The sequence below is a fragment of the Mesorhizobium sp. M8A.F.Ca.ET.208.01.1.1 genome, from assembly GCF_004791315.1.
GTDB lineage: Bacteria > Pseudomonadota > Alphaproteobacteria > Rhizobiales > Rhizobiaceae > Mesorhizobium.
Genome location: NZ_SRUT01000003.1, coordinates 400,642 through 511,643, shown reverse-complemented (window position 1 = coordinate 511,643; position 111,002 = coordinate 400,642). Strand labels below are relative to the sequence as shown.

115 protein-coding genes, 1 pseudogene and 1 riboswitch (2 of these 117 only partly in view) are annotated in these 111,002 nt (G+C 63.5%); of the genes and pseudogenes, 59 read left to right on the top strand and 57 right to left on the bottom strand.

Annotated elements, in window-relative coordinates; all coding sequences use genetic code 11:
- The 5 genes from dxs to EN851_RS19150 form a co-directional block, all read right to left on the bottom strand.
- A protein-coding gene (gene dxs, locus EN851_RS19170) for a 1-deoxy-D-xylulose-5-phosphate synthase (RefSeq protein ID WP_189521884.1) crosses the window boundary here: on the bottom strand, positions 1–1,856 show its 5' portion. 82 nt of this gene lie to the left of the window's left edge; only the first 1,856 of its 1,938 coding nucleotides appear in the window; it begins with the start codon at positions 1,854–1,856; its stop codon lies beyond the left edge, outside the window.
- A gap of 72 nt (positions 1,857–1,928) precedes the next feature.
- Positions 1,929–2,849, bottom strand: a complete 921-nt coding sequence (locus EN851_RS19165; RefSeq protein WP_135865319.1) for a pirin family protein — start codon at positions 2,847–2,849, stop codon at positions 1,929–1,931.
- A gap of 40 nt (positions 2,850–2,889) precedes the next feature.
- Positions 2,890–3,156: a DUF2277 domain-containing protein gene (locus EN851_RS19160; protein WP_027035955.1), complete on the bottom strand. Its 267-nt coding sequence runs from the start codon at positions 3,154–3,156 to the stop codon at positions 2,890–2,892.
- A gap of 92 nt (positions 3,157–3,248) precedes the next feature.
- On the bottom strand, positions 3,249–3,500 hold the full coding sequence (locus EN851_RS19155; protein WP_127280686.1) for an exodeoxyribonuclease VII small subunit: 252 nt from the start codon (positions 3,498–3,500) through the stop codon (positions 3,249–3,251).
- A 3-nt stretch (positions 3,501–3,503) separates the two neighbouring features.
- Positions 3,504–4,430, bottom strand: coding sequence for a histone deacetylase family protein (locus EN851_RS19150; RefSeq protein ID WP_135929840.1), 927 nt, complete (start codon positions 4,428–4,430; stop codon positions 3,504–3,506).
- 174 nt (positions 4,431–4,604) lie between these two features.
- Positions 4,605–4,787, top strand: a riboswitch (cobalamin riboswitch).
- A 99-nt stretch (positions 4,788–4,886) separates the two neighbouring features.
- Here EN851_RS19150 and bluB point away from each other — a divergent pair.
- A pseudogene (gene bluB / locus EN851_RS37220) lies at positions 4,887–5,465 on the top strand (5,6-dimethylbenzimidazole synthase); the annotation flags it as partial.
- A gap of 167 nt (positions 5,466–5,632) precedes the next feature.
- On the opposite strand, the gene EN851_RS19140 reads toward bluB, so the two are convergent.
- Positions 5,633–6,616: a hypothetical protein gene (locus EN851_RS19140; protein WP_245520773.1), complete on the bottom strand. Its 984-nt coding sequence runs from the start codon at positions 6,614–6,616 to the stop codon at positions 5,633–5,635.
- Between the two features lie 87 nt (positions 6,617–6,703).
- Complete coding sequence (locus EN851_RS19135; protein ID WP_135929838.1) at positions 6,704–7,312, bottom strand: TetR/AcrR family transcriptional regulator; 609 nt, start codon at positions 7,310–7,312, stop codon at positions 6,704–6,706.
- A 119-nt stretch (positions 7,313–7,431) separates the two neighbouring features.
- Between EN851_RS19135 and EN851_RS19130 the strand changes: the two genes are divergently transcribed.
- Positions 7,432–8,652, top strand: a complete 1,221-nt coding sequence (locus EN851_RS19130) for an MFS transporter (protein WP_135929837.1) — start codon at positions 7,432–7,434, stop codon at positions 8,650–8,652.
- A 19-nt stretch (positions 8,653–8,671) separates the two neighbouring features.
- Here EN851_RS19130 and ribB read toward each other — a convergent pair whose 3' ends face one another.
- Positions 8,672–9,772: a 3,4-dihydroxy-2-butanone-4-phosphate synthase gene (ribB, locus tag EN851_RS19125; protein ID WP_135929836.1), complete on the bottom strand. Its 1,101-nt coding sequence runs from the start codon at positions 9,770–9,772 to the stop codon at positions 8,672–8,674.
- A gap of 83 nt (positions 9,773–9,855) precedes the next feature.
- A complete protein-coding gene (aroC, locus tag EN851_RS19120) occupies positions 9,856–10,971 on the bottom strand; it encodes a chorismate synthase (protein ID WP_135929835.1) in 1,116 nt (371 codons plus the stop codon).
- Positions 10,972–11,156: 185 nt separating this feature from the next.
- On the opposite strand from aroC, the gene EN851_RS19115 reads away from it, so the two are divergent.
- The gene (locus EN851_RS19115) at positions 11,157–11,420 is read left to right on the top strand and encodes a DUF1344 domain-containing protein (protein WP_135881533.1); all 264 of its coding nucleotides are present in this window, start codon (positions 11,157–11,159) and stop codon (positions 11,418–11,420) included.
- A gap of 108 nt (positions 11,421–11,528) precedes the next feature.
- Here EN851_RS19115 and EN851_RS19110 read toward each other — a convergent pair whose 3' ends face one another.
- The 4 genes from EN851_RS19110 to EN851_RS19095 all read right to left on the bottom strand — a co-directional run bounded on the left by EN851_RS19110 (position 11,529) and on the right by EN851_RS19095 (position 14,588).
- Positions 11,529–12,116, bottom strand: a complete 588-nt coding sequence (locus EN851_RS19110; RefSeq protein WP_135929834.1) for a histidine phosphatase family protein — start codon at positions 12,114–12,116, stop codon at positions 11,529–11,531.
- 52 nt (positions 12,117–12,168) lie between these two features.
- Positions 12,169–12,987, bottom strand: coding sequence for an enoyl-ACP reductase FabI (fabI, locus tag EN851_RS19105; RefSeq protein WP_015318818.1), 819 nt, complete (start codon positions 12,985–12,987; stop codon positions 12,169–12,171).
- A 105-nt stretch (positions 12,988–13,092) separates the two neighbouring features.
- Positions 13,093–14,025: a J domain-containing protein gene (locus EN851_RS19100; protein WP_135929833.1), complete on the bottom strand. Its 933-nt coding sequence runs from the start codon at positions 14,023–14,025 to the stop codon at positions 13,093–13,095.
- 101 nt (positions 14,026–14,126) lie between these two features.
- Positions 14,127–14,588 (bottom strand): RT0821/Lpp0805 family surface protein, encoded by a 462-nt coding sequence (locus EN851_RS19095; protein WP_135929832.1) that lies wholly within the window; start codon positions 14,586–14,588, stop codon positions 14,127–14,129.
- Between the two features lie 40 nt (positions 14,589–14,628).
- On the opposite strand from EN851_RS19095, the gene pdxH reads away from it, so the two are divergent.
- Positions 14,629–15,246 (top strand): pyridoxamine 5'-phosphate oxidase, encoded by a 618-nt coding sequence (gene pdxH, locus EN851_RS19090; RefSeq protein WP_135929831.1) that lies wholly within the window; start codon positions 14,629–14,631, stop codon positions 15,244–15,246.
- Between the two features lie 11 nt (positions 15,247–15,257).
- On the opposite strand, the gene EN851_RS19085 is transcribed toward pdxH, so the two are convergent.
- Together EN851_RS19085 and EN851_RS19080 are read right to left on the bottom strand one after the other, a co-directional pair.
- Positions 15,258–16,010, bottom strand: coding sequence for a crotonase/enoyl-CoA hydratase family protein (locus EN851_RS19085; RefSeq protein ID WP_135929830.1), 753 nt, complete (start codon positions 16,008–16,010; stop codon positions 15,258–15,260).
- A 20-nt stretch (positions 16,011–16,030) separates the two neighbouring features.
- Positions 16,031–17,800, bottom strand: coding sequence for an acyl-CoA dehydrogenase (locus tag EN851_RS19080; protein WP_135929829.1), 1,770 nt, complete (start codon positions 17,798–17,800; stop codon positions 16,031–16,033).
- A gap of 208 nt (positions 17,801–18,008) precedes the next feature.
- On the opposite strand from EN851_RS19080, the gene EN851_RS19075 reads away from it, so the two are divergent.
- The 4 genes from EN851_RS19075 to EN851_RS19060 all read left to right on the top strand — a co-directional run bounded on the left by EN851_RS19075 (position 18,009) and on the right by EN851_RS19060 (position 20,337).
- Positions 18,009–18,245, top strand: coding sequence for a hypothetical protein (locus tag EN851_RS19075; RefSeq protein ID WP_135929828.1), 237 nt, complete (start codon positions 18,009–18,011; stop codon positions 18,243–18,245).
- 58 nt (positions 18,246–18,303) lie between these two features.
- Complete coding sequence (locus EN851_RS19070) at positions 18,304–18,591, top strand: DUF1778 domain-containing protein (RefSeq protein WP_135929827.1); 288 nt, start codon at positions 18,304–18,306, stop codon at positions 18,589–18,591.
- Positions 18,592–18,599: 8 nt separating this feature from the next.
- The gene (locus EN851_RS19065) at positions 18,600–19,091 is read left to right on the top strand and encodes a GNAT family N-acetyltransferase (RefSeq protein WP_245520772.1); all 492 of its coding nucleotides are present in this window, start codon (positions 18,600–18,602) and stop codon (positions 19,089–19,091) included.
- A 136-nt stretch (positions 19,092–19,227) separates the two neighbouring features.
- On the top strand, positions 19,228–20,337 hold the full coding sequence (locus EN851_RS19060) for a glycoside hydrolase family 25 protein (protein WP_127278161.1): 1,110 nt from the start codon (positions 19,228–19,230) through the stop codon (positions 20,335–20,337).
- 22 nt (positions 20,338–20,359) lie between these two features.
- On the opposite strand, the gene purD is transcribed toward EN851_RS19060, so the two are convergent.
- Both purD and EN851_RS19050 read right to left on the bottom strand, forming a co-directional pair.
- Complete coding sequence (gene purD, locus EN851_RS19055; RefSeq protein ID WP_135929825.1) at positions 20,360–21,637, bottom strand: phosphoribosylamine--glycine ligase; 1,278 nt, start codon at positions 21,635–21,637, stop codon at positions 20,360–20,362.
- A gap of 164 nt (positions 21,638–21,801) precedes the next feature.
- Positions 21,802–22,623: a phytanoyl-CoA dioxygenase family protein gene (locus tag EN851_RS19050; protein WP_127278157.1), complete on the bottom strand. Its 822-nt coding sequence runs from the start codon at positions 22,621–22,623 to the stop codon at positions 21,802–21,804.
- A gap of 90 nt (positions 22,624–22,713) precedes the next feature.
- Between EN851_RS19050 and EN851_RS19045 the strand changes: the two genes are divergently transcribed.
- On the top strand, positions 22,714–23,625 hold the full coding sequence (locus EN851_RS19045) for a LysR family transcriptional regulator (protein WP_135929824.1): 912 nt from the start codon (positions 22,714–22,716) through the stop codon (positions 23,623–23,625).
- 68 nt (positions 23,626–23,693) lie between these two features.
- Positions 23,694–24,677, top strand: coding sequence for a 4-hydroxybenzoate octaprenyltransferase (ubiA, locus tag EN851_RS19040; RefSeq protein ID WP_189343699.1), 984 nt, complete (start codon positions 23,694–23,696; stop codon positions 24,675–24,677).
- A gap of 213 nt (positions 24,678–24,890) precedes the next feature.
- Here the strand turns inward: ubiA and EN851_RS19035 are convergent, their stop codons facing one another.
- The 3 genes from EN851_RS19035 to EN851_RS19025 all read right to left on the bottom strand — a co-directional run bounded on the left by EN851_RS19035 (position 24,891) and on the right by EN851_RS19025 (position 28,062).
- Positions 24,891–25,457 carry a DUF6101 family protein gene (locus EN851_RS19035; RefSeq protein ID WP_127278163.1) on the bottom strand — a complete coding sequence of 189 codons (567 nt, stop codon included), beginning with the start codon at positions 25,455–25,457 and terminating at the stop codon, positions 24,891–24,893.
- A 190-nt stretch (positions 25,458–25,647) separates the two neighbouring features.
- A complete protein-coding gene (locus EN851_RS19030; RefSeq protein ID WP_135929823.1) occupies positions 25,648–27,078 on the bottom strand; it encodes an FAD-binding oxidoreductase in 1,431 nt (476 codons plus the stop codon).
- Between the two features lie 9 nt (positions 27,079–27,087).
- Positions 27,088–28,062 carry an L-threonylcarbamoyladenylate synthase gene (locus EN851_RS19025; protein WP_189521899.1) on the bottom strand — a complete coding sequence of 325 codons (975 nt, stop codon included), beginning with the start codon at positions 28,060–28,062 and terminating at the stop codon, positions 27,088–27,090.
- 160 nt (positions 28,063–28,222) lie between these two features.
- Here EN851_RS19025 and EN851_RS36365 point away from each other — a divergent pair, with 160 nt between their 5' ends.
- Entirely contained in the window at positions 28,223–28,714 is a 492-nt protein-coding gene (locus EN851_RS36365) for a hypothetical protein (protein WP_189521883.1), read from the top strand.
- Between the two features lie 175 nt (positions 28,715–28,889).
- Entirely contained in the window at positions 28,890–29,276 is a 387-nt protein-coding gene (locus EN851_RS19015; RefSeq protein WP_135929820.1) for a hypothetical protein, read from the top strand.
- A 104-nt stretch (positions 29,277–29,380) separates the two neighbouring features.
- On the opposite strand, the gene EN851_RS19010 is transcribed toward EN851_RS19015, so the two are convergent.
- On the bottom strand, positions 29,381–29,668 hold the full coding sequence (locus tag EN851_RS19010; RefSeq protein ID WP_135881544.1) for an ATPase: 288 nt from the start codon (positions 29,666–29,668) through the stop codon (positions 29,381–29,383).
- Positions 29,669–29,777: 109 nt separating this feature from the next.
- Positions 29,778–32,156 (bottom strand): glycine--tRNA ligase subunit beta, encoded by a 2,379-nt coding sequence (gene glyS, locus EN851_RS19005; protein WP_135881545.1) that lies wholly within the window; start codon positions 32,154–32,156, stop codon positions 29,778–29,780.
- A 194-nt stretch (positions 32,157–32,350) separates the two neighbouring features.
- Between glyS and EN851_RS36360 the strand changes: the two genes are divergently transcribed.
- Positions 32,351–32,527 carry a hypothetical protein gene (locus EN851_RS36360; RefSeq protein ID WP_189521882.1) on the top strand — a complete coding sequence of 59 codons (177 nt, stop codon included), beginning with the start codon at positions 32,351–32,353 and terminating at the stop codon, positions 32,525–32,527.
- A 3-nt stretch (positions 32,528–32,530) separates the two neighbouring features.
- Here EN851_RS36360 and EN851_RS19000 read toward each other — a convergent pair whose 3' ends face one another.
- Entirely contained in the window at positions 32,531–33,478 is a 948-nt protein-coding gene (locus tag EN851_RS19000; RefSeq protein ID WP_127873087.1) for a glycine--tRNA ligase subunit alpha, read from the bottom strand.
- Between the two features lie 202 nt (positions 33,479–33,680).
- On the opposite strand from EN851_RS19000, the gene EN851_RS18995 reads away from it, so the two are divergent.
- Positions 33,681–34,142 carry a GNAT family N-acetyltransferase gene (locus EN851_RS18995; protein WP_135929819.1) on the top strand — a complete coding sequence of 154 codons (462 nt, stop codon included), beginning with the start codon at positions 33,681–33,683 and terminating at the stop codon, positions 34,140–34,142.
- Between the two features lie 103 nt (positions 34,143–34,245).
- Here the strand turns inward: EN851_RS18995 and EN851_RS18990 are convergent, their stop codons facing one another.
- The 5 genes from EN851_RS18990 to EN851_RS18970 all read right to left on the bottom strand — a co-directional run bounded on the left by EN851_RS18990 (position 34,246) and on the right by EN851_RS18970 (position 39,104).
- Positions 34,246–36,021, bottom strand: a complete 1,776-nt coding sequence (locus EN851_RS18990; protein ID WP_127277505.1) for a tetratricopeptide repeat protein — start codon at positions 36,019–36,021, stop codon at positions 34,246–34,248.
- A gap of 143 nt (positions 36,022–36,164) precedes the next feature.
- Complete coding sequence (locus tag EN851_RS18985) at positions 36,165–36,614, bottom strand: DUF1284 domain-containing protein (protein ID WP_127873084.1); 450 nt, start codon at positions 36,612–36,614, stop codon at positions 36,165–36,167.
- Complete coding sequence (locus EN851_RS18980; protein ID WP_135916268.1) at positions 36,611–37,204, bottom strand: biotin transporter BioY; 594 nt, start codon at positions 37,202–37,204, stop codon at positions 36,611–36,613. The genes EN851_RS18985 and EN851_RS18980 overlap by 4 nt, the downstream gene beginning before the upstream one ends.
- Before the next feature lie 107 nt (positions 37,205–37,311).
- The gene (locus EN851_RS18975; protein WP_135916267.1) at positions 37,312–37,980 is read right to left on the bottom strand and encodes a GntR family transcriptional regulator; all 669 of its coding nucleotides are present in this window, start codon (positions 37,978–37,980) and stop codon (positions 37,312–37,314) included.
- 107 nt (positions 37,981–38,087) lie between these two features.
- Entirely contained in the window at positions 38,088–39,104 is a 1,017-nt protein-coding gene (locus tag EN851_RS18970) for a polyprenyl synthetase family protein (protein ID WP_135916266.1), read from the bottom strand.
- A gap of 189 nt (positions 39,105–39,293) precedes the next feature.
- Between EN851_RS18970 and EN851_RS18965 the strand changes: the two genes are divergently transcribed.
- From EN851_RS18965 to EN851_RS18935, 7 genes are all read left to right on the top strand, one after another.
- Positions 39,294–39,518 carry a DUF2007 domain-containing protein gene (locus EN851_RS18965; RefSeq protein WP_091576439.1) on the top strand — a complete coding sequence of 75 codons (225 nt, stop codon included), beginning with the start codon at positions 39,294–39,296 and terminating at the stop codon, positions 39,516–39,518.
- Positions 39,518–40,318, top strand: a complete 801-nt coding sequence (locus tag EN851_RS18960; RefSeq protein ID WP_127873083.1) for a methyltransferase — start codon at positions 39,518–39,520, stop codon at positions 40,316–40,318. The genes EN851_RS18965 and EN851_RS18960 overlap by 1 nt, the downstream gene beginning before the upstream one ends.
- Before the next feature lie 78 nt (positions 40,319–40,396).
- Entirely contained in the window at positions 40,397–41,260 is an 864-nt protein-coding gene (locus EN851_RS18955) for a S49 family peptidase (protein ID WP_127277532.1), read from the top strand.
- Positions 41,261–41,343: 83 nt separating this feature from the next.
- On the top strand, positions 41,344–41,529 hold the full coding sequence (locus EN851_RS18950; RefSeq protein ID WP_127277518.1) for a hypothetical protein: 186 nt from the start codon (positions 41,344–41,346) through the stop codon (positions 41,527–41,529).
- A 26-nt stretch (positions 41,530–41,555) separates the two neighbouring features.
- Complete coding sequence (locus EN851_RS18945) at positions 41,556–42,443, top strand: 4-(cytidine 5'-diphospho)-2-C-methyl-D-erythritol kinase (RefSeq protein WP_135929818.1); 888 nt, start codon at positions 41,556–41,558, stop codon at positions 42,441–42,443.
- Between the two features lies 1 nt (position 42,444).
- Positions 42,445–42,999 carry a molybdenum cofactor biosynthesis protein B gene (gene moaB / locus EN851_RS18940; RefSeq protein WP_135865283.1) on the top strand — a complete coding sequence of 185 codons (555 nt, stop codon included), beginning with the start codon at positions 42,445–42,447 and terminating at the stop codon, positions 42,997–42,999.
- A 138-nt stretch (positions 43,000–43,137) separates the two neighbouring features.
- The gene (locus EN851_RS18935; RefSeq protein ID WP_127277524.1) at positions 43,138–43,578 is read left to right on the top strand and encodes a hypothetical protein; all 441 of its coding nucleotides are present in this window, start codon (positions 43,138–43,140) and stop codon (positions 43,576–43,578) included.
- A gap of 7 nt (positions 43,579–43,585) precedes the next feature.
- Here EN851_RS18935 and EN851_RS18930 read toward each other — a convergent pair whose 3' ends face one another.
- Positions 43,586–44,560 (bottom strand): hypothetical protein, encoded by a 975-nt coding sequence (locus tag EN851_RS18930; protein ID WP_135929817.1) that lies wholly within the window; start codon positions 44,558–44,560, stop codon positions 43,586–43,588.
- A gap of 149 nt (positions 44,561–44,709) precedes the next feature.
- Positions 44,710–45,222: a glycosyltransferase gene (locus EN851_RS18925; protein WP_135929887.1), complete on the bottom strand. Its 513-nt coding sequence runs from the start codon at positions 45,220–45,222 to the stop codon at positions 44,710–44,712.
- A 151-nt stretch (positions 45,223–45,373) separates the two neighbouring features.
- Here EN851_RS18925 and EN851_RS18920 point away from each other — a divergent pair, with 151 nt between their 5' ends.
- The gene (locus EN851_RS18920) at positions 45,374–46,528 is read left to right on the top strand and encodes a PA0069 family radical SAM protein (RefSeq protein WP_135929886.1); all 1,155 of its coding nucleotides are present in this window, start codon (positions 45,374–45,376) and stop codon (positions 46,526–46,528) included.
- 153 nt (positions 46,529–46,681) lie between these two features.
- Positions 46,682–47,377, top strand: a complete 696-nt coding sequence (locus EN851_RS18915; protein ID WP_127280809.1) for a ribonuclease HII — start codon at positions 46,682–46,684, stop codon at positions 47,375–47,377.
- 289 nt (positions 47,378–47,666) lie between these two features.
- Here the strand turns inward: EN851_RS18915 and EN851_RS18910 are convergent, their stop codons facing one another.
- From EN851_RS18910 to EN851_RS18880, 7 genes are all read right to left on the bottom strand, one after another.
- Positions 47,667–48,158 (bottom strand): F0F1 ATP synthase subunit B, encoded by a 492-nt coding sequence (locus EN851_RS18910; protein WP_127280808.1) that lies wholly within the window; start codon positions 48,156–48,158, stop codon positions 47,667–47,669.
- 10 nt (positions 48,159–48,168) lie between these two features.
- Complete coding sequence (locus EN851_RS18905) at positions 48,169–48,768, bottom strand: F0F1 ATP synthase subunit B (protein WP_127280807.1); 600 nt, start codon at positions 48,766–48,768, stop codon at positions 48,169–48,171.
- Between the two features lie 62 nt (positions 48,769–48,830).
- Positions 48,831–49,055, bottom strand: a complete 225-nt coding sequence (locus tag EN851_RS18900; RefSeq protein WP_013896722.1) for a F0F1 ATP synthase subunit C — start codon at positions 49,053–49,055, stop codon at positions 48,831–48,833.
- A gap of 83 nt (positions 49,056–49,138) precedes the next feature.
- On the bottom strand, positions 49,139–49,897 hold the full coding sequence (locus EN851_RS18895; RefSeq protein ID WP_027142301.1) for a F0F1 ATP synthase subunit A: 759 nt from the start codon (positions 49,895–49,897) through the stop codon (positions 49,139–49,141).
- Positions 49,898–49,981: 84 nt separating this feature from the next.
- The gene (locus EN851_RS18890) at positions 49,982–50,383 is read right to left on the bottom strand and encodes an AtpZ/AtpI family protein (RefSeq protein ID WP_127281075.1); all 402 of its coding nucleotides are present in this window, start codon (positions 50,381–50,383) and stop codon (positions 49,982–49,984) included.
- 257 nt (positions 50,384–50,640) lie between these two features.
- Entirely contained in the window at positions 50,641–51,825 is a 1,185-nt protein-coding gene (locus EN851_RS18885; protein WP_135929816.1) for a cell wall hydrolase, read from the bottom strand.
- A gap of 91 nt (positions 51,826–51,916) precedes the next feature.
- Positions 51,917–53,260, bottom strand: a complete 1,344-nt coding sequence (locus tag EN851_RS18880) for an MFS transporter (protein ID WP_135929815.1) — start codon at positions 53,258–53,260, stop codon at positions 51,917–51,919.
- 119 nt (positions 53,261–53,379) lie between these two features.
- On the opposite strand from EN851_RS18880, the gene EN851_RS18875 reads away from it, so the two are divergent.
- Positions 53,380–54,297 (top strand): LysR substrate-binding domain-containing protein, encoded by a 918-nt coding sequence (locus EN851_RS18875; RefSeq protein WP_135929814.1) that lies wholly within the window; start codon positions 53,380–53,382, stop codon positions 54,295–54,297.
- A gap of 19 nt (positions 54,298–54,316) precedes the next feature.
- On the opposite strand, the gene der is transcribed toward EN851_RS18875, so the two are convergent.
- Both der and EN851_RS18865 read right to left on the bottom strand, forming a co-directional pair.
- Positions 54,317–55,750, bottom strand: a complete 1,434-nt coding sequence (gene der / locus EN851_RS18870) for a ribosome biogenesis GTPase Der (RefSeq protein WP_135929813.1) — start codon at positions 55,748–55,750, stop codon at positions 54,317–54,319.
- Positions 55,747–56,412, bottom strand: coding sequence for a tetratricopeptide repeat protein (locus EN851_RS18865; RefSeq protein WP_127281117.1), 666 nt, complete (start codon positions 56,410–56,412; stop codon positions 55,747–55,749). The genes der and EN851_RS18865 overlap by 4 nt, the downstream gene beginning before the upstream one ends.
- A gap of 216 nt (positions 56,413–56,628) precedes the next feature.
- Between EN851_RS18865 and EN851_RS18860 the strand changes: the two genes are divergently transcribed.
- Positions 56,629–57,633: a polysaccharide deacetylase gene (locus tag EN851_RS18860; RefSeq protein ID WP_127281116.1), complete on the top strand. Its 1,005-nt coding sequence runs from the start codon at positions 56,629–56,631 to the stop codon at positions 57,631–57,633.
- Positions 57,634–57,667: 34 nt separating this feature from the next.
- Here EN851_RS18860 and sbmA read toward each other — a convergent pair whose 3' ends face one another.
- The 3 genes from sbmA to EN851_RS18845 form a co-directional block, all read right to left on the bottom strand.
- The gene (sbmA, locus tag EN851_RS18855) at positions 57,668–58,927 is read right to left on the bottom strand and encodes a peptide antibiotic transporter SbmA (RefSeq protein WP_135865271.1); all 1,260 of its coding nucleotides are present in this window, start codon (positions 58,925–58,927) and stop codon (positions 57,668–57,670) included.
- A 114-nt stretch (positions 58,928–59,041) separates the two neighbouring features.
- On the bottom strand, positions 59,042–60,202 hold the full coding sequence (locus tag EN851_RS18850; protein ID WP_135881556.1) for a YbfB/YjiJ family MFS transporter: 1,161 nt from the start codon (positions 60,200–60,202) through the stop codon (positions 59,042–59,044).
- 71 nt (positions 60,203–60,273) lie between these two features.
- Positions 60,274–60,498, bottom strand: coding sequence for a hypothetical protein (locus EN851_RS18845; protein ID WP_127873071.1), 225 nt, complete (start codon positions 60,496–60,498; stop codon positions 60,274–60,276).
- A 94-nt stretch (positions 60,499–60,592) separates the two neighbouring features.
- Between EN851_RS18845 and EN851_RS18840 the strand changes: the two genes are divergently transcribed.
- From EN851_RS18840 to EN851_RS18830, 3 genes are read left to right on the top strand one after another with little or no spacing between them, the layout of a single operon-like run.
- Positions 60,593–61,558, top strand: a complete 966-nt coding sequence (locus EN851_RS18840) for a LysR substrate-binding domain-containing protein (RefSeq protein WP_135929812.1) — start codon at positions 60,593–60,595, stop codon at positions 61,556–61,558.
- Between the two features lie 23 nt (positions 61,559–61,581).
- Positions 61,582–62,838, top strand: a complete 1,257-nt coding sequence (locus tag EN851_RS18835) for an aminopeptidase (RefSeq protein ID WP_135929811.1) — start codon at positions 61,582–61,584, stop codon at positions 62,836–62,838.
- Between the two features lie 21 nt (positions 62,839–62,859).
- Positions 62,860–63,222 carry a DUF488 domain-containing protein gene (locus tag EN851_RS18830; protein ID WP_135929810.1) on the top strand — a complete coding sequence of 121 codons (363 nt, stop codon included), beginning with the start codon at positions 62,860–62,862 and terminating at the stop codon, positions 63,220–63,222.
- A 168-nt stretch (positions 63,223–63,390) separates the two neighbouring features.
- On the opposite strand, the gene EN851_RS18825 is transcribed toward EN851_RS18830, so the two are convergent.
- Positions 63,391–63,738: an ArsC family reductase gene (locus EN851_RS18825; protein ID WP_135929809.1), complete on the bottom strand. Its 348-nt coding sequence runs from the start codon at positions 63,736–63,738 to the stop codon at positions 63,391–63,393.
- 151 nt (positions 63,739–63,889) lie between these two features.
- Here EN851_RS18825 and EN851_RS18820 point away from each other — a divergent pair, with 151 nt between their 5' ends.
- Both EN851_RS18820 and EN851_RS18815 read left to right on the top strand, forming a co-directional pair.
- Positions 63,890–64,246 (top strand): metalloregulator ArsR/SmtB family transcription factor, encoded by a 357-nt coding sequence (locus EN851_RS18820; RefSeq protein WP_127278564.1) that lies wholly within the window; start codon positions 63,890–63,892, stop codon positions 64,244–64,246.
- Positions 64,243–64,722 (top strand): SRPBCC family protein, encoded by a 480-nt coding sequence (locus EN851_RS18815; protein WP_127278565.1) that lies wholly within the window; start codon positions 64,243–64,245, stop codon positions 64,720–64,722. The genes EN851_RS18820 and EN851_RS18815 overlap by 4 nt, the downstream gene beginning before the upstream one ends.
- 99 nt (positions 64,723–64,821) lie before the next feature.
- Here the strand turns inward: EN851_RS18815 and EN851_RS18810 are convergent, their stop codons facing one another.
- Positions 64,822–65,175, bottom strand: a complete 354-nt coding sequence (locus EN851_RS18810; RefSeq protein ID WP_127278566.1) for a nuclear transport factor 2 family protein — start codon at positions 65,173–65,175, stop codon at positions 64,822–64,824.
- A 166-nt stretch (positions 65,176–65,341) separates the two neighbouring features.
- Here EN851_RS18810 and EN851_RS18805 point away from each other — a divergent pair, with 166 nt between their 5' ends.
- Positions 65,342–66,046, top strand: coding sequence for an SOS response-associated peptidase (locus tag EN851_RS18805; RefSeq protein ID WP_135865420.1), 705 nt, complete (start codon positions 65,342–65,344; stop codon positions 66,044–66,046).
- 162 nt (positions 66,047–66,208) lie between these two features.
- Positions 66,209–66,340: a hypothetical protein gene (locus EN851_RS37710; RefSeq protein ID WP_272483024.1), complete on the top strand. Its 132-nt coding sequence runs from the start codon at positions 66,209–66,211 to the stop codon at positions 66,338–66,340.
- Between the two features lie 165 nt (positions 66,341–66,505).
- Here the strand turns inward: EN851_RS37710 and EN851_RS18795 are convergent, their stop codons facing one another.
- The 5 genes from EN851_RS18795 to EN851_RS18775 all read right to left on the bottom strand — a co-directional run bounded on the left by EN851_RS18795 (position 66,506) and on the right by EN851_RS18775 (position 71,168).
- Positions 66,506–67,591: an ABC transporter ATP-binding protein gene (locus tag EN851_RS18795; protein WP_135929808.1), complete on the bottom strand. Its 1,086-nt coding sequence runs from the start codon at positions 67,589–67,591 to the stop codon at positions 66,506–66,508.
- Positions 67,581–68,189 (bottom strand): cupin domain-containing protein, encoded by a 609-nt coding sequence (locus EN851_RS18790; protein WP_135929807.1) that lies wholly within the window; start codon positions 68,187–68,189, stop codon positions 67,581–67,583. Before EN851_RS18790 ends, EN851_RS18795 begins: the two co-directional genes overlap by 11 nt.
- A 177-nt stretch (positions 68,190–68,366) precedes the next feature.
- Positions 68,367–69,437 (bottom strand): ABC transporter substrate-binding protein, encoded by a 1,071-nt coding sequence (locus EN851_RS18785; protein WP_135929806.1) that lies wholly within the window; start codon positions 69,435–69,437, stop codon positions 68,367–68,369.
- A 28-nt stretch (positions 69,438–69,465) separates the two neighbouring features.
- Complete coding sequence (locus tag EN851_RS18780) at positions 69,466–70,287, bottom strand: ABC transporter permease (RefSeq protein ID WP_189343683.1); 822 nt, start codon at positions 70,285–70,287, stop codon at positions 69,466–69,468.
- A complete protein-coding gene (locus EN851_RS18775; protein ID WP_127873059.1) occupies positions 70,284–71,168 on the bottom strand; it encodes an ABC transporter permease in 885 nt (294 codons plus the stop codon). Before EN851_RS18775 ends, EN851_RS18780 begins: the two co-directional genes overlap by 4 nt.
- 295 nt (positions 71,169–71,463) lie before the next feature.
- Here EN851_RS18775 and EN851_RS18770 point away from each other — a divergent pair, with 295 nt between their 5' ends.
- The 5 genes from EN851_RS18770 to EN851_RS18750 all read left to right on the top strand — a co-directional run bounded on the left by EN851_RS18770 (position 71,464) and on the right by EN851_RS18750 (position 76,798).
- Entirely contained in the window at positions 71,464–72,621 is a 1,158-nt protein-coding gene (locus EN851_RS18770) for a fumarylacetoacetate hydrolase family protein (protein WP_135929805.1), read from the top strand.
- A gap of 293 nt (positions 72,622–72,914) precedes the next feature.
- Positions 72,915–73,850 (top strand): substrate-binding domain-containing protein, encoded by a 936-nt coding sequence (locus tag EN851_RS18765; protein ID WP_127278978.1) that lies wholly within the window; start codon positions 72,915–72,917, stop codon positions 73,848–73,850.
- Between the two features lie 116 nt (positions 73,851–73,966).
- Positions 73,967–74,953, top strand: coding sequence for an ABC transporter permease (locus EN851_RS18760; RefSeq protein ID WP_135881563.1), 987 nt, complete (start codon positions 73,967–73,969; stop codon positions 74,951–74,953).
- Positions 74,954–74,956: 3 nt separating this feature from the next.
- The gene (locus EN851_RS18755) at positions 74,957–75,748 is read left to right on the top strand and encodes an ATP-binding cassette domain-containing protein (protein ID WP_135929804.1); all 792 of its coding nucleotides are present in this window, start codon (positions 74,957–74,959) and stop codon (positions 75,746–75,748) included.
- Positions 75,749–75,775: 27 nt separating this feature from the next.
- Positions 75,776–76,798 (top strand): LacI family DNA-binding transcriptional regulator, encoded by a 1,023-nt coding sequence (locus tag EN851_RS18750; RefSeq protein ID WP_135916248.1) that lies wholly within the window; start codon positions 75,776–75,778, stop codon positions 76,796–76,798.
- A gap of 305 nt (positions 76,799–77,103) precedes the next feature.
- On the opposite strand, the gene EN851_RS18745 is transcribed toward EN851_RS18750, so the two are convergent.
- The gene (locus tag EN851_RS18745; protein ID WP_127278974.1) at positions 77,104–77,694 is read right to left on the bottom strand and encodes a TetR/AcrR family transcriptional regulator; all 591 of its coding nucleotides are present in this window, start codon (positions 77,692–77,694) and stop codon (positions 77,104–77,106) included.
- A gap of 491 nt (positions 77,695–78,185) precedes the next feature.
- Here EN851_RS18745 and EN851_RS18735 point away from each other — a divergent pair, with 491 nt between their 5' ends.
- On the top strand, positions 78,186–81,362 hold the full coding sequence (locus EN851_RS18735) for a multidrug efflux RND transporter permease subunit (protein WP_135916320.1): 3,177 nt from the start codon (positions 78,186–78,188) through the stop codon (positions 81,360–81,362).
- 15 nt (positions 81,363–81,377) lie between these two features.
- The gene (locus EN851_RS18730; protein ID WP_127279204.1) at positions 81,378–82,529 is read left to right on the top strand and encodes an efflux RND transporter periplasmic adaptor subunit; all 1,152 of its coding nucleotides are present in this window, start codon (positions 81,378–81,380) and stop codon (positions 82,527–82,529) included.
- 44 nt (positions 82,530–82,573) lie between these two features.
- On the opposite strand, the gene EN851_RS18725 is transcribed toward EN851_RS18730, so the two are convergent.
- Positions 82,574–83,482, bottom strand: a complete 909-nt coding sequence (locus tag EN851_RS18725) for a LysR substrate-binding domain-containing protein (RefSeq protein WP_135929803.1) — start codon at positions 83,480–83,482, stop codon at positions 82,574–82,576.
- 114 nt (positions 83,483–83,596) lie between these two features.
- Between EN851_RS18725 and EN851_RS18720 the strand changes: the two genes are divergently transcribed.
- The 8 genes from EN851_RS18720 (at position 83,597) to EN851_RS18685 (ending at position 93,364) form a co-directional block, all read left to right on the top strand.
- Positions 83,597–84,385 (top strand): 2OG-Fe(II) oxygenase, encoded by a 789-nt coding sequence (locus EN851_RS18720; RefSeq protein ID WP_135929802.1) that lies wholly within the window; start codon positions 83,597–83,599, stop codon positions 84,383–84,385.
- 114 nt (positions 84,386–84,499) lie between these two features.
- Positions 84,500–85,192, top strand: coding sequence for a GntR family transcriptional regulator (locus EN851_RS18715; RefSeq protein ID WP_127873051.1), 693 nt, complete (start codon positions 84,500–84,502; stop codon positions 85,190–85,192).
- Between the two features lie 33 nt (positions 85,193–85,225).
- On the top strand, positions 85,226–86,332 hold the full coding sequence (locus EN851_RS18710) for a mandelate racemase/muconate lactonizing enzyme family protein (protein WP_135929801.1): 1,107 nt from the start codon (positions 85,226–85,228) through the stop codon (positions 86,330–86,332).
- Entirely contained in the window at positions 86,329–87,513 is a 1,185-nt protein-coding gene (locus tag EN851_RS18705) for a mandelate racemase/muconate lactonizing enzyme family protein (RefSeq protein WP_135929800.1), read from the top strand. Before EN851_RS18710 ends, EN851_RS18705 begins: the two co-directional genes overlap by 4 nt.
- Before the next feature lie 258 nt (positions 87,514–87,771).
- Positions 87,772–89,436, top strand: a complete 1,665-nt coding sequence (locus tag EN851_RS18700; protein WP_127873048.1) for an ABC transporter substrate-binding protein — start codon at positions 87,772–87,774, stop codon at positions 89,434–89,436.
- 70 nt (positions 89,437–89,506) lie between these two features.
- On the top strand, positions 89,507–90,460 hold the full coding sequence (locus tag EN851_RS18695; protein WP_127279106.1) for an ABC transporter permease: 954 nt from the start codon (positions 89,507–89,509) through the stop codon (positions 90,458–90,460).
- Positions 90,457–91,329, top strand: a complete 873-nt coding sequence (locus EN851_RS18690) for an ABC transporter permease (protein ID WP_127279103.1) — start codon at positions 90,457–90,459, stop codon at positions 91,327–91,329. The genes EN851_RS18695 and EN851_RS18690 overlap by 4 nt, the downstream gene beginning before the upstream one ends.
- Positions 91,322–93,364 carry an ABC transporter ATP-binding protein gene (locus tag EN851_RS18685; RefSeq protein WP_135929799.1) on the top strand — a complete coding sequence of 681 codons (2,043 nt, stop codon included), beginning with the start codon at positions 91,322–91,324 and terminating at the stop codon, positions 93,362–93,364. The genes EN851_RS18690 and EN851_RS18685 overlap by 8 nt, the downstream gene beginning before the upstream one ends.
- A gap of 32 nt (positions 93,365–93,396) precedes the next feature.
- Here the strand turns inward: EN851_RS18685 and EN851_RS18680 are convergent, their stop codons facing one another.
- Positions 93,397–94,299 (bottom strand): LysR family transcriptional regulator, encoded by a 903-nt coding sequence (locus tag EN851_RS18680; RefSeq protein WP_135929798.1) that lies wholly within the window; start codon positions 94,297–94,299, stop codon positions 93,397–93,399.
- Positions 94,300–94,415: 116 nt separating this feature from the next.
- On the opposite strand from EN851_RS18680, the gene EN851_RS18675 reads away from it, so the two are divergent.
- The 8 genes from EN851_RS18675 (at position 94,416) to EN851_RS18640 (ending at position 103,585) form a co-directional block, all read left to right on the top strand.
- Positions 94,416–96,071: an ABC transporter substrate-binding protein gene (locus EN851_RS18675; RefSeq protein WP_135929797.1), complete on the top strand. Its 1,656-nt coding sequence runs from the start codon at positions 94,416–94,418 to the stop codon at positions 96,069–96,071.
- 277 nt (positions 96,072–96,348) lie between these two features.
- Complete coding sequence (locus EN851_RS18670) at positions 96,349–97,146, top strand: DUF427 domain-containing protein (RefSeq protein WP_245520771.1); 798 nt, start codon at positions 96,349–96,351, stop codon at positions 97,144–97,146.
- 100 nt (positions 97,147–97,246) lie between these two features.
- Positions 97,247–97,828, top strand: coding sequence for a hypothetical protein (locus tag EN851_RS18665; RefSeq protein WP_135929795.1), 582 nt, complete (start codon positions 97,247–97,249; stop codon positions 97,826–97,828).
- Between the two features lie 57 nt (positions 97,829–97,885).
- Positions 97,886–98,650, top strand: a complete 765-nt coding sequence (locus tag EN851_RS18660; protein ID WP_127278416.1) for an SDR family oxidoreductase — start codon at positions 97,886–97,888, stop codon at positions 98,648–98,650.
- A gap of 415 nt (positions 98,651–99,065) precedes the next feature.
- Positions 99,066–100,040, top strand: coding sequence for an ABC transporter substrate-binding protein (locus EN851_RS18655; protein WP_135929885.1), 975 nt, complete (start codon positions 99,066–99,068; stop codon positions 100,038–100,040).
- A 76-nt stretch (positions 100,041–100,116) separates the two neighbouring features.
- On the top strand, positions 100,117–101,190 hold the full coding sequence (locus EN851_RS18650) for a glycine betaine/L-proline ABC transporter ATP-binding protein (RefSeq protein ID WP_135929794.1): 1,074 nt from the start codon (positions 100,117–100,119) through the stop codon (positions 101,188–101,190).
- Positions 101,187–103,169 (top strand): ABC transporter permease subunit, encoded by a 1,983-nt coding sequence (locus EN851_RS18645; RefSeq protein ID WP_135929793.1) that lies wholly within the window; start codon positions 101,187–101,189, stop codon positions 103,167–103,169. Before EN851_RS18650 ends, EN851_RS18645 begins: the two co-directional genes overlap by 4 nt.
- A 38-nt stretch (positions 103,170–103,207) precedes the next feature.
- Positions 103,208–103,585, top strand: coding sequence for a GFA family protein (locus tag EN851_RS18640; protein ID WP_135929792.1), 378 nt, complete (start codon positions 103,208–103,210; stop codon positions 103,583–103,585).
- Between the two features lie 24 nt (positions 103,586–103,609).
- Here the strand turns inward: EN851_RS18640 and EN851_RS18635 are convergent, their stop codons facing one another.
- Positions 103,610–104,968 (bottom strand): NAD(P)/FAD-dependent oxidoreductase, encoded by a 1,359-nt coding sequence (locus EN851_RS18635; protein WP_135929791.1) that lies wholly within the window; start codon positions 104,966–104,968, stop codon positions 103,610–103,612.
- Positions 104,969–105,228: 260 nt separating this feature from the next.
- On the opposite strand from EN851_RS18635, the gene EN851_RS18630 reads away from it, so the two are divergent.
- On the top strand, positions 105,229–105,942 hold the full coding sequence (locus tag EN851_RS18630) for an XRE family transcriptional regulator (RefSeq protein ID WP_127278422.1): 714 nt from the start codon (positions 105,229–105,231) through the stop codon (positions 105,940–105,942).
- 151 nt (positions 105,943–106,093) lie between these two features.
- Here EN851_RS18630 and EN851_RS18625 read toward each other — a convergent pair whose 3' ends face one another.
- From EN851_RS18625 to EN851_RS18610, 4 genes are read right to left on the bottom strand one after another with little or no spacing between them, the layout of a single operon-like run.
- A complete protein-coding gene (locus tag EN851_RS18625; RefSeq protein WP_135929790.1) occupies positions 106,094–107,134 on the bottom strand; it encodes a DUF3445 domain-containing protein in 1,041 nt (346 codons plus the stop codon).
- 9 nt (positions 107,135–107,143) lie between these two features.
- Positions 107,144–108,109, bottom strand: coding sequence for a PDR/VanB family oxidoreductase (locus EN851_RS18620; protein ID WP_135929789.1), 966 nt, complete (start codon positions 108,107–108,109; stop codon positions 107,144–107,146).
- Positions 108,106–108,702, bottom strand: coding sequence for a dimethylamine monooxygenase subunit DmmA family protein (locus tag EN851_RS18615; protein WP_135929788.1), 597 nt, complete (start codon positions 108,700–108,702; stop codon positions 108,106–108,108). Before EN851_RS18615 ends, EN851_RS18620 begins: the two co-directional genes overlap by 4 nt.
- Positions 108,703–108,743: 41 nt before the next feature.
- Positions 108,744–109,877 carry an aminomethyltransferase family protein gene (locus EN851_RS18610; protein ID WP_135929787.1) on the bottom strand — a complete coding sequence of 378 codons (1,134 nt, stop codon included), beginning with the start codon at positions 109,875–109,877 and terminating at the stop codon, positions 108,744–108,746.
- A 287-nt stretch (positions 109,878–110,164) separates the two neighbouring features.
- Here EN851_RS18610 and EN851_RS18605 point away from each other — a divergent pair, with 287 nt between their 5' ends.
- The 3 genes in view from EN851_RS18605 to EN851_RS18595 are tightly spaced (at most 32 nt apart) and all read left to right on the top strand, a layout consistent with a single transcriptional unit that may run on beyond the window.
- A complete protein-coding gene (locus EN851_RS18605) occupies positions 110,165–110,452 on the top strand; it encodes a hypothetical protein (protein WP_135881585.1) in 288 nt (95 codons plus the stop codon).
- An 11-nt stretch (positions 110,453–110,463) separates the two neighbouring features.
- The gene (locus tag EN851_RS18600) at positions 110,464–110,841 is read left to right on the top strand and encodes a hypothetical protein (protein ID WP_127280938.1); all 378 of its coding nucleotides are present in this window, start codon (positions 110,464–110,466) and stop codon (positions 110,839–110,841) included.
- Positions 110,842–110,873: 32 nt separating this feature from the next.
- Positions 110,874–111,002 carry the 5' portion of a hypothetical protein gene (locus EN851_RS18595; RefSeq protein ID WP_127280937.1) on the top strand. It continues 33 nt past the right edge of the window, so the window shows 129 of its 162 coding nt (coding positions 1–129); its start codon is at positions 110,874–110,876; its stop codon lies off the right edge, out of view.

The following is a 111,002-nucleotide window of genomic DNA, read 5'->3' as shown; positions in this document are numbered from 1 at the left end:
GCATACATCTTTTCCGGCTTGGCGTGATCGGCGAACACGTCGGGCAGAACCAGCGGGCGTACCTTCAGGCCGCTCTCCAGCAATCCTTCTTGGGCAAGGAACTGCAGCACGTGGCTGGCGAAGCCGCCGATGGCGCCCTCCTCCACGGTGACCAGAACCTCGTGCGAGCGAGCCAGCCTCCGGATCAGATCCTGGTCGAGCGGCTTGGCGAAGCGGGCATCGGCAACCGTGGTGGAAAGCCCGGCCGCGCCGAGTTCCTCGGCGGCGGCAAGGCAATCCTGCAGCCTTGTGCCGAAGGACAGCAGGGCGACCTTGCTGCCTTCCCGGACGATGCGGCCTTTGCCGATGTCGAGAACCGAGCCGCGCTCCGGCATGTCGACGCCGACGCCGTTGCCGCGCGGATAGCGGAAGGCGATCGGCCCGTCGTCATAGCTGGCGGCGGTGCGCACCATGTGGCGCAGTTCCGCCTCGTCGGCCGCCGCCATCACCACAAAGCCCGGCAGGCTTGCCAGGAAGGTGGTGTCGAACGCGCCACAATGGGTGGCGCCGTCGGCGCCGACGAAGCCGGCGCGATCGATGGGGAAACGCACGGGCAGTTTCTGGATCGCGACGTCATGGACGACCTGATCGTAGGCGCGCTGCAGGAAAGTCGAATAGATCGCCGCGAACGGCTTGTAGCCTTCCGTTGCCAGGCCGGCGGCGAAAGTCACCGCATGCTGCTCGGCGATGCCGACATCGAAGGTCCTTGACGGGAACACCTCGCCGAACAGGTCAAGGCCGGTGCCACTCGGCATTGCGGCGGTGACGGCGACGATGCGGTCGTCCTCGCGGCCCTCCTGGATCAGGCTTTCGGCGAACACCTTGGTGTAGGCCGGCGCGTTGGCCGGCGCCTTGGCCTGCGCGCCGGTGATGACGTCGAATTTGTTGACGCCGTGATACTTGTCCGCGGCGGCTTCCGCCGGTGCGTAGCCCTTGCCCTTCTGGGTGACGACATGGATCAGCACCGGACCCTTGCCGTTATCACGGACATTTTTCAGGACCGGAATCAGATGTTCCAGATTATGACCGTCGATGGGGCCGATGTGATAGAAGCCGAGTTCCTCGAACAAGGTACCGCCGGTGACGTAGCCGCGCGCATGCTCGACCGCCCGCGTGATGGCGCGATCGGCCCGCTTGCCGAGGTAGGAGGTCAGCTTCTTGCCGAAGTCGCGCAGGCCGACATAGGTCTTGCCGGAAGCCAGGCGGGCCAGATAGGCGCTCATGGCGCCGGTCGGCGGTGCGATCGACATGTCGTTGTCGTTGAGGATGACGATGAGCCGGGCATCGAGCGCGCCGGCATTGTTCATCGCCTCATAAGCCATGCCGGCCGACATTGCGCCGTCGCCGATGACGGAAATGACATTGTTGCGGCCGCCTGAGAGGTCGCGGGCGGCGGCCATGCCCAAGCCGGCCGATATCGACGTCGAGGAATGGGCGGCGCCGAACGGGTCGTATTCGCTCTCGGCCCGGCGGGTGAAGCCCGACAAGCCGCCTTCCTGGCGCAAGGTGCGGATGCGGTCCCGGCGTCCGGTCAGGATCTTGTGCGGATAGGCCTGGTGGCCGACATCCCAGATCAGCCGGTCATCGGGTGTGTTGAAAACATAGTGCAGCGCCACTGTCAGTTCGACCACGCCCAGGCCGGCGCCAAGATGGCCGCCGGTGCGGGACACGGCATCGACCAGTTCGGCGCGCAGCTCGGATGCCAGTTGCGGCAATTCGCTCTCGGCCAGCGTGCGCAGGTCGGCCGGGATGCGAATCCTGTCGAGAAGCGGCGTATGCGGCGTTGCGTTCACGTTGGGCCCAGACTTTCTGTTCATCGGCGGGATAGGCCGCCGGCCGGCGAAAGTAAATGCGTGTCGGTGACGCGGACGGCCAGCCTGTCGATCCGCTCAGCCTTCCGGCAGCGGAATGAATTCCTTCTCATCGCCAGGAACGATATCGAAGCGGCCGGTCTTCCATTCCTGCTTGGCCTGCTCGATGCGCTCCTTGGACGAGGAGACGAAATTCCACCAGATGTAGCGCTTCGAACCGAGTGAGGCGCCGCCGAACAGCATGAAATGCGCCCCGGTCAACGATGATATGACGATCTCGTCGCCGGGGCGGAACACCAGCAACCGTTCCGCCGGAAAGACGTCGCCCGAAATCGAGACTTCGCCCTCCAGCGTGTAGATGGCGCGCTCTTCCGCATCGGCCGGGATTTTGACACTGGCGCCGGGCGCCAGCCGCAAATCAGCGTAGAGCGTTTCGGAATCCGCCCGCACCGGAGACCGCAATCCCTGGAAATCACCGATGACGACGCGCCCGCTGACGCCTTCGGCATCGATTTCGGGAAGCCGAAGCGCCGCTGTGTTCTCGAACACCGGCGCAACCTCTTCCTTGCCGTCGGGCAATGCCAGCCAAGTCTGCAGGCCGGAGATGGACATCGGCGCGCCGCGCAATTCCTGCGGCGTGCGCTCGGAATGGACGATGCCGCGGCCCGCGGTCATCAGGTTCACGTCGCCGGGCTCGATCACCATTTCGGTGCCGAGCGAATCGCGGTGCCTGATCTTGCCGTCGAACAGATAGGTCACGGTCGACAGGCCGATATGCGGATGCGGACGGACATCGAGCGCCTGGCCGGCGCGCAGGATCGCGGGACCCATGCGGTCGAAAAAGATGAACGGCCCGACCAGGCGCCGCTTGGCGGTCGGCAAGGCGCGGCGCACTTCGAAGCCGCCAATATCCTTGGCGTTCGGGATGACCATCAGCTCGATCTGGTCGCTGGCGAAGGCATCGCCGGCCTCAGGGTCTTTCCCCGGGAAGAAGCTCATGAACTCTCCTGGTCAGCGCTCGGTGGCTGCCTCGGCCGCATCAGGCAAAGCGGATCGCGGCCTTTGCTCTTAGTTTGGCCGCCACCTCTTCGCGATTGCGCGGATGCTGGTGGGTTTCGAGGGAATCAAGCAATTCGCGTGCGGATGCCGCGATGGCTTCGACCGCATGATCGAACGCATGCTGGTTCTGTTTCGACGGCCGCGTCGTTCCGCTCAGCTTGCGGACAAACTGGAGTGCCGCGTCGCGGACTTCGTCATTGGTTGCCGGCGGATCAAAATTGAACAGGGTCTTGATGTTTCTGCACATCGTTTCCAAACCTCCTCTGGTCCGTTTCAATCGGGACGAACTGTATCCTCAATCATGATCGTGTCCAAAAATCGGTAAGGCTGCTCGGAGCCTTAGTCCGCGTCGAGCGGCTCGGTTCCAACCGGCTTGCCATCGCGCGACAGCCTGATCTTCTCGACCTTGTCTTCGGCTGCCTTCAGCAACCGGTCGCAATGCGCCTTCAGCGCCTCGCCACGCTCGTAGATCCGGATCGACTGGTCGAGCGGCACGTCGCCACGCTCGAGATCATCGACGATCTTCTCCAGCGCGTCGAGTGCCTGTTCGAAGCTCATCGCCTTGACGTCTTCATTGATCTCACCGCTCATCATTCATCCTTTCATCAGTCGCCCGACATGGGCGGCGACCGAAAATGCCAATCCCTGCAGATCGTAGCCACCCTCGAGTAGGCTGACGAGCCGGTTGCCGCCGTGGCGTGCGGCGCGCTGCATCAACTGGCCGGTCGCCCAGTCGAAATCGTCCTCGGTCAGATTGATCTCGGCCAGCGGGTCGCGGTGGTGCGCGTCGAAGCCGGCCGAAATGATGATCAGGTCGGGGGCGAAATTGTCGAGCGATGGCAGCACGCGCGACAGGAAGGCATCGCGAAACACCTCGCTGCCGGTCTGTGGCGCCAGCGGCGCGTTGACGATGTTGCCGGCACCGGTCTCGTTCTTCGCCCCGGTGCCTGGGTACAACGGCATCTGGTGCGTCGAGCAATAGAGCACCGACGGATCGTCCCAGAAAATATCCTGCGTGCCGTTGCCGTGATGCACGTCCCAGTCGACGACGGCGACACGCTCGGCGCCGTGCCTCTTCTGCGCGTAGCGGGCAGCGATCGCCGCCGTGTTGAAGAAGCAGAAGCCCATTGCGGTGGTCTTTTCGGCATGGTGGCCGGGCGGACGGGCGGCGACGAAGACATTGTCGGCGCGGCCCGCAAAGACGTCGTCGACGGCGGCGTTGGCGGCGCCGATCGCCGTGATCGCGGCCTGCCAGCTCTTCGGGCTGGCGGTGGTGTCGGCGTCGATGTGGGCAATGCCTTCGTGGGGGATGGCGGCGCGGACACGCGCGACGAAATCGGCGGGATGCGCATAGAGGATCGTCGCCTCGTCGCCTTGCGGTGCCTCGACGCGGTCGAGCGCGGCAAAAGCTTCGTCGTCGAGCACGCGCTCGATGGCGCGCAGGCGGTCGGGCCGCTCGGGGTGACCCGGCGGGGTGATGTGTTCGAGAAAGACGGGGTGCGTGTAGAGACGGGTAGCCATCTCCCCTATCTAGTGCCCCGGCGCCGTAATGGCCATGCATGGCGGCTTGATCGCTGGGGAAAATCACGCCTGCGTTGGCGTCGCTGCGGGGATTGGCGACGCCGGGGCTTCGGCGTAAGGTGACCGACACTGCCTGGTGCCTGCCGGTCTGTTTGTTTTAGCCGCATTCTGCGACGCCAAATGATTTCACTTGGCTGCAAATGCTCCGGCGGGAGAATCGGGAACACGGTTGAATTCCGTGGCGTGCCCAACGCTGTAAGGGGGACCGCGCCGGTAAATGCCACTGTCGATGACGGGAAGGCACCGGACGCGGGTTGATCCCGAGCCAGAAGACCGGCCTGGCAGGCATCGTCATCCGCATGGTCAGGCGGATGACATCAGAGCGATGTGGGTCCTCTTGGACGCGCAAAGTTCGCTCTGAGAATTTGAACTGCTGCAATCGCAAGGGGACAAGCGATGCCGGAAGCCATGACCGCTCCAATGGGCGATGGATTTGATCAGATAGCGCGTGACGCGGTTTATCGCGCCATGTTCACGCGGCGCGATGTCCGCAGCCATTTTACATCGGAGGCGATCGACGATGCAGTGCTGGCGCGGCTGCTGCTTGCCGCCCACCACGCGCCATCGGTCGGCTTCATGCAACCCTGGAATTTCATCGTCATCCGCGATGCCGCGCGACGGGCGAAGGTGCGCGACCTGTTCCTTGCCGCGCGCGAGCAAGAACTGCCGGCAATCGAGGCAGACCGGCAGGCGCTCTACCGCAACCTCAAGCTCGAAGGCATTTGCGAAAGCGCATTCAACATCTGTATCACCTGCGACCGCGAGCGCTCGAAAGGCTCGCCGCTGGGGCGCTGGCACAACCCGGAAATGGATCTCTACAGCACGGTCTGCGCGGTGCAGAATTTCTGGCTGGCCGCGCGCGCTGAAGGCATTGGCGTCGGCTGGGTCAGCATCATCGAGGCGCAAGCGCTGAACAGCCTGCTGTCTATCCCCGATCACGTGACGCCGATCGCCTATCTCTGCGTCGGTCGTGTCTCGGAGTTCGCGCCGAAACCGGACCTCGAAACGCATGGCTGGGGCCGACGCCTGCCGCTGCCCGACCTGATCATGAGCGAGACGTTTTGCGGCCAGGGTGAGGCACCGCTCAAATCGGCGGTGGCGCGCCTCGACACCGTCGCAGGTGCGCCCGCCAGCCCCGCCGATCAGCGCGTCGCGCCGGCCATGTCCCAGCGCGAGCCGCCGAAGGTGGAGAGCGCCTTGTCCTTGAGTTCCCGGAACTTCGACGAGGCTTCGGCCAGCCTGGCGTCCCAGGCGGCATCGGGCACCTGGCCCTCGATGGTCTTGAAATAGACCTGCATCAGGCAGGCAATGGCGAATGGCTCGATGAAGGCCGCCTTGAAAGCCCAGGCAAAGACGATGGCGAGCACGAAAGCCCAGCCGGCGAGTTGCCCGGGCATGACATAAAGAATGGCGGCTGCCGGAGCCAGCATCAGCAGGAAAATCACGAAAGACACGCCCCACATGATGACCGCCAGCCAGACGGCGTTCTTGACCATGGTCTTGCCGTTCTGGGCGTAGAGCACCACGCCTTGCCGCGCCGTCTCGAAGGGCGAGGACGAATTGATGCGGATATTGTAACCGAGAATGATCTCGTCGACATAGGTCAGCGACAGGCGGATCACCGTGTTGAGGAACGAGACCAGGCCGCTCAGGCCCGGAATGGGCAGGAAGGCCGCGATGCCGCCCAGCAGGCCGGTGATGGCGCGGATGGCGCCCTTGACCAACTGGTCGACGACGAAAAGGATGTTCGCCTCGGCAAAGCGCTCGGTCACAACCTCTTTCGCGTAGGCGATCTGGTTCTGGCCGTCGGGAACGTCATGTCCGTCGATCAGATGCACCATGACGGCGATATGGCCTGCCTTGACGACGTAGAGGATGTATTCGCGCAGCCAATAGACAGCGATCGAGACGACGCCGAATCCGACCACGCCGCCCCAAAGGGCAAAGGACAACGGTCCGTCGGGATCGGTGGAGATATGGCCGACGCCATAGCCGACCGAGGCACCGGTGCCGGTGGCCATGATGTAGGCCAGTGTGATGCCGAAATAGACGATCATGCGAAAGACAATGAAAGGCCAGGTCCGCATCATGATGGACACCGACCTGCCGATATCGAAATCCCACATGCCCCGAATCCCCCAGAGGTGGCTGTGGAGGATGCGCCCAAACCGGCTATTGTCAATTGCGGGCGGTGGCGGAAGCGCCACGGCGGCTCAGTTTGGCCGTGCTTCCGGTTTCTCGAGCAGGCCTTCGAGCAATTGCTTGAACGCGGCCACAACCTTCCTCGACGTCGCTTCGGGATCGTTCGAGTTGGCGATCCGCTGTGCGGCCTGACTGCTCGCACCGTTGATCAACCGCGCCGCCGTTTCGGGATCGACGCCCGGCACCACCATCCCCTCCTGTTGCAGCGCCGTCAGATGATCGGTCATTGAACCGACGCAGGCATTGGCATTCGACCATTGCGCCGGATCGCCCAGCACGGCCGGGCCATCCCGGAACATGATGCGCTGGATTTCCGGCTCCAGCGCCATTTCGATGTAGGTCGTGCATTCGTCGACGAAATGCTGCCAGCGGGTCGGCGCCCTCGACGCGACCTCATTCACCCGGGCGGCCATTTCCGCGTCGATCTCGGCGATAACCGCCTGCAGCAGCCCCTTCTTGTCGCCGAAATGATGATAGAGGGCACCGCGTGTCAGCCCGGCCGACGCGGTGAAATCGTCCATCGACGCTTCGGCGTAGCCAATGGTGCCGAAAGCCTGGCGGGCCGCCGTGATCAGCTTGGCTCGCGTCTCGGCAATCATCTCCTTGCGGGGTTTGTGCATGGTTCTGGACCTATTCACATACGCCTCGTATGCCAATTGACATACGCTACGTATGAACTATCTGACATTCATACGCATCGTATGTAATTGTCGCTTCATCCTTTGTCGAGGAACCCGCCATGCAAAACCCCTATTCGGAAATCTTTCGCGCCCCCGGAGCCAAAGGCTTTGCGGCCGCCGGCTTCCTGGCGCGCCTGCCGATCGCCATGGCACCGATCGGCATCGTGGCGATGCTGTCTCAGACGCGTGGCGAATACTGGCTGGCCGGCGCGGTCTCGGCGACTTTTGCGCTGGGCAACGCTTTCGTGGCGCCGCAAATATCAAGGCTGGTGGACCGTCTGGGCCAGACACGCATCGTGGTCCCCACCACCATCATCACCGTGATCGCCTTCGCGGTTCTCATCGTGGCAGCCAATCAGGATTGGCCGGTCTGGACGCTGTTCGTCTCGGCACTGGCGGCCGCGGCCATGCCGAGCATGCCGGCAATGGTGCGCGCCCGCTGGACCGAGATTTTCAGAGGACGGCCGCAGATGAATACCGCCTTCGCCTTCGAATCGGCGGCGGACGAGCTGGTCTATATTGCCGGCGCCTCGCTGTCGGTGGGACTCAGTGCGGGCCTCTTTCCTGAAGCCGGCGTCCTGGTCAGCACCGTGCTGCTGGCCATCGGTTCAACGGCTTTCATCCTGCAGCGCTCGACCGAACCGCAGGTGCGGCCGGTGGACCGTGCCACGAGCGGCTCGGCAATAAGGCTGCGGCCGGTGCAGATCATCACCCTTGCCTTGATTTTCATCGGCGCGACCTTCGCGACGACGGAAGTGAGCACGGTGGCCATCACTGGGGAATTCGGCCAGCCGGGCGCCGCCAGCCTTGTCATCGGCGTCTATGCGCTGGGATCGTTCGTGCTCGGCATCATCGTCGGCGCCCTCAACCTGCAAGCACCGCTGCAACGCCAGTTGGCAATCGCGGTCGCCCTTGTCGCGCTTGGCACGCTTTTGCCGCTCACCGCCGGTACGGTGCCGCTGCTGGCGCTGACCGTGTTCATCAGCGGCGTGGCGATCTCGCCGACCTTCATCACCGCCTTCGGCCTGATCGAACGGCATGTGCCGGAAGCGATGCTGACCGAAGGCATCACCTGGGTGATGACCGGCATCGGCATCGGTATGGCGCTCGGTTCCTTCGCCGCCGGCGCGGTGGTGGATGCGTTCGGCGCCCAGAACGGGTTCTGGGTTTCGGTTGCATCAGGCGTTATCGCATTGGTTACGGTGCTGCTCGGCCAGCGCAGCCTCGCCACCCACGAATGCGAGTTGGAAGGATGCGAGGCGGCAATCCCTGCCGAATGACCGCCAGGGTTTGTTGAGCTCAGATAATCTCGGTTTTGGCGATATGAATGCCAAAGCCTTCGAGGCCGACATAGTGGCGCTCGCGTGAGGCGATCAGGTTGATCGAGGAAATGCCGAGATCCTTCAGGATCTGGGCGCCAAGCCCGATCTCGCGCCATTCGCTCTCGCGCCGGCGCGCCTCTTCATGGTCCTCGCGGTCGCCCGACATCGGCCGATTGCGCTCCTGGTGGGCGACGCCGACCGAGCCCTCTCTGAGATAGACGATGACGCCGCGCTTGCGTTCGCCCATCGCCTTCATGATGGCGTCGAGCCGGTGGCTGGTGCCGAACACATCGGTCACCACGTCCTCCGAATGCAGCCGCACCGGCACGTCCTCCCCGTCGCGGATGTCGCCGAAGACGATGGCGACGTGATGCATCGTGTCCCAGGGCAGCGTGTAGGTGAAGACCTGCGCCTTGCCGCCCAGCGTTTCGATGTCGGAGCAGGCGACGCGCTCGACCAGCGTTTCCTTGCGTTGCCGGTAAGCGATCAGATCGGCGACCGAAACCTGCTTCAGGCCGTGTTCCTCCGCGAAAGCCTGTACCTGCGGGCCGCGCTTGACGGTGCCATCGTCGTTGACCAGTTCCGAGATGACGCCGATTGGCGGCAGGCCAGCGAGCTTGCACAGATCCACGGCCGCCTCGGTATGGCCCGAGCGCATCAAGACGCCGCCTTCACGCGCGATGAGCGGGAAGATGTGGCCGGGGCGGACGAAATCCGAAGCGCCGACATTGCCGTTGGCAAGATTGCGCACGGTCAGCGTGCGGTCGTCGGCTGAAATGCCTGTCGTCGTGCCGTGCTTGAAGTCGACGCTGACGGTGAAGGCGGTGGTGTGGGCCGAATCATTGTCGGCGACCATCGGCGCGAGGTTCAGCCGCTTGGCTTCTTCGCGCGGCATCGGCGTGCAGACGATGCCCGACGTGTTGCGCACGATGAAGGCCATCTTCTCCGGCGTGCAGTGGACGGCGGCGACGATCAGGTCGCCCTCGTTCTCACGCCCATCATCGTCCATGACGACGACGATCTCGCCGCGTTCGAAAGCCCGGATGGCTTCGACGATCTTCTTCTGGTCGTAAGGCATGGAAATGCTCGCTTCGCTCGGAGGAAATAGGCAGTCGGGAAAGGAAACTTTGGCTCTTTCGGGCGGGCAGACTGGCCTAATGCCTAATCCCTACCGCCTATTCCCTTTCCTGTCTGTCCTCGGTGCCGCAGATAGTGGTCGGCGATGGCGCAGGCAACCATGGCCTCGCCGATCGGCACGGCTCGGATGCCGACGCAGGGGTCGTGGCGACCCTTGGTCATCACCTCCACGTCGTTGCCGTCCTTGTCGATGGATTTGCGCGGCGTCAGGATCGACGAGGTCGGCTTGACGGCAAAGCGCGCGACGATCGCCTGCCCGGTGGAGATGCCGCCGAGGATGCCGCCGGCATTGTTGGAGAGGAAGACCGGCTTGCCGTCATTGCCCATGCGCATCTCGTCGGCATTCTGTTCACCGGTGATGCGGGCGGCCTCGAAACCATTGCCGATCTCGACGCCCTTGACGGCGTTGATCGACATCAGGCCGGAGGCAATGTCCTGGTCGAGCTTGGCGTAGATCGGCGCGCCGAGGCCAGGAGGCACACCGTCGGCGACGATCTCGATCACCGCGCCGACCGAGGAGCCGGCCTTGCGGATGCCGTCGAGGTACTGCGTGAAGACGGGCACGGAAGCCGGATCCGGGGTGAAGAACGGGTTCTCGGCATCGCCGATGAAATTCCAGTTCCAGTTGGCGCGATCGATCGACTTTTCGCCCATCGACACCAACGCACCGCGCACCACCATGCCCGGCACCACCTTGCGGGCGAGCGCGCCGGCGGCGACCCTGGCCGCCGTCTCGCGCGCCGAGGAGCGGCCGCCGCCGCGATAGTCGCGTATGCCGTATTTGACTTCGTAGGTGTAGTCGGCATGGCCCGGCCGGAACTGGCGGGCGATCTCGCCATAGTCCTTCGAGCGCTGGTCGACATTCTCGATCAGCATCGACACCGGCGTGCCGGTGGTGATCATCGTCGTGCCGTCCTCGTCGAGGACGAAGCCCGAGAGGATCTTCACTTCGTCCGGTTCGCGGCGCTGCGTGACGAAGCGCGACTGGCCCGGCCGGCGCTTGTCGAGCTCGGCCTGGATTTCATCGCGCGTGAAACGGATACCCGGCGGACAGCCGTCGACCACGCAGCCGAGCGCCGCGCCATGGCTCTCGCCCCAGGTGGTGACGCGGAAAAGATGGCCAAACGTGTTGTGAGACATGGAAATGCGCCCTGCCCGGCATCAAAACCGGCTGAAGCCAGCCTTCTATTGGCGTTTTCCACAGTGGTCAAACTGTCATCCCCGCCGTTTAAGTTTTGACACATTCGGCTGGTTTCTGCTTTCTTCCATTCGCCGTTGAGGACCCGCCGCCACCCAGGCCGGCGCAATGACCAAAGAGGACGATAATGCGTACCCTGATTGGCGCTGTTGCCGCCACGCTGTTGCTTTCCACCGCCGCCTTTGCCGGCCAGACCGAAGGCCTGATCAAGAAGGTCGACAAGGATGCGCTGACCCTGACGCTGGACGACGGCAAATCCTACAAGCTGAATGCCGAGACCGATCTCGACGCGCTGAAGCCGGGCATGGACATCGTCATCGCTTTCGATGTGACCGACGGCGAAAACGTCGTCACCGACATGCAGTTGCCGGGAGACGGCGACACGAACTAAAGCGCGTCGCGACGCGCTTTAGTTCTTTGTTTTTATGCATGTCGTCTTCCCCAAAACCGAGGTCACTTTTGGGCGACATGCATTAGCAATAGGCCGTCATCAGGCGCCCTAAAGCCATTCCAGGCTCCGGCCTTCAAGTTTGAGCACGCGATCCTGCGGTATCTCCAGGTTCGCGGCTTCGTCCTCGGGCATATCAAGCACGAAGCGAAACAGGGTGCGCGTGACGCCGCCATGCGTGACACAAATCGTCTCGCGGTCGATCTCGTCGAACCATGGCTTCACCCGCTCGAGCAGCATCTGGTAGCTCTCGGCACCGTCGCCCGGCGGCTGAAAATTCCATTTGTCGCGAGCACGCGTCATGCTTGCCCCGGGAGACCGCGTCTCGAGCTCGGCAAAAGTAAAACTCTGCCAATCGCCGAAATTGACTTCAATGAGCCTGATATCGGTTCGGTAGGCGAGCGGATCGAGCTTCATGGCGGCGCGGATGCGTTCCATCGTCTCGCGCGTGCGTCTCATCGGACTGGCGACGAAGTCGAATTCCTGGGGATCACCGACGAGTTCGGCCAGCCGATGCCCGTTTCCAGTCGCCTGCTCGCGGCCGAGAGCATTGAGATCGGTGTCGGCCTGTCCCTGAAGCCGGAACTCGGCGTTCCACGCGGTCTGGCCGTGGCGCACGATATAAACCAGCGGGTACATCAGCTCTTCCGGAGATCGGGCCAGGGCCTGGACGCAGGACAGGCGGAGAGAACTAGTCCTTGACCGTCGAAATATCCGGCGCGTCGACCGCCTTCATGCCGACGACGTGATAGCCGGAATCGACATGGTGCACCTCGCCGGTGACGCCACGCGACAGGTCGGACAGGAAATAGACGCCGGAATCGCCGACTTCTTCCTGCGTGACCGTCTGTTTCAGTGGCGAATTGTATTCGTTCCACTTCAGGATGTAGCGGAAATCGCCGATGCCGGAGGCGGCAAGCGTCTTGATCGGGCCGGCGGAAATCGCGTTGACGCGGATTTTCTTGGCGCCAAGATCAACGGCGAGGTAACGCACGCTGGCCTCGAGCGCCGCCTTGGCGACGCCCATGACGTTATAGTGCGGCATCACCTTCTCGGCGCCGTAATAGGTCAGCGTCAGCAGCGAACCGCCCTCGGTCATCAGCGCTTCGGCGCGCTTGGCGATGGTGGTGAAGGAATAGACCGAAATGTCCATGGTGCGCAGGAAATTGTCGCGCGTCGTCTCGACATAGCGGCCGGTCAGTTCGTCCTTGTCGGAAAAAGCGATGGCGTGGACGAGGAAGTCGAGCTTGCCCCAATGCTTGGCGACATTGGCGAAAACCTCGTCCAAACTCGCGGGATCGGTGACGTCGCAATGACCGGCGACAAAGGCGCCCAACTCCGCCGCCAGCGGCTCGACTCGTTTCTTGAAGGCTTCGCCCTGATAGGTCAGTGCGATCTCTGCGCCGTGATCGACGCAGGCCTTGGCAATGCCATAGGCGATCGACCTGTTGTTGGCGACGCCAAGAATAAGGCCGCGCTTGCCGGCCATTAGGCCCTGTCCACCCGCCATGTCAGCGCTCTCCGCAAGGTTTCTGCTTTGTGGAGTGCCTATCGCACAGGCACACAGCCCCTTCAAGCGTTCAAACCAGACAGTTCGGGGGACAAAAGCTCTCGATCAGCCCTTTTGGCCGCGCAACAGCGATTCGAGCGCGCTGTCGCCGCCTTCCGGCAGCATGATGCGCACATGGACATAGAGATCGCCATGGCCGCCGGCTTTCTCGGGCAGGCCCCTGCCCTTGAGCCGCAGGACCTTGTCCGAGCTCGACCAGGCGGGAACATTGACCGCCAGTCTGCCGGTCGGCGTCTCGACCGGCACCTTGGCGCCCAGCACCGCATCGGCCAACGTCACCGGCAGATCAGCATGGAGGTCGCGGCCCTCGATGCGGTAGCGCGGGTGGCGACGGATGTGAATCTTGACCAGCGCGTCGCCGGGCTGGCCCGGCCCCTGCTCACCCTGGCCCTTCAAACGGATGGTTTGGCCATCCTCGACATAGGCCGGCAGCTTAACCGCGACCTTGCGGCCGTCCGGAAACACCGCCGTCACCTTTTCGGCGTTCGCGGCTTCCTCGATGGTAATGTCGAGCGTGACGTTCAAATCGGCCGATGTCGCCGGCTGGCGGCGGTCGCCACCGCTTGGCCCGCGCGCGCCAGAAAAGGCATCGCCGAAAATCTGGCTGAAGATGTCGCTGTTGCCGTCGAACGGATCGCCACCCGGACGGCCCGAGCGGAACTCGAATCGCGAGCCGCCGGCGCCCTGTTGCTGGCGGCGAAACCCGGCAAAGGGGTCGCCGCCACCGGCCGCGCCTTCAAAACCCTGGAAACGCGGCTTGCCATCGGCGTCGATCTCGCCACGATCGAAAGCGGCGCGGTTCTTCTCGTCGCCGATGACCTCGTAGGCCTGATTGGCCGCGGCAAAACGGTCCTTCGCCTTGGGATCATTCGGATTTTGGTCCGGATGATGCTTCTTGGCGAGTTTCCGATACGCCGATTTTATGTCCTTGGCCGATGCGTTCTTTGCAACGCCCAGGACCTCATAGGGGTCGCGCATGCTTCCTGCCCTGGAAAAGGAGTTGAGTCCATACTTGCCCCCTATATGCGCTCGCATAGGAAGAAATTCCAGTAGCAGTGCGTCATATCAAAGGTGGAAAATCAGAGCGCCTTGAAGCCCTGCATGCGCCAGCCGCCGGCACTGGCAAGACAGAGTTCGCCCTCGAACATGGCAACGCCGTCAAAGCTCTCGCGCGAAGCCTTGAAGCGGCGGCACGTCATGCCGCTGTCCCTCAATTCCGCCAGCTCCGTGATGGAGCCGCGCGAGCCGGTGCCGGCATTCGCCCAGGGCACTGCCTGGCCACCGAGTTGCTCGATGTCGGCGGACGATACCGCATTGCCGATCGTCGTCTGGTCGGAGTCGCGATCCGTATCAGCAGGCTTGGCCGAAGCCGATGTGCTTGAGGTCAGGATCGAGCGGTCGACTTCGGCTTTCTCCAGGCTGAAGCCTCCCGCGCCGCAGCCAGCAAGCGGCAGGACGATTGACACGATCGCAACTTTCGCGCTGGCAGAAGCGATAACGCCCCATTGCCTGCTGTCAAAAGCTTGCGCGATACGCGACAATCGGCAACCTCCCTGATTTCGTGACAATTTGAGAAAAACTATGAGTGATGCAGAGTTAACAAGCAGTGACTTTACCGAGGCCGCCGAGCCGTTTCGCCTTTTTGCCGCATGGCTGGACGACGCCACCAAGAGCGAAATCAACGACGCCAACGGCGTGGCGCTGGCGACCGTCGATGCCGAGGGCATGCCGGACGTACGGATGGTGCTGCTCAAGGGGTTCGATGAAAGCGGCTTTGTGTTCTACACGAATTTCGAGAGCGCCAAGGGCCAGGAGATTCTAGGCAGCATGAAGGCGGCGATGTGTTTCCATTGGAAATCGCTGCGCCGGCAAGTGCGCGTGCGCGGTCCGGTCGAGATCGTCAACAATGCCGAGGCCGACGCCTATTATGCGACGCGCCCGCGCGGCAGCCGCATCGGCGCCTGGGCCTCGAAGCAATCGCGACCGCTGGAAAGCCGCTTCGCGCTGGAAAAGGCGGTCGCCGAATACACGGCGCGTTATGCCATCGGCGATATCCCGCGACCGAAACATTGGTCGGGCTTCCGCATCGTACCGAAGACCATCGAATTCTGGCACGACAGGCCGTTCCGGCTGCATGACCGAGTGGTCTTCTCGCGCGACGCCGATGGTGGCTGGAGCAAGACGAGGCTGTATCCCTGAAAGGGTAAGGTTCAGCCCTTTTTCCTGGTCATGAATGCCGTGAGGGCGGCGCGCGCCTCGTCGGATTTCAGCCGCTCACGGAAATGCTCGCTCTCTACCCCGATGCGGGCGACGAGGTCGTCGCGTGAGCCACGCATCAGGTCGCGCGCGATCCTCAGTGCCTGCGGCGGCTTGGCCGCGATCTGGCCAGCCGCCGCCAGCACCGAAGCCTCCAGCCCGCCTTCCTCGACGACCTCGTAGATCAGCCCGGCGGCCTTCGCCCGCTCGGCCGAAAAGCCCTCGCCGAGGCCGAGCAGCGCAAACGCAGCTTGCTGGCCGAGGATGCGCGGCGCCAAAAGGCTCGATCCGGCCTCGGGCACGAGGCCGAGATCGACGAAGGGCGTGCGGAACACGGTGCGTGGCGTGGCGAAGGTCAGGTCGCAATGCAGGTTGATCGTGGTGCCGATGCCGACCGCGATGCCGTCGACGCCCGAGACCATCGGTTTCTCGACCCGCGCCAGCGCCATCAGGAAATCCCAGACCTCCGTGCCACCATCGCCGCCAGTGGCCACCACCATGAAGTCGCCAAGGTCGTTGCCGGAGGAGAAGGCGCCGGGCACGCCGAGAAAGACATGGACGCGGATCGCCGGATCGGCGTCGCCTTCGGCAAGGGCCGCCGACATCGTCGCATACATGGCGCGCGTCAGCGCGTTCTTCTTGTCGGGGCGGTTCATGCGGATGATCTGGATCGCGCCCTGGCGCTCGACGAGAATGTGGTCTGTCACGATTGTATCCTCAGTGAATGTCAGGCGGAAATCAGCGCCTTGCCGGCAGCGGCAAGGCTGTCGCCGCCGTCGATGACGCGGTCTTTCAACGCGCCGGCCTCGCCGATAAGATTCTCGGCGAAGAAGCGGCACAGCGCGATGCGGCCCTGATCGGCAAGAGCGCCGCGCGCCAGATAGGCGCCGCCGGCGGCGAGCGAGATCAGCCGCAGATACGGCGTGGCGCCAGCCAGCGCCTTGTCCGTCTGACCATCGGCCGCCAGTTTTTGCAGGAAGCGGGTCGCTTGCGTCAGATCGCCAAGGGCCGCACCCAGAAGATCGGCGGTTCGGCCGAAGCCTTGCAGGTTGGAGGTGCGCACTGCATTGGCGATACCAGCCAGTTCGTCGATAAAGCGATGCACGTGCTCGCCGCCGCCGAGCGGCAGCTTGCGCATCACCAGATCGATCGCCTGGATGCCGTTGGTGCCCTCATAGATCGGCGCGATGCGGGCGTCGCGGTAGAGAGCCGCCGCACCCGTTTCCTCGATGAAGCCCATGCCGCCATGCACCTGGACGCCGAGCGAGGCAACCTCGACGCCGACATCGGTGGAAAAAGCTTTGGCCAGCGGCGTCAAGAGATTGGCACGGTCACGCCAATGCGCCGCCTCGTCACCCGACGATACGCGCGCGAGATCGATGGCGTGGGCGCAACTGTAGCTGATGGCGCGGGCGATCTGCGTCAGCGCCTTCATCGTCAGGAGATTGCGTTGCACGTCCGGGTGGTGAACGATCGGCGCCATGCCGGCACCAGCGTAATCCGCCGCCTTACCCTGACGCCGTTCATTGGCGTAGGCGATCGCTTTCTGGGTCGCGGCTTCCGCGACCGCGACACCCTGCATGCCGACGGCCAGGCGGGCATTGTTCATCATGGTGAACATGCAGGCGAGGCCCTTGTTCTCCTCGCCGATCAGCCAGCCGATGGCGCCTGGCTTGGCGCCTTGAAAGCCGTCGCCATAGATCATGGTGCAGGTCGGCGAGGCGTGGATGCCGAGCTTGTGCTCGAGGCCGGAACAGAAGACGTCGTTGCGCGCTCCGATCGACCCATCGTCGCCGATCAGGAATTTCGGCACCAGGAACAGCGAGATGCCGCGTGTTCCGGCGGGCGCATCGGGCAGCCGCGCCAGCACCAGATGGACGATGTTGTCGGTGAAATCGTGCTCGCCATAGGTGATGAAAATCTTCTGGCCGAAGATGCGGTAGGTGCCGTCGCCGGCCGGCTCGGCGCGGGCGCGGAGCGCGGCGAGGTCGGAGCCCGCCTGCGGCTCGGTCAGGTTCATCGTGCCCATCCACTCGCCGGAGACGAGCTTTGCGAGGTATTTCGCCTTGAGGTCCTCGGAAGCGTGCTTGTCCAGCGCTTCGACCGCGCCCATGGTCAGCGTCGGGCCGATGCCGAACGCCATGGCGGCCGAATTCCACATTTCGAGCGCGGCGACGCCGAGCATCGTCGGCAGCGCCTGCCCGCCATACTCTTCCGGCCCGGAGAGCGCGTTCCAGCCGCCGTCGGTCCAGCGGCGATAGAGTTCTTTCCAGCCCGTCGGGGTGGTGACGACCGCGTCCTTCAGCACGGCACCTTGTTCGTCGCCGATCTTGTAAAGCGGGGCCACCTCCTCGGTGGCGAAACGGCCAGCCTCGCCAAGGACGGCATCGACCAGATCCTCGCCGAGATCGCCGAACGCGCCGGCATCGATGGCCGATTTCATGCCGGCCACATGCTTCAGGGTGAACGCGATATCCTCGACCGGTGCCCGATACATGCCGCTCGATCCTCCTGATGCATCGGCCTCGCCGACCCTAGAGCGAGTGCCACCGCAAAACCATCCGCCTTTGGGCGGTCTCCCATCTTCTTTTTACGTAAACGTCAAATTTTGTCACGCGGATTTTGCAATCGGGCCGGCCTGTACTAAATTCGACCGATGCCGGATCAAATCGACCGGCGAAAAAACCAGCCGACCGAAACATTTTATGCTTGCCAGACCTGACGCCTATCGCTGTATCGAATGCGGCTTGCCCTACCGGGCAGCCGGGTTTTCCTACTATCACGGCGAACTGGCAAACGGCGCCGCCTACTGGTCGGATCGCGGCATATTGTGCTCGCCGCGATGCTCGCTTGCCCATCACCGCAAGCGCGCTGCCGAGGGCACGCTGCGGGAGGAGCCGGCGCCAGAGCCGTTTGAATTTCCGCCAGTCGGCCGGCAGTGACCACAGCGCTTGATATGTACGGTCAAAACCCGTACATATTGCGTCAGAGGTGATCGCGATGCCAAACCAGCAAACCCGCACTGCCCGTATCGAGGCTCGTATTTCGCCAGATATGCTCAGCGTGGTGAAGCGTGCCGCCGAAATTCAGGGCCGCAGCGTCAGTGACTTCGTGGTTGCTGCCGCGCAGGAGGCCGCACAACGCACCATCGAGGAGACCGCCATCATCCGCCTGTCCATCGAGGATCAGCGCACTCTGGTCGAGGCCATTCTCAATCCACCCGAACCCAATGAAGCACTGCGCAAAGCCGCCGACGCCTACAAGCGAGTTGTCGTCGAATCCCGGTGAGTCTGGACTTGATCATCGAGCCGCTGGGTGCGTCGCATACTCGTAAGGGATTCAGCTGCGGTGTACCAGCACTGGACCACTATCTTCGCGAGCAGGCGAGCCAGGACGTCAAACGCCGAGTCAGCAATTGCTTGGTCGCCGCAGACCGTGATGTCGGTCTCATTGCCGGATATTACACTCTTGCAGCAGCAAGTGTGCCCATCGCCTCTCTGCCAGAAGACCTGACGAAACGCCTGCCGCGCTATCCAGTCCTGCCCGCCATATTGATTGGAAGGTTGGCTGTCGGCACCCGATATCAGGGACAACGTGTTGGATCGACATTGATCGTGGATGCGCTCCGGCGCTGCGCCCAGGCTGCTCCCGCCTCTTTCGCGCTGATCGTCGACGCCAAGGACGACAAAGCCGCCGCTTTTTATCTCAAGCATGGTTTCACGCCGTTTCAAGGTCGCCCGTTGTCGATGTTCCTGTCAGTAGCGACGGCGTTGAAGCTGTTCGTCTGACGCACCGCATCGTCTCGAGAAGCATTTCCTTAACCATAGCGGTTCAGCATTCGCCTTTGATCAACGGGGATTCCCTGTTTTGAAAAGGACGGCGCGCTTCCTTCGCCGCACGGCGCTTCTCGCTTTCGCGGCAGCAATGGCGCTGTCGCCCGCGGCAAAGGCTTCGGATTTCTCCGAGCCGTGGAAGAACGCCGACCGCGCCCTGGTCATCGACGCCTACGAATATAATTCCATCGACTGGGCCCAGCTTGCCACCGACAAGCGCATCGTCGCCTTCATCAACAAGGCGTCCGACGGCATGCCGCCACCCTATTTCTGTTCCGGCGGCGACACTGAGGTGAAGCTCTGCAAGACGCTATGGAAGCGCCACGCGGTGACGCGCGAGCTGTTCCAGACACGCAGGGTCGTGGCCAAGGCGCTCGGCATGAAGTGGGGCGCCTATCACCTCGCCCGCCCCGGCAATCCAGTCGAGCAGGCCAACAATTTCCTCGATTTCGCCGACCCCGCGCCGGATGATCTCATGGCCCTCGACATCGAGGGCATCGATCCCACGCAATGGATGTCGCTCGACGACGCCGAGGAGTTCGTGCGCCAGGTGCACCGGCGCATCGGCCGCTTCCCAGTGCTCTACACCAACGGCAAGACCGCCCAGTACATCGCCGACAACCGCTACAAATACCGGCTCTTGTCGCGGCTGCCGCTTTGGTACGCGCGCTACAAACCTGACATCGAAGTGCATTTTCCGATGGGCAACTGGCAGGGCTATGCGCTCTGGCAGTTCTCGGCGCAGGCCAATTGCGGCCGCTTCCGCTGCCCTTATCGGGTCGCCGGCACGCCGAACGATATCGACGTCAACGTGGTGCCGACGAATGCCGCCGCGCTGCGCCAGCAATGGCCATTCGGCGGACTGCTCGACGTGCCTTCCGATTATCTTGCCAGCGTGCCGGTGCCGCTCTCGCGGGAAGCCGCACTGGCCGGCAAGGCCACCATCATTTATGCCGACGTTGCGACGCCGCCGACTGTCGAGGAAATGGTCGCTGTGCTCGGTTCGCGCTGGTCGAAATTCCGCGACGGGTTTCGCATGCCTGTCGTGAAGACGGTGCCGCCACGGCCGGGCTTCGGCATCGTCCAGTATGTCGCCTGGAAGCGGGCCGGGCAGCGCTCGCCCGCACAACTCGACGCCGCCTTCGCTGCGGCCGATCCGCTCAGCACCGCTTCGACCGAACTCGATCGCAGCCAGCGGTAGCCGTCGCCCACCGGTCGGAGCTTCAGCCCGCCTTCTCGCGCGCCACGGCCTGCCAGCCGATGTCGCGGCGACAGAATCCGTCCGGCCAATCGATGCGGTCGAGCGCGGCATAGGCCCGCGCCTGCGCCTCGCCAACCGTGGCTCCGGTCGCCGTGACGTTGAGGACGCGGCCGCCATTGGCGACGAGCGCACCGCCATTGATGGCGGTGCCGGCATGGAAAATCTGGACGCCTTCGCCCGCGGCGTCCTCGACGCCGCGAATGACGGAGCCTTTTTCCGGCGTGCCGGGATAACCCCTCGCCGCCATCACCACGGTCAGCGCCGCCTCGTCGCGCCAACGCACCGAGGTATGCGCGAGCTGGCCGTCGACGGCGGCATTGAGCAGGACCAGCAGGTCATCCCTGAGCCGCATCATCAGCACCTGGCATTCCGGATCGCCGAAGCGGGTGTTGTATTCGATCAGCTTCGGCCCGTTTTGCGTGATCATCAGCCCGGCGAACAGAATGCCGGCGAAAGGCGCGCCAAGCTCGGCCATGCCGCGCATGGTCGGCTCGATGATTTCGCGCATAGTGCGCTCGATCATGTCAGGCGTCATTACAGGGGCCGGCGAATAGGCGCCCATGCCGCCGGTGTTGGGCCCGACATCGCCATCACCGACGCGCTTGTGGTCCTGGGCCGTGCCGAAAGGAAGTGCCGTGGTGCCGTCGCAGAGGCAGAAGAAACTCGCCTCCTCGCCGGTCATGAATTCCTCGATCACCACCTCCGCGCCGGCGGCGCCGAAGGAGCCGTCGAAGCAGGAAGCGAGTGCCGCCTGCGCCTCATCCATTGTCATGGCGACGGTGACGCCTTTGCCGGCGGCGAGCCCATCGGCCTTGATGACGATCGGCGCGCCTGTCTTTTCGAGGTAGGCCTTGGCGGAGGCCAGATCGCCGAAACGGCCATAGGCGGCGGTCGGGATGTTGTACCGGGCGCAGAGATCCTTGGTGAAGCCCTTCGAGCCTTCCAGCCGCGCGGCGGCCTTCGAAGGCCCGAAGACGCGGATGTTTTCGGCGCGCAGATCATCGGCGATGCCGGCGACGAGCGGCCCTTCCGGGCCAACCACGACGAGGTCGATTTTTTTCTCCCGGCAGAAGGCGGCGACGGCGGCGTGGTCGGCAATATCCAACTTCACCAGCTCGGCCTCGGCGCCGATGCCCGGATTGCCTGGAGCGGCATAGAGCTTGGTCAGCAGCGGCGAGGCGGCGATCTTCCAGGCCAGTGCATGTTCGCGGCCGCCGGAGCCGAGAAGAAGAACGTTCATGGCCACCTCTTGATGCCAACTATCCCATAGAGAGAACAACCCGCTATTGCTCTCTGGACGACGGGTCAAGGCATCAGGGTGGATTGATCGGAATTGCGCACGGGAACGTTATCCCCCTGCGCAATAGGGGCGCCCGCCACCGGCGCCCCTATTCCGGCACTCGCTCAGCCCTGGTGGACCACCGGGAACCAGTCCTCGCGCAGCTTCTGCCCCGGCTGCATGCCATGGCCATGATAGGGTGGCGAGGTTCGGCCGGGCCGCTCGACATAATGGGCATCGTCGCCGACCCAGCGCAGCGACAGCGCCCGGCGCCGTGCCGCTGTCATATTGCCGCGCGCGCCGTGCGCCGTCCTGAAGTCGAACAGGATGGCGTCGCCGGGCTCCATCTCCCATTCGATAACTTTCATCGATGGATCCTGGTCGGGATCCGGCACCGGACGATAATCGCCCTCGGCGGCATAGAAATTGCCGTCGTCCAACCAACGTACCGGCAGGATCATCTTGTCCCATTTGTGCGAGCCGGCGATCAGGCGCAGCGTCGCCTCCTTCACCGGATCGATGGGGATCCAGAAGCTCACGGTCTGCTGGCCATCGACAAAATAATAAGGAATGTCCTGGTGCCACGGCGTCGGTTTCTGCGTACCGGGTTCCTTGACCAGGACATGGTCGTGGAAGAACTGCGCCGTGCGCGACTGCATCACCGCGGCTGCCAGTCGCGCCGCCGGCGATTCGCGCACCACCTTGACGAATTCGGGGATGCGTTCCCAGTTGCAGTAATCGTCGAAGAAACTGCCGCGGCCATTGGCGATGTCGGACGCGGTGGCGCTGCGGTTCTGCATGTTGCGCTCGATGCCGGCGGCGATCGTGTCGACCCAGCCCTTGAAGGCGCCGCGGATGCAGACCGCGCCGTCACGTTGGTAGTCGGCGATTGTCCGGGCATCGATGATTTCGGTGTCCGTTGCCCGTGTAGCGGTTTGGGAAGCCATAATGTCCTCCTTTCAGGATGGAGGCGACTATCGCAATGGCCGCTCATTCAGTAAAATAATAACTTCTCATCTGACACATAGGTTTTGACTATGAGTCTCACCCTCACGCAACTCCGCTATCTCATCGCCGTCGCCCGCCATGGCAGTGTCACCGGCGCGGCCCGGGCGCTCAACGTTTCGCAGCCGTCTATTTCGGTGGCCATCGACGCCATCGAAAAGGATTTCGGCCAGAAACTGTTCGTGCGCCAGCGGGGAAGCGGTGTTTCGCTGACCTCCTTCGGCCGTATCGTGGTGGCGAAGGCCAGACAGGTTCTTGCCGAGACAGACGAACTCCTGGGCCTGGGGAAGGCCAACTCGGCGGTCGGCGGCGAACTGGTGCTCGGCTGCTTCGAGGATCTGGCGCCCTTTTTCGCGCCGGGCCTCATCCGCGCCTTCTCCGAACGCCATCCAGCGGTCGCGGTCATCGTCCGCGACGAGACGTTCGAGACGCTCGGGCGGCGCCTGGCGGACGCGGCCGTCGATCTCGGCCTCAGCTATGATCTCGGCCTGCCGTCGCATTTCGCCCGCATCCTGATGCACGAGCTGCGGCCGCATGCGCTGTTGCCGGCGGGCCATGCGCTGGCCGAGCGTTCCGAGGTCAGCCTTGCGGATCTGGCCGCCTACCCGCTGATCACAACCGACCAGCCGCATAGCTGGCAGCATATGCTCGACCTGTTCCGCGGCCGTGGCCTGTCGCCCGTCGCCGACATGCGCACAAGCTCGTTCGAACTCCAGCGCAGCATGGTGGCCAACGGCTTCGGCGTCGCGGTCAGCTATACCCGCCCGCATGGCGACCACAGCTATGACGGCTTGCGTCTGGTGTGCAAACCGCTGTCGGATCCGCTGCCCATGCAGCGCATCATTCTCACCCACGATACGCAGCAGCGCGTGTCGAACGCGGCGCTGGCTTTCATCGAGGTGGCGAAAGTCTGGTTTTCCACACGCGATATCTTCACCTCCTGACGGATGGTTGGGCGCTCCCTGCCTGCTTGCCGCTTGACGGGTTCCGCCGCTGCTGCCACTCCATGCCAATGGAACCTGTCCAGTCGAAAGCGTCCCAGGGCCGCGTCGCCGATGCGCCGAACGGCCATTGGGTCTACCGCGTGCTGCCGCGCGCGATCTGGCCCTATGCCCAGCTTGCGCGATGGGACAGGCCGATCGGCTGGCAGTTGCTGTTGTGGCCATGCTGGTGGTCGGCCGCGCTGGCGGCGAGCGCCTATCCCCGGCCTGGCGACCCGCTGCTTTCGCTGCTGCCGGCGCCCTTGTATCTCGTACTGTTCCTGATTGGCGCCATCGCCATGCGTGGCGCCGGCTGCACCTATAACGACATTGTCGACGAGGACATCGACAACCAGGTCGAACGCACACGCTCGCGCCCGCTGCCGTCCGGCCAGACCACGCGCCGGCGAGCCTGGCTGTTTCTTGTGCTGCAGGCCCTGGTCGGCCTGGCGGTTCTCCTGCAGTTCAACAGCTTTGCCGTCCTGCTCGGCGTCTGCTCGCTGGTGATCGTCGCCGTCTATCCATTCATGAAGCGGATAACCAACTGGCCGCAACTGTTTCTCGGCTTTGCCTTTTCCTGGGGCGCGCTGATGGGATGGGCGGTCGAGTTCGGTGATCTCGATGGCCCCGCCATCATGCTGTATATCGGTTCGATCCTGTGGGTGATCGGCTACGACACGATCTACGCGCACCAGGACAAGGAAGACGACGCCATTGTCGGCGTGCGTTCGACGGCACGGCTGTTCGGCGACAACACCAAGGCGTGGCTCGCGGGGCTTTATGGCGGCATGCTAATCTGCTTCGCCGTCGCCTTCGCCTCGGCGCAGGCCCCGGTGGTGGCGCTGGCGGGACTGATCGCCGCCGGTGCGCATCTTGCCCGGCAGATCGCGGTGCTGCATATCGACGATCCGGACCAGTGCCTGCGGCTGTTCCGGTCGAACAACCAGGTCGGCTGGCTGATCTTCCTCGGCCTGATCGGTGGCGCGCTGTGGGTGGCGCTGAAGCCGCTGGTGTAGCGGCTTTTTCCTTCTCCCCGTCACTATACGGGGAGAAGGTGGCGGCAGCCGGATGAGGGGCAGCGCCGACCTTGAAGGCGAGGCGAAATGCACGGCGGCGACAGGCCGCTTGCATTCTACCAAAGTTTGAAATGGCCAAATCAGCGGAGGTCGGCGCTGCCCCTCATCGCCCTGCCGGGCACTTCTCCCCGTATAGAGACGGGGAGAAGAAAGCTAATCGCGGGAAATGATTTCCTGGCCGTCGATGACCAGCCTGAGGCCGAGGTCCCCGGTTCTGCGACGGGCAAGGAAGCGTGGGCGGCGCGTGTTGGAAACGCGGCCCTTGCGACGGTCCTGCGGCGGCAGTGTCTTGATGGCGGCGCCGAGCGATTCCTCCAGCGTGCGGGCGACGCCGTCCGATTCGATGAGCAGCATCGGCAGACGGTAGGCATCGGCCCAGGCGCGCCAGTCGGCGGCGACGTCTTCGAGATCGTCGGCCACCAACAGCGGCACCGACAGCATCGGATCGTTGTGCAGGAGTTCCAGGGTCACCGTGACATTGCCTTCCGGATCCTCCATCGCACGGGCGGCGACGCCGCGAAATGCATTGGCGGGCAGCACGATGATCGCCGGCAGGCCGCTCATCTCGAGCAGGCGGCGGATCACGGCGCCACGCTGGTCGATGGTGAAGGTTACGTCGCCATAATCGTCGCGCGTCGCGTAGCTCACCACTTGCGGCAGGCGGAATGGGTCGAGACGCATGTTGCGTCCCGCCCAGACTGGCTTAAGTCCGGTGTTCACGTTCATAGAGCGCCTTCCTGTCTGTCTCCTGAGAGCCGGTGTCCGGTTCTCTCCGGGCCAGTTTTCCCGGCCTCGTTATGGGGAAACAGTAGCGCCGGCTCCTTACCGCCGCGCTTAAGAAAGTCGGTTAAATTTTGCTGATCTCAGGGATGGTTATCGGAATGCCACCACCCACAAGATGTTGAAAGGATCAGATAACCTTACCGGGATTCATGATGCCGGCCGGGTCGAAGGCGGTCTTTACCCTGCGCATCAGATCGATGGCCATCGGCGGCGCTGTGGCGATCAGTTCGTCGCGCTTCAACTGGCCGATGCCGTGCTCCGCCGAGATCGAACCGTGCAGGCTGCGCACCACGTCATGCACGGCCTTGTTCATGGCATGGTAGAGCGCCAGAAACGCCTCGTCGTCGCCGTCGACGGGCCGTGAAATGTTATAATGAAGGTTGCCGTCGCCCATATGGCCGAAGCAGACCACCCGGGCGCCGGCACTGACCGAGGCCACCGCGCCGGCGGCCTCCGCGATGAAACGCGGTATCGATGCGATCGGCACCGATATGTCGTGCTTGATCGAAGCGCCTTCCGGCTTCTGTGCCTCGGGCAACAGCTCGCGGAAGTTCCAGAAGGCATCGCCCTGCCCGAGGCTGGCGGCGATGACGGCATCGCCGACGAATTCCTTCTCGAGACCCGCCGAAAGCACATCCTCGATCAGCGCCCGCGAATCCTCCGACGAACGGCCGGATGAAATCTGCATCAGCACATACCAGGGCCAATCCTCGATCAGCGGCCGTGTCACGCCCGGGGCATGCGCCAGCGTGAAATCGTATGGCCGCTTGCCGATCAGTTCGAACGCGGTGAGCGCGGCCCCGGCGCGGTCCATGGCCAGGCTGAACAGGGAAAGGGCGGCCTCGGGCGACGACAGGCCGACGAAGGCGACGTCCCTTCCCTTGGGCTTCGGAAACAGTTTGAGCACGGCGGCGGTGATCACGCCTAGCGTGCCTTCGGCGCCGACGAACAGGTTCTTCAGGTCGTAGCCGGTGTTGTCCTTCTTCAGCTTGCGCAAATCGTCGAAGACCTCGCCGGTCGGCAGCACCACCTCGACGCCGAGGCAGATCTCGCGCGCATTGCCATAGGCAAGCACCCCGGTGCCGCCGGCATTGGACGAAAGATTGCCGCCAATCTGGCAGGAGCCTTGCGCGGCGAGCGACAGCGGGAACAGCCGGTCGGCGGCGTCGGCCGCTTCCTGCAAGGTCTGCAGGATGACGCCGGCCTCGACCGTGACCGTGTTGGACAGGACATCGATCTCGCGGATGCGGTTCAGCCGCGACAGCGACAGGACGATCTCATGGCCGGATTTGTCAGGCACCTGCGCACCGACCAGCCCGGTGTTGCCGCTTTGCGGCACGATTGGCGTTCCGGTCTCTGTCGCCAGCCGCATGATCCGACTGACCTCGTCGACGCTGCCCGGCCGCAGGACCAGGGACGTCGCGCCATGCCAGAGGCCGCGTCGCTCAATGAGATAAGGCGCGATGTCCTGCCGGTCGCGCAGCGCGTATTTGTCGCCGACGATCGCCGCGAACCGATCGATGAGAGCGGGATCGAGTGTCTTTGCGGTTTCGGTCATCTGGGAAAACTACGTTGTGGGCTGTGCGTTGTCACGAGGAGCGGCGGCACGGGAGAGCCGGTCGTTGATCGCCTCGCCGAGCCCGTCAAAGGGAATCTTCTCGACCGCGATGGTGCGCGCGCCGCTACGGTCGAGATCCTGCATGTAGGCGAAGAGATTGCTTGCCGCTTCACGCAGGTCACCCGTTTCGGACAGGTTCAAGAATGCGGCCGCATGATGCCAGCCTTCCGCGCGCTGGTCGCCGAAGGCAAGCAACGCTTCGTCTTCGCCAACCGTGCCGGCATTGAGCCGCACCGCCGCGCCCGGCGCGTAGTGCGAGGCAAGCATGCCCGGCGCCTCGACCCCGGCAGCGGCGCCGCGCAGCAACTCCATGCCGATGGCCGCCTCGATGTCCGCGGCGGCGATGCCGCCGGGCCGAAGCAGGCGCAATCTTTCGCCTTCGGCCTTGACGATGGTCGATTCCAGCCCGACCGGTGTGGCGCCGCCATCGACCACGAGCTTGATGCGGGCGCCGAGGTCCACCGCAACGGCCTGCGCCGTCGTCGCGCTGATCCTGCCGGATGAATTGGCGCTGGGCGCGGCAAGCGGTCGGCCAAGCCTGGCGATCAGGTCGCCACCAAACCCCCTCGGCATACGCAAGGCGATCGTGTCGAGCCCGGCGGTGACCAGCGGATGAATGCCGTTGCCGGGGCGCTGCGGCAACACCAGCGTCAGCGGACCCGGCCAGAAGGCAAGCGCGAGTTTCCTCGACAGCGGATCGAACAGCGCGATGCGCTCGGCCATCGGCATGTCGGCGACATGGGCGATCAGCGGATTGAAACGCGGCCGACCCTTGGCTTCGAAAATGCGCGCCACGCCGATGCCGTTGGTGGCGTCGCCGGCCAGTCCATAGACGGTCTCGGTCGGAATGGCGACGACGTCGCCGCCCTCAAGCAGCGCCAACGCCGGTTCCATCGCTTCGCCGACGGCAAGTATTTCAGCCACTCTCGTCACCTCGCGGATGCCGGCTGCGTAGTACGACAGCGCCGCCGGGGCAAGCGGGCATAGGCAATTCATCAATTCCTAAAATGCTATCTTTCCATGAAAGCCGGCATCAATCGCCGAGCACTATCGTGCCGCTTCTGGGCAATGGGGAGCTATGTCAGTGTCCGTGCGTATCTGGGGAACGCTTGTCATCACTCTGGCTGCCATGGTTGGCGAGGCTCAGGCCTCGTCGCTGGTCTTTCCCGGCGCGCCGGCCTCGACGCCCTCCGTCGTTGTGCTGAAGCCAACCGACGGCAAGGCGAGCGACGTGGTGTCCGTCGTTGCGCTCGGCGAGCCCGACGTCACCTATGAAAAGGTGGCGGCAATCCCGGACAAGGCCGAGGCGAGGCATGCCTTCCCGCAGGGCCCGATGATCATTCGTGGCGGCGTCGTCGGCGGCGCCTTCTCGACACCCGTGCAAGCCAAGGCGCCGGTCGCGGCAACCGCGCCGGCTGCGGCAACCGCCCCCGCCACGGCGACCGCACCCGCGGCAGCGACCGCACCCGCGACAACGACCGCCTCGGCAGCCCCCGCGCCAGCGCACGGAAAAGCGGCGGCAGCCGCGCCACCGCCAGCCAAACAGCCTGCTTCAGGAGCTGGCAAGGTCAAATAGCGACCTGCCAACTGGCCGATCAGAATGCTCAACGGCTTGACGGCAGTCTGGCGCCCTGCGCACCATTGTCAGGCGAATTTCGTCTAGACGTATCTCGCTGGCGGCCCTGCGGCCGGCCTTTCGCCAAGCGGCTCCGGCAGATGGGATTGCATCTTTCAAGGCAAGGGGGTTGCTCATGAAAAAATCGAAGACCGTTACAGTGGCAGGGCTTTTGCTGGCGTCATTGCTTGCTGGCGTGGCTCATGCGGACGACATGCTGGGATCCTATGTCGCGCGCATTTCCGATCGCGATCACCAGGCAAGTGACGGCTTTGCGCTGGACAGCGCCGCGCAGATGGTGCGGCAGGACCGCGCCAACTGGCACAAATTCCATCGCCGCGACAGCGATGACGAGGGCGACGCCTGGTTCAGGACCAACGACCAGCGCGCCGACCTGCAGCGCATGCTGGAGCGCCCCGGCGCGATGAGTTCCTCAACCAAGCGCGCCATCGTCAATGGCGAGCCGCTGATCCAGGTCGACGTCTACGAAAACAGCGTGCGCGTCAGCATCCTGGAGAACTGAAAAGTCGGCGTTCGGGAAAACTGATCAAATCAGTATTCGGAAAGACGACGAAAAAGGGCGACGCGAAAGCGCCGCCCTTCCTTCGAGAAAATCCGCCTGAAAAATCAGGCCGCTTCTTCCTTGTCGTCGTCGTCTTCTTCGGCCTCGCCGTCTTCGGATTCTTCTTCGCCCTCGGCGTCGTCGCCTTCGGCCTTCACGGCGTCGTCTTCGTCGGAGTCTTCGCCGTCTTCGTCGTCGCCTTCTTCGTCATCGCCATCCTCGTCTTCGTCAGACAGATCGGCGGCTTCTACTGCGGTAGCGGCATGACAGAGAGCGGTTTCGGAAGCAGATTCAATCGCCTCGGCAGGGGCCGAGGTTTCTTCTGTCACTTCGATTTCGTGATCGGAATTCATGGAAGCCTCCGTGGGGTTGGGGAACATGTCCCTTTTGCCACGGAGAGATCATCGTCATATGACTGTGAGCCGGCTCGAACGGCCGGCTGGACGATATTTTCCTCGCCTCTCAACCAGCGATTTTCGAGAAATCCGCGACCTGACCGGTAGCCGTGCGAATGCGCGTGAGCAGCGCAAGGCGGTTGGCGCGCACGGACAGGTCCTCATCATTCACGAGAACATGCTCAAAGAATGAATCAACGGGTTCACGCAACACGCTAAGCGCCAGCATGGCAGCGGAAAAGTCTTGGTTTTGAATCGCTTCGCCGGCTTGCTTCTCGGCCTGATTCACCGCCGCAAACAGCGACTTCTCCGCACCCTGCCGGAACAACGCCGGCTCAACGGTTTCGGCGACCAGCGTTTTCTTCTTCTCCTCGGCGGCCAGGATGTTCGCCGCACGCTTGGTGCCGGCGAGCAAATTCCTGCCGTCCTCGGTGTCGAGGAAGGAGCCGAGCGCTTCGACGCGCCGAACGATCTGAAGCAAGTCGTCGGACTGCGGCGTGATGACGGCGTCGATCAGATCATGCCGTGCGCCCTGGTCGCGGAGATAGACTTTGAGGCGGTCGTGGAAGAACGACAAGAGGTCAGCGATCAATGGCGACAGCGATGCCTCAAGCTCCATCAGACGCTGACCGTCAAAGAACTCTCGCTCCTGATCGGCGGAGCCAAAGGTTTCTGAGTTCGCCTTGGCCAGCCCGCCTTTCAACAAGTTGGAAATCACGCCTGCTTCCGACAACAATCGGCTTGCACCCTTGTAGTCGCGAATGCGCAAGTCGAGCATCGCAACGACGCCACTGCTCTCGGCGCCTTCGCCTTTTTGTTCGTACGCGGCGAGTGCCGAGGAGACCGCGGTCGCGATGGCGATGCCCAGCGAAAGCTTGAGCTTGTTTTCCAGTATGACCCTCACGACGCCGAGCGCAGCGCGACGCAGCGCGTAGGGATCCTTCGATCCAGTCGGCTTTTCGTCGATGGCCCAGAACCCGACCAGCGTATCCAGCTTGTCCGCGAGCGCCACGGCGACCGACACCGGATCGCTCGGCACATAATCGGACGGGCCCTGCGGCTTGTAGTGCTCTTCCGCCGCCGCCGCGACAGAAGAATGATCGCCTTGCAGCAGCGCATATTTGCGGCCCATGGCGCCTTGCAATTCCGGAAATTCGCCGACCACTTCGGTGGTGAGATCGGCCTTGGCCAGGACAGCAGCACGGCGCGCCAGCACTGGATCCGCACCGACGATCGGCGCCAGTTCTTCCGCCAGCCGGGCAATCCGCTCCACCCGCTCGCCCTGCGTGCCGAGCTTGGCATGGAACGTGACATTGAGATGGTCGAGCCGGGCCATGCGCTGGTCGAGCGGCTTCTTCAGATCGAGCCCAAATTTTTTCGCCGATGCTTCCAGTTCGACGAGATCGGGCAGATCGCCCTGGTCGGTCGTCCAGAAATAGAGCGCGTCGGACAGGCGGGCGCGCACCACCTTGCCGTTGCCGTGGGCGATCTCCTTGCCGCCGTCCTTCGCCTCGATGTTGGCGGTGAGGATAAAGCGGTTGGAGAGCGCCTCGCTTTCACCCTGCGGCCGCGTGACAAAGCACTTCTGGTTGGCGCGGATGGTCAGCCGGATCACCTCGGCCGGAATGGCCAGGAAAGCCTCTTCGAACTCGCCCATCAACACGACAGGCCACTCGACCAGCCCGGACACTTCTTCGAGCAAGCCCTCGTCCTCGACCAGGTCGAGCCCGTTGGCGAAGGCGAGGTTGCGGGCATCGGCAAGGATGATCTCCTTGCGCCGGTCGGCATCGAGCACGACCTTGCCCGCTTCCAGCTTGCTCACGTAATCGTCGAAGCGGCGCACCGTGATTTCGCCTGGTGCAAGGAAACGGTGGCCGTAGGTGATGTTGCCGGAACGGATGCCGTCGATCTCGAAATCGACCACGACCGGCTCCTCGGTCTCGGGGCCGAAGGTGCACAGGATCGATTGCAGCGGCCGCACCCAGCGCAGCGATCCCGGCTTGGCCGAGGCCGGTCCCCAGCGCATCGACTTCGGCCAGGGGAAATTGCGGATGATATCAGGCACCAGTCCGGCGATGATCTCTTCGGCCGCCCTGCCCGGCTTCGAAATATGGGCGACGTAGAAGTCGCCCTTCTTCGGGTCGGAATGGACATGCGCTTCGGCGATCGATGACAGCCCGGCCTTGCGCAGGAAGCCCTGGACGGCCTGTTCAGGCGCTGATGTCGACGGCCCCTTGATGTCCTCGTGAATGTCCTTCGAGCGAGCGTTGAGGCCACGGATATCGAGGGTAAGGCGCCGCGGCGTCCAATACTCACGCGCCGCCTCATAGGTCAGTCCCGCCTCGACCAGACCGTCGGTCAGCATCTTTCTCAGATCGCCCGCCGCCTTGCGTTGCATGCGAGCGGGGATTTCCTCGGAGCGAAGTTCTAGAAGCAGGTCAGGCATAGGGTCAGCTCATGCGGGAGAGTGGTCCGCGCGGGGCATAGCAACTCGGCTGGCCGCTGTCACCCTTTCCAGAAATTTTGACCCTCCTGTCGGGATGAGGCGATCCGGCCCGTCCTTGGATCAAAGATTTCCATGAACCTAACGCAGCGCTGAAGCGACCCACGCTCAGGCAGAGAACTATTGGCTGAACGACGATGAAAACGGCATCCAGACTTCTTCAAATCCTCGCGCTCAGCGCCTGCTTCACCGCGCAGGCCCACGGCGCCTTCTCCATGCCGGGCGTGCGGCAGGCGCTGCGGACGATGTCTGGTCCGAGTGGCCAGATCCTGCCGCCGATCAGCGCTTCCCTCGAAATGATCAACGGCGCTTGAGACTCAGGCCGCCGCCAATCCACCGGCCTGCGTTTTCAGGAACGCCTCGCCGCAGGCTTTCGCCAGATTACGCACCCGCAGGATATAACTCTGCCGCTCGGTGACCGAGATCACGCCACGCGCATCGAGCAGGTTGAAGACGTGGCTCGCCTTGATGCACTGGTCGTAGGCTGGAAAGACCATTTTGTGCATCGGCAGATTGTCGTTCGATGCCGGCGCGCCTGCCTCGAGCAACGCCTTGCACTCGGCTTCGGCGTCCTCGAAGTGCCGCAGCAGCATCGCCGTGTTGGCGTATTCGAAATTGTGGCGCGAATATTCCTGCTCGGCCTGCAGGAACACGTCGCCATAGGTGACCTTGTCGGCGCCTTCGCGGCCGTTGAAGTTGAGGTCGTAGACATTGTCGACGCCCTGCACATACATGGCCAGGCGCTCCAGGCCGTAAGTGAGTTCGCCCGCCACCGGCGCGCATTCGATGCCGCAGACCTGCTGGAAATAGGTGAACTGCGACACTTCCATGCCGTCGCACCAGCATTCCCAGCCAAGGCCCCAGGCGCCCAGCGTCGGGCTTTCCCAGTCGTCCTCGACAAAGCGTATGTCGTGCAGCAGGGGGTCGACGCCGATCGCGGCCAGCGAGCCGAGATAGAGCTCCTGCAGGTTTGGCGGATTGGGCTTCAGGATCACCTGGTACTGGTAATAATGCTGCAGCCGGTTGGGGTTCTCGCCATAGCGGCCGTCCTTGGGACGGCGCGAAGGCTGGACGTAGGCCGCGTTCCAGCGCTTTGGCCCGAGTGCGCGCAGCGTCGTTGCCGGATGAAACGTGCCGGCGCCAACCTCCATGTCATAGGGCTGCAGGATGACGCAGCCATAGGCGGCCCAATAATTGTGCAAGGTCAGGATCAGCCCCTGGAACGAGCGGCTGGGATGCATATGGGCTGGGATTTCAATCGTCACGATGGCCTCGGCGACACAGGCTAGCTTGCGGCCACGTCCTAGAGACACGGCGGCGAAGCGTCAAGCAAGGCGCGTCCGATGCGGGCCGCGGTGAGCATGCCGGACTATGTTGAAACTTTGCCAGCGACTGGCCCATTGCCCGCCGCCACGGTCCGCGATCCAATTCGACGAAGCATCCGCGTCAAGCACAGCAGGTCGAGCCATGTCCAACCCGATCATCATCCGCCCCGTCACGCGCCACGATTTCGAGCAGTGGCTGCCGCTGTGGGACGGCTATAACGCGTTCTATGACCGTTCGGGCGAGACGGCGCTGGCGAGCGACATCACCGCAATGACGTGGTCGCGCTTCTTCGACGCCTACGAGCCGGTCCATGCGCTGGTCGCCGAAAGCGGGAGCCAGTTGCTTGGCCTCGTCCACTACCTGTTCCACCGCAGCACGACGGCGATCGCACCGAACTGCTATCTGCAGGACCTTTTCACCAACGAGGCCTCGCGCGGCAAAGGCATCGGCCGGGCGCTGATCGAAGGCGTCTATGAGCGCGCCCTGGCGGCCGGTTCCGGCCGAGTGTACTGGCTGACGCATGAAACCAATCACACGGCGATGAAGCTCTATGACAAGGTCGGCGAACGCTCGGGCTTCGTCGTCTATCGAAAGATGTTCTGAGGACGCTCCAGCGCGTCGCCGCGTCTTCTGGGGACGCCATGCGCCTTTCCAACGAAAACGGGGCTCCGAAGAGCCCCGTTCGCATTTCAAAAAAAGGCGATTTTCACCCCTTCGGGGCGGGAACCGGCTCTGGCTTGACCTTCGGGGTTTCCTGCGCCGTGTTGGACTCGATCGGCGGCAGGCCCTTCATCAGCTTCTGCTGCAAGGTGGCCAGCACATCGGGATCGGGCTTCAGGTCGCGGGCCTGGTTCCACTGGAAAGTCGCTTCCAGCTTGCGGCCGACGCGCCAATAGGCGTCGCCCAGATGGTCGTTCAGAACCGGATCTTCCGGCTTCAGCGAGACCGCGCGCTCCATCTCGCGCACCGCGTCATCGAAGCGGCCGAGGCGGAAATAGGCCCAACCCAGGGAATCGACGATGTAGCCGTCGCTCGGCCTGAGATCGACGGCCTTCTGGATCATCTCCAGGCCTTCCTTCAGGTTGGTGTTCATGTCGACCCAGGAATAGCCGAGATAGTTCAGCACCTGCGGCTGGTCTGGCTGCAACTCCAGCGCCTTGCGGAAATTCGGCTCGGCCTTCGGCCATTCCTTCAGCCGCTCATAGGCGATGCCGCGCTGGTAGAAGATGTTCCAGTTGGCAGCGGTCGGCGTCTTCAGCACCTCGACGGCCTTGTCGTAGAGATTGGCGGCGGAACGGAAATCATCCTTCGAGGAGTAGACACCGCCGAGCGCCAGATAGGCGCGCATGTCGTCGGGATGGGCTTCGACGAAGGCCTTGAGATGGGTGATCGCCTCGTCATGGCGGTCGAGATCGGCAAGGTTGAGGCCAAGCTGCAGGTCCGAAATCTCCTTCAGCGGCGAAGAGTCGGGGATACGCCGATAGAGCGCGATGGCGCCTTCGCCGTCCTTCAACTGTTCGGCGACGGCGGCGAGCTGCACGAGGGCCGCGTCGCTGTCCGGCTTCAGGGCCAAGGCATATTGCAAATACAGGCGCACGAACGGCTCGCCGCCGCCACGGTTGAGCGCGGTGGCAAGATCGAGCAGGATTTCGGAAGCACCGTCGGACGGACCGGACACGAAGGGCGCGATTTTGTCGCCCTTGCTGATCCTGGCGCGCAGGGCGACGATTTCCAGCTTGCCCGGCGAAAACGCCTCGGCCTGGTCGAGCACCGAGATCGCCTTGGCCTTGTCGCCCTTGCGGGCCAGGAATGAGGCATAGGCCTGCGCGTTGCGCATCCAGGTTTCAGGCGCCGCACCGCCGGCGGCGGTATCCTGCATCGTCGCGGCGTAGATCGCCTCCGCCTTTTCAGGCATGTTGGCGGCATCGGCGATCAGGGCGCGGTGGAAGGATTTGAACAGACCGAACCAGTCCGGCCCCTGCAGCTTGTCGATCGAAGCCATCGCTTCGCTGGCCTGGCCGGCACCTTGTTCGGCCCAGCCGGACATGACGCCGGAGATCAGCCGGTCGAGATCGGATTCCAGCGACAGCTTCAGCCAGTACTGCGCCTTGGTGAAATCCTTCTTGTGGAAGGAATCGACCGCCAGCGCCAGGCGCGAGAAGCGCTCGACATCGGGCACTTCCTTGAGCTTGTCGGCATAGACCAGCGATTCGTCGAAGCGGCCTTGCGCGATCAGCGACAGCATCAGGCTCTGCTGCAGTGCGGTGTCGCTCGGATTGAAAGCCAAGGCCTGCTTGTAGTACGCGATGGCGCTGTCGAGGTCGTTGTCGCCTTCGGCGATCCGGGCAGCCAGGTAGGCGCCCGAGAACGACGAGATCTTGACCGGTTCGGTTGATTGCTTGGCATAGGCCGGCAAAGCCGAGATCGCCATGCCCGTCACAATTGCCAGCCTTGTCAGCCAGCGCGCACGTCCTTGCTGCATCATATCCCTTTCAGCCAGGCGCCATCTCCGCGTCAGCGGGATCGACCCAGACTCGATCTTTCCGGGCAAAGCATGGCCTTTTTGGGGTCGCGCTTCAATCTACCCGAAATTCACAATCGGGTCACCCGATTAACAAACCATGGCTAAATGGGACAGTTTTGCGCGTCAACAGGCCGTTGCAGCCGCGTATCGCGATAACCACCGCTTGCCACCGCGCCGCACAGCCCGTTCCATTCGCAGCCCACGCAAGCCTTGCGCACGTGGCCGGCCGAAAACGCCTGCCGTAGCCGCATCAGGATCGTGGCATCGAGATCGAGGCGGACGCCGTCACGGATCGGCCGAGCCAGCAGCGCTTCCACGTCATCCCTTGCCTGCCGGTCTCGCCCGGCCGCGCTGTCGCGCAGGCAGTGCGGATCCGGCTCGCCAAGCAACGGGGCGCAGATGTCGTCCGGTCCGGAAACGAGGAGGATGTCCTCGCCCCGGCTCAGGCGCTCCGCGATCCCGTCGTAATTGGCGGTGAAAGCGGGACTGTATCCCTTGCCCACATAAGTGAGCAGGCAAAGGAGATGATGGGCGCGAAGCCTGATCGTCACGGCTTCAGCAGGTTCATCTTGCCGCGCGGAAGCGCCATCAGCGTCGCGGCGCCAAGCGCCGACTTCAGCAATCCGCCGACGATGAACGGCACGAAGCCGAAGGTGATGGCCTTCTCGGCGCCGATCATGACGGCAAGCCAGGCCGTTCCGAGCACCAGGCAGGCAAGATTGCCGAGCAGCATGGCAATAAAGGCGAGCACGACCCTGTTGCCGTTCCAGCCGCGTTCGGCCAGCCAGCCGACAAGCGCGCCGACAACCGGGAAAGCGAAGAGATAGCCGCCCGTAGGGCCGACGAAGTGCTGCATGCCGGCAGCTCCCCCGGCCAGGACAGGAAAGCCGACAGCGCCTTCGACCAGCCAAGCGGCGATCGTCACCGCGCCAAGCCGCCAGCCATAGAGTGCGCCGATCAGCGTCACGGCGAAGGTCTGCATGGTCACCGGAACCGGCACCATCGGCACCTCGATGTAGGAGGATAGCGCCAGGAAGAGCGTGCCAAGCACGACGGCGCCGGCCTGCCAGCCGAGCGATCGCTGCTGGAGGCGCAGCGGGCTGAAGGACGGTCTTGCGGACGAGAATGCGAGGTTGGTCATAGGCTTCCCTTCAATCGATCCAAAATTATAGATAATTTCTGCATTCGATCTATTATCGAATCCACATTTTTGGACCGATAGCAAGCCCGGGCTTGGGAAAAGGTCGCTTACCCCACGATCGCGAAGGCTTCGCGCGTGGCGCCGGAGGCTGTCCTGATCGGCTTGCGGCCAATCCATTGGACATGCCGTCCCAGTGTTGCCGCGGCGGATTCGGTATTTCCCTGCCGCAAGGCGGTGAGGATCGCCCGGTGGTCCTGATCGGTGCGCGTCTCCCATTCCGAGCGCCATGCCGCGAACAGGAAGCGGGCGCTTGCCGCGTGGAGGTCGTCGATGGTGGCAAGCAGGCGCGGCATGCCGCATGGTGCGAGGATCAGCCGGTGAAAGGCACGATTGGCCTCCTCCCACGACCTGACGTCGCGGGATTTGTCGCCGGCCTTGGTCGCCTCCTCGGCCTGGTCGAGAATGGCCGAAGTCAGGTGCGGCGCGGCGTGGCGCAGTGCCAGCACTTCGAGTGCGGCCCGCATTTCGGCGACTTCCTTGACCTCGCCCAGATCGAAGGCAGCGACGCGCACGCCACGGCGCGGCTCACTGACGGCCAGGCCCTGCGCCTCGAGGCGGCGGAACGCCTCGCGCACGGGGACATGGCTGGTGTTGAATTCCTCGGCGACATGATCCTGCCGCAGCCTCGCCCCCGGCTCGATCGCGCCGGAGATGATGCGGTCCGCCAGTACCTTGCTGATGCGCACCGCTATGGTGTCGTCCGTGCCCTTTGCCATGATTTATAGATAATTTGCGGCAAGGCCGCTTGTCGAGACGGAAGGGGCGAATTCACAGGCGTCTCTCCACTGGCGCAGCCGGTAGGAGCCCCGTGAAGCCGGTCTTCTCAGTTCACCCGGCTGATGCAGAAGTCGATGACGTCGATCAGCGCCGATTTCTGCGGCGTCTCTTCCAGCGGCGCCAGTGCGTCGCGGGCGATCTCGCCGAAATGGCGGGCGCGCCCGATGGTGTCGGCAATGGCGCCGTGGCGGGTCATCAGGCCGATCGCTTTTTCCAGTCCGGCGTCATCGACGACATTGTCCTCGATGGCGCGCTTCCAGAAGGTGCGTTCGGCCTTGCTGCCGCGCCGGTAGGCGAGGATGACCGGCAAGGTCACCTTGCCCTCGCGGAAATCGTCGCCGACATTCTTGCCGAGATCCTTGCTGGTGCCGCCATAGTCCAGCGCGTCGTCGATGAGTTGGAAGGCAAGACCGAGATTCATGCCGTAGGAGCGCAGCGCCGCGCGATCGTTGCGGGTCGCCTGGGCGATGACCGGGCCAACCTCGGCGGCGGCCGAAAACAGCGCGGCGGTCTTTGCCTTGATGACGGCGAAGTGCTCGTCCTCCGTGGTTTCGAGGTTCTTGGCGGCGGCAAGCTGCATCACCTCGCCCTCGGCGATGATCGAAGCTGCGCTTGACAGGATGTCGAGCGCTTCGAGCGAGCCGACGTCGACCATCATGCGGAAGGCCTGGCCGAGCAGGAAATCGCCGACCAGCACGCTGGCCTGGTTGCCCCAGATCATGCGGGCGGTCTTCTTGCCGCGCCGCATGCCGCTTTCATCGACGACGTCGTCGTGCAGGAGCGTGGCCGTATGCATGAACTCGACCGAAGTGGCGAGCTTGACATGGCCTTCGCCGGCATAGCCGAACATCTGCGCCGCGGCCAGCGTCAGCATTGGTCTCAGCCGCTTGCCGCCGGACGAGATCAGGTGGTTGGCAACCTCGGGAATCATCTCGACGTCGGAGCCGGCCTTGGACAGGATCAGCTCGTTGACGCGCCCCATATCGGTCGCCGTCAGATCGATCAGATCCTTGATGGAGGCGGGCTCCCGCTTCCCGTTTTCAATGTTGAGAACGACACCCACGACAATCACTCCCGTCTTGGTATAACGCGTGCGACGGCACCCTTAGTCCCGGCATGGACTCTAGGGCGGCGGACACGGGCACGGCAAGTGGCGAATTGGCGCGGCGGCGGCGACAGCGTGTCAACGCCGGGAAATGCGGGAATGCGGCCGCACGTTTACATGCACGCTGCAACCTGCGAGTTTCTTGCGATGATAGAACTCATCCGCACCAACGACGCCGTCATCATCTCCTTTGTCGAATCGCTGATGCGCGATGCCGGCATCGGCTGCTTCGTCGCCGACCAGAACATGAGCGTGCTCGACGGCTCGCTCGGTATCCTGCCGCGGCGCATCATGGTCGATGCCGACCAGGCCGACGCCGCGCGCCGCATCCTGACCGATGCCGGCATCGCAAACGAGATCCGGGGGAAATAATGTCGGCCGCGCCAGCCGCCCTTGCCACGGATGCGCCGGCCCATACGGTCGATGCCTTCCACCGCGGCCGGTTCTGGCTGGTGCAGCCCAAGCATGGCGGCCATCGCGCCGGGATGGATGCGATGATGCTGGCCGCGTCCGTGCCATCCTCCTTTGGCGGACGGCTCGCCGATTTCGGAGCCGGCGCCGGTGCTGCCGGTCTGGCGGTGCTGTCGCGCTGTCCGGGCGCCCAGGCTGTGCTGGTCGAACGCGCGCCCGAGATGGCGGCCTTCGCGGCGGCCACGCTTGCCCATCCCGGCAATGCACATCTCAGCGATCGCGCGGCCGTGCTTGTGGCGGATGTCACCGTGTCGGGTCGGGCCCGGGCCGCCGCCGGCCTTGCCGACAATGATTTCGACTTCGTCATCATGAACCCGCCTTTCAACGCCGCACGGGACCGCGCCACTCCCGAGCAGCTAAGAAAGGAAGCCCATGTCATGGAGGACGGGCTGTTCGAAAACTGGATCCGCAGCGCGGCGGCGGTTGTCAGGCCGCGCGGCGGACTTGCCGTCATCGCCCGGCCCGAACAGCTCGGCTCCATTCTCGACGCGATTTCAGGCCGCTTCGGCGAAGCCGAGATGCTCGCCGTGCACCCTCGCCCGGACGCAGCGGCAATCCGCATTGTCGTGCGGGCAGCACTTGGGGCACGGGGAAAGCTCGCCATCCGTCCGCCCCTGATGCTTCACGCGCGATCGGGCAACGGCCCCGACGAGCGCAGCGAAATGATCACCAACGGGCTCGCCTCGCTGTTCGGAGATTGAGCTGTTCGCGGCCCTGCACATTGCCGTTGGCCGGGAAATCCCTACATGCCTGCAACCACCGCCGGAGACCACGTCATCGTGAAACGTCTTTTCAACCGTCTGCTGCCGAAGTCCTGGCGCTCCACCGTCGTCACCGTTCCGGTCATCCGGCTGCACGGCACCATCATGGCCGGCGGCGGCCAGTTCCGGCCGAGCCTGTCGCTTGCGTCCACCGCCGGACTGATCGAAAAGGCGTTTTCCTTCGACGCGCCGGCGGTCGCGATCTCGATCAACTCCCCCGGCGGCTCGCCGGTGCAGTCGCGACTGATCTTCAAGCGCATTCATGACCTTGCGGTCGAGAAGAATAAAAAGGTGCTGGTCTTCGTCGAGGATGTCGCGGCCTCCGGCGGCTACATGATCGCTGTCGCCGGCGACGAGATCTTCGCCGACCCATCGTCCATCGTAGGCTCGATCGGCGTGGTGTCGGCCTCGTTCGGTTTTCCGGAGCTGATGAAGAAGATCGGCATCGAGCGGCGCGTCCACACCGCCGGCCAGAACAAGGCGGTGCTCGACCCGTTCAAGCCGGAGAAGAAGGAAGACGTCGAGCGGCTGAAAGCGCTGCAGCTCGAAGTGCACGAGACTTTCATCGATCTGGTCAAGGAGCGGCGCGGCACGAAGCTCAAGGACGATCCGGATCTGTTCACCGGGCTGTTCTGGACCGGCAAGCGAGGCCTGGAACTCGGCCTCGTGGATGCACTCGGCGACATGCGCACGGTGCTGAAGACCCGCTTCGGGCCGAAGACCCAGCTCAGGCTGGTCTCGGCGCCGCGCGGTTTCCTCGGCCGCTTCGGCCTGTTCGGCTCGAACAAGGGCTTTTCAGCGCCCGATATCGCCGCGGCTGCCGCCAGCGGCGTCATCGATGCGGCGGAAGAGCGCGCATTGTGGGCGCGCTTCGGGCTTTGAAAAAGCCATGAAAGCGTCTAGCATGGTTGCCCGAAAGACCCGACCGGCCGCCCTTACCGGCCCAGCGTGGTAGGAGTTTTGACATGCCGCAGCTCATTTTCTTCGCCGTCGTCGGCGTCGCCGCCTATTTCGGCTACCGCACCTTCCTGCGCGAGGCCGAGCGCGTGACGGCCAAGGTGCGGCGGACCGAAAAACAGGCGGCCAACGGCGCGATGGGAACGCTGGTCAAGGATCCGAAGACCGGCGAATACCGGCTGGCCAAGGACTGACCCTCATTTCACTCGCAATAGAGACTGTGGAATCCGGTCCGCGTGTCCGGACCTGGGCGGCACCCGCCAAGATAAATCTTGCTTTGCACGTCACCGGCAGGCGCCCCGACGGTTACCATCTCATCCAAAGCCTGGCTGTGTTCACGCGCTTTGGCGACAGGATCGAGATCGCGCCGGCTGAAGCCGACGATTTCAGCGTGTCCGGCCGCTATGCGGCGGACGTCCCGCTCGATGGCGGCAATCTGGTGCTGAAGGCACGCGATGCGTTGCGGCAGGCCGCCGGCATTCGGAGCACGCCGCCCGTGACCATCAGGCTCGAAAAGAACCTTCCGGTCGCGTCCGGCGTGGGCGGAGGGTCGAGCGACGCGGCGGCCGTGCTGCGCGGGCTGGCGGAGAGCTGGGGCCTGGACATCGACAGCACCGAGCTGGCGCGGATCGGTCTTTCGCTAGGCGCCGACGTGCCGATGTGCCTGGCGGCAAAGCCGCTGGTGGCGCGCGGCATCGGTGAGGAGCTGTCGATGGTGCCGGATTTTTCGGCGCTGGGTCTGGTGCTGGTCAATCCGGGAACGCCCGTCTCGACAGCGGAAATCTTCGCTTCACTGTCCCGTCGCGACAATGAGCCACTGCCGCCGCTGCCGCGCAGCATCGAGTTTCACAGCCTGCGCAACTGGCTGGAGGTGACCCGCAACGATCTCGAGCAGCCAGCCCTTGCGATGCAGCCCGCCATAGGCAGGGCGCTTTCATGGCTTGATAAGGCTGGATCGGGTTTTTCACGAATGTCCGGATCGGGCGCGACGTGCTTCGGCCTGTTCGAGACCGGCAATGTCGCCAAGCGCGCGGCGGCCGAGATCCGCGGCCGCCAGCCCGACTGGTTCGTCGCGGCAACGCGCAGCATGGCATCGGAGGCTGAGTGAGATGGCCAGGACTGACGAGAGCCGTGCCTTCATTCCGGTGCGCATCGCGGTGCTGACGGTTTCCGACACACGCAGCCTCGCCGAGGACAAGTCCGGCCAGACGCTGGCCGATCGCATCACCGCGGCCGGCCACATCCTGGCCGGCCGCGACATCGTCACCGACGACCGCGAAAAGATCCGCGACACCGTCCTGGCGTGGTCGCGGGACAAGGCCATCGACGTCGTGATCACCACCGGCGGAACCGGCTTCACCGGCCGCGATGTGACGCCCGAGGCGCTGGAGCCGATTTTCGAAAAGCGCATGGACGGCTTTTCGGAAGTGTTCCACCGCATCTCCTACGACAAGATCGGCACCTCGACGATCCAGAGCCGGGCGACCGGCGGCGTCGTCAACGCCACCTTCGTCTTCGTGCTGCCGGGCTCGCCCGGTGCCTGCAAGGACGCCTGGGACGGCATCATCGAGGCACAGCTCGACTACCGGCACATGCCTTGCAACTTCGTCGAGATCATGCCGCGCCTGGACGAACATCTGCGGCGCGGCAAATCAGCCCCTTAAAAAGCCTAGGCAAAGTGCCGACTTCACGCCGTGTTCGCCAGGCAGAACAGCGCCGGGCGCCTTCGAACGGCCATTCCAAACCGGATGCCGGAGACAGTATCTTCGTGGGCGATCCCTACCGTTCACGAGAAGGCAGATATGGCCGTGCAAACTGGAACCATGCACACTGGTGGGTGCCATTGCGGCAATATACGCCTGCGATTTTCGACCGAGCTGGATCCATCGCAAATCGAAGTCCGCGCCTGCCAATGCTCGTTCTGCACAAAGCATGGCGCGCGCGCCGTCGCCGATCCTGACGGCAGGCTGATCATCTCGGTCAAGGACGCAAGGCGATTGCGCAAATACCGGTTCGGACTGGAGACCGCCGACTATCTGATTTGCCGAGAATGCGGCGTCTATGCCGCCGCGATCGCCGGGGAAAATGACGAGGCCAGGGCCATCCTGATCGTCAACGCCCTGGACGATCACAGGGCGTTCACCGGAGAATCGGTCCTGGTCGACTTCGACTGGGAAAACAGAGCTGAGCGGCAAGCCAGGCGTCGCCTTCGCTGGATGCCGGTCGAGATGAGCTTCGCCTGACCTGCCTTCAGCGGATGACCGGCTCGCCATGGAAACGACGGCGCGACGGCTTGGAGACGCCGAAGCCAACTTCCATCATCAGCCGTGGCGTGCGTGCCGGCACCGTGCCCATGTGGAAACCGAAGGGGTCTTCGACGAAGCCGAGGCCAGCCTCTCCGGTCAGGGTCACCGGGCTCTGCTCGCCATACACGTCCAGCACATCCTTGGCGGGATGGCCGACGAGAAGGGTGAGCTGATGCCTTATGGCGCGGCGCCTGTGGCTTCCCCTGACATAGACATGCGGACCGGTCTCGGCGTCGACGGGCTTGAGGTAGAAAAAGAATTTCAACATCCGCCAGTCATCGAGATCGAAATGATACTTGCCGAGCGAGGCAAGGTTCTTGTCGGCGTCGGACGCCTCGCCGGTAGGAAAACTCCACCAGACGCGTGTCGTGATGAGTTTCGCCTGAGCGCCGAGATAGTGCGCGGCGATGTCGAGCAGCAGCGGGTCGCGCTGTATGGCGAGTGCCGCCGGGCAGTCGAGGATGCGTTCGAAATAATGGCCGCTCAGCAATGAGCGGCCAAGGCGCTCTTCGGCTTCGGCATGTTCGCCGGGCACGAATTCGAGCCGGCGGTCGAAATTGCCGTAGCAGGGCGTGCGCCGGGCGAAGCTGGCAATCTCCTCGTGGATATCAGGCGGCAGGATCAGCCCCGAGAACAGCCCGTCCGACCGCAACGCGCCGACGACGGCCTCGCGCTGAACGCCCCTGAACATCGTGTCCCCGGCATTGTCGGCCGGACGAGCGCGCTTCGCGCCCAGCCAATGCATCCGGCGCCCGGGCATGGTACGCGCCAGAACGAACATCGGCAGCCAGGCAGGGTTTTCGCGCAGGTCCTTCAGATAGGTCGGGATGCGCACGGCGATGCGGCGCAGCAGGCTGCCATTGCGTGCAATGGCCTCGAGACTGGCAGTGCCGGACTTGTCAGTGGTCGAAAGGTTCATGGGGATCCTCAAGGGTATGATGCAGCGCCGACGCAATGTCGGAGCCTGCCGTTCCGGCATGACCCAAACCCAATTCACCCGCCTTGTCGGAAAGTTACCCGCGCGTCAGTTTTTGTGCAACGCACAATGGACAGAGCAGCCGCAAAAAATCACCTCTGCCTCGGCGGCGCCGCCCAGATCTCGGCGTCGAGCTTCTTTGTCGCCAGACCGCGCGCCAACGCCTCGGCGCTGCCGGCACTCTTGGACAGAGATGCCGCCTGCCGCTTGCTGATCACCAGTCCGTCGGCGAGCGCACGGTTTGCCGAAAAGACCCGGGCCAGGAACGGCGGACGGCTGCCCCGCGCCCGCGAGAACCGGGCGGCCATTGTCTGCCTGGCGGTATGGGCGACAACCGCGTCGATCCAGCCCTCCACCAGCCTCGCACCCGGTTCGAGAAACAGCAGCCAATCACCCTTGGCCTGGCGGATGCCGGCGGCGATGCCGCCGCTCCCCACATAGTGGCAGCCAGCATGCTCGGCCACGCGATGCGTGTGGTCGGTGGAGCCGGTGTCGCAGACGACGACATCGCGCACCACGCCCTCGACCGCGCCGCCGATCAGCGTCGCCAGCGTGCGGGCGAGACCCTCCTCGTCATTATGCGTTTCGATGAGAACACTGAGCATCATGAGCCGAATAGCGGAAAGCGCTGGCCGACGCCAGTTTTTGCGCCGCACCATAAAAAGTTCTTGCTTTGTTCTCATCAACAAAATAGGAATAATTTCCATGAGCAGAGCGATTCGACAGAACATGGACAGTCCCTGGGAGCGGGCGAAGATGGAACCGATCATGCGCGCCGACATTGCAGCCTTCGGAGCAGGACGAGCCGAAATGGCCAACGCGATGATCGAGCAGAGCGGCATGCGGGTCCGTCCGGACCGCAACCGTGGCCGGTCGGCAGGCATCAATCCGTCCGGCCGGTTCGAACCTGTGAGCCGACATGTCTTCGACGACGGCTGGAGTTCGCTGGAGGAACTGCCCCCGTTCAAGACCGAAGTGCAGGTGGAGAAGCCGCGCACCATCATCACCCGCAACGAATCGCCGGACATCTCCTTCGACCGGTCGATCAATCCCTATCGCGGTTGCGAGCACGGCTGCGTCTATTGCTTCGCGCGGCCGACACACTCGTTCATGGGCCTGTCGCCGGGCCTGGATTTCGAATCCAAGCTGTTCGCCAAGCCGGACGCGGCACGCCTGCTCGACAAGGAGTTGTCGAAGGACGGCTACCAGCCCCGCACCATCGCCATCGGCACCAACACCGATCCCTACCAGCCGATCGAGAAGCAGTACCGGATCATGCGCGAGATCCTCGAAGTGCTGGAGGCACGCGGTCATCCGGTCGGCATCGTCACCAAATCGGCCCTGGTGGTGCGCGACATCGACATTCTGTCGCGCATGGCCGAGCGCGGGCTCGCCAAGGTGGCGCTGTCGGTGACGACGCTCGACCGCATGCTGGCCAGGACGATGGAACCCCGCGCCTCGACGCCGACCAAGCGGCTGGAAGCGATCAGGCAGCTTTCGGATGCCGGCATTCCGGCTTCGGTGATGGTGGCGCCGGTCATTCCGGGCCTGACCGACCAGGAGATGGAACGCATCCTCGACTCGGCACACCATGCTGGGGCGCGCGAGGCTGGCTATGTGGTGCTGCGCCTGCCGCTGGAGGTCAGCCCGATCTTCAAGGACTGGCTGCTGCGTCACTATCCCGACCGCTATCGCCACGTCATGTCGTTGATCCGTTCGATGCGCGACGGCAAGGACTACGATTCGGAATGGGGCAAGCGCATGAAGGGCGCCGGCCCCTATGCCTGGCAGATCGGCCGGCGCTTCGAAATCACCGCCAAGCGGCTCGGCCTCAATGCGGAGCGGCGCACGCTGCGGACTGACCAGTTCGTGGCCGCCGGCAAGGACCAGGAGCAGTTGATGCTGCTCTGAAAATTGAAAATCGCCGCGGCTGTTCATGACCGCTGCGGCCAATAATCCCGTCCGGCCTGCCCCGGCCTGCAGACGGTGCCCTCCCGGTCCGGCGCCCCACCCGACCCGGAGGGACTTGCGGAGAATCGGAGCCGATGCGAACCTCGCCGCAACATGGCTCGCGCGCGTTCTGATTCTCCGCTTCTCTTCGAAATCGTCGAGAAACCCGATTTCTCCTTCGAGACGAAGGCGATGGCCGATGGGTTATGGCCGGTCGCGGGGATGGACGAAGCCGGTCGTGGCCCGCTGGCGGGTCCGGTCGTCGCGGCAGCAGTGGTGCTCGACCCCGCCAACATTCCCGAAGGACTCGACGATTCAAAGCGGCTTAGCCACTTGCAGCGCGAAGCGCTGTTCCTGCGCATCCTCGGTTCCGCGCTCGGCGTCTCGATGGCGTCGATCAGCGCGGAGGGTATCGATGGCAGCAACATCCTCAAGGCGAGCCTCGAAGCGATGCGCCGCGCGCTGGTCGGGCTGCCGGTTCAGGCAAAGCTCGCACTCGCCGATGGGCGCGACGTGCCGCCGGGACTGCCCTGCGAAGGGCGCGCGCTGATCAAGGGCGACCAGCGCTCGCAATCGATCGCCGCCGCCTCGATCGTGGCCAAGGTCATGCGCGACCGCATGATGTGTGGCTGCGGCAATCATCACGATCGTTACGGCTTCGAAGTCCATATGGGTTACGCCACGGCCCGGCATCGCACGGCGATCGAGGCGCACGGGCCGGTGGCGCGGCTGCACCGCACCTCGTTTGCGCCGTTCAGGCTTGGGGGTGTCGAGGTGGTTGAGGAAGAGAGCTTGGCCGGGCTGGAGTGAGGCGAAAGCGGCGCCGAACTACAGCCGATCTCCCCCTCGTGGGGGAAATGTCCGGCAGGACAGAGGGGCGCTGTCCCGCCGACCTGTCAGTTCATTGCGATCAGATTCGCCCGATACTTCTCAGCCGGTGCGACGGATAAAGAATCGAACGCCGGCGATCCTTCGCGCCCCCCTCTGCCCTGCCGGGCATCTCCCCCACGAGGGGGGAGATTGGCGGCGTCAACACACCGCACAACAAAAAAGCCGCCAGGTTCCCCGGGCGGCTTTTGATTTGCTTGATGTTGTCAGCTCAGTTCAGCTTCGCCTTCACGTCCTGCAGCGCGGACTTGAACAGGTCGGCTCCGGCCTTGGCGTCAACCTTGGCGGCGAGCAATGCGCGTGCCGCCTCGACAGCGATGTCGACGGCGCTGGCGCGCACTTCGCCGATCGCTTCGCGCTCGGCCTGGCCGATCTTCTGTTCGGCAAGCGCGGTGCGCCGGGCGACATAGTCCTCGGTCTTCTTGTGGGCCTCGGCGGCCAGCAGTTCGGCCTCGCGCTTGGCGGCCGCGACAATGTCGGCAGCCTCCTGCTCGGCTTCCTTGCGCTTCTTCTTGTACTGGCCAAGCAATTGCTGGGCCTCGTCGCGCAGCTTGCGTGCCTCGTCGAGCTCACTGCTGATCCTGGCGGCGCGGGCGTCGAGCGCCTTGGCGATCATGCCGGGCACCTTGATGTAGACGGCGATCGCCAGGAAGATGATCAGGGCAATCGTGGCCCAGAGCGTTGCGAGAGATGTAGCGTCCATGATGCGCTCCTCACCGGGCCACGGATTTGACCGCGGCCGCGATCTCGGCCTTGCTGGCCTTGCCGCCAACGAGTGCCTCGACGATCGCCGAAGCGGTATCCTCGGCAATGCTGCCGACTTCCTTCATGGCATTGGCCTTGATGGAAGCAATGCGTGCCTCGGCCTCGCCAAGCTTCCCGTCGAGCGCAGCCTCGATCTTCTTGCGCGCGGTATCGGCTTCCGCCTTGGCCGCATCGTTGGCTTGCTGGCCGATCGAGTTCGCGTTCTTCTTGGCTTCCGCCAGTTCCTGCTCGTAAGCGGCAACGGCGGCGTCTGCCTCGCCCTTCAACTTGGCAGCCTGGTCGAGATCCTGGCTGATGCGGTCGTTGCGGACATCGATGATGCCCCCGACGCGCGGCATCACGACCCGCTTCAGGAAGAGGTAGAACAGCCCGAACGTAATCGCCAGCCACAGAAGCTGCGACGGAAACGTCTCCGGATTGAATGGCGGAAACGTGCCGTGCGCTTCGGCAGGCACGCTGGTGCCGGAATGCGTGTCGCCTCCGGTCGCAGCGTGGCTGGTGTCGGCTGATGGCGCGGACTCTTGCGCGAAGGCAGATGTCACGAACATGGACTATCCCCAGATATCAGGCCCGCCGCTTGCGCGGCCGGCCTGTCCAATCTTCTCAGTACTCAGCCGAACAGGGCCAGCAGCGCGATGAGAAGCGAGAAGATGCCCAGAGCTTCGGTCACGGCGAAGCCGAAAATCAGGCGGCCGAACTGGCCGTCGGCAGCCGAAGGGTTGCGCAGCGCGCCCGAGAGGTAGCTGCCGAAGATGTTACCCAGGCCAATGCCCGCGCCACCCATGCCCAGGCAAGCAATGCCGGCGCCGATGTACTTTGCTGCTTCTGCGTCCATTTGTTCAACTCCTTTGGATCTGAAAATTCCGTTGCGATTTCATCCGGCACCAATGTTGAAAACTCTTGGCCGGAACTCTTGCCTCAGTGCCCGGGATGCAGGGCGTCGTTGAGATACATGCAGGTCAATACGGCAAAGACGTAGGCCTGCAGGAAGGCGACCAGCAGTTCAAGCGCCGTCAGCGCCACCGCCATAGCCAACGGCAGGATCGAACCCGCCACGCCGACCGCGCCCAGCGCGGAGAGGCTGACGACGAACCCGGAGAAAACCTTGAGCGTGATGTGGCCGGCAAGCATGTTGGCGAACAGACGAACCGAGAGGCTGACCGGGCGCGACACGAAGGAAATGACCTCGATCAGCACCACCAGCGGCAGCAGGAACACCGGCACGCCATGCGGCACGAACAGCTTGAGGAAACCAAGACCATGCTTCATGAAGCCGTAGACCACCACGGTTCCAATCACCAGGGCCGCGAGGCCGAAGGTGACGATGATGTGGCTGGTGACCGTGAAGAAATAGGGAAACAGGCCGAGCAGATTGGCGACCAGCACGAACATGAACAGCGAGAACACGAAGGGGAAGAACTTCATGCCCTGCGTGCCGGCGGCGTCACGCAGCATGTTGCCGACGAATTCATAAGCCATTTCGGAGACCGACTGCAGCCGGCCTGGAACCAGGCTGCGGCTCGACGTCGTCAGGAACAGGAACGCCGCGGCGACAACCACGGTGGCGACCATGAACAGGGCGGAATTGGTGAAAGACAGGTCATAGCCGCCGATCTCGATCGGTATCAGCTTGTTGATATGGAACTGGTGGATCGGATCGACCTTGTCAGCTGCCACGTTCAAACTCCGTCAATGCCGCGTACGGCCAAAATTACCTTGCCGCATGGAAGCGGCTATTTCCAAATGCCGCCTGAAGGGCGGTCATTTGCCGTCGTCCCGGTCACGGCGCGGCTTCGCGCCTTGTCCGAATTCCGCCACAACGCCAGCCGAACGCATGACATTGAGCACGCCGGCGCCAAAACCAAGCAGCAGGAAAACGATCAGACCCCACGGCGATGTCCCCGCCATACGGTCGATGATCCAGCCGATGCCGGCGCCCACGACCACCCCGGCGATAAACTCGCTGGATAGTTTGATCGCCTGACCGTATCCGGTCACTGGTTTCGCGTCGTCTTTCCCCTCGAGCCGGTTCGGCAGCCTTGTCGCAAGCGATGCTCCAAGTTCACGCCGACGTCGCTCAAGATCGTCGTCGCGGATTTCGGCGTCATGCTCTTTGCCGCGGCCGGTTTCTCCGGTTCCGTCTGGCCCTTTTTTCTCGGCCATCGCAACCCCCCTGCCCGGGCAGACCGTCACCGTCCGTCCGCTTCTAAAGTCGCCGGCAACATAGTTAGAGGGTTTGCGCCCGTCAAGCCACGGAGGGAAGTTCCGCGCTGTGTATTTTAAATAGTAAAATCAAAGGATTAGAAAGGTGCGACATCGTGCCCGCGGCGATCGGAGGGATGCGTTGCGCGAATCCCCCGGGCAATGGCTCTCCGATCGACCGTGCGACCGCCCGAAAAGAGAGGCGCCCGGCGGTCGGCTCAGCTCCAGCCGCCACCATAGGTCCGGTAAAAGATATGCAGGCCGATCTTGGTCATCTTCTGCATCGTGCGCGCCCAGCCGGGATGGACATAGTTGGCGTAGTAATGTGTTGACGATCCCACCTCCGGAATGAAGATCTTGCCAGCGGTGACGGCCATGCCGATGTCTTGCGCGGTCTTGTAGGCGACGGGGTTGTCGATGCGCTTCTTTCTGCCGTCGCAAGCGAATGAAAACTGACAGCGGTTGAACCAGCTGTCGTTCTGGTAGACGACGCCGCAGATCGAATTGGGATAGGCGGGATTGCGGACCCGGTTGAGGATAACCTGGGCGACGGCGGCCTGACCGCGCACGGTTTCGCCGCGTGCCTCGAAATAGATGCCGTTGGCCAGGCATTTCTGCTCCGGCTTGGAGAAGACGCTGGCCGGAAGCGGATTCTGGATCCAGGCGTGGTCGCCCTTGGCCATCGGCGGAATGAAGCGGCCGCTGTTGGGCTGCTCGTCCTGAAGCAGGGCTTCAAAGGGTGAAGCCTTGGCGTAGTCCGGCTCGGATTGTGCGTAGGCGGTCGCCAGCACATCGGGGTGGTCGTTGTTGACGAGGGCGGCGAGCATGGCCGGCACGCCGGGATCCGGCTTCTTGTCTTCACGCGCGTGGAATGCGGCGGCGATCTGGATTTCCTTGCCTTTGATCTGAGGCTTGGCGAAGGCCATTTTCAAGCCGCTGTCCATGCTCGGCCGCATCAGCGAGGAGGTCCGCTGGAAGATCGAGCCGGCATTGAAGTTCTTCGGCGGCGCCACCGGAGAGACCTGGACGATGCGGCCCTTCTTGTCGGCGCGCACGACCCGATCCTCGTCGGGCGACCCGCTGACCTTGCCGCCCTTGCCGCGGAACGAGACGGAGCCGATACCGGGAAGGCGAACGCCGGAACCCGAGATCGAGCCGGTGACGTCGGAATCGACGAACGGCATCTCGGCGGCGTGGACCGAGCCGGCGACGGATTTCTCGACATAGGAGTTCCAGCGGGCGGTCGGCGCTTCGAGGCCGGATACAAGGCTTGTCATGTCCTGGTAGGCGGCGACGGTCGGAAAGCCGATCCAGATGCCGAGGCCGATGATGAACGGAGACACAAGGCCGCGTTTCTTCTCACCGGCGGCGGCGGCCAGCCGCGTCAAGACACGTCGATGCACGGAACTCTCTCCAGGAACGCTACTGACCCCACTGGAGAGCAAAATGATGCATTAACCTTGATGGGACGTTAACGGGATCGGTCGGGTTTTCTCAGCCGGCTGGAGGTCGTGGCTTCGAAGTCCGGCGGTTTTGCGGCGGGAGCGCACAGGCCCGCTTCAGGAAGATCGGCCAGGCAACCAGGGCGCAGGCGGCGGCCGACAGCCAGACGCCGGGCCATGACCAGAGGTGCAGCAGCCCTGGAATGGCCACCGGGACGAGGAAGAAGCCGACGAAGACAAAGCTGTTGGCAAGGCTGAGTGCCGTTCCGACATGGCCGGCACCGGCCAGCGTGGCAAGTTCGGTATAGGCAACGCCGTGCCAGGCGGAGACCGAGATGCCGGCGACGACAAGCACCAAGGGCAGGACGGCGATCAGGAAGGATTGGCTGGCAGGCATTGCGGGAACGGCCAGAACCAGCAACCAGAGCACCACGAAGGCCAGCGCGCTGAGCGCACTGCACAAGCGAAGAAACTGACGGCGGTTGCCGTGGCGGTCGGTAAAGCGGCCGCTCCAGACGCGCATGACCATGGCGCCGACTTGTACAGCGGCGAGGCTCGCGCTGATCGCCGTCGTGCCAAGCCCGGCGAAGTCGTGCAGGAACACCGACGCGAAAGTGAGGACCGCCACTTGCGGAAAGCAGAGCAAGCCGATCGCGGTCGAGATGCGCCAGACCTCGATGTTGCGCAACGGAGCCGGTCCATCCGATAAGACGGCGTGGGCTTCACCCGCCGGCGGCGGTTCGTGCAGCCAACGCCAGGCAAACAGTGCGGAGAGAGCGGATACTGCCGCCAGAAGCCCGAATACCGCAGCAAAACCGAAAGCCAGGGCAAGCGAAGGCAGGACGAGCGCGCCGAGGCCGCCGCCGAGCGGCACCGCCGTCTGCCTGATGCTCATGGCGAAACCGCGCTCATTCTCGCGGAACCAGGCCATGATAGCGCGGCCGCTCGAACCATTGACACTGCCGCCGAGCAGTCCCGTGACGAGCAGGCTTGCCGCCAGCAGCATGACATCGGGAATGCCTGACATTGTCGGCACGACCAGCATCGCCATGGCCAGGAGCCAGGCCGCCGTCGCGCCAAGCCCGATCAGAAGCACGCGGCGATCTCCCCAGCGATCGGTGAGCAGACCCCATGGCAATTCGCTGAGCGCAACCCCCAGCCCAAGAAGGCCGAGTGCCAGGCCGAGTTCGGCATTGCCCAGGTGATAGCTCTGGCGAAGCACCACCGCCGTTGCCGGTATGCCCGAGAAAGTGGCCGAAAAACCGGCATTCGCGGCAACCCCGATGCCCAGGACCTTCCACCGGTGGTTGGGGCCGAACACTCTGCCGGCAGGGCTGGCAGCGCTGCCTTGCAGGATTTGTGGTGGCTGTTGATCTGCACAGTCGATGGCGGACATGATTTCATTCCCGTTGCGGGCCGGTGTCTCAGGCCTTGACGGCATCTCTCTATCGCCATAAATCCGTCCTTAAAATAAGGAAGTTTTTGACGATCAATCCTGAAAAACAGGACATTACGATGCAACGGGTGACATTCGACCTCGACGTCCTCAGAAGTTTCGTCACCGGCATGGAGCTGGGCAGCTTCGCCAAGGCCGCCGACCGGCTTGGCCGGTCGACCTCGGCGGTCAGCGCGCAATTGAAGAAACTGGAAGAACAGGCAGCGACGCCGATCTTCCGCAAAGTGGGGCGCGGCCTGGCGCTGACCGAGGCCGGCGAGACCATGCTCGGCTATGCGCGCCGGCTGCTCGATTTGAACGACGAAGCGGCGGCGGCCATCCATGACGTCGAACTGGAAGGCTGGGTGCGGCTCGGTCTGCAGGAGGATTTCGGCGAGGCCGTGCTGCCGGACGTGCTGGGCCGATTTGCCCGAGCCCATCCCAAGGTCAAGATCGAGGCCAGGATCGCGCGCAGCCACGACCTCGCCGAAAGGGTGATGTCAGGCAGCCTCGACATCGCGCTTGCCTGGCACTGTGGCCAGACGCTGCCCTATAGCGAGCATGTCGCCGATGTTCCGATGCGCTGGATCGGTCCGGCCAAGCGCATCGAGACGAGCCTGCGCGACGGCGAGCCACTGCCGCTGGTGGCGCTCGAAGCGCCATGTCTGCTGCGCACGGTCGCGACTGAAACGCTCGACCGCGCCGGGCTGCCCTGGCGCATGGCCTTCTCGAGCCCCAGTCTGGGTGGCATCTGGGCGGCTGTCGCCGCGGGGCTGGGGCTGACGATCCGCACCGACATCGGCTTGCCGGCCAGCGTCAGTGCGATGACGCCCGAAATCGCCGGTCTGCCGGCGCTGCCCAAGATGGCGCTGTTCCTGCATCGCCGGGATGCCGAAGCCGAGCCCGTGGCGGCCCGCCTTGCCGACATATTACTGGAGGCGGCGCGGCAGGCCCTGCCGGAAAATACGCGGACCGCCGGCTTGCGTGCCGCGGCCTGATCAGCACGAGCGCCGAGGCTCAGCCGCGCTTCTTGGCCCGGCCGGCGAACGGATTGTCCGACGTGCGCAACGCGATGCGGATCGGCACGCCCGGCATGTCGAAGGCCTCGCGCAGGCTGTTGGAGAGATAGCGGACATAGCTCTGCGGCATCGCGTCCGGCCGCGAACACTGGACCACGAAACCCGGCGGCCGCGTCTTGGCCTGGGTGACATATTTGACCTTCAGCCGGCGCCCGGCAACGGCGGGCGGCGGGTGATGCGCCAGTATGGCCTCGAGCCAGCGGTTGAGCTTGCCGGTGGAAACACGGCTGTTCCAGACCTTGTGCGTCCTCAGCACCGCATCCATCAGCTTGTCGAGGCCGCGTCCGGTCTCGGCCGAGACCGGCACGGCCTGGATGCCGCGCGCCTGCGGCAGCAGCCGCTCGGTCTTCTCGCGCAGTTCGGCCAACAGCTCCTGCGGGTTATCGATCAGGTCCCATTTGTTGAAGGCGATCACCGGTGCCCGCCCCTCGCGGATGATCAGGTCGGCGATCTGCAGATCCTGCTTCTCGAAGGGAATGGTGGCGTCGAGCACGATGATGACGATCTCGGCGAAACGGATGGCGCGCAGGCCATCCTGCACCGACATCACTTCCAGCTTTTCGTGGATCCTGGCCTTGCGGCGCATGCCGGCCGTGTCGAACAGTTTTATGCGGCGGCCGCGCCAGTCCCAGTCGACGGAGATGGAATCGCGGGTGATGCCCGCCTCCGGTCCGGTCAGCAGCCGTTCCTCGCCGATCAGCGCATTGATCAGCGTCGACTTGCCGGCGTTAGGACGGCCGACGACGGCGATGCGCATCGGCCTGGTATCGTCATAGGCCGGCTCGGCATCCGGATCGGCGATGTCCTCGCCGATCAGCACTTCGTTGATGGCGGCTTCTTCGTCTTCGCTGTCCTCGTCTTCACCGAAGGCGCGCGCCTCTCCAAGCGCTTCGATCACGGCGTCGCGCAGGTCGGGCATGCCCTGGCCGTGCTCGGCCGAAACCGGGATCGGCTCGCCAAGCCCGAGTTCCCAGGCCTCCAGCATGCCGCCTTGCGCGCCCTTCGCCTCGGCCTTGTTGGCAACGAGGACGACCGGTTTGCCGGATTTGCGCACGATCTCGGCAAAGGTCCTGTCATCGGGCAGCAGGCCGGACTTGGCGTCGATGGTGAAGAAGATCAGATCCGCCTCGCGGATGGCGATTTCGGTCTGCGCGCGCATGCGGCCCGGCAAGGTCGAGGCGCCGGCATCCTCAAAGCCCGCTGTGTCGATGACGTCGAAATGCAGATCGTAAAGCTTGGCGGCATGGACACGGCGGTCACGGGTGACGCCCGGCGTGTCGTCGACAAGCGCCAGCTTCCTTCCCACCAGCCGATTGAAAAGAGTCGATTTGCCGACGTTAGGTCTGCCTATGATGGCGACTTTGAAGGTCACGATGCACTGCCCGACCCGCGGATCAGTTCGGACATCAAGGTCGCCCGCTCGCGCGTGTTGCGCGGGGCGCCGTCATCGGAGGCGATCTGGTCGAACAGTTTCAGCGCGTCCTGCGTCTTGCCTTCCTTCCAGGCCGCAAGCCCGAGCGCCTCGCGCGCGCTGTGGCGCAGCGTGTTGGTGTCCGAGGTCAGCGCCTCGACACGGCTGGACACGTCGGCGAAGGAGCCATGGTCGACGAGCAGGAGTGCTGCCCTCAGCCGCGCCATGTCGCGCAGGCCCTGGGGAATGGCGGTGTCGGCGGCGACGTCGTCGAAATCCTTGACGGCTGCGTCGACGTCGCCCTTGTTGGCCTTGACGGTCGCTGCGCGCATGCGGGCGAGCAGCGGATAGGCGCCGTAGCCATCCTTCTCCAGCTGATCGAGCGCGGCCAGCGCGTCGTCGTTCTTGCCGTCATTGGCAAGCTTCAACGCCTGCGAGAAAGCATCGCCGGAGCGGTTGGCGCGCGTCTCGTCCCAATAGCGATAGCCGACGAAGGCGGCGGTACCGAGCACCACCAGGATGGCAATCACAAGCAAGGCCGGGCCGAAACGGTCCCACAGCTTCTGCGCCTGCTCGCGGCGCATCTCGTCATTGACTTCACGGATAAAACTGTCGTCGGACATCGATCAAAACCATTCTTGGCCCCGGGCCGGGGCCGTTCGTGAGCCCGCGTTTTAGCGAAATTTTGTCGGCATGGAAGGGGTTCGACCGGAAAATCGGCTATTCCCGGGGGCAAACGGATGTTTGCCCCGGGGCAAACCCACGAAAACCCAATCGCACCGGCGCCACATTTCGGGGATAGCCGGCTTGCTGACCACCCGGAGCCTGTAAAATTGCCGATGCCCAGTCTGTCCCGTGTTATTGCGTTTTCGCTTGCCTCGCTCGCCGCCGCCGGCGCGGCCCTGGCCGACCCGCCCGCGCCAGCAGAACCAGCGAGGCCGAAGCAGGTCGTCATCATCTCGTTCGACAGTGCCCGCGACATCTCGCAGTGGAAGCGTAGCCGGGCGCTGGCCCAGCGCACCGGGGCGCATTTCACCTATTTTCTGTCCTGTGTCTTCCTGCTGTCGCCCGAGACACGCGGCCAATACGCGGCACCTGGCAAGACCGCGGGCAAATCCAACATCGGCTTTGCCGCCTCCAGGCAGGACGTGGCCGAGCGGCTGGAACAGATCGGTCTCGCCGCCCATGAGGGCCACGACATCGCCAGCCACGCCTGCGGCCATTTCGACGGCAAGGACTGGAGCAAGGCCGACTGGCTGACGGAATTCGCCTCGTTCGAGCACATTCTAGAAAACGCCTATGCCATCAACGGCATTGCGCCCGAACCCGAGGGCTGGCGCGATTTCGCGCATGCGGTGGCGGGTTTCCGGGCGCCCTACCTGTCGGCAAGCAAGGCGCTTTACGAGGCGCTGCCGGCAGCCGGCTATCAGTTCGACGCCAGCGGCGTTTCAAAGGGCCCTGCCCTGCCGCCGACCATCGGCGGCATCACCCGCTTTTCCCTGCCGCTGATTCCGGAAGGGCCGAAATCACGGCCGGTGATCGCCATGGATTACAATCTCTATGTCCGGCATTCCGGCGGCTTCGAGCGGCCAAGCAAGGCCGGCGAATTCGCCGACCGCACCTACCAGGCCTTCCGCGCCGCCTTCAACACGCAATATCAGGGCAAGCGCATTCCGCTGGAACTCGGCTTCCACTTCACACTGATGAATGACGGCGCCTACTGGAACGCACTGGAACGCTTTGCCGGCGAGGTCTGCGTCAAATCAGATGTCGAGTGCATCAGTTTTCGCGATTATGTTTCGCGGCGGGACGGCAGCCAGAAGCAGGCGACGGTTGGCGGCTGAGCTGCCAACCCGTTTCGCATAAATCCCAGACTTCCTAAGCCGGGTCTTCTGCACCCTGCCTTGCCAGATAGCGCTGATCGATGTCCGGTAACGGCTCACCCAGCAGCGTCGCCTCGAAGGCGCGCAAGCGTTTATGGACCGACTGCAGTTCGACGATAGTCGACCAGGAGGTAAGCAGGAATTGCAGCGAACCCGTCACCTTGCCGAAGGCGTTGGAGATCTGGTTCAGCGCACCGAACGTTATCTTGTGCGCGACCAGCGACGGACCCAGGATCAACAGCGAGAAAATGTTGTCGGCCTGCAGGTAGGTGTACCGGACGACGTTGAAATAGATGTAGTGGAAATAGAGCCGGAAATAGTTGTGCCGGACATTGGCAAACAGCTCGGCGGTGGTGGCGGGTTGCGCCCTGTCCGCATGATCCTCGCCATAGACGAGTTCCTTGCGGTAGGCGGCTTCGACGCGCTGGTTACGGAACTGCAGCCCCGGAAGCTTCATGCCGGCAATCATCACCGAGATCGTGCCGAACAGACACCAGGCAAGTGCCGCGACCACCAATGGCTGCGGGATCGCGCCGATGATCGGCAGTTCGCTGATATGGGCCTGCAACTGGATCATCACCGGCAGGAAGGCGATCAAGGTCATGATCGACTGGACGAAACTGGAACCGAGATCCTCCATGATCTGCGAGAACCGCATCGTATCCTCCTGGATACGCTGCGAGGCGCCCTCGATATGGCGCAGCCTGCTCCAGTTCTCGATAAAGTAGTTGTTCATCGCCGTCCGCCAGCGGAAGATCCAGTGGCTGACGATGAAGGCATTGACCACCTGCACGTTCATGCCGACCAGCGCGAGCCACGAAAAGTCGGCCAGCCCGGTGTAGAATTCGCCGTTGGTCGATTTTCCGGTCCCCGACATCAACCCTTGCACATAGTCGAAGAAGGGGCCGTACCAGGCGTTGACGGCGACGCTGACCTGCACGTTGAAATAGATGAAAAATAGGATGACCGCCGTCATCAAGATCGACCAGCGCTGCCAAGGATGCGGCGAATACCAGCTCCAGAATGCGTAGAAGATGGCCACGCAAAGCGCGAAATAGATGTAAAACCAGAGGAACGGTTTCGACACCAGCACGGCGATGCCGATGATGGGCGCCGCATCGGCGGCTGCCGGCGGAAGGCCCACAAGGCCCCCCAATTGCTCCCCGCCGAAAAACCAGAACAGGATCGCCGCAAGGCTCCAGATGGCGGCCGAAGAGAAGAAAAGCTTCGGCTGCGGGAAGAAGGATACGAACACTGTGGCGAATTCCTCGATCTATGCGCAAATCAGGTGGGTTCGGCGGGCATAAGGTCACACATTAGGGGGAAAGAAAATGCCTGCCCGAGTTCAGGCGCAGAGCAAGACCACAAATCATGGCGATTTTGGCGCGGCCGACCATGTGACGGCGCCGGAGACGACCAGGACGGCCGCGGCGACGATGGAGGCGAGGAAGAAATCGCCCGACGCCTGGGCCAGAAGCCCGGCCGCGATCGGGCCGATGATCTGGCCAAGACCGAAGGAGGCGGTCATCAAGGCAAAGATGCGCCGGGGTGACTTCGGCGCCTGCTGCCGTGCGGCCTGCAGGCCAAGCGCCGTGATGGCAATGAAGGTGCCGCCGAGCAGCACGCCGCCAAGCAGCGGCCCCGTGCGCCCGCCTGCGGCGACGCTCGCGGTAACGCCGACAACTTCGACGAAGCACCCCAACGCATAGGCGGCATAGAGCCCGATCCGCGCCGATATCTTCTGCCAAAGCCAGACCGAAGGGAAACCGGCAAGGCCGGCAACCATCCACACTTCGGCCTCGAAGACGCGGCTGCCGCCGCCTTGGCGGACGATGGCGACGAGGAAGGTCGCCGTCACCACATAGCCGAAACCGAACAGGCCATAGGCGACGATCGCCTTCATCAGCGACAGGTCTTTCGGCAGCGCCGGCTCGTGGACGGCTTCGCCATTGGTGAGCGGACCCTGGTTCGCCAGCAGCGCCACGGCGACGAAGCCGCAAGCCGAAATCGCGCCCGACCACAGCCAGCCCTGCGCCCAGCCGGCATGTTCTGTGACCAGCACGGCCATCATCGCCGCCGACATCGCGATGCCGAGGCCAACGCCGCCGAAATGCCATGCCTGCAGGTCGCCCCGCCCGGCCTCCGCGATATGGCTGAAAACGATGCTGGCCATGAACACCATGACGAAGGCGCTGGCCAGACCGGCCAGAAAACGGATGGCGAGAAAGGCGGCCATGGCATCGGTCAGCCCCATAAGGGCGGCCAGCACGGCGCTGGCACCGAGGGCTGCCAGCATCAGCGAACGCTCGCGTCCGTGCGCCCAGTTGCCCGCCGCCACCAACGCGCCGACGAGGTATCCGAGATAGTTGGCCGAGGCGATCCAGCCGGCATCGGCCGGCGACAGATGCAGTTCCTCCATCATGCCGGGCAGGATCGGCGTGTAGACGAAGCGGCCGATGCCCATGGCGACGGCCATGGCGATCATGCCGGCGAAGGCGTAGCGAAGCGCTGTCGATGGGGCCGATGTCATTGCAGTGCACAATAAATCTGCGCACGGGTGAAACAATCCGCCTTGTGTTGGGCCAGTGCCGGACCGCGCGCTCAGCAGCGCCCGCCGAAACCGGCGTTCAGCGAAACGGTCTCATGCACGGTCCGGCGCGCCGTCAAGCGGAACGGCACATCGCCGAGTTCGCGCTCCGACATCGCGTCAAGCGCGGGATGCGCAAGCGGATCGGTCAGCCAGCTCAGCGTGTCGACGTCGCAGCGCGTGTCATCCGACGAAGCGGCGGCGAACAGGACCTTCAGCGACGACAACATCCTCAGCATTTCCGGCTCCATGGGCCTGTCTCCGTCCATAAGTCAGCCGTTTCGGTATCTCTTTCAATTGAGATTTCGGCCGGGTCGGTTTAGAAAATCTCAAATGGCCATGCTCAACCGCGTTCATCTCAACGGCCTTCGCGCCGTGGAAACCGTCGCCCGTCTCGGCTCGCTCGCGACCGCCGCCAGCGAACTCAACGTTTCCGTCAGCGCCGTCAGCCAGCAGGTCAGCCGCACCGAAAAGCAGCTCGGCCAGGCCCTGTTCGAGCGCACGACGAGCGGTCTCGTCCTGACCGAATTCGGCGCCATCTTCGCGGCCCGCCTTGGCGCTGGCTTTCGCGAGCTTGCGCAGGCCGTGGCACTGGCCGACGAGGCAACCCAATGCACATTGGTTGTTTCGGCTGCGCCTGCGTTTGCCTCCAAATGGCTGCTGCCACGGCTGTCGCGCCACTTCGACCGGCATCCCAACGTGCTGTTGCGCATCGACGCCTCGGTGCGGCTGGCCAATCTCGATCATTCCGACATCGACATTGCCATCCGGCTTGGCGACGGCAAATGGCCGGGCGGGAAGGCGGAGCTCATTTTGGCGCAGGAAGTCTTCCCGGTCTGCGCGCCTGGCATTGCACGGAAACTGAAGTCGATCGGCGACCTTGCGCGGACCTGCGCCATCACCGACGAGCGGGCGATGATAAACTGGGCAAGCTGGTTCGCGGCGGCCGGCGTTCCACCCGTCACCTTCCAGAAAGGCGCGCGCTTCACCGACCCGATGCTGTGCCTGGAATCGGCGATCGCCGGCCATGGCGTGATGCTGGGCTGGCAATTGCTGACGGCCGACGCGCTGGCCGATGGGCGGCTGGTGGCGCCGTTCGGAATCCGCGCCCAGAGCGGGCTCGGCTACTGGCTGGTGACCTCCGCCACCAAGGCCGAAAGCCGCAAGGTCCGGGACTTCAAAATCTGGATCAAGGAAGAGATCGCGGCGACGATGGCGCAGTTCGGATCGTCGGTCGCGGAGCCCAGTGGCACGATCGCGGTGGAAAGCACCGAGGCACCGGTCTATGTTCAATCATAAATCCCACGACGACAGGCAGGATCATGACCACACATTCGCGCGGCGTTTCCGCAACGATCGACCCGGTGAAGCTCGACAGGCTGGCGGAAGTCGCCATCAAGGTCGGGCTGCAATTGCAACCCGGACAGGACCTGGTGCTGACATCGTCGATCGCGGCGCTGCCGCTGACCAGGCGTATCGTCGAGCACGCCTACAAGGCCGGCGCCGGGCTGGTGACGCCGATCTTCAACGATGACGAGATGACGCTGGCGCGCTACCGCTTCGGCGCCGATGCCGGCTTCGATCGCGCCGCCGGCTGGCTCTATGAAGGCATGGCGAAGGCCTTTTCCAACAATGCCGCCCGGCTCGCCGTACGCGGCGAGGATCCGTCGCTGCTGTCGGCGCAGGATCCGGCGAAGGTGGCGCGCGCCAACAAGGCCAATTCGATGGCCTACCAGCCGGCGCTGGAGAAGATCACCGGCTTCGACATCAACTGGAACATTGTCGCCTATCCGGATCTGGCCTGGGCCAGGCAGGTTTTCCCCGGCGACGCCGACGACGTGGCGGTGGCGAAACTCGCCGACGCCATCTTCGCCGCCTCGCGTGTGGATGTCGAGGACCCGATCGCCAACTGGAAGGCGCACAATGCGGCCTTGCGCGGCCGCACCGAATGGCTGAACGGCCACGATTTCCATGCGCTGCACTTCACCGGACCAGGCACCGACCTGACAGTCGGGCTGGCGGACGGCCATGAGTGGATGGGCGGCGCCTCGACCGCCAAGAACGGCATCACCTGCAATCCCAACATCCCGACCGAGGAAGTCTTCACCACGCCGCATGCACGGCGTGTCGAGGGCCGTGTTTCCTCGACCAAGCCATTGTCCTACCAGGGCACGCTGATCGACGACATCTCGGTGCGCTTCGAGGGCGGGCGGATCGTCGAGGCCAAGGCCTCGAAGGGCGAGGACGTGCTGAAGAAAGTGCTCGACACCGACGAAGGCGCGCGCCGCCTCGGCGAAGTGGCGCTGGTGCCGCATTCCTCGCCGATCTCGGCCAGCGGCCTGTTGTTCTTCAACACGCTGTTCGACGAGAACGCCGCCTGCCATATCGCGCTCGGCCAATGCTATTCGAAGTGCTTCGTCGACGGCGCCTCGCTCAGCCAGGACGAAATCGGGGCGCGCGGCGGCAACAAGAGCTTCATCCACATCGACTGGATGATCGGCTCGGACAAGATCGACATCGACGGCATCGCCAAGGATGGCAGCCGCGTGCCGGTGATGCGCAAGGGCGAGTGGGCCTGACACGCGCGCCGTGGAGCTGTGATGGCCTTCGACCTAGCGGTCAAACGTGTCTACGACGCACCCGGAAAGGCCGACGGCCAACGGGTGCTGGTCGACCGCATCTGGCCGCGCGGCGTCAGCAAGGAGGATGCCGCTCTGGCGTTGTGGTTGAAGGACATCGCGCCGAGCGATGAGCTGCGCAAGTGGTTCGGACACGAGCCGGCACGCTGGGCGGAGTTTCAGGAGCGATACTGGACCGAACTGGACGGGAATGGTGAGGCGGTGGCGCAACTGCGCGGCTTGCTTCGCGAGGGCAAGGTGACGCTGCTCTACGGCGCGCATGACGAGGCGCACAACAACGCGGTGGCGCTGGCGAAATACCTGCTTCGTCATCCTCGGGCTTGACCCGAGGATCCATGCCGTGACTTTCATCGAAGGACGCGACGGGGCAGAATTCTCAACCGCTGCAGCACGTTAGCGTCACGGCATGGATCCTAGGGTCTGCGCCGCGTCGCTTCGCTCCTTGCTCCGCCCTAGGATGACGACGGCATAGGGTGCCGCGCTTAACGAACCTTACTTTACAGCCTCCTCATAAACATCCGCCTTGAACCCAACCAGCACCCGATCCCCCACTTCCAGCACCGGCCGCTTGATTATCGTCGGCTTGGCCAGCATCAGCGCTTTCGCCTTCTTCTCGTCGAGGCCCTGCCTGTCCGCCTCCGGCAGTTCGCGAAACGTCGTGCTGCCTTTGTTGAGCAGCTTTTCCCAGCCCACCTTGCCGACCCAGCCATTCAGCTTGCCGGCCTCTATTCCTTCGGCCCGATAGTCATGAAAACGATAGGGAACGTCATGGCTCTCCAGCCAGACCCGCGCCTTCTTGATCGTGTCGCAATTGGTGATGCCGTACATGGTGATCGTCAAGACGTGCTTCCTTTGGGCTGACCGTCGAATCCGTTTCGCAACCTAGAACCGCCCTTCCCGCTTTGCCAGAAGCTCGTGAAATTTGCCGCTTGCAAACACTAAGGAATTTACCTAAGTATTAATGACCACTTTTGACGACCCAGGACCATCGATGACCAGCCTCCAGAGCGCAAATCCGATCCCCCCGCCGATCGATGGTATTTTTCGCGCGCTTGCCGACCCGACACGGCGGCGCGTGGTCGAGCGACTCAACAGGAGCCCCGCTTCGGTCAGCGAACTGGCACAGCCTTTCGAGATGGCCCTGCCTTCCTTCATCGACCATCTCAAGATTCTCGAAGGCTGCGGGCTGGTTCGGTCGCAGAAGACCGGCCGGGTCAGGACTTACGAGCTTGCGCCCGAGCCATTGAAGCTCGCCGAAAGCTGGCTGGCTGAGCAGCGCACGCTCTGGGAGCGCCGCCTCGACCAGTTCGACGCCTATGTGATGACACTCAAGGAGCAGGAAACATGAGCTATCCCTTCAAGCCGGATCCCAGGCTGGACCTCGTGCTGGAGCGCGTGCTCGACGCGCCGCACCAACTGTTGTGGCGCGCCATGACGACGCCGGAGCATGTCAGGCAATGGTTCACACCAAAACCATGGGTGATCACCGACTGCGAGATCGACCTCAGGCCAGGCGGGTTGTTCCGGACACGCATGCAGTCGCGCGACGGCAACGAGGTCAGCGACCGCCATTGCTGCTATCTGGAAATCGTGCCGAACGAGCGGCTGGTGTGGACGGATGCGCTGCTGCCGGGCTATCGGCCGTCAGGCGAGCCGTTCATCACTGCTGTGATTTCGCTGCAGCCGGATGGCCGGGGCACGCGCTACACCGCCACCGCCATCCACCGCGACGAGGCGACCCGCGACAACCATGAAGAGATGGGTTTCTTCGACGGCTGGGGCACGGTAGCCGATCAGCTTGCGCAATATGTGAAGACGATTTGAGCTTCCTGGGTGGCGGCCAGGGCATCGCTGGCCGCCATGTTGATCTCCGCCTTCGCGGCGAAGAGCGCGGACTCCGGAAAGCCAGCTGTGTTTCCGACCTCAGTAGTAAAATCGCTCTTCGGCGATCTTGCCGTTCTTGACCGTGTACAGGCCAACCTCATCCATGGTGACACGCTCGCCGGTGGCCTTGGGCGTTACGTCAAACGTGAAGCGCACCGCGAACTGGTCGCCGTTGACATAGGGTCCTTCGACCGAGCCGCCATGCACTTCGTGGTTCTCTTGCCACCACTGGCTCTTTTGCTTGAGGGCCTCCTTGCCGCGGCTGACGGCCATCGGCCCCTCCATGGCTTCGTAGCTGACGATAGCGTCGGCATTGTATTTTTCGGCAGCGCCGTCGCTGTTGCCTTGTTTAAGAAGCTCGGTGAAGTCCTTGGCGATTTCCGTGATGGTCATTTGTGTTCCTCCTGTTTGGACGCATTGCAAGTAGGGAACAGCCCGCTGACATGCCATCAGCTGACGGGTCGATAGCTGACATGACCCTGTCAGGATAAGCGCCTGACCAGCCTATCGCGGACCGACTTCGGTTGCAGAGGCACGCCAATTCCGCGATGCTGGGTGCATGTGTAACCTCTACAACATCACCACGACACAAGAGGCGGTCCGCCAATGGACGCGCGCACTGCGCGATATCAGCGGCAACCTTGAACCATCCGTCGACATCTATCCCAATCAGCCCGGCCCCGTCGTCCGCAACACGGCAGACGGGAAGCGTGAGCTGGCCAGACTGCTTTGGGGGTTGCCAACGCCACCTGAGCGCATGAAGGGAAAGGCCGACTACGGCACGACCAACGTTCGCAATCCACAATATTCGCACTGGCAACAGTTTGTCGGGGTCGAGCATAGATGCGTCGTGCCGGTCACCAGTTTTGCCGAACCCAGCCCGACACCGAGTGACAAGGACCCAGAAACCGGCATCCAACGCAACTACTGGTTTGCCCGTGACGATAGCCGACCGCTGTTCTTCTTCGCCGGATTCTGGACCCGTTGGCAGGGTATTCGAAAGGTCAAGGACGGACCCGGCGACTTCGAGTTATTCGCCTTCATGACAACCAAGCCAAACGCCCTGATCGCGCCGATCCATGAGAAGGCTATGCCAGTAATCCTGACCACGTCGGAGGAGACCGAGGCCTGGCTTACAGCACCTTGGGCAGAAGCACGGCATTTGCAGCGAACAGCACCAGACAACGCGTTGGTGATCGTTGAGAAGCCAGCCACACAAATCAAGTTTCCGCAGCAGGCACCGGCGCAAGGATCTCTGTTCTAGGCTAAGGGATAGCCGCGTTCCTCATTCCTCGTCTCGCCATATCACACGGCGAACCATGCGGATTTCGACAAGGCGTCTCACACGAATTTTCAAGCGCTCCGCAGCACTCGGCAAAATTATGTCGGCATCAAGTTCGCGAAGCTTGCAGCGCTCGCACCGCATATGCCGTTCGACATCCCAAAAGGGAATGTCACCGACAAGCTTCGCGAGATCGCCAGGCAGATAATGCCGGGTGATGTTGCAGTGCCGGCATCGGACACGAATGAGTTGCCCGACTTCGTGCGCGAGGCATAGGGTTTGCACATTTCGGCGCGGTCGGGTGCTCAATTCCGGCATCAACTAATTTAGGAATGTCTTCCTACATTAGTCAATTCCTACTTAGTTTCCTTGGTCGTTCGTCCACATGTCGATCAGGCCAACCCCACGGCCGTGCGGGCGACCTTGCGCAGTTGAATGAGGCTAGCTGGGCAGCATGGGGCAGTTGGCGCCACGGCGCAGGCTGACATGCGCCACGTCGCCGGCGCTGAATTGAAACCCCTCGGCCTGGCGGGGCGCGTCGATGACAACGGGCATGCCTTGCCCCAGTTCGGCATGCAGGCGCAACGTGCGGCCATGGAAGACGATGCTGTTGACCCGCGCCGGCGCCGTGCCGGGCGCAGCCTCGGCCGCCGCCAGCAAATCCTCCGGGCGCACGCCGATGGTGCGGACCTCGCCTTCGCCGGGCCACTGGCCGGTTTCGGAAATGGCCTCCAGCGGCAAGGTGCCGGCGGTGAAACGCAGGCGGTGGCCATCCCGGCCCACAAAACGTGATTGCAGGAGATTCATGGTGCCGATAAAGCTCGCCACGAACTTCGTGGCCGGCCGGTCATAGAGGGTCGCCGGCGGCGCGATCTGCTCGATGCGGCCCTTGTTCATGACGACGATGCGTTCGGAGATCGACAGCGCCTCGGTCTGGTCGTGGGTGACCATGACGAAGGTGGTGCCGAGCCGCGACTGCAGCCGTTTCAGCTCCACCTGCATCTGTTCGCGCAGATGCGCGTCGAGCGCCGACAGCGGCTCGTCGAGCAAGAGCACGCGCGGCTCGCAGACAATGGCGCGGGCAAGCGCGACGCGCTGGCGCTGGCCGCCCGACAGTTCCAGGACGCGAGCGCGAAGCTTGTCGGCGAGTCCGACCATCTCCAGGGCTTCGCCGACGCGCTTTGCCTGCTCGGCACTGGTGAGTTTTCGCAGGGACAGGCCGAAGCCGACATTTTCGGCGACGTTCATGTGCGGAAACAGCGCGTAGTCCTGAAACACGGTGTTGACCGGCCGCTCGAACGGCCGAAGGGCCGTGATGTCATGACCGTCGAGCAAGACCTCGCCGCTCGACGGGCTTTCGAAGCCGGCAATCACACGCAGGCTGGTGGTCTTGCCACAGCCGGACGGCCCGAGGAGCGTGATGAATTCGCCGCTGACAATGTCGAGATCGACGGTATCGAGTCCGACGATGCCACCTGGAAAAACCTTCGAAACCGCCTGCAGCCGGACGAGTGGATCAGGCGCCATCGCGAACCTCGGACGGCTTCGTGGTGTTGACCCAGAGGATCTGGCACTGCTCCGCGCCGGGATTGCGGAAGGCGTGCAAAAGCGTACTCTTGAAGGCAAAACTGTCGCCGGTCTTCAGCCCGTATTTTGTCGAATCCACCACCAGTTCGACCTCGCCCGAAAGCACGAAGCCGAATTCATGGCCGGCATGGGCGTAGGCTTCCGCCGTGCCGCCACCGGCTTCCACCGTCACCAGCATGCCGGTCTGCGTCGCGCCGGGCGGCGACAGCAGCGCCTTGGCGATGCCTTCGGATTTCACCGGGATCTGCCGCCTTTTGTCGGCGCGCACGCAATAGAGATCATTGACCGCATCGTTGCCGTCGGCGATCAGCGCTGACGGCTCGATGTCGAGCGCGGCGGCGAGCGGCCAGATCACCTTGACGCGCAGCGAGGACATGCCGCGCTCGATCTGGCTCAGCGCGCCGATCGACATGCCGGCTTTTGCCGAGAGATCGGCCAATGACAGGCGGCGCTCGAGCCTGAGCGCCCGCACGCGCCGGCCGACGCGAACGTCGGCATCGTCCTTCGGTTTTTCGGCGGCCTCGTCAAGCATGTCCATGTGCAAGTCCTCGTTTGCTTCTTCCTTCTCCCCTTGTGGGAGAAGGTGGATCGGCGCGTAGCGCCGAGACGGTTGAGGGGTGAGTGACAGATCGCCGCCGGCGCCAAGCTGGAGCACCCCTCATCCGTCGCCTTCGGCGACACCTTCTCCCACAAGGGGAGAAGGGAAGGCCGTAGCTTACCCGCCAGCCTTCACCTTCTCGAACATCTTCGCCATATCGTCGTTCTGTTTCATCGGCCCGGTAAAGATCGTGCTCTTCAGCATCACCTCGGGGTCGGACGGCAGTTGCAGCTTCTCCAATTCGTCCTTCGGCACGCCGGCGAAAGCGGTGCCGAGCGAGCTGCCATAGCCGTAGGACTGGATCAGGAATTTGCCGGAGTCAGCGTCGAGCCGGCTGTTGATGAAGTCATAGGCGAGATCGACGTTCTTGGCGTCCTTCAGCATGACGAAGCCGCAGGCCCAGGTCAGCATGCCTTCCTTCGGCTTCATGAACTCGACCGGCACGCCCTGTTTCTTGAGTGAGGTTGCCGACGCGTTCCAGGTCATGGCGGCGACCAACTGGCCGCTGGCCAGGGCCTGCTCGACCGAGGTCATGTCGGTGGTGTAGCTCGACAGCAGCGGGCGCTGTTCGCGCAGCTTTGCCGCGACCTTGTCCATCTGCTCCGGTGTCATGTCGAAGGGGTTCACGCCTGCCAGAAGAGCCGCGACAATCGGGGTGTCATGCACGGCGTCGATGGTCGCCATACGGCCGGCATATTGCTTGTCCCACAGAAGGTTCCAGCTCGCTTCGGGGTTCTTCACTAGGTCGGTGCGGTAGAGGATCGAGGTGTTACCCCAGTCCCATGGCACCATCCAGACCTTGCCGTCGCCGGCCTGCAGGTCGGGCAGGTTCTTGAACACCGGGAAGATCGAATCCCAGTTCTTGATGCGCTTGGTGTCGATCGGCTGCAGCAGGCCTTCCTTGTTCCAGCGCGCCACCTTGTCATAGCAGGGGTGCGCGATGTCGGGCCGGAAGCCGGCCTTGACCTTGGTGAAGGCATCATCGTCGTCGCCGAAGATCGAGGCCTCGACGCCATCGGGGTGCGCTGCAAGGAAGCTCTTGTTGAAATCGGGCAACTCATAGCCCGACCAGGTGAAGTATTGCAGCTTCTCGGCGGCGAGCGCCACGGTCGACGACAGTGCGAGCGCAAGTGCCGCGAGGCCGGCGCGGACCTTGTGTCCCGACACCGATTTCAGGTGGAATGTCATCTTCGTTCTCCTCTCTCGTTGTTGTGCTTCAGGCTGGATTGCGGCGTACGGCGCCAAGCCCGCGATGGCGCAGGATTTCGGCGGTGCCAGCGATGATGAAGGACACGGCCAGAATCACCGTCCCGAGCGCCATGACGGTCGGCAGCGAGCGGGGAAAGCGCAGTTGGCTCCAGATGTAGAGCGGCAGTGTCGGCTCGGTGCCGGCCAGGAAGAAGACGACGATGAACTCGTCGAAGGAGATCAGGAAGGCGAGCATGAAGGCCGACAGCACGGCCGGCAGGCTGAGCGGCAGCATGACGCGCCGGAAGGTCATCCAGTCCGAGGCGCCGAGGTCGAGCGCCGCCTCGCGAACGGTCCTGGGGATGGCGGCGAAACGGCTGCGCATGACGACCACGGTGGTCGGCAACGCGACCAGGATATGGCCGAGCACGATGGCGACACGCGACGGTCCGAGCCCGACGAGGTTGACCAGGATCAGCAGCGATATGCCGACAATGACGCCAGGAATGAGGATCGGAAGCCGTGCGATGGCGCTGATGGTGGCGGCCAAAGGAGAGCGGCCATAGAGATCCATATAGGACACGGTGATGCCGCACAGCGTGGCGCCCGAGGCCGCGATGGCGCCGATGACGAGACTGTTGACGAGCGCACCCGACAGTGCCGGATTGCCGTAGAGCGTGGCATACCATTGCAGCGTGAAGCCCTGCAGCGGAAACGCGGCCTGGATGGAATCGTTGAAGGAAAACAGCGGGATCAGCAGGACCGGCAGATAAAGGAAGATCAGATAGGCAAGCACATAGAGGCCGAGCCAGCGGCCATCCCGTTTCATGCTGGCGCGCCCTGTTTTCATGTGCGGCTGCCAAACCGGCGGTCCGCGCCGCGCGCGACCAGTACCACGAGCAGGATGACCAGCATGACGCAGACCGAAAGGGCTGCGCCGAACGGCCAGTCATTGGCCTTGCCAAACTGCGACTGGATCAGCGAGCCGATCATGGTGCTGGCCGGACCGCCCACCATGGCCGGCGTGACATAGTCGCCGACCGTCGGCACGAAGACGACAAGCGCGGCGGCCAGCACGCCCGGCATCGAATTGGGCAACACGACCCGACGGAAGGAAGTGAACGGCCTCGCGCCCAGATCGGAAGCGGCCTCGATCAACGATTTCGGGATCGTGTCCAGCGCCACATAGATCGGCAGGATGGCGAACGGCGCATAGGCGTGCGCGAGCGTGACGACGACAGCGGCCGGCGTGTTGAGGAAGGCCAGTGTCGGCTCGGACCAGATGCCACTTTCGATCAGCGCCGAATTCAACACCCCATTGTAGGCCAGCACGATCTTCCAGGCGAAGACACGCAGGAGATAGCTGGTCCAGAACGGCAGCGTGACCAGGAACAGCAGCAGACCGCGTCGCCGGCCGGCGTGAAAGGCAAGATAGTAGGCGACGGGGTAAGCAGTTACGACCGTGGCCAGCGTGACCAGCGCGGCGATGATCAGCGAGCGCAGCGTGACCGTCCAGTACAGCGGATCGGAAACCACGGTGATGAAGTTGGCCAGGCTGAAGCCGGCGCCAAGCAGCGACCCGTCATTGCCGCGGAAGGCGAGGAAAAGCACCAGGCCAAGCGCAAACAGGATCAGCAGGAAAGTGACCAGCGCGCCGGGCAGCAACATGGCGAACCGGAAGCCCGATGAAGCCCGGGTCTCTGGCACATGTGCTGCAACTAGGGTCGACATCGACCTGCCCGTCCCAGGATTTTGAAATTGACTAAGGATTTTTCATATTTGTGAAACTGTCAAGCGGATTCAGAGTACTGCGCTGCTGTGAACGGCGATCTCGCATTTGAGGTACAGTTGCCGTCAGCAATAAAACCCGACGCGGATTTCACATTTCTGAAGGAACGGCTTCAATGAAGAACCGGTTATGGCAGCTCGAATTTGCCCCCGGACGGGATAGACCTTTGAGTGGAATCCGGTGAAAGTGCCGCGCCGATCCGGCCAGAATTTTCGATCCATTCGAGGAACCCAACTCATGACCAATCCGACACATCTGCCCTCCGAAGGCCTGTTTGTCGGGCGCGCCAGGAGCGGCGATGTCTCCCATCCCATGGTGGTCACCGTGCGTGACGGCACCGTCTTCGACATCACCTCGAGCGCGGCGCCTACCGTCCGTGACGTCTGCGAGTTGGCGGATCCGGCCGGCCATGTGGGCTCGGCCAAGGGCACTCCCATCGGTTCTGTCAGCGACCTCGCGGCCAACAGTTTCGAAGCCACGCGCGATCCGGCAAAACCCTTTCTGCTGTCCCCGGTCGACCTGCAGGCGATCAAGGCATCCGGCGTCACTTTCGTGGTCAGCCTGCTCGAACGGGTGATCGAGGAACAGGCCCGCGGCTCGGCGGAAAAGGCCGACGCCATACGCGCCGACATTGCCGGCCTGATCGGCCATGACCTTTCCAAGCTCAAGCCCGGTTCGCCCGAGGCGATGGAGATCAAGGCCAAGCTGATTTCGCGCGGCGCCTGGTCGCAATATCTGGAAGTGGGCATCGGCCCGGATGCCGAGATCTTCACCAAGTGCCAGCCCATGGCCTCGGTCGGCTTCGGCGCCGATGTCGGCCTCCACCCGGTGTCGACCTGGAACAATCCGGAGCCGGAGATCGCCATGATCGCCGCCTCGAGCAGCAGGATCGTCGGCGCCACCATCGGCAACGACGTCAATCTGCGCGACGTCGAAGGGCGCTCGGCGCTGCTGCTCGGCAAGGCCAAGGACAACAACGCCTCGGCTTCGCTTGGCCCCTTCATCCGGCTGTTCGACGACACGTTCTCCATCGCCGAGGTGAAGCAGGCCGTCGTGCGCCTGAAGGTCGAGGGCGAGGACGGATTTTCGCTGGAGGGGGCGAGTTCGATGGCCGAGATCAGCCGCTCGCCGGAGGAACTGGTTGCCGCGGCCATGGGGCCGCACCACCAGTATCCGGACGGGCTGGCGCTGTATCTCGGCACGATGTTCGTGCCATCGAAGGATCGCGGCGAAAAGGGCAAGGGGTTCACGCATAAGGTCGGCGACATCGTCACCATCTCGTCGGAAAAATTCGGCGCGCTGGTCAACCGCGTGCGGCTGTCGCCCGATTGCCCGCACTGGACCTACGGCGCCAGCCATTTGATGCGCGACCTCGCCAAAGCCGGCCTGCTCTAAGTGGTTCTTCAGGGACTTTCGTCCCAAGTGACCGCCCAAACATGATCGGGACAGTCCGCCGGGCTGCGCCTCGGCGACAATCATCCGACTGCCTGGAAAAAATCATCCCAACTGATGCGATCTGATGGGGTCGTTGATGGCGCCGTGTCAGGCGCCAACTACATCTGCAGATGGAGGCTTGCCATCCGCCGAAAAAGGGAATGCTCTTAGGCATCCGAGCGGCGCTGGCAAAAGACGCAATCCGGCCGAAGCCGGAACAAGGGACGGATCATCTTCAACCGGGAGGAAATCACATGCTGACGAGACTAAGACTTGTGCTCTACGGCCTGCTGGTCGCGCTGACGGTCATTCCGGCAGCCGCGCAGGCCAAGACGTTCTACTGGATCTCACATGGCGGGCCGGCCGACCCGGTCTGGACCTACTTCCTCGCCGGCGCCAAGCAATGGGCCAAGGACACCGGCAACACCGTCAACACCTCTTTCCACAATGGCGACGTGGCCTCGCAGCAGGAAGCGGTCCGCGCCGCCCTCTCCGCCAAGGCCGACGGCATCGTCACCACCAGCCCCGATCCGGGCAGCCTTGTCGAGATCGTCAAGGAAGCGCGCGCGGCCAACGTCCCGATCATCAACTTCAACACGCCCGATCCCAAGGCCAATTTCAACGCCTATGTCGGCGGCGACAACGTCACCTTCGGCAAGCACTGGGCGCAGTACCTGGTCGACAAGGGCCTCGTGAAGAAGGGCGACTTCGTCTGGATGCCGGTCGAGATCCCCGGCGCCACCTATGGCGTGCAGGAAGAGGAAGGCATCAAGAGCGTCTTCGGCCCGCTCGGCATCACCTATGAGGTGACCGAAGCGACGCTCGACCAGGCCGAGGTGATCAACCGCATGGTCGACTACCTCACCGCCCACAAGGGCAAGGTCAACGCCATCATCGGCCTGGGCGACCTCGTCACCGGCTCGATCAAGCGCGTGTTCGACCAGGTCGGCGTCAAGCCGGGCGAAATCCCGGTCGTCGGCTGGGGCAACTCGCTCGACACCACCCAGGAAGTGCTGAACGGCTACGTCAATGCCGGCCAGTGGCAGGACCCGCAGGCGACCAGCTACGTCGCGCTGTCGCTCGCCAACATGGCGGCCAGCGGCATTCCCCCGGGCTTCAACGTCATCACCGGCGCGCTCTACGAGAAGGACACCGCGGCGGTCTACGACAAGATCCTGTCCGGCAAATAATCCGCGATCCCTGGCGCCGCGCGTCTCGCGCGGCGCCAGCTATCTTCCTGCGCCGCGGCATGTCCACCCGATGCGGTGGAGGTCGCGGCCCGTTCCAACCATGTCGCGGGTTCCCAGTGGAAAATCATTCGCTCATCCAACGCCTGATCGCGCGGCCGGAATTCGGACCCTTCGTTCTGCTCATCGCCGAGATCGCCGTTTTCTGGGGTTTCAACCACGACTTCCTGTCGCCGCAGAACATCTCCAACACGCTGGCCTTCACCGTCGAGCTCGGCCTGATCGCGCTGGCGATGACGCTGTTGATGACGTCGGGCGAATTCGACCTTTCCGTCGGGTCCCTGTTCGGTTTCTCGCCGGTGCTGATGTGGACGCTGTTCAATGCCGGCGTCACCTCGCTGGAGATGGGCTTCGTCGTCGCGCTGGTAGTTGCCGCCTTGATCGGCCTGGTCAATGGCTGGTTCGTCACGCGGCTCAAGATCCCGTCCTTCCTGGTGACGCTCGGCATGCTGCTGGTGGTGCGCGGCAGCGCGCTTTTCATCACCGACGGGTTTCCGCAGCGCACCTGGAGCGCCGAGGGCAGCTGGCTGGCGGAGGCGCTGGTCGGCGATTTCTTCATCGGCCCGTTCCGCATCTACATGTCGCTGTTCTGGTTCATCGCCGCCGCGATCGCCCTCGGCTATGTCCTGACGCAAAGCCGGACCGGCAACTGGATCCAGGCGGCCGGCGGCAATCCCAACGCGGCGCGCGCCCGTGGCGTCAATGTCAACCGCGTCAAGGTCGGCCTGTTCGTGCTGTCTTCGCTCATGGCGTCGCTTGCCGGCGTCATTTCCTCACTGCGCACATCCGCCGCCAACCCCAACAGCGGCACCGGCTACGAACTGGAGGTGATCGCCATGGTGGTGATCGGCGGCACGGCGCTGACCGGCGGGCGCGGCACCATCATCGGCACCGTGCTCGGCATCCTGATCCTGCGCGTCATGCGCAACGGCATCGTGCTGATCGGCGTGCCCGGGCTTGCCTACAACATCTTCATCGGCGCGATCATCCTTGGCATGATGGCGTTGCATTCGTGGCTGGAACGCCGGCACCAGGCGGGGACTTGAACCATGGCCGAGCCATTGATCCGCATGCAGAACATCCGCAAGTCCTATGGCCGCGTGCAGGCGCTGGTGGACGCCAATTTCCATGTCAACGAGCGTGAGATCGTCGGCCTGCTGGGCGACAATGGCGCCGGCAAATCGACGCTGATCAAGGTTCTCTCCGGCGCGGTGCCGCTGACCAGCGGCGACATCTTCATCCGCGGCAAGAAGGTCGCCTTGCGCAGCACCAGCGATGCCATCGCCCACGGCATCGAGACCATTTATCAGGACTCCGCCCTGGTCACGCAATTGTCGATCGCGCGCAACCTGTTCCTGGGACGTGAGCCGATCAAGCCGCCGCGCTTCCTCAACCGCATGGACCAGGAGGCGATGAACACGGTCGCCCGCGATCTGCTCAAACAGGTCGGCATCTCCAAGAACATCCCGCCGACGACGCCGATCGGCTCGCTCTCCGGCGGCGAGCGCCAGGCGGTCGCGATCGCGCGCGCCATGCATTTCGACAGCGACCTGATCATCCTCGACGAGCCGACCAACAATCTCGGCGTCGCCGAAACACAAGGCGTGCTGAGCTTCGTGCGCAACGCGCGCGATTCTGGCCACTCCTGCATCTTCATCGCGCACAACATCCACCATGTCTTCCAGGTGGTCGACCGCATCGTCGTCATGCGCAGGGGCAAGGTGGTCGCCGACGACATCGATCCAAAGACGACAACCGTGACGGAAGTCGAACGCATCATCACCGGCATGTCGGACAAGGACATCCGCGACGCCCTCGCCGATGGCAAGCCGGGGCACTGAGGGAGCATCGGCATATAGGGTCGCGGCATGAAGGCCACCGTCTCCGACATCGCCAGGACCTGCGGGCTGTCGACCGCCACGGTCGACAGGGTGCTCAACAATCGGCCCGGAGCGAGTGCCGCCAACCGGCAACGCGTCATGGAGGCCGCCAAGCAGCTCGGCTATCTGCCTGTCGCCGACCAGGTGACGCTTCCCTCGAAGCCCGCAAACCTCGAATTCTTCCTGCCGATCGGCAGCAACGCCTTCATGCAGGATCTGGCAAAGCATATCGAGGACTACGCCTCACGCCTGCCGCTGGTGGCATCCTGCCGGATCCACAATCTTGCCGGCATCTCGCCCAATGCCCTGCAGACAGCGGTCGAAAAATTGTCGCTGCGCGCCAACGGCGTCGGTGTCATCGCGGTCGATCATCCCAGGACACGCAACATCCTGCGCGACATCGTCGAGGCCGGCATCCGCCTGGTGACGCTGGTATCCGATATTCCGGCCGCACCGCGCTCGGCCTATGTCGGCATCGACAACCGCGTGGCGGGACGGACGGCGGCCCTTTTGATGGGACGCTTCCTCGGCGGACGCGAGGGGCGGCTGGCGATGGTCGTCGGCTCGCGCTCCTATCGCGGCCATGAAGAGCGCGAGATGGGATTCCGCTCGGTGCTCGGCGAGGAATTTCCCAATCTCACCGTCAGCAGCGCCGTCGAGATCAATGACGAACCCGATGCCAGCTATGCGGAAACCATGAAGGCGTTGCGCAACGAACCGGAACTGCTCGGCATCTATTGCGTCGGCGCCGGGCGCTCCGGCATTGCCAAGGCGATCCGGGAAGCCAGGCCCAACCGCAAGCCGGTGTTCATCTGCCACGACCTGACGAGGGAGACGCGCGGCTATCTCGTCGACGACCTCACCGACGTCGTCATCGACCAGAACGCCAGGTTGATCGCGGAGCAGTCGGTCATCCAACTGCTCGGCTCGATCGCCTCATCGGCGCCCTATCTCACACGCAAATTCATCGAGCCGCGACTGATTTTCCGGGAAAACGTGCCGGTGCAGTGAGGCCCACTTTCCCGAATTCGCGCGGCGCCACGGCGAATCTGCACAGCAGCTATGCACAATTCATTGTTGCCGAATCATTGGGCAATTCGTAGTTTCTGGTTGTCGGCCATCTACTCCTCCCAGATGCGATGCCGACGCTGAATGGGGCGCACCTCCTCCCGCGCCACATTCGAAATCGAGCCCGCTGCCACCTCCTCCCGGCAGCGGGCTTTTTTCGTTCCGATCGGCAGCAATCGCGACGCCGCCACGCCACCCGGTGCTTCCCGGTCACGGAATCGCATGGATCGTTGGCAGTCCGGCAGGTGTCAGTTTGCTGCAGTTCCCCTGAAGGAAACGATCAGCCCTTCCGCCATACGCACGAACTGCGTGCTGGGGCCTTCGGCGCCTACGGTCTGCACGCTGACACGCGCGCCTTCAAACAGCAGCGACAGCGTATCGGCGAGAAGTTCGGCCTGGCCGATACCGGCATCCCGGCAGAGCCCGACCAGGCGTTCGCGCTGGGCTTCCTTGAGCTCCTTGATCACGCGTCTTGCCGGATGATCAGGTTCGGTCAGTTCGGCGGCGGCATTGGCCATGTCGCAGCCGCGGCCATCGGTGTTGAGCATGGCGGCGGCCTTGCGAACCCAGGCATGAAGCTGGGCGAGTTTGTCGCCCGGATGCTCGGCCTCGAACGTTTCCCACATCGCGCCGGCTTTCAAGGCGTTGGCGCGCAGGCATTCGACGATCAGTTCGTCCTTGGACTCGAAGTGACGATAGAGCGTCATCTTGTTCGTGCCGGCAGCCTCGGTGATGGCGTCGACGCCGACGCCCTTGATGCCGTGCTTATGGAACATGTCACGCGCCGTCTCCAGAATCCGATCCCGGGGACGAGAGCGCTCCACGACGCCGTCTGTCATCATGATCTCCTTTCGTTTCCAAAAAACCCTCGGCCACCTCTTGACTAGGGTGTTACCGGTCTGTAACTTCCAGAATGTTACTTACTGGTAACACCTATAGCGTCCGTCGTCAATAACAAGGTCGTGAACTGGTCCTACCAGATCGAGATGGACGAAAAGATTGCCAATCATGCGGCTTCGGCCGGTGAAGAGATGAAAAACGGTTCGTGAGCATGGGCTGCGAATCGACAGACAAGGAGCCGGCCAATGCCACAGCGCCGCGATCTTACCATAGATGAGGCCGTCCGGGATCCGATGATCCGGCTGGTCATGAAAGCAGATGGGGTCGACCCCCGCGCCTTCGAGAACATGTTGCGCTCGCTTGCCGATGGGCAGCGTCGCGGGGTGCCATTGCTGCGTTCACGGGAAATGTCCCGTGACGGGCATGGCCAGTTGTCCAGGGTCGCCAACGCCTTCGGGCGGGTAAGAGCGGCTGGAGAGGCGTGCGTGTCGTGGTAAACTTCTTCATCCATCGTCCGATCTTCGCCTCTGCGATCGCCATCATCATGGTGCTCGCCGGGACGATTTGTTATTTCCTGCTGCCCGTCTCGCAGTTTCCCGACATCACGCCGCCGCAGGTCGTGGTCAGTGCCCACTATCCGGGCGCCAGCGCGCAAGTGGTGGCAGACACCGTGACGACGCCGCTGGAGCAGCAGATCAACGGCGTGCAAGGCATGACCTACATGTCGTCGACGAGTTCCAATGACGGCTCGTCGACCATCACCATCACCTTCGATGTCGGCTATTCCTTGAGCACCGCCGCTGTCGACGTCCAGAACCGCGTCTCGCAGGCGGCATCCTCGCTGCCGGCGATCGTCAACCAGGGCGGCGTGACGATCAAGAAGCAGAACCCGAACTTCGTGCTGATCGTCAACCTGACCTCGCCCGACCATTCCGTCGACCCGGTGGCGCTCTCCAACCTGGCCTATCTGCAGGTGGTGGATCCGCTGAAGCGGCTGCCGGGTGTCGGCGACGTGCAGATCTTCGGCGAACGGCGCTATTCGATGCGCGTCTGGCTCGACCCGGACAAGCTCGCCAATCTCGGCATCACCGCGGTCGACGTCCAGAACGCCATCGCCGAGCAAAACGTCCAGGTGGCGGCCGGGAAGATCGGCCAATCGCCGGCGCCCGCCGGCACCGCCTTCGAGATGCAGGTCAACGCCGTCGGCCGGTTGAGCGATCCGAAGGAATTCGGCGACATCGTCGTGCGTGCCAACACGGATACGGGTTCGCTGGTGCGACTGCGCGACGTCGCCCGTATCGAGCTTGGCGCCCTGCAATATTCGTCCTCGGCCTTCTTCGGCAAGGACCCAACCGTGGTGCTCGCCGTCTATCAGATGCCGGGCTCCAACGCGCTCGATCTGCAGCAGCGCGTCAAGGACAAGATGCAGGAACTGTCGGCGCGTTTTCCCAAGGGCGTCGACTATGCCATGCATTACGATACGACGCGCTTCGTCTCGGCCTCGATGCATGACGTGCTGATCACGCTCGGCGAAGCCCTGGTGCTCGTCGTGGCGGTGGTGTTCATCTTCCTGCAGAGCTGGCGCACGACCATCATTCCGACCATCGCCATTCCGGTGTCGCTGGTGGCGACGCTCGTCATCATGGAGATGATGGGTTTCTCGCTCAACATGCTCTCGCTGCTCGGCATGGTGCTGGCGATCGGTCTGGTCGTCGACGACGCCATCGTCGTGGTCGAGAATGTCGAGCGACAGTTGGAGGCCGGGCTGAAACCACTGGCGGCGACAAAAGCCGCCATGGCCGAGGTGACAGGCCCGATCATCGCCACCACCGCGGTGCTGATGGCGGTCTTCGTGCCGGTCGCCTTCATTCCCGGTGTCTCCGGAAAGCTCTACAACCAGTTCGCGCTGACGGTGGCGATCTCCGTCGGTATCTCCGCATTCAACTCGCTGACGCTCAGTCCCGCGCTCAGCGCGGCCTTCTTGCGCCATCGCGGGGAGACGCAATTCTTCCTGTTCCGCTGGTTCAACACAGGCTTCGACAGGCTGTCGCATGCCTATGCCCATGGCGTGCGCATCCTTATCCGGCTGCGCTGGATCATGCTTGGCCTGTTCGCGGCTGGCCTGGTCGCCACCTATTTCGTCTGGCAGAAGCTGCCCTCGACCTTCCTTCCGGTCGAGGACCAGGGCTATTTCTTCGTCGTCATCCAGCTGCCCGACGGCGCTTCGCTGGAGCGCACCGATGCGGTGGCACAGAAGGCGCGCGACATCCTGCAGGCGACTCCCGGCGTCGACATCGTCGGCTCGATCAGCGGCCTGAACTTCCTGACCAGCGCGGCGCAGTCGAATTCGGCCGTCGAGTTCGCCATCCTCAAGCCGTGGGAACAGCGTGGTCCCGACCAGAGCGCCTCCAAGTTGGTCGCCGACGTGCGCATGAAGCTGCTGCAGATCCCGGAGGCCTTCGCGCTCTCCTTCGATCCGCCGTCCATCCCCGGCATCGGTACGACAGGCGGCTTCGAATTCGTCGTCGAGGATCTCACCGGCCGCGGCAGCACGGCCCTCAACGATGCCACGCAAGCGGTGATCGCCGAGGCGCGCAAGCAACCGGAAATCAATCCGCAGCAGCTGTTCTCGCCGTTCTCGACCTCGACGCCGCAGTTCAACTACAATCTCGACCGCGCCAAGGCGAAACTGCTCGGCCTCAACCTGCCCGACGTCTTCAACACGCTGCAGATCTATCTCGGCTCGCTCTACGTGAACGACTTCAACCTGTTCGGCCGCACCTTCCGGGTGACCATCCAGGCCGACAAGGATTCTCGTGCGGGTGCCGCCGATATTTCACGGCTCTATGTGCGCAATGCCTCCGGCGGCATGGTGCCGCTCAGCACGCTGGGCAAGCTCGTGCCGTTCGTCGGCCCGGAAACCGTGCCGCACTACAACAACAACGCCTCGGCCACCATCAATGGCGGCGCCGCGCCCGGTTATTCGTCGGGCCAGGCGGTCGCCGCCATGGAGCGGGCAGCGGCGACCGCGCTGCCCAGGGATTTCGGTTTCGAATGGACCGGCATCACCTTCCAGGAACTCAAGGCTGGATCGATCGCGTCGGTTGTGTTTGCCCTCGCCATCGTCTTCGTCTTCCTGATCCTGGCGGCGCAGTACGAGAGCTGGGCGATGCCGTTCATGGTGCTGCTGGCCGTGCCTCTCGCCCTGTTCGGCGCGTTCGCCGCACTTTGGGTGCGTGGCATGCAGATCGACGTCTATTCGCAGATCGGCTTCGTCATGCTGATCGGCCTGGCGGCCAAGAACGCCATTCTGATCGTCGAGTTCGCAAGACGGCGGCGCGAGGAAGGCCTCACCATCGTCGAGGCATCGATGGAGGCCGCCCGGCTGAGACTGCGGCCGATCCTGATGACCGCGTTTGCCTTCATCCTCGGCGTGGTGCCGCTGATGATCGCCACCGGCGCGGGTGCCGCAAGCCGTCAGTCGATCGGCACCACCGTGTTTGGCGGCATGGTCGCGGCGACCGTCCTGTCGCTGGTGTTCGTGCCTGTCTTCTACGCGGTCATCGAACAGCTGCGCGAACGGCGCGGCGGCGACGAGCCCGCCTCTCAACACACTGAACCAACGGCCAAACCCGCCTTCCCTCCCCTGGCGGAAGCGGCCGAATAAGATTGGAGAATCATCATGCGTAAATGGAAAATCGCGTTGGGAACGGCTGTCGCGCTGGGTGCGATCTCGGTGGCCAGCGTCCACTTGCTTGACATGGGCAATCTCAGCCTGAATGCCGGCACGGCCGGGGCCGCGCCCGCTCCAGCCGCGTTCGTCATGCCGGTGCCGGTGGCGAGCGTCGTCAAAAAGACGATCCCGATCTACCTCGACTATGCCGCGCGGACCGAGCCGATCCGCAGCATCACGCTGCAGGCGCGCGTCCCTGGCTACCTGCAGGAACAGACGGCGCAAGACGGCGCCGATGTGCGGCAGGGCGACACGCTCTACAAGATCTCGCCCGACGACTTCCAGGCCGCGCTCGATCAGGCGAAGGCCCAGGTGCAGCGCGATACGGCGACGCTCGACTATGCGCGTTCCAATCTCGGCCGCGGTACCGAGCTTGCCAAGAGCGGTTACCTGGACAAGGACAGCTTCGACCAGCGCACCAGCACCTTGCGCGAGGCGCAGGCGTCGCTGGCGCTCAACCAGGCCGCCGTGCGCACGGCCGAGCTCAATTTGAGCTACGCTGAAATCCATGCGCCATTCCCCGGACGCCTGGGCCGCAACCAGGCCTCCGTGGGAACGCTGGTCAGCGTTGCCGGCACCGTGCTCAACACGCTGGTGCAGCTTGATCCGATCTACGTCACCTTCAATCCAAGCGAGACGGATCTGGCGCAGATCGAGGAAGCGCGTGCTGCCGGCCCAATCGAGGTCGAGGTCCTGCTTCCGGGTGAGACCGAAGCCCACCAGAAGGGCGAGCTCACCTTCATCGACAACACGATCGATCACTCGACCGGCACGATCACCACACGCGCCACCATCGGCAACGCCAAATTCACGCTCTTGCCAGGCCAATATGTTCGCGTGCGGCTGCACGTCAAACAACAGCCCGATGCGCTGATGGTGCCGCAGGTCGCGCTGGGATCAAGCCAGCTCGGCAAATATCTCTACGTCGTCGGCAAGGGCAATACGGTCGACCAGCGGCTGGTTTCGCTTGGGCCGACCAGCGGCGACATGGTCGCCATCCTCAGCGGCGTCGCCGAAGGCGACCAGGTGATCACAGGCAATCTGCAGAAGATCGGCCCCGGAATGCCGATTTCGCCCCTCCCACAGAAACCGGCTACCTGACTCCCCCGCAGGCCCGGTTTCCGCGCGGCGCCCTCGACCCTTTCTCAGGTCGCGGGCGCCGTTTTCACGAGCAGACCGACCAGAGCGGCGACGTCAGCGCGATCGGCCTTTGCCGGCGGCATGAAGGCGCAATAGGGGTGCCCCAGGCGCACCGAGACGGAAGAAAGCGCAATCAGCCGGCCCGCATCCAGATCGCCCTGGGCCATCACCCGCTGTCCAAGGGCAATGCCGAGGCCCAACCGAGCCGAGGCTATCGCCAGGCTTGAGAGGCCGACGCGGCGCCCCTGCGACGGGTCGGGCGACCGGTTGCCGCCGCATGCCGCGAACCAATCGGCCCAGCTCGGGTGCGAGGCATAGTTCGGCCCCCAATTGGTGTGGATGAACAGGCTCTCATGCAGATCGGTGAGGCCCGTATCGCCATTGCCGTGCCGCTGCCAGAAGTCCGGCGCGCAGACCGGCAGCACATCGTCATGGACCAGGCGGACCATCCGCAGGCCGGGATAGTGATAGTCGCCATAGCTGATGCGCAGGTCGACGTTCTGGCGCATCAGGTCGATCGGATCATCCTCGGCACGCACGTCGATCGCCATGTGCGGGAAGGCCTCGAGGAGCACGGCCAGCCTCGGCGCCAGCCACAGTTCGGCCAGCGAGAATGGCACGCTGACGACAAGCCGAGTCCTCAGGCCGCCTTCGAGCATGCGCTGGCCGATGGCGGCAATGTCACCGAGCGCACGCGCCGTCTGCGGATAGATGGCGTGGCCGGCGTCGGTCAGCGCGATGCGATTGCCGGTGCGCACGAACAGTTGCTTGCCGAACCAGGTTTCGAGATTGCGGATCTGCTGGCTGACCGCCGCCGAGGAGACGCCAAGCTCGCTCGCGGCCAGTGTGAAGCTGCCGGCGCGGGCGGCGACCTCGAAGGCCTTGATCGCATTCAACGGCGGCAGCCGGTCCACATCAGCCTCCAGAAGTTTTTCTTGGCCAATCCTAATAATTTTCCACGTTGAGAGAAAGAATTTTTTGCCGTCTCCTGTGCCCAACCTTGGAGCTTCCCGATTGGAGCATACGACATGGAAGACATTCTCGACCTCGACCGCTATCCGCTGGATCGCGAAGGCAGCCCCGAATGGGATCGCCTCGTCGAGCAGTCGCTCGCCGCGCTCGCAGCCGACGGCATGTTCAATCTCGAGGGCTTTCTGCGGCCCGGTATCGCCGAACAAGCGGTGCGGGAAATCAAGCCGGTCATGGACACGCGGTCCCATGTCCACAAGCGTTTGCACAACATCTACTTCAAGCCCAGCATTCCGGAATTGGCACCCGACCACCCCGCGCTGCGCAAGGTGGAAACCATCAGCCACACCGTCTGCGCCGACCAGATTCCCGGCAGCACGGTGATGGCGATCTACGAATACGAACCGCTGGTGCGTTTCCTCGCCGCGACGATGGGCAAGGCCAGGCTGCATGTCATGCAGGATCCGTTGGCACGCGCCAATGTGATGGCCTATCGCGCCGGCGAAGCGCTGAACTGGCACTTCGACCGCTCGGAGTTCACCACCACGCTGCTCCTGCAACAGGCGGAGCTCGGCGGTGACCTGGAATACCGCACCGATCTCAGATCGGATGAGGATCCAAACTATGACGGCGTTGCCAGACTGCTCGAAGGGCGCGATCCCGAAGCCAGGGTCCTGCGCATGAAGCCCGGTACGCTGAACGTGTTTCGCGGCAAGAACACCGCGCATCGCGTCACCACGGTCGAAGGCGACCGCGAACGGATGATCGCGGTGTTCTCCTACTATGAGAAGCCGGGCGTGATGTTCAGCGATGAGGAGCGTGTCGGTTTTTATGGCCGGGCGGCTTGATTTCAGCCCAGCCGGCCGGGCTGCCAAGCAAAGCTCAGAAATTCGAGCATGGCCTCTTGTTAGATTGTCGACAATCTGATTGTCTTGCCTTCTGTTCTCGCTGGAGTGGGCCAAATGGTGAAGACGGAGTTCAGCCCGATTGCCGACACGACGCGCCGTGCCGAAATCGTGGCACTGCTGCGGCGCGCGATCCTGACCGGTCAGCTCGAGCCCGGCCAGAAGCTCAACGAGCTCCGTATCTCCGAACAGATGCGGGTCAGCCGCGCGCCGCTGCGCGAGGCGATGCGCGAGCTGGTGCAGGAAGGCATCCTGACCAGCATCCCCTATGCCGGCACCTTCGTCATCAATGTCACCGCCAAGGACATCGACGATGCCTATTCACTCAACAAGGTGCTGGACGAGTTCGCCATCGAGCGGATGTGGAAGCAGCGCGACCAGCGTTTCCTGGACGAGCTTGACCGGCGCCACGAGGCGGTGAAACAGGCGACGCGCGACCGCGACACCACAAGGCAGATCGAAACCGCCCTGCAATTGCATGGCCTGATCCATGAATGGGCCGACAATTCGGTGCTCCTGGAAACCTGGCAAAGGCTGACCAGCCGTTTGCAGATGTACTTCGCCCTGCACCAGCAGGCGCGCAAGGAAGCCGTGCCGGCCGAAAATGTCCATGAGACCTACGTGGCGCTGCTCAAGGGCGACGACATGCGTGCCGCCCAGCGCCATGCCCGCGAGCATATCGACCTCGATTTCGAAGAGCTTCTTGCCTATGCGCGCGGCCTTGAACGGCGCCCGTCGAAAGGCGCCTGATCCCTCCCATCATCGCGGACAATGGATACCCACGTGCAGATCGAAACCATCAAAGCCTATCACGTCGTGCAGCCCTTCGTGGACGGCCCCTACCGCATGTCCAAGGGGCGCGTGGCCGACTGCTTCGACGCCGTGATCGTGTCCATCACCTCCGACAGCGGGGTGACCGGCTGGGGCGAGATGGCGCCGCTCGGCAATTTCTACTCGGCCGCCTTCCCGGCCGGCACGAGAGCCGGCGTGCCGGAGATCGCACCGCACCTCATCGGCCAGGACCCGTGCGGGCTGGCCAGCATCGGCCGGCTGATGGACACCGTGTTCAAGGGCCATCCCTACATCAAATCGGCGTTCGACATGGCCTGCTGGGATCTGGCGGCGCGCGCGGCCGGCGTGCCGCTGGTGACGCTGCTCGGCGGCAAGGAAAGCGACACGGCGGAACTCTACAAGGTCGTCACCCATGGCACGGTCGATCAAATGGCCGCACTTGCCAAGCGCATCATCAAGGACGGTTTCCAACGGCTGCAGGTCAAGGTCGGCGGCAATGTCCATGACGACATCGAGCGCGTCACGGCGGTCGCCGCCTCGGTACCGAAAGGCACGGTCATCTTCTGCGACGCCAATGCCGGCTGGACCCCCTACCAGGCGCGGCAGTTCGCCGATGCCACGCGGGCGATCGACTACACGTTCGAGCAGCCCTGCACGACGATCGACGAGAACATGTCGGTGCGCCGCATGCTCGACAAGCCGATGGTGCTCGACGAATCCGTCACCTCGCTCGAGGCGATGCTGGAAATCCATCGCCTCGGCGCGGCCGACGGCCTGACGCTGAAGATTTCGCGGCTCGGCGGCGTCACCAAGACCCGGCTGATCCGTGACGTCGCCGTCGATCTCGGCTTCATGATCACGGTCGAGGACACCGGCGGCGCCGAGATCGACACATCCGCCATGGCGCATCTGTCGCTGTCGACGCCGGAGGAGCGGCGGCTGCATGCGATCGCCTTCCATGAATGGGTGACCGTGCGCACCGCGTCGAACGCGCCGCCGGTCACCGGCAGCCGCATGGGCATTCCCGACGGGCCGGGCCTCGGCATCGACGTCGTTCCCGACTTGCTCGGCAAGCCTTTCTTCGAGGTCAGCCGGTGAAGATCCGCAGCATCAAGGCGACGCCTATCAATCTTCGCCTCGAAGCGCCCTATGCCTGGGTGTTCGGCGAACTCGACGGTTTTTCGCCGACCATCGTCGAAGTCGAGACCGAGGACGGCCTTGTCGGGCTGGGCGAAGCGCCGACGCCGGCGGCGGCCGCCATCATCAACGATGGTCTCGCCAAACGGCTGGTCGGCCGCGACGCCTTCGACATCGCCGGCGCCGAGCATGTCAGCCTGCCCTTCTGGACCGGCGTGCAGTCGATCAACGACCGCGCCCGCATCATGGCCTTCGGCGCCATCGAGATGGCGCTTTGGGACTTACGCGGCAAGGCATGGAACCAGCCGCTCTACCAATTGCTTGGTGGCGCCGCGCGCAAGGACATCCCGTTCACCGACTACTTCTCGCTGCGCGGCAATGGGGCTGGTGTAAAGGGCGAGACGACGCCGGAAGCCGTCGCCGACTATTGCGTCGAACTGCACGAGACGCATGGAACGACGTTCTTCGAAGGCAAGTTCTCGACCGACGACCCGAAAGTCTCGCTGAGAATGGTCGAGCTGATCCGCAAGAAGCTCGGCGACGATGCGATGATCCGCATCGATTCCAACCAGGCTTATTCGCTGGCCACCGCCCGGCGGCTGGCGCGGCCGCTGGAAGATCTCGGCGTGCGCAACTGGGAGGATCCGGTGGCGACGATCGAGGAGATGCGCGAGCTTCGCCGCCATTGTTCGATCCCGTTCTCGACCCACAATATCGACATTGCGCGCGCCATGGACCTCAAGGTGCCGGATGCTTTCGTCGGCAACCCGACGGCGCATGGCGGCATCGGCCGGATGCTGCGGTTCGTCGGTGCCTGCGAGCACGCGGGCATCGATTTCTGGTGCTACAGCGGCGACAGCGGCATCGGCAGCGCGGCCTACCTGCACCTGTGCGCGGCGCTCGGCTGGATCCGGGAGCCGAACCAGTCGCTGTTTCGCATGCAACCGATTGACATCACCGAGCAAGGGCCGTTTTCGCCCGAGAACAATACGGTGCGTGTCCCGGAAGGCCCGGGTCTCGGTGTCACATTGTCGCGGAAAAATCTCGCGGCCTGCCATCGCGACTTCGCCGAGAACGGCCCGTGCAACAAATATCACGACCCGGCCAAGCCCGGGACATATCGCCGTTTGCCGCTGAACTAGGAGTACGAGACGGGAAAGGAGACGGAATAAGAGTCCGCCGCCGCGCGCGGATGGCGACGGCAGGACCGGACGGATGGAAGCATTGCCTCAAGAAAATCTGACCCGCACGCCGGAAGGATCGGATGGACCCAGAAAAACCGCATGCTACAGTCCCGGTCGACTGACATCGTTGATGGCCGGGACAGGAGAACTCCACGGACTTTCGTCAACTGAAAACACATTCATCAACCATAAGAAACAGGGGAAAGGGTTAAACCCATGATCAAGAACTACCGCATTCTCGACCTGATCCGGCGTAATCGCTCGCCGCTCGAAAATCACTTGATCGACGGGCTCGTCGATGGCCGTGTCAGCCGCCGCGACTTCATCCGCCATGGCAGCCTGCTCGGCCTGTCGCTGCCGCTGCTTGGAGGCATCACCACGGCCGCCGGCTTTGGCGGCATGCCGTCGCTGGCCCGCGCCCAGGGCGCACCCGGCGCCACCATCCGTGTCGCCAGCAGCGTGCCGGCAGCCGCCATCGATCCGGTCACCATTGCCGACGCCGGCGGCCTCCTGGTCATGCAGCAGGTAGCCGAATTCCTCTGCGTCGACGGCCCCGACCTCGTGCTCAAGCCGGCACTGGCCGAAAGCTGGAAGCCGAACGACAACGGCTCGGTGTGGACCTTCAAACTGCGCAAGGGCGTGAAGTTCCACAGCGGCGGCGAGATGAAGGCGGAGGACGTGGTGGCGAGCATCGACCGCCTCGCCGATCCGGCAAACTCGTCCAACGCGCTGTCGGTGTTCACCGGCATCCTGTCGAAGGGCGCCAGCAAGAAGGTCGACGACTACACGGTGGAATTCCACCTAGACGCGCCGAACGGCAACTTTCCCTACATGCTGTCGTCGGACAATTACAACGCCGTCATCGTCCCGGCGAGCTACAAGGGCGACTACGAAAAGAGCTTCGACGGCACCGGGCCGTTCAAGATCGAGAAATACACGCCGAAGGTCGGCGCCTCCTTCGTCCGCAACGAGGACTATTGGGGCGAGAAGGCGCTGCCGGAACGCACCGAATTCACCTTCTTCACCGATGTACAGCCGATGATCCTGGCGCTGCAGGGCGGCCAGGTCGACATCATCAACCAGATGCCGGTGCTGGCCGGCGTGGCCCTGCTCAGTGATCCAAGCGTCGACATCATCAGCCTGAAGTCTTCAGCGCATCAGCAGCTGCATCTGCGTTGCGACGACGGCCCGCTGAAGGACGCACGCGTGCGCCGCGCCATCGCGCTCAGCATGGATCGCGACAAATTGGTCGCAGGCCTGATGAAGGGGCGTGCCGTGGCCGGCAACGACAGCCCGTTCGCCGCGGTCTACCCCTCGACCGATACGAGCATACCGCAGCGCAAGCAGGACATCGCGCAGGCCAAGCAGCTCATGGAAGCAGCCGGTGCCGGCAAGGGCTTCAAAGTCACGCTGACCACCGAGCGCTACCTCGAAATCCCCGAATACGCCCAGCTCATCCAGAACTGGGTCAAGGAGATCGGCATCGAGCTCGAACTCAACATCCTCGACCAGGGGGCCTATTACGGCGACGCGGTGTTCGGCAAATCGAACTGGCTGGATTCGGTGATGGGCATCACCGACTATGGCCATCGCGGCGTGCCGAATGTCTATCTTGCCGCTCCCTTGAAGAGCGACGGCACCTGGAATGCAGCGCACTTCAAGAACAAGGACTACGACGCGCTGGCGACCAGCTATATCGCGGCACTCGATCTCGAAGCCCAGAAGGCCGACGCCGGCAAGATCCAGAAGCTTCTGCTCGAGGAAACCCCGGTCATCTTCGGCTATTTCTACGACTACCTGACGGCAACGGCGAAGGGCGTGGCCGGCGTGCAGCCGACAGCAATGTCGCAGCTGTTCCTCGATAAGGCGTCGAAGGCGTAAGCGAAAAGGGAAAGCCAGTCCTCTAATAGCCAGCTCCTCCGGGGAGCTGGCTTTGCAAGGAGTCTTAGCCATTCTCTCCTTCTTTGCGCGGCGTGTGTCCCTGTCGCTGATCACGCTGTTCCTGCTCAGCATCATGGTGTTCCTGGGCGGCCAGGTTCTGCCAGGCAATGTCGGGCGCGCGATCCTCGGCCCGTTCGCCGACCAGCGCGCGGTGGACGCGCTCAATCACACACTCGGCGTCGATCGCCCGCTGCTTGTCCAGTACTGGAGCTGGATCTCCAACTTCGTCCAGGGCGACATGGGCACCTCCTACATCTTCCGCTCGCCTGTGGCGCCGTTCGTCATCGATGCGCTCGGCAATTCGATGAAGCTGGCGGCCGTCGCCTTCGTGCTGGTGGTGCCGATCGGCATTCTGGGCGGCGTCATTGCGGCGCTCAACCTCAACCGTCCGCTCGACCGCATCATCAGCCTCGGCGGCCTGTCGGTGACGGTGCTGCCCGAGTTCGTCACCGGCATCATCCTGATCCTGATCTTCGGCGTATGGCTGCGCTGGCTGCCGATCTCGGCCGCTTGGCCCAGGAATGCCGGCTTCTTCACCCAGCTCTATTACCTGATCCTGCCATCGCTGCCGCTGTTCCTGGTGCTGTTCGGCTATATCGCGCGCATGGCGCGTTCGGGCATGATCGAGGCGCTCGATTCCGACTATACGCGGACCGCCGTGCTGAAGGGCCTGCCCTGGCGCACGGTGATCTGGCGCCATGTGCTGCGCAATGCGCTGTTGCCGACCATCACCGTCATCGCCACCCAGACCGGCTACCTCATCGGCGGGCTGGTGGTGATCGAGACGCTGTTCCGCTACCAGGGCATCGGCTCGCTGATCTTCACCGCGGCGCGCGGCAAGGATTTTCCGATGCTGGAATCCGGCATCCTCACCATCGGCATCGTCTATGCCGTGGCGACCCTGGCCGCCGACTTCCTCTATTCCGTGCTCAATCCGCGCATCCGCCTGGGGTCAGACCAATGAGCGCCGTCCAGACCACCTCACAGGACGACACGCGCAAGCGCGGCCCGCTGGCCGAAGTCTTTTTCTCCCTGCTGCGATCGCGAACCTTCCTTGTCGGTCTCGCCATCGTGCTGTTCTGGGTTGCCTGCGCACTGTTTGGCGAACGCTTCGCGCCCTACGATCCGCTCGCCGACGATATCATCAACGCGCTGGCGCCGCCCTCGCGTGAGCACTGGTTCGGCACCGACCAGATCGGCCGCGATGTGTTCTCGCGCGTCATCGTCGGCTCGCGCGATATCCTCACCGTCGCGCCGCTGGCGACCTTGCTGGCGACGGTCGCGGGCACCGCGCTCGGCCTGCTCACCGGTTATTTCCGAGGCATCGTCGACGATGTCGTCAGCCGCATCCTGGAAGCCTTCATGGCGATCCCCGTGGTGATCGTGGCACTGCTCGCCATCGTCGCGCTCGGCACCTCCAAGACCACCGTCATCATCGTCATCGGCCTGAGCTTCGCGCCGATCATCGCGCGCACCGTGCGCTCGGCGGTGCTGGCCGAGCGTGAACTCGACTATGTCGCGGCCGCACAGCTCAGGCATGAGAGCGCGCTGCATACGATGTTCGTCGAGATCCTGCCCAACGTCATCCCGCCGATCCTGGTCGAGACCACCGTGCGACTGGGCTATGCCATCTTCGCCGTCGCCACGCTCTCCTTCATGGGCTTTGGCATCCAGCCGCCGTCACCCGACTGGGGCCTCTCGATCTCCAGCAATTACGGCATGATCGGCGGCGGCTTCTGGTGGACGGTGCTGTTCGACGCGCTGGCCATCGCCTCGCTGGTGATCGGCGTCAACCTGGCCGCCGACGGTGTGCATGGGGCCTTCAATGACTGAACCCGCCGTGGCAAAAAACGCGCTCGAACTCAGAGACCTGTCGGTTGCCTACCGGGTCGCCGGCCGCAATCGCGCGGTGCTGCGCAATCTCAGCCTCACCATCGGCCAGGGCGAGGCCTACGGGCTGGTCGGAGAATCCGGCTGCGGCAAGTCGACGGTGGCGCTCACCGTGGTGCGCTACCTCCCGCGCAACGGCTCGATATCGGGCGGCGCCATCTCGCTCGACGGCCAGGATGTCATGAAGCTCGACGCCGAGGCACTGCGGCGCGCACGGGCCGAAAGCGTCTCCATGGTCTATCAGGATCCGGGCAAGGCGCTGAACCCGTCGATCCGCATCGGCCGGCAACTGACCGAGATTTTCGAGCTTGGCGGCATAACCGGCCAGGCGGCCACCGATCGCGCCATCGCCATGCTGAACCGGGTGCGCATCTCCGATCCGCCAAGCGTCATGCAGCGCTATCCGCACCAGCTGTCGGGTGGCATGCAGCAGCGCGTGGCGATCGCCATGGCGCTGGCCAACGACCCCTCGATGCTGATCCTCGACGAGCCGACGACTGGGCTGGATGCCACAGTCGAGGCCGAGGTGCTCGACCTCATCGCGCAGCTCAGGCGGGAACTCTCAGCCTCGATCCTGTTCATCAGCCACAACCTCGCCGTCGTCTCCAACATGTGCGACCGGGTCGGCGTGCTCTATGCCGGCATGCTGGTCGAGGAAGGACCAACGGAGGTCGTCTTCAACGATCCGCGCCATCCTTACACTGTCGCGCTGCTGCGCTGCCTGCCGCGCGGCGGCCAGCGCAAGGACCAGGGCCGGCTCGACACCATTCCGGGTTTCCTGCCTGGCATCGGCGCCGTCATCAAGGGTTGCGCCTTCGCCGACCGCTGCGCGCTCGCCGACGACCGCTGCCGCACCGAACTGCCGCCGCTCTATGAGCTGAGCGACGAGCGCGGAACCCGGCTGTCGCGCTGCTTCCATCACGACAAGGCGCAATCGCTGCCGCGCGCCACGCCCGCCGACGTGGCGCCGGCACCGAAGCCCGCGAGCGCGCCGGTGCTGCGTGTGGCGGGGCTGAACAAGACCTATGCCAGCCATGGCTATCCGCTGCGCGCGGTCAAGGACGTGTCGCTCGATCTCAGGCCCGGCGAGACGCTCGGCCTGGTCGGCGAATCCGGCTCGGGCAAGACCACCTTCGCCAGGCTGCTGCTCGGGCTCGTGCCGCCCGATGCCGGCGGCACCATCGAGCTCGAGGGCAAGGCGCTGGCGCCGAAGCTGGAGAACCGCGACGACGACCAGGTCAAGGCGATGCAGATCGTCTTCCAGAACCCGGATTCGGCGCTCAACCGTTCGCATTCAGTCCGCCATCTCATTGGCCGGGCGCTTAAGCGGCTGGCGGGGCTCAGGGGTGCCGCCCTCGAGGCGCGCCTCAACGATCTCGTCCGCTCGGTACGCCTGACCGACCGGCATCTGGCTGTCAAACCGCGCCAGCTCTCGGGCGGGCTGAAGCAGCGCGTCGCCATTGCGCGCGCCTTCGCCGGCGATCCGCGTATCGTGGTCTGCGACGAGCCGACCTCGGCACTCGATGTCTCCGTCCAGGCGGCGATCCTCAATCTGCTTGCCGACCTGCAGTCGAAGGAAGACGTCAGCTACATCTTCATCTCGCACGACCTCGGCGTGGTGCGGTACCTCTCCGACAAGATCGCCGTGCTCTATCTCGGCCGCATCATGGAGCTCGGGCCATCGGAGGACGTTTTCTCCGGGCCGCATCATCCCTATACCGAGGCGCTGCTCTCGGCGGTGCCCAAGCTCGACCAGACCGAGACGGCGCGCATTCGGCTCGACGGCGAAATCCCCAGCGCCACCAACCCGCCCTCGGGCTGCGTCTTCCACACGCGCTGTCCACGCAAGATCGGGTCCATCTGCGAACAGCAGGAGCCGCCATTGGCCGAGGCGCAGCCGGGACACTCGATCCGCTGCCATATTCCCTACGCGGAACTGGCGCGGCTGCAAAAGACAGCGGTGGCCGAACCGGCATAGCGAGACATCGCATGGGGCATTTGCCTGGCCGGTTACACCTGGCTGGCGATGCCCAGGGAACGGTCGCCTTCCGAAAACCCCTGACCTTCGGTCCAATCCCTGGCCAGCGTGCGCAGCCCGGTCAACGCGACGTCGAGCGTGTCGGACGAGGCGGGATTGCTGGGATAGGCGAGATAGATCGGCCGTTGAAATACCGGCGTGTTGTCGATGCGTCGCATTTCGCCGCGCTCGATATGGCCGCTGACGGCGCTGAGCGGCAGATAGGCGGCGGCGTGCTGCGACAGGACATGCTGGAGCCCGATGAAGACCAGCCCCGCCGAGATAGCCGGTTTGACCATGCCGGCGAATGCCCGGTCATGCTCGATGCGGAATTCGAGCCCCCAGTCCATCAGTATGTAGTTTTCGGTCCACGGCTGCGTCTGGGCGGCATGCTGGACGAGCACCACCTGGTCGACGGCGAGCGTCTCGTAGACGATGCCGGGATGTGGGCGCGGCAGATAGAGGATGCAGATGTCGAGCAAGCCTTCGGCCAACTGGTCGATTGCCTGGTCGGGAAAGCTTCCTTCCAGCCGTAGCGCCACGTTCGGCCTTCTGGTGCGCATCCACTCGACCCATGGCGAGGTGATGCGCTCCCACAGATAGGCTGGCGCGGTGAAGCGCAACAGCGTCTCGTAGCCATCGGGAACGGCGATATCCTGCCTGGATTGCTCCCAGGTGCGAGTGATGGAGGAGGCATGCGGCAGGAACTGCCGGCCGGCTGGCGTCAACGTGACGCCGTCGCGGTCACGGACAAAGAGCCGGCGCCCCAACTGCTCCTCAAGCCCCCTTATCCGCGCACTGACGGTGGATTGCGCGAGATTGAGCCGGTTGGCGGCGACAGTGAAGCTGCCATGTTCGGCGACTTCGAGGAAGCTGCGCAGGTTTTCGGTATCCATGCCATCACTCCTCCATCGAAAATTTCGATGGACCCTATCAAAAAATATCGCTTTCCGGTCGCGGTCAACAATGCCCTAAATGGCCGATCTCCCAAGGGCAAGCGAGGAATGCAGCCATGCCAAGGCATTTCATGACGATTGACGCCGCCCGCAAAAACCTGACCGCAATCGAAAATTCCGCTGTCGACGAATTGCTGGCCGGCAGGCTCGACCGGCGCGATTTCCTGCGCCACGGCAGCGTGCTTGGCCTGTCGCTGCCGTTGCTTGGTGGCATTCTGGGAGCGGCGGGTTTCGGGACGCAAAAGGCCCGCGCCGAGGGCAAGCAGGGCGGTACGGTGCGCGCCGGTGTGGCGACGCCGGGCGGCGCCATCGACCCCGACACCTTCTATGACAGCGGCAGCTACCAGCTGGTTTTCCAGACCGCCGAATTCCTCTGCATCACCCAGCCGGATCTGACCCTGAAACCGGTTCTGGCGGAAAGCTGGTCGCCCAACGAAGACGGCAGCGTGTGGACCTTCAAGCTGCGCAAGGGCGTGAAATTCCACAATGGCGAGGACTTCAAGGCCGAGGACGTTGTCGCGACGTTCGATCGGCTGGCCGATCCCAATGGCGCTTCCAACGCGCTGTCGGTGTTCAAGGGCCTGCTGTCGAAAGGCGGCACCCAGAAGGTCGACGACCACACCGTCGCCTTCCATCTCGACGCGCCGAACGGCAGTTTTCCCTACTCGGTATCGATCGACAATTACAACGCTGTCATCCTGCCGGCGAGCTACAAGGGCGACTACGAAAAGACCTTCGAGGGCACCGGGCCGTTCCGGATGGAGACCTACACGCCCAAGGTCGGTGCGACCTTCGTGCGCAACCCCGACTATTGGGGCGAGAAGGCGCTGCCCGACCGTCTCGAATTCAAGTTCTACGGCGACGTGCAGCCGCGCATCCTGGCGCTGCAGGCCGGCGAGGTCGACATTCTCGACGCGGTTCCGCTCGATGTCAGCCAGGTGGTGCTGAACAGCCCCGACATCACGGTGCTGCGCGTCGCCTCGACGGCGCACCGCCAGCTTCACATGCGCTGCGACATGGCGCCTTTCACCGACAAGCGCGTGCGCCAGGCGCTTGCGCTCAGCATCGATCGGTCCAAGCTGGTCGACGGCTTGTGCCGCGGCATGGCGGCCACCGGCAATGACAGCCCGTTCGCGCCGGCCTTCCCCGCCACCGACAAGTCGGTGGCGCAGCGCACCCAGGATATCGCCAAGGCCAAGCAACTCATGGATGCGGCGGGCCTCGCCAGCGGCTTCGACATCACGCTGACGACGCTGCGCTATTCCGACATTCCGGGCTATGCGCAACTGTTCCAGAATTTCGCCAAGGAGATCGGCGCCCGCATTTCGCTCAACATCGAGGATCAGGACAAATATTACGGCAAGGCGGTGTTTGGCCAGTCGGACTGGCTGGACAGCCCGCTCGGCATCACCGACTACGCTCACCGCAGCGTGCCGAATGTCTTTTTGAAGAGCCCCCTGGTCGGCGACGGCCCGTGGAACGCCGCGCATTTCAAGAGCCCTGCCTATGACGGCATGGTCGCCAGCTATCTCAAGGCGCTGGACATCGGCGCGCAGCGCGCGGCGGCATCCGACATCCAGAAACTGCTGCTCGACGAGACGCCTGTGATCTTCAGCTACTTCCCCGACCTTCTGGTGCCGGTGCGCAAGAATGTCAGCGGCCTGCCGCCGATCGCCGCCGGGCTGCTGCTCGATCGTGTGTCGCTGGGGTAGAGGCTGCCGAGATCATGCTCGAACAGGCAGAAGCCAGATTGGACCGCTCCGTGTTTCGGGCGGCGAGGCTGTCCGGCAACAGGGCCGCGACAAACGATGGGGGGCCATCGTTCCAGCGGTTCGACACCGGCAACGCCCGCCGCCCGGAAGCCCTCGCCGGCCATCGGCTCGGCCTCATATCGCCCTAGCCATGCGCCCTCGTCCGGCCACGACAGACAAGAAACGGGAGACTACCATTCGCAAGCCTCATCTGCGCGGTCGCGGACCGCATTTCCCCGTGCTCGACACTATCGTGCAGTACGATTTCGAGCCCGGCTATGTCGCCTTCACCATGCCGTCGCTGAAGCGGCTGCGGGTCCAGGTCGGTTCGATGACCGTTGCCGACACCACCAGGGCACTGGTTCTGTACGAATCGGACCATCTGCCGGTCTACTATTTTCCGATCGAAGACGTGCGCGAGGAATTCCTGCTGCCCTCAAAGACGACGACGGAAGACCCATACAAGGGCGTCGCCACGCACTACTCGCTCAATACAGGCATCACCCTGGTCGAGGATGGCGCATGGCGCTATCTCGATCCCGTCAAGGGTTGCCCGCCGATGTCAGGCTACATGTCGTTCGTGTGGAGCAAGATGGGCCACTGGTTCGAGGAGGACGAGGAGATCTTCGTCCATGCCCGCGATCCGTTCCGCCGCGTCGACTGCCTGCCCTCCTCGCGGCGCGTACAGGTTATCCTCGATGGCGAGCAGGTCGCAGATTCGCGGCGCGGCGTGTTCCTGTTCGAGACCGGGCATCCAGTGCGCCATTATCTGCCCATTTCGGACACACGGCTCGATATGTTTGCGCCCAGCCGCTACATTTCGCGCTGCCCCTATAAGGGCATCTCCAACTACTATCACGTGACGACAGCCAAGAAGCGCCACGAGAACCTGGTCTGGTACTATCCAGAGCCGGTGCATGAAGCAGAACGCATCAAGGGACTGGTCTGTTTCCACCACGAACTGGTCGACAAGATCCTGGTCGACGGCGTCGAAATCCCTAAGGAGGCCACGGCCGCGTCCGACGGATATTTCTGAGCCTTCACGCTCGACTGGTCAGGACCTGGTTCAGCCTTGCGTTTCGCATTTGCGTCCGTCGGCAGCGGTGCTATTTTTGTGCTGCGGCGGACACCTGCTTATGAGGAAAGCACTCCATCATGCGATTTGGCCCTGGCTTGTCGCCCTGGCGGCGACGCCGATGCCGGTGCTTGCCAAGAACGCTCCCGCCTTCGAGTTGAAGCTCGACATCGATCGGGACGGCAAGAGCGACCGGGCGGTCGTCCAGCAAGAGGCCGGCGGCCCCGCCGATCTCTACATCTATCTGGACTCGGAAAAGCCCGGTCCCTCACGCCAAGCGGATTTCGTCAGGAGAGGGCTGACGGAAGACCGGGTCATCGATCTCGAAAGCAAGAACAAGGGATCGCTGTCGGTTACGTCCTGCTTCGGCTGCGGCGCCAGCAAATCGACGGAAGAGACGCTGACGATCGTGCATCGCCAGGGCAAGTTCCTGGTCGGGGGCTATAGCCGCAATTGGGACTGGAACCAGCAGACGTCGAGCGGCGTCGAGACGACGCTTGGCGATTGCGACATCAACTATCTCACCGGCAAGGGTACCGTCTCCAAGGATTTGGAGGCGGGCAAACCCATCAAGGGCAAGTTCAAACCGGTACCGCTGAAGGACTGGTCCTCTGAAATGCGCCCGAAGGCCTGTGATTTCTGAAGAGGTTGATCGAGAGACGGCATAGCGAATACCCTCACCGCACAGGGAGGGCTAGCAATGGATCTTTTCAAACTGAATGGTGACGTCGCACTGGTCACCGGTGCCGGCAGCGGCATCGGCCAGGCAATCGCGATCGGGCTGGCCGAAGCAGGCGCCGATGTCGCCTGTTTCGGCCATACGTCGAAGGGCGGGCTGGACGAAACCGCTCACCGGATCACGGCACTCGGGCGCAAGGCGCTGGTGCTGGCCGGCACGGTGACGTCGGAGGGTGACCTCGCCACGGCCATCGATCGCATCGAAGCCGAACTCGGTGCGTTGACGGTCGCCGTCAACAATGCCGGCATTGCCGGCTCGGAACCAGCCGAGGCGCTGTCGCTGGACAAATGGCGGAGGGTGCACGAAGTCAATGTCGCCGGCGTGTTCCTGTCCTGCCAGGCCGAAGCGCGCAAGATGCTGGCGCGCGGCAAGGGCTCGATCATCAACATCGCCTCGATGTCGGGCACCATCGTCAATCGCGGGCTGACGCAGGCGCACTACAACTCGTCGAAGGCCGCCGTCATCCATATGTCGAAGAGCCTCGCCATGGAGTGGGCCGATCGCGGGCTGCGCGTCAACGTCGTCAGCCCCGGCTACACGCTGACGCCGATGAACAAGCGGCCGGAGGTTGCGGAAGAGGTCAAGATCTTCAAACGCGACACGCCGATGGGACGAATGGCGGCGCCCGAGGAAATGGTCGGGCCGACGGTGTTCCTGGCCAGCCGGGCGTCGAGCTTCGTTACCGGCCTCGACCTGATCGTCGATGGTGGCTACGTCTGCTGGTAGGCGGCACATCCGGCCGCGATTGCGGCACTTCGCCTGCAGTATGAAATTCGCAGCCGGCCCGGCGTTAGTCGTTGCGCGGCATGAACGTTGGTATATATAATTTCATCCTATGAAACGCGCTGGCGAGACGGGGCTTGCCGGCCAACAGCCGAGATCATGACCTTGATGGCTCGCACCTTGCAGGGCGCCGCAGGACTGGCAAGTGATCCGCGGATTGCTATCGCGGCGATCGATCGGCCATGAGACTGGGCCGCCCCGGCAGCATCCGTCATCATCGAAATCGAGCATCGCCGCGCCGGCCTTGCGCCGCTGGCGACAACAGCCTTGCGCAACAGCCAGCCTTTCCAACACAATCAAGAAAAGACGCAAGAAGGGAACGACCAATAAACGTCACAGCTTGAAGGAGAACCAAGCAATACCAGTTCGCAGTGTGATTTCGAAATTCTCAATGGGAGCTTTTGCACTTGCCGCGGCAAGTGTCATGACGCCGACAGCGCAGGCAGCGGCACCGGAGTCCAACGACCCGATCAAGATTGCCTTGTTCGACTGGACCAGCGTCAACCTCAACGCCAAGATCCTCGGCGGCATCCTGGAAAAGCTCGGCTATACCGTCGAATATCCGACCGCCGACTATCTCTCCAGCCTGACCACCGGCCTCACCAATGGCGACATCGATGTCGGCCTGGAGTTCTGGGACACCACCGCCGGCGAGGCCATGAAGGCCTCCGACGCCACTGGCCAGACCGAACGGCTCGGCAAGCTCGGCCCAAAAGCCAAGGAAGAGTGGTGGTTTCCCGAATACATGAAGGAAAAGTGCCCGACCTTGCCGGACTGGCACGCCCTGCTCGACGCCACCTGCGCGGAATCGTTCTCGACCGCCGAGACGGCACCGAAAGGGCGCTATCTCGGTGGCCCGGTGACCTGGGAAGGTTTTGACGACGAACGTGTCGCGGCGCTGAAACTGCCCTTCACCGTCATCCATGCCGGCACCGATGCGGCGATGTTCGCCGAACTCGATTCCGCCTATCAGCGCAAGGCGCCGATCATGCTGTGGATCTACTCACCGCATTGGGCGCCTGCAAAATACAAGGGCGAATGGGTGCAATTCCCCGAATACACACCCGAGTGCTACAACGACCCGAAATGGGGCGTGAACCCGGACGCCAAATACGACTGCGGCAAGCCGCATGGCGAGATCTGGAAATATTCCTGGAACGGCATGAAGGACAAATGGCCGGTCGCCTACAAGGTGGCCAAAGCCTACACGATCGACACCGACGAGTTGAACAAGATGAGCGGCGAGATCGATCTCGACGGCAAGACGCCGGAGGATGTCGCCGCTGCCTGGATCGCCGCCCACGAAGCCGACTGGAAAGCCTGGGCGCAGTGATCGCTCCGACTGGAAAAGGGAGACCCGACTGGTACCAGCCGGGTCTCAATTCCTGGTGTTCCAGAAGGACGACTGAATGACGAAAGCTATTGAACAGGCATCGAACGCGACGGGGAAAGATCCCCGGCCGATAAAACTTGCCTGCCGCAATGTCTGGAAACTGTTTGGGACGAACGCCGCCAATTTCATCCGCGAGCGCGACGGCAAGGCCAGCGCAGCCGACATAGCCGGAGCGGGGCTGGTCGGCGCGGTGCGCGCCGTCGATCTCGAAATCCGACAGGGCGAGATCTTCATCATCATGGGCCTGTCAGGGTCTGGCAAGTCGACGCTGGTGCGCTGCATGTCGCGGCTGGTCGAACCGACACATGGCAAGGTCGAATTCGAAGGCAAGGACCTGCTCGAGATTTCCGATGCCGCGCTGATCGAACTCAGGCGCCACCGCATGGGCATGGTGTTCCAGAATTTTGCGCTGCTGCCGCATCTGAACGTGCTCGACAACATCGCCTTCCCGCTCAGCATCCAGGGACAGGATCGTTCGACACGCGAGGCTCGCGCCCGGGAAGTCATCGAACTCGTCGGCCTGCGCGGGCGCGAGCATTTCTATCCGCGCGAATTGTCGGGCGGCCAGCAGCAGCGTGTCGGCATCGCCCGCAGTCTCGCCACCAAGCCGGAAATCTGGTTTCTCGACGAGCCGTTCTCGGCGCTCGATCCATTGATCCGCCGCGAGATGCAGGATGAGCTGATGCGGCTGCAGACCATGCTGCACAAGACCATCGTCTTCATCACCCATGATTTCGACGAGGCGATAAGGCTGGCCGACCGCATCGCCATCATGAAGGACGGCGAAGTCATCCAGATCGGCACGCCGGAGCAACTGGTGGTCAATCCGGCTACCGACTACGTCGCCGAGTTCACCCGTGACGTCGACCGCGCCAAGGTGATTTCGGCACGCAGCCTGATGCGCCCTTGCGATGGCGCCGAACATGGCGGCACGGTGGCGCCGGAGGCCAAGATCGCCAGCTTCTCGGCCAGCATCGTTGCCGCCGGTAAACCGTTCGCCGTGGTCAACGGCACCGCCAAGCCGATCGGCGAGGTGACGCCGCAAGCGGTGATCGATCTTCTGGCCGGCATCGAGCGAGCCGGCGCATGACTGTAACGGCAAGCACCAGCCAGGCAAGGCCGCCGATTCAACGGTGGCTGGTGATCTGGGTGCTGGCGCTTGCCGCCGTGCTGGTGGTGTTCCTGCTGCAGGACGTCGTCCCTTGGGCTGTCGACTATCCGGCGAGCGCCGTCGTGCCCGTCGCCGACTGGGTCAGCGCGCTGATGGGCTGGATCAAGTCGAACCTGTCCTGGCTGACCCGCTCGGTCACCGCGATGCTCGGCGTGCCGCTCGACTTCGCGCTCAACCTCTTGGCCAAGAATTTCAAGATCGGTCACGGCGCGGACGCTTTCGTGCTGCCGCGTTTGTCCTGGGTTGGCGTCTGTGCGACCGCCTTCATTGCAGGATATGCAGCCGGCGGCAGAAAACTTGGCATGCTGGTTGGCGGCTGTTTCCTCTACATCGCGCTGTTCGGCCAGTGGACCAGCGCCATGCTGACCCTGGCGCTGATCTCGATCGCGGTGCCGTTCTGCATTCTCACCGGGCTATTCGCCGGCATCTGGGCGTGGCGCAAGCCGTGGGCGGAGAGGCTCATCGTCTCCCCTGCCCTCGACCTCATGCAGACGATCCCGACCTTTGCCTACCTGATCCCGATGCTGCTCCTGTTCGGCAACAGCCCGGTCTCGGCGATGATCGCCACCGCCATCTTCGCCACGCCGCCGATGGTGCGGGCAACCATGCTCGGCCTCACGCGGGTGCCCTTGGAGATCGGCGAGTTCAGCGACATGGCCGGCTGCACCGCGCGGCAGAAATTGTGGCGGGTGCTGTTGCCCTCGGCACGGCCGACGCTGATGGTCGGCGTCAACCAGGTGATCATGCTGGCGCTGAATATGGTGATCATCGCCTCGATGATCGGCGCCGGCGGGCTCGGCTACGACGTGCTGCTCGCTCTGCGCGCGCTGAAGGTCGGCGAGGCGATGGAAGCCGGGCTGGCCATCGTCGCGCTCGCCATCGCGCTCGACCGGCTGAGCCAGGCCATCGCCCACAAGCAGGCAACAGGCAATGTCCACCGGTCGTCCGCCAGCCCGCGTTTCTGGCGGCGCTACCCCAATCTGACGCTGGCCATTGCGATTCTTGCCGTCACCACGCTGCTCGGCCTGTTCGTGCCGGCTTTCGCGGCCGTGCCGAAGGCGATCACCTTCACCACCGCGCCATTGTGGAAAGCGGCGGTGAACTGGGTGACGATCAACTTCTTCGACATCATCGAAGCGTTTCGGGTGGCGCTTATCCTCAACGTGCTCAATCCGGTGCGCGCCTTCTGCGAAGGATTTCCGTGGCTGGGCGCGGTGTTCTTGCTCGGCCTTGCCGGCTACCAGCTCTCAGGCTTGCGGCTGGCCGCACTTGTCGCGGCACTCACCGCCTTCTGCGCCATCACAGGCCTTTGGGAAAAGACCATGGCGACGGTCTATCTCTGCGGCATCTCGGCCTTCATAGCCTGCCTGATCGGCATTCCGATCGGGCTTGCGGCGGCGCGAAGCGACCGCTTCGAAAAGATCGTCACGCCCGTCATCGACACGCTGCAGGTGTTGCCGTCGTTCTGCTTCATCATTCCGGTGGTGATGCTGTTTCGTGTCGGCGATGTCACCGCAATGATCGCAACGATAGCCTTCGCCGTGGTGCCGGCGATCCGCTACACCAATCATGGCATCAGGCAGGTGCCGCCGGCACTGATCGAGGCGGCGAAGGTTTCCGGCTGCACGCCGCGCCAGACTTTTTTCCGTGTGCAATTGCCGCTGGCGCTTCCCGAAATCATGCTCGGCGTCAACCAGACGATCCTGATGGCGCTGGCGATGATCATCATCTGCGCCATGGTCGGCACCCGCGACCTCGGCCAGGAAGTGTTCATCGCGCTGTCGAAGGCCGATTCCGGCCGCGGCATTGTCGCCGGCCTCGCCATCGCCTTCATCGGCATCGTCGCCGACAGGCTGTTCAATGCGTGGACGGCGAAGGCACGGGCGAGACTGGGGTAAAACTCAACCGCCGATACCACCAAAAAGGAGAGAAGAGAATGACCAGCAGGGTAGCCAGCTGCACCTGCGGACAATTGCAGATACATTGCCCGCAAGAGCCGACCATGGTGTCGCTTTGCCATTGCCTCGACTGTCAGCGGCGGACCGGCAGTCCGTTTGGCATCGCGGCCTTCTTCGACGCCGCCGCGACCGATATCCGGGGCCCATCGAAGACATTCCAACGCGATTCCGACAGCGGCTTCCCGATCAGCTTCCATTTCTGCGGAGCGTGCGGGTCGACTGTGTTCTGGTATCCGTCACGAAAACCGGAGGCGGTCGCCGTGGCCGTCGGCTGTTTCGCCGATCCGTCCTTCCCGGCGCCGACAAAGTCAGTCTACGACAAGCGCCGCCACGGCTGGGTCGTGGTGCCAGACTGACGCCAAAGCCCGCCTCCTGGGCCACTACTCGGCCGCGACGCCTTTCACCTCGAGATAGCTCTCCATCGAATCGTCCAGCGCCTGCAGCCACGGCGTATGGTGCAGCGGCGCCATGGTGCCGGTCATCAGCGAGCGATAGGAATGGTCGCGGAAGCCCATGATGTTCTCCGCCTTGTGATGCTCCCATTCCATGAAGGTCTGGTTGACCGCCTCGACGTCGAAGCCGGGATAGTCGGTCTGGTCCATCAATTCCTTGGTGTAGTCGCCCTGGAACCAGATCATCTGCTCGGCGTCCTCGAGCGTCTCCTCGCGGGCGCGCCATTTGGCGCCATGCGCCGCCATCGCCTCGGCCGAGGGCAGCTTGATGCGGCCCATGATGACGTCGCGGGCGAACCAGGCCTGCGCGTCGAACATGTTGAAGGTGTAGAACTGGTCCTGCATGCCGATATAGGACAGCTTCGGGTTCTTCTCCCAGACCACGCCCTCATAGAGGTCGAGCGGCCACATGCGATTGGCTGTCTTGAGCTTGAGGTCATCGGTCAGGAAGGGGAAGGAATGGAGATAGCCGGTGCACAGGATGATGGCGTCGACATCCTTGGTCGTGCCGTCCTTGAAATGCGCCGTCTTGCCGACGACCTTCTGCAGCAGCGGCACCTCTTTCCAATTCTCCGGCCATTTGAAACCCATCGGCTTGGAGCGATAGCTGGAGGTGATCGATTTGGCGCCGTATTTGTAGCATTGCGAACCGATGTCCTCGGCCGAATAGGAACGCCCGATGATCAGGATGTCCTTGCCCTTGAACTCCATCGCGTCGCGGAAATCGTGGCTGTGCAGGATGCGGCCGTTGAAGGTCGAGAAGCCCTCGAAATAAGGCACGTTGGGCACGGAGAAGTGCCCGGAGGCAACAACGACATTGTCGAACTCTTCGGAGTAAGTCACGTCGTTGGTCCGGTCATGCGCGGTGACGGTGAATTTCTTCGTCTCGTCGGAAAAGGTCACCATGCGCACCGGGCTGTTGAAGCGCACCCATTTGCGCAGGCCCGACTTCTCGACGCGGCCCTTGATGTAGTCCCACAGCACGGCGCGTGGCGGGTAGGAGCCGATCGGCCGGCCGAAATGCTCCTCGAATGTGTAGTCGGCGAATTCCAGGCATTCCTTCGGCCCGTTCGACCAGAGGTAGCGGTACATCGAGCCGTGCACGGGATCGCCATGTTCGTCGAGCCCGGTGCGCCAGGTGTAGTTCCACAGGCCGCCCCAGTCGGACTGCTTTTCGAAGCAGACGATCTCGGGAATCTCGGCGCCCTTGTCGGCAGCCGACTTGAAGGCCCTGAGCTGAGCCAGACCGGACGGCCCGGCTCCAATGACGGCAACACGAGTTTTCATTTCCGGGCCTCCTCTTTTTTGATTTCCCCAGCGAAACAAATTTCACTGACAGGACAGTAATTGGCCCTTCCGTGCTGTCAACAGCGATCTGCGGAAACGGCATTTGCGCACAATCGATTCCTGGCGAATAACCGGCCACGGCCGCACTCAAAGGACCGGCGCATGCACCACAAGACGGCTTGCCGTTGCGGTTGCGCTGCTGTATCGCCACCTGACATGTTCACCTTGAGTGAAATAAATCCGCGAAGTCCGGGGGCGACATGGCGAAAGACAGTACCAAGGCCGGGCTTGCCGGCGCCAAACCAAAGCCGCAGCCAAAGGTCTCGGCGGACGGCAAGACCATCCGGGCGCCGCTGACGCAGAACCCGCACGCCATCCGCGATACCCGCGAAAAAGTGCTCGAGGTGGCGATTGGCCGCGAGGTGCGGGCCTTCCGCAAGAAGCTCGGCATCACCGTCGCCGATCTCGCCGTCGCCACCGACATTTCGCTGGGCATGCTGTCCAAGATCGAGAACGGCATCACCTCACCATCGCTGACCACGCTGCAGGCGCTGTCGCGGGCGCTCGGCGTTCCCGTCACCGCCTTCTTCCGCCGTTTCGAGGAAGAACGCAGCGCTGTCTTCGTCAAGGCCGGCCAAGGCCTTGACGTCGAACGCCGCGGCACGCGCGCCGGCCACCAGTACAATCTGCTCGGTCATATCGGTTCCAACACCAGCGGCGTCGTGGTCGAGCCCTATCTGATCACGCTGACCGAGGATTCCGACGTGTTCCCGACCTTCCAGCACGAAGGCATGGAGTTCCTCTACATGCTCGAGGGCGAGGTCGTTTACCGGCATGGCAGCAACCTCTATCCGATGAAGCCCGGCGACAGCCTGTTCTTCGACGCCGACGCGCCGCACGGGCCGGAAGAGCTCACGCGGCTGCCGATGCGGTACCTTTCGATTATCTGCTATCCGCAGAATAGCGCGGGTTAGGCACTTGGTTCCTCGCCCCTGTAGTGGGGAGAGGTGGCTCGGCGAAGCCGAGACGGAGAGGGGAGCGCCCTACGAAGGCCCCCTCTCCGTCCGCTTCGCGGACACCTCTCCCCCGCCTCTGGCGGGGGCGAGGAACCCAAGTCTTTGGAGGTCAATCTGGCCCAAACCCCGGTGATGTCGCGCTCCCATCATCCAGCTTCGACAGCCACTCGACCAATGTCGACCGATAGCGGGTCAAGCCCTTGTAGGTGGCGAGTTCCTCCGGCAGGTCGCGTATGACGCGATGCAGGCGCCGCGCCCATTTCGGCTGCGTCACCAGTTCGTCCATCTTGATCAGGTAGCAGCGGATCGGGAAGACGATGCCGTTGGAGCGCGGCAGCCGCCAGAAGCTCTGCAACTCGACCCGCAGGTGCACCTTGTCGCCGACGTTCTCGGGCGTCACCGTTGCCCGGTCCGGGCCCCATTTGTGGTAATTTTCGGGGCTGGTATCGAGGCGCGGATTGACGGTCATCGTCCAGTTCAGTCGCCTGGCCGGTTTGCCCTGCTGGATATTGGTGAGGAATTTCAGCGCCCTGACGAAAATCCCCTTCTCGTGCGCCAGCGGCACCGGCGCGTGCCACTCGAAGAAGTTCATGCCGATGTCGAAATCGAGCGACCAGTCGGCCTGGGTGGTGACCATGCCGGCATCCATCCACAGATTGCCGTCGCGCTGGTCGAGGATGCAGAAATCGCCCTGGCTCTGGCGGGTGATGTACTCCATCGGGCCGTAAGGCAGCGTCGAGGTGTCACCGAAGGTGAAGGTATCGTCGATGCCGAGCGGCCGGTTGATCCAGCGCCAGCGATCGCCGTCGCGCATCAGTGTGAAATGCTCGGGGTAACCCAGTGCCTGCTGCTCCATCAAAAGTTCCAGCAGATCCCAGCCGGCGAGCGTCATGTGCGGCAACGACTGGCAGCGCAGCGGATCCTCTGCCAGCACCATCGCGCGGTCCTGCATCTCGGCGACATAGTGTTCGTCGACGTCGATCAGGTTCTCCAGCACCGAGCCCTTCGGGCCGACGACATGCGGCTCGATATTGACCGCATACATGTAGCTATCTTCGTGGAACGGGAACGGAAACCGTCTGATGTGCTCAGGGCTGTTCCTGAAGGTAAAGTCGTCGCGGAACGTTTCCTTGCGAAAGGTGATGCCCAAGCTCGCCTCCTATCTTTCCAAGACCAACGATTCGCCTTCGAAGCGCGACACGCACGGCATGATCTTCCTGCCGGAACGGTGCTCTTCCTCGCTCAGCCAATGGTCGTTGTGGATGAACTTGCCGTCGCACGAGATGACGTTGGTCTCGCACTGGCCGCAGACGCCGCCGCGGCAGAGATAGGGTGGATCGACGCCGGCCGCCTCGATGGCTTCGAGCAGGCTCTGCTGCGAGCCGACGCGGATGGTCTTGCCGCTGACGGCGAGCGTCACGTCGAATGGCAGGCCGGGCTGGGGCGCCGCGAAATGCTCGTAGTGCACGGTCTCCGGCGGCCAGCCGAGCGCGGCGGCGCGGTCGCGCACCCAGTTGATCATGCCGGCGGGGCCGCAGACATAGAGATGCGTGCCGAGTGGTTGCGAGGACAACAGCCGGTCGAGATCGATACGCTCCTCAAGGTCATCGTGATAGAGCCGGACTCGACGGCCGTAGCGTTCCCGGAGCAGGTCGGCATAGGTACCAAGCGAGGCGGTGCGGCAGGTGTAGTGCAGTTCGAAATTGCCGCCTTCGCCAGCCAGTTGCGCGGTCTGCGCCATGAACGGCGTGATGCCAATGCCGCCGGCCAGCATCAGGTGTTTTTTCGCCCTGAGATCAAGCGAGAACAGGTTGACCGGATAGCTTACCACCATCTCCAGCCCCGGCCGGACCTGGTTGTGCATGAACAGCGAGCCGCCACGACCGACATCGTCGCGGCGCACCGAGATGGTGTATTCGCGCGTGTCGAGCGGCGAGCCCATCAGCGAATAGGGATTGAGCCTTGTGCGCTCGCCATCGCGCATCTCGACCACGACATGGGCGCCGCCAGAAAAGGTGGGCAACAACCCGCCGTCACGCCGGCGGAAATGGAAGCGGGTGACCAGGTCATTGACCGGGACAACGTCGCTGACGACGACATCGAGCTTGGTGGTGCCGGTGCTCATGGGAAGGCCTCCTCGGTCGGAGGAATCTCGGAGCGGTCCTCGGCGTTGATGCAGACTCCCTGGAAGGCGGCGAGCCGCCGCGAATAGTGGTCGCGCACCAGAAGCAGCAGGCCGCAATGCGAACAGGTCGCGGGCTGCGTCGTCACATTTTCGGTAATGCCCTTGCAGTGCACGCACTGGATGCGCCGCGCCAGCGAGCCGCGATGCTCGGTCTGCATCGAGGTGTGATCGATGCCGGCTTCGAGCGCCACCTGCATGGCCTGGCCGATCAGCCCTTCGGTGCCGGCAAGATAAAGGCGCAAGCCCATATGCGCGTTGGTCAGGGTCTGCTTCAGACGCGGCAGCAGGCTGGCGAAGGACGGCGCGATGTGCAGTTGCGCCGGCTTCAAGGCTTCGAGAGCGGCAACGTATTTGCCGTCGGGACCGGCAATGAAGACGATTTCGGCTCCGTCGAAGAATCCGGCCGGAGCCCTGGCGGCCATGTCTTTTATCGCGAGCGTGCCTTCCGCATCCGCAACGAAAAGATGATGCCTGCCGGGCTGCGGAGACAGGGTCCCGTAAATGGGCCGGCTGATGATGGTCTTGGCTGCCATTCTGTCTTTGTGCCTCGAAACCCCTCGCTGTCGATTATGCCTCAGCCTTTCGCCGTGCGCTTGGTCTTCTTGGGATCGTCGAATGGCAAGGGCTGCGCCGTCGCCTTGATCGATCCGCTCTTGTTGCGGATTTCGAGCTTGGCGTCCTTGACCGCGCAGTCGACGTCGAGCCGGGCGATGCCCATCGATTTCTCGACCAGCGGCGAATACATGGCGCAGGTCACCACCCCGACCTTTTTACCGTCGCGATAGACCGGCGCGCCTTCATCGGCTGGCTCCTTGCCGTCGAGCAGGACGCCGTAGATCTTGAAGCGCTCCTTGCCTTTCAGGCGATAGTGCTCCTCGGCACCACGGAAACCGGTCTTGCCGGGGCTGACGGTGAAGTCGAGGCCGAGTTCCCACAGCGTGTCGCCGGGGCCTTCGTTCTCGAACGGATATTTTTGCGAATTGTCGTAGGGGTAGAACAGCAGGTAGCTCTCGACGCGCAGCATGTCGAGCGTGGTGAAGCGGCATGGAATGATGCCGGCCCCCTTGCCCTCTTCGAGGATCCTGTCCCAGATCGTGCCGGCATCCTGGCCACGGCAGAAGATCTCGTAGCCGCGCTCGCCGGTATAGCCGGTGCGCGAGATCATGACAGGGAGGCCGAAGAGCTGCGTCTGCATGTGATGGAAGTAGTTGAGGTCGCGAATGCCCGGCACGTGCTTGGCCAGATAGTCGACCGCCGTCGGCCCCTGCAGCGACAGATCGTGCAGATTGTCGTCGAAGCGCAGCGACACGTCCCGGCCCATGGCCGCTCGCTGCAATTCCTCATGGCCGGTGCCCGAGCCGTGCACCACCATCCAGGAATTCGGCCCGGTACGGTAGAGGATACAATCGTCGGTGAATTTTCCCGCTTCGTTCAGCATGCAGGCGTAAGCCGACTTGCCGGGATAGATTTTCTCCACGTCGCGCGTGGTGGCGAGGTCGATCAGGTGCGAGGCGTGCGGCCCTGTGATGTGAACCTTCTTCAGGCCGGAAACATCCATAAGTCCGGCCTTGGTGCGGATGGCGACATATTCCTCATCGGCATCCTTGTCATAGGTCCAGGCGGTGCCCATTCCGCTCCAGTCTTCGAGTTTCGACCCCAGAGCGCGATGGCGATCCGCCAGGGTTGAAAATCTCCAGGATGCCGTCATCCGCTCGTCCTCCGTTCGAAAATCATGCTGTTCCCTGCTCCTTTGCCCGAGGCCGGAGCTTTGGATGGAATATTGACCGCAAACGCGGGAAGCCTGCAATCCCCTTGAAGCAAATAATTTCATTGTCAGGCAAAATTGTTCACTCGAAGCGAGCGGTTAACTCTACGTAAATTCGTCTTGACAAGTCAGGGATTCGAGCGGAACTTATGAAAAAAATTTCACTCTCTTGAAAGAGGGCGGCGGGCGGTGGATTCGGAACCGGGCGTCGGCAAAGAAGGGGAAAACCGATGTCAGACCTGCAGCAGCGCATCGAAGCGCTGTACCGCTCCGATTTGCGCGGATCCGCGCTTCTGATCGTCTGCCTGTGGGCGACGATCCTCTTCGTCCTCTTCATGACTTGGCCATACATTCCCCAGGGCGGCATCAAGGCCGTCGTAGCCATGGCCGCCGCCGCGGTGCTCATCTTCAACACGGCGGCCATCCTGGCGATGGTCAAACACTACAAGGAAGACAAGGAGTTCATCTACGGGCTCGACATCAAGAACGCCGACGCGTCCCGCAACCGCAAGTCCTGAGGGGAGAAACAATGTCCCGCTATACGCCGCCGGAGCAGAGCAAGGCCGGGCAAGTCTTCGACATCGCCGTTGTCGTGGTCGCCATCTTCGTGGCGCTGTGGCTGCCGCTGAAGCTTGGCCTTGCCGGTGCCGCAAAATCCATCGATGCACTCGATGCCAAGACCTGGGAAGCGCTCGGGCAGAATCCGACCATGGCCTCGATCTGGGAAAAGCTCGGCTATACGCCGGAGACCGCGCACGACATCATCCAGAACCGGTTCCACTACATCATCGACTGGCCGACACTGATCATCATGGCGGCCGTCCTGATCGGTTATTTCGTGTTCCTGTTCCGGGCATCCGACCGCGAATATCGCGATGTCATCAACGAGAAGTTCGACGACAAATAGAGTTTGGCGACGAAGAATTTGGGGACACGATCATGTGGGTGGCACTCTCTTACGCATGCTGGGGCATCTCGATCGTGCTCGCGCTGTGGATGCTCTACGACTGGTTCAAGATCGATACAAACTACTCCGAGGACGTTCTGACCTCGTCGCGTGAAGGCGAG

What these genes read in the sequence shown, in the direction of transcription:
- EN851_RS19165 (WP_135865319.1), bottom strand. Translation starts at nt 2,849, where the DNA reads ATGAGCTTCTTCCCGGGGAAAGACCCTGAGGCCGGCGATGCCTTCGCC.
- EN851_RS19160 (WP_027035955.1), bottom strand. Translation starts at nt 3,156, where the DNA reads ATGTGCAGAAACATCAAGACCCTGTTCAATTTTGATCCGCCGGCAACC.
- EN851_RS19155 (WP_127280686.1), bottom strand. Translation starts at nt 3,500, where the DNA reads ATGAGCGGTGAGATCAATGAAGACGTCAAGGCGATGAGCTTCGAACAG.
- EN851_RS19150 (WP_135929840.1), bottom strand. Translation starts at nt 4,430, where the DNA reads ATGGCTACCCGTCTCTACACGCACCCCGTCTTTCTCGAACACATCACC.
- EN851_RS19140 (WP_245520773.1), bottom strand. Translation starts at nt 6,616, where the DNA reads ATGTGGGATTTCGATATCGGCAGGTCGGTGTCCATCATGATGCGGACC.
- EN851_RS19135 (WP_135929838.1), bottom strand. Translation starts at nt 7,312, where the DNA reads ATGCACAAACCCCGCAAGGAGATGATTGCCGAGACGCGAGCCAAGCTG.
- EN851_RS19130 (WP_135929837.1), top strand. Translation starts at nt 7,432, where the DNA reads ATGCAAAACCCCTATTCGGAAATCTTTCGCGCCCCCGGAGCCAAAGGC.
- ribB (WP_135929836.1), bottom strand. Translation starts at nt 9,772, where the DNA reads ATGCCTTACGACCAGAAGAAGATCGTCGAAGCCATCCGGGCTTTCGAA.
- aroC (WP_135929835.1), bottom strand. Translation starts at nt 10,971, where the DNA reads ATGTCTCACAACACGTTTGGCCATCTTTTCCGCGTCACCACCTGGGGC.
- EN851_RS19115 (WP_135881533.1), top strand. Translation starts at nt 11,157, where the DNA reads ATGCGTACCCTGATTGGCGCTGTTGCCGCCACGCTGTTGCTTTCCACC.
- EN851_RS19110 (WP_135929834.1), bottom strand. Translation starts at nt 12,116, where the DNA reads ATGTACCCGCTGGTTTATATCGTGCGCCACGGCCAGACCGCGTGGAAC.
- fabI (WP_015318818.1), bottom strand. Translation starts at nt 12,987, where the DNA reads ATGGCGGGTGGACAGGGCCTAATGGCCGGCAAGCGCGGCCTTATTCTT.
- EN851_RS19100 (WP_135929833.1), bottom strand. Translation starts at nt 14,025, where the DNA reads ATGCGCGACCCCTATGAGGTCCTGGGCGTTGCAAAGAACGCATCGGCC.
- pdxH (WP_135929831.1), top strand. Translation starts at nt 14,629, where the DNA reads ATGAGTGATGCAGAGTTAACAAGCAGTGACTTTACCGAGGCCGCCGAG.
- EN851_RS19080 (WP_135929829.1), bottom strand. Translation starts at nt 17,800, where the DNA reads ATGTATCGGGCACCGGTCGAGGATATCGCGTTCACCCTGAAGCATGTG.
- EN851_RS19075 (WP_135929828.1), top strand. Translation starts at nt 18,009, where the DNA reads ATGCTTGCCAGACCTGACGCCTATCGCTGTATCGAATGCGGCTTGCCC.
- EN851_RS19070 (WP_135929827.1), top strand. Translation starts at nt 18,304, where the DNA reads ATGCCAAACCAGCAAACCCGCACTGCCCGTATCGAGGCTCGTATTTCG.
- EN851_RS19060 (WP_127278161.1), top strand. Translation starts at nt 19,228, where the DNA reads ATGGCGCTGTCGCCCGCGGCAAAGGCTTCGGATTTCTCCGAGCCGTGG.
- purD (WP_135929825.1), bottom strand. Translation starts at nt 21,637, where the DNA reads ATGAACGTTCTTCTTCTCGGCTCCGGCGGCCGCGAACATGCACTGGCC.
- EN851_RS19050 (WP_127278157.1), bottom strand. Translation starts at nt 22,623, where the DNA reads ATGGCTTCCCAAACCGCTACACGGGCAACGGACACCGAAATCATCGAT.
- EN851_RS19045 (WP_135929824.1), top strand. Translation starts at nt 22,714, where the DNA reads ATGAGTCTCACCCTCACGCAACTCCGCTATCTCATCGCCGTCGCCCGC.
- ubiA (WP_189343699.1), top strand. Translation starts at nt 23,694, where the DNA reads ATGGAACCTGTCCAGTCGAAAGCGTCCCAGGGCCGCGTCGCCGATGCG.
- EN851_RS19030 (WP_135929823.1), bottom strand. Translation starts at nt 27,078, where the DNA reads ATGACCGAAACCGCAAAGACACTCGATCCCGCTCTCATCGATCGGTTC.
- EN851_RS19015 (WP_135929820.1), top strand. Translation starts at nt 28,890, where the DNA reads ATGAAAAAATCGAAGACCGTTACAGTGGCAGGGCTTTTGCTGGCGTCA.
- EN851_RS19010 (WP_135881544.1), bottom strand. Translation starts at nt 29,668, where the DNA reads ATGAATTCCGATCACGAAATCGAAGTGACAGAAGAAACCTCGGCCCCT.
- glyS (WP_135881545.1), bottom strand. Translation starts at nt 32,156, where the DNA reads ATGCCTGACCTGCTTCTAGAACTTCGCTCCGAGGAAATCCCCGCTCGC.
- EN851_RS36360 (WP_189521882.1), top strand. Translation starts at nt 32,351, where the DNA reads ATGAAAACGGCATCCAGACTTCTTCAAATCCTCGCGCTCAGCGCCTGC.
- EN851_RS18995 (WP_135929819.1), top strand. Translation starts at nt 33,681, where the DNA reads ATGTCCAACCCGATCATCATCCGCCCCGTCACGCGCCACGATTTCGAG.
- EN851_RS18990 (WP_127277505.1), bottom strand. Translation starts at nt 36,021, where the DNA reads ATGCAGCAAGGACGTGCGCGCTGGCTGACAAGGCTGGCAATTGTGACG.
- EN851_RS18980 (WP_135916268.1), bottom strand. Translation starts at nt 37,204, where the DNA reads ATGACCAACCTCGCATTCTCGTCCGCAAGACCGTCCTTCAGCCCGCTG.
- EN851_RS18975 (WP_135916267.1), bottom strand. Translation starts at nt 37,980, where the DNA reads ATGGCAAAGGGCACGGACGACACCATAGCGGTGCGCATCAGCAAGGTA.
- EN851_RS18965 (WP_091576439.1), top strand. Translation starts at nt 39,294, where the DNA reads ATGATAGAACTCATCCGCACCAACGACGCCGTCATCATCTCCTTTGTC.
- EN851_RS18960 (WP_127873083.1), top strand. Translation starts at nt 39,518, where the DNA reads ATGTCGGCCGCGCCAGCCGCCCTTGCCACGGATGCGCCGGCCCATACG.
- EN851_RS18950 (WP_127277518.1), top strand. Translation starts at nt 41,344, where the DNA reads ATGCCGCAGCTCATTTTCTTCGCCGTCGTCGGCGTCGCCGCCTATTTC.
- moaB (WP_135865283.1), top strand. Translation starts at nt 42,445, where the DNA reads ATGGCCAGGACTGACGAGAGCCGTGCCTTCATTCCGGTGCGCATCGCG.
- EN851_RS18935 (WP_127277524.1), top strand. Translation starts at nt 43,138, where the DNA reads ATGGCCGTGCAAACTGGAACCATGCACACTGGTGGGTGCCATTGCGGC.
- EN851_RS18930 (WP_135929817.1), bottom strand. Translation starts at nt 44,560, where the DNA reads ATGAACCTTTCGACCACTGACAAGTCCGGCACTGCCAGTCTCGAGGCC.
- EN851_RS18925 (WP_135929887.1), bottom strand. Translation starts at nt 45,222, where the DNA reads ATGCTCAGTGTTCTCATCGAAACGCATAATGACGAGGAGGGTCTCGCC.
- EN851_RS18920 (WP_135929886.1), top strand. Translation starts at nt 45,374, where the DNA reads ATGGAACCGATCATGCGCGCCGACATTGCAGCCTTCGGAGCAGGACGA.
- EN851_RS18915 (WP_127280809.1), top strand. Translation starts at nt 46,682, where the DNA reads ATGGCTCGCGCGCGTTCTGATTCTCCGCTTCTCTTCGAAATCGTCGAG.
- EN851_RS18910 (WP_127280808.1), bottom strand. Translation starts at nt 48,158, where the DNA reads ATGGACGCTACATCTCTCGCAACGCTCTGGGCCACGATTGCCCTGATC.
- EN851_RS18905 (WP_127280807.1), bottom strand. Translation starts at nt 48,768, where the DNA reads ATGTTCGTGACATCTGCCTTCGCGCAAGAGTCCGCGCCATCAGCCGAC.
- EN851_RS18900 (WP_013896722.1), bottom strand. Translation starts at nt 49,055, where the DNA reads ATGGACGCAGAAGCAGCAAAGTACATCGGCGCCGGCATTGCTTGCCTG.
- EN851_RS18890 (WP_127281075.1), bottom strand. Translation starts at nt 50,383, where the DNA reads ATGGCCGAGAAAAAAGGGCCAGACGGAACCGGAGAAACCGGCCGCGGC.
- EN851_RS18880 (WP_135929815.1), bottom strand. Translation starts at nt 53,260, where the DNA reads ATGTCCGCCATCGACTGTGCAGATCAACAGCCACCACAAATCCTGCAA.
- EN851_RS18875 (WP_135929814.1), top strand. Translation starts at nt 53,380, where the DNA reads ATGCAACGGGTGACATTCGACCTCGACGTCCTCAGAAGTTTCGTCACC.
- EN851_RS18865 (WP_127281117.1), bottom strand. Translation starts at nt 56,412, where the DNA reads ATGTCCGACGACAGTTTTATCCGTGAAGTCAATGACGAGATGCGCCGC.
- EN851_RS18860 (WP_127281116.1), top strand. Translation starts at nt 56,629, where the DNA reads ATGCCCAGTCTGTCCCGTGTTATTGCGTTTTCGCTTGCCTCGCTCGCC.
- EN851_RS18850 (WP_135881556.1), bottom strand. Translation starts at nt 60,202, where the DNA reads ATGACATCGGCCCCATCGACAGCGCTTCGCTACGCCTTCGCCGGCATG.
- EN851_RS18845 (WP_127873071.1), bottom strand. Translation starts at nt 60,498, where the DNA reads ATGCTGAGGATGTTGTCGTCGCTGAAGGTCCTGTTCGCCGCCGCTTCG.
- EN851_RS18840 (WP_135929812.1), top strand. Translation starts at nt 60,593, where the DNA reads ATGGCCATGCTCAACCGCGTTCATCTCAACGGCCTTCGCGCCGTGGAA.
- EN851_RS18835 (WP_135929811.1), top strand. Translation starts at nt 61,582, where the DNA reads ATGACCACACATTCGCGCGGCGTTTCCGCAACGATCGACCCGGTGAAG.
- EN851_RS18830 (WP_135929810.1), top strand. Translation starts at nt 62,860, where the DNA reads ATGGCCTTCGACCTAGCGGTCAAACGTGTCTACGACGCACCCGGAAAG.
- EN851_RS18820 (WP_127278564.1), top strand. Translation starts at nt 63,890, where the DNA reads ATGACCAGCCTCCAGAGCGCAAATCCGATCCCCCCGCCGATCGATGGT.
- EN851_RS18815 (WP_127278565.1), top strand. Translation starts at nt 64,243, where the DNA reads ATGAGCTATCCCTTCAAGCCGGATCCCAGGCTGGACCTCGTGCTGGAG.
- EN851_RS18810 (WP_127278566.1), bottom strand. Translation starts at nt 65,175, where the DNA reads ATGACCATCACGGAAATCGCCAAGGACTTCACCGAGCTTCTTAAACAA.
- EN851_RS18805 (WP_135865420.1), top strand. Translation starts at nt 65,342, where the DNA reads ATGTGTAACCTCTACAACATCACCACGACACAAGAGGCGGTCCGCCAA.
- EN851_RS37710 (WP_272483024.1), top strand. Translation starts at nt 66,209, where the DNA reads ATGCCGTTCGACATCCCAAAAGGGAATGTCACCGACAAGCTTCGCGAG.
- EN851_RS18795 (WP_135929808.1), bottom strand. Translation starts at nt 67,591, where the DNA reads ATGGCGCCTGATCCACTCGTCCGGCTGCAGGCGGTTTCGAAGGTTTTT.
- EN851_RS18790 (WP_135929807.1), bottom strand. Translation starts at nt 68,189, where the DNA reads ATGGACATGCTTGACGAGGCCGCCGAAAAACCGAAGGACGATGCCGAC.
- EN851_RS18785 (WP_135929806.1), bottom strand. Translation starts at nt 69,437, where the DNA reads ATGACATTCCACCTGAAATCGGTGTCGGGACACAAGGTCCGCGCCGGC.
- EN851_RS18780 (WP_189343683.1), bottom strand. Translation starts at nt 70,287, where the DNA reads ATGAAAACAGGGCGCGCCAGCATGAAACGGGATGGCCGCTGGCTCGGC.
- EN851_RS18775 (WP_127873059.1), bottom strand. Translation starts at nt 71,168, where the DNA reads ATGTCGACCCTAGTTGCAGCACATGTGCCAGAGACCCGGGCTTCATCG.
- EN851_RS18770 (WP_135929805.1), top strand. Translation starts at nt 71,464, where the DNA reads ATGACCAATCCGACACATCTGCCCTCCGAAGGCCTGTTTGTCGGGCGC.
- EN851_RS18765 (WP_127278978.1), top strand. Translation starts at nt 72,915, where the DNA reads ATGCTGACGAGACTAAGACTTGTGCTCTACGGCCTGCTGGTCGCGCTG.
- EN851_RS18755 (WP_135929804.1), top strand. Translation starts at nt 74,957, where the DNA reads ATGGCCGAGCCATTGATCCGCATGCAGAACATCCGCAAGTCCTATGGC.
- EN851_RS18750 (WP_135916248.1), top strand. Translation starts at nt 75,776, where the DNA reads ATGAAGGCCACCGTCTCCGACATCGCCAGGACCTGCGGGCTGTCGACC.
- EN851_RS18745 (WP_127278974.1), bottom strand. Translation starts at nt 77,694, where the DNA reads ATGACAGACGGCGTCGTGGAGCGCTCTCGTCCCCGGGATCGGATTCTG.
- EN851_RS18730 (WP_127279204.1), top strand. Translation starts at nt 81,378, where the DNA reads ATGCGTAAATGGAAAATCGCGTTGGGAACGGCTGTCGCGCTGGGTGCG.
- EN851_RS18720 (WP_135929802.1), top strand. Translation starts at nt 83,597, where the DNA reads ATGGAAGACATTCTCGACCTCGACCGCTATCCGCTGGATCGCGAAGGC.
- EN851_RS18715 (WP_127873051.1), top strand. Translation starts at nt 84,500, where the DNA reads ATGGTGAAGACGGAGTTCAGCCCGATTGCCGACACGACGCGCCGTGCC.
- EN851_RS18700 (WP_127873048.1), top strand. Translation starts at nt 87,772, where the DNA reads ATGATCAAGAACTACCGCATTCTCGACCTGATCCGGCGTAATCGCTCG.
- EN851_RS18690 (WP_127279103.1), top strand. Translation starts at nt 90,457, where the DNA reads ATGAGCGCCGTCCAGACCACCTCACAGGACGACACGCGCAAGCGCGGC.
- EN851_RS18685 (WP_135929799.1), top strand. Translation starts at nt 91,322, where the DNA reads ATGACTGAACCCGCCGTGGCAAAAAACGCGCTCGAACTCAGAGACCTG.
- EN851_RS18680 (WP_135929798.1), bottom strand. Translation starts at nt 94,299, where the DNA reads ATGGATACCGAAAACCTGCGCAGCTTCCTCGAAGTCGCCGAACATGGC.
- EN851_RS18675 (WP_135929797.1), top strand. Translation starts at nt 94,416, where the DNA reads ATGCCAAGGCATTTCATGACGATTGACGCCGCCCGCAAAAACCTGACC.
- EN851_RS18665 (WP_135929795.1), top strand. Translation starts at nt 97,247, where the DNA reads ATGAGGAAAGCACTCCATCATGCGATTTGGCCCTGGCTTGTCGCCCTG.
- EN851_RS18660 (WP_127278416.1), top strand. Translation starts at nt 97,886, where the DNA reads ATGGATCTTTTCAAACTGAATGGTGACGTCGCACTGGTCACCGGTGCC.
- EN851_RS18650 (WP_135929794.1), top strand. Translation starts at nt 100,117, where the DNA reads ATGACGAAAGCTATTGAACAGGCATCGAACGCGACGGGGAAAGATCCC.
- EN851_RS18645 (WP_135929793.1), top strand. Translation starts at nt 101,187, where the DNA reads ATGACTGTAACGGCAAGCACCAGCCAGGCAAGGCCGCCGATTCAACGG.
- EN851_RS18640 (WP_135929792.1), top strand. Translation starts at nt 103,208, where the DNA reads ATGACCAGCAGGGTAGCCAGCTGCACCTGCGGACAATTGCAGATACAT.
- EN851_RS18635 (WP_135929791.1), bottom strand. Translation starts at nt 104,968, where the DNA reads ATGAAAACTCGTGTTGCCGTCATTGGAGCCGGGCCGTCCGGTCTGGCT.
- EN851_RS18630 (WP_127278422.1), top strand. Translation starts at nt 105,229, where the DNA reads ATGGCGAAAGACAGTACCAAGGCCGGGCTTGCCGGCGCCAAACCAAAG.
- EN851_RS18620 (WP_135929789.1), bottom strand. Translation starts at nt 108,109, where the DNA reads ATGAGCACCGGCACCACCAAGCTCGATGTCGTCGTCAGCGACGTTGTC.
- EN851_RS18615 (WP_135929788.1), bottom strand. Translation starts at nt 108,702, where the DNA reads ATGGCAGCCAAGACCATCATCAGCCGGCCCATTTACGGGACCCTGTCT.
- EN851_RS18610 (WP_135929787.1), bottom strand. Translation starts at nt 109,877, where the DNA reads ATGACGGCATCCTGGAGATTTTCAACCCTGGCGGATCGCCATCGCGCT.
- EN851_RS18605 (WP_135881585.1), top strand. Translation starts at nt 110,165, where the DNA reads ATGTCAGACCTGCAGCAGCGCATCGAAGCGCTGTACCGCTCCGATTTG.
- EN851_RS18600 (WP_127280938.1), top strand. Translation starts at nt 110,464, where the DNA reads ATGTCCCGCTATACGCCGCCGGAGCAGAGCAAGGCCGGGCAAGTCTTC.